Raw genomic sequence first — 112,268 nt, 5'->3', positions numbered from 1 at the left:
TCTCCAACTGCTGCTGGTCCGTCCTCGGTGAGGGTGCGCGCGGCTGGCGCCTGCTGGAGCACAACGCCGGCACGCTGCCGGAACCGGTGCTCGGCGACGACGACTGAGCGGCTCCGTGCCGCTCCCCGCGGGGGCCTCCACCCGGATTTCACTTTCCGGCTGGTCACAGGCTAGAGTTCTTCTTGTTCGCAGCGCGGAACACCGGAGACGGGGGGAGCGCGGCGGAGAGCGGGGCTATAGCTCAGTTGGTAGAGCGCCTGCATGGCATGCAGGAGGTCAGGAGTTCAATTCTCCTTAGCTCCACAATCAGGATCCCGTCCCCAACAGGGGGCGGGATCCTTGCTTTTGTACCCTTTGCGATTGCTGACCTGGCGCGTACCGGCATGGCAGAATCGGACGGCCGGAGGGGGGAGACGACGGCCCGATGCGGGAGGGAGTCGCTGACGGATGGGTGCACACCGGCGGCGGTGCGACTGGTGCAACAACGGCACGCCGATCGTGCGGGACATGGAACCGGTCAACCCCGACTACCAGTACTGGTGCGAGGAATGTGCGCGGGCGCTGATCATAAAAGGCGACCCGATCGAGACGTACCGGGAGCTGGAGGGGGAGCCGATCTACGGCCGGCTGCTCGACGAGCACTGCACGCTCAAGAGGTTCTACCAGTTCGCAAGAGCGTGACGAGATAGGTCAAATCGGGCATGGCCTGCGGTCGACGGAAACCGATTTTTGGACCAGGGCCATGACCGTGTAATGTTTGGGACGTCGCCAAGGAGAGCCGGAAACGGAAGCCGGGCGGCAGGCAAGACAAGGGGCTATAGCTCAGTTGGTAGAGCGCCTGCATGGCATGCAGGAGGTCAGGAGTTCAATTCTCCTTAGCTCCACAGTGAAGAAGCGGGCCACCCGGATCGGGTGGCCCGCTTCTCGTTGTGCCGGTCCCGGCGGGCGGCTGGGCGGGCGGCTCAGATCCAGCCCAGCCGTGCCGCCTTCACCCCGAGCTCGAACCGGCTGGACGCCCCGGCGAGCGCCGAGAGCTCGGCCACCATCCGCCGCTGGGTCCGCACCGAGACCCCCAGCGCCCGGGCCACCACGGCGTCCGTGACCCCCTCCGCCAGCATCCGCAGCAGCTCCCGCTCCTGCGGGGACGGGGAGCCCGGTTCCGGGCCGGTGGCCTCCGCGACCGCCTGCAGGCTCTCGGAACTCTTCCAGTACGCGGTGAACAGCGCGTGCAGCGCCCGCACCACCGGCGCGCTGCGCACCAGCAGCGCCGTCGGCTGGCCCGCCTGCGCATCGCCGGGGAGGACGGCCTCCACGCCGTCCACGATGAGCAGCCGCATGGGCAGGGTGGGCGCCAGCCGGATCTCCCCGCCGTGCTCGCCCGCCCAGCGCAGGTAGGTGAGCGCCTGGCGGTCCTTGCCGATCGCGTGCAGGTAGATGCTGCGGAACCGGACGCCGCGCAGGATCGCCTGCTCGTTGAGCGGCCGCCCCGCCTCGATGGCCTCGGGGGTCAGTGAGCCCTCCGGCTGGAGCGAGAGCACCTCGCGGTCGCAGCGGCTGGCGAGGGTCTCCAGCCGGGTGCGGATCTCGTCCTTGCCGTGCAGGACCTCGGTCCCGCTCGCCGCGTCCGTCCGGCCGGCCGTCACGTACTCGGTGGCGAGCAGGGTCAGGGCGGCCCGGGTCTGGGCCACCCGTTCCTGGCGCAGGGCCAGTTCCTGCTGCTCGCGCTGGAGCATCATCTCCAGGCCCAGATCGGGGCTGACCGCGCGGACGTCGCTCGGGTCGTCCCAGGAGGGCCGCAGCAGCGCCAGCTCCACCAGCCGGTCGAGCGACTCCCGTACGCGCTGTTCGGAGATCGACAGCCGCTCGGCCAGCCGGTCCGGGCTCTGCTCGCGGTGCAGGAGCACGGCCCGGTAGACCGCGAGCACATCCGCGTCGAGAGCCGACTGCGTCTCCGTCATACCCGTCACCCTTCCGAGGGGGCGGCCCGCGTCCGGGGTGCTGTGCGGGCGGTCGGCGTAGCGTTCCACGGCGCCGGGCCGGGTGTCTTGGACGAACCCGACGCCGGTGGGCGGTTCGGACCTCGGGCCGTCAGCCCGTCAGTACGGCGCTGGTGACCTCGCCGCTGACCCGGTCCACCTCGGCGGGCCCGGGCCGGTCGGACGCGCGCAGGGCCAGGAAGCGCGAGGGGGAGTGGGCGGTCATCGCCTTGAAGTCCCGGTTCAGATGGGCCTGGTCGTAGAAGCCGGCCAGGGCGGCGGCCTCGGACGGGCGCATCCCGGCCGACAGGGATCCGAGGGCCCGGCGGATCCGCAGCACCCGGGCCGCGGTGCGCGGCGGAAGCCCGATCTGCTCCCGGAAACGGCGCTCCAACTGCCGCTCGCTCCAGGAGGCCTCGGCGGCCAGCGTGTGCACGGGCACCGTGCCGCCGCTGCGTTCGAGCCGGTTCCACGCCCACACGGTACGGCCGCACGGCGCCGGGCCGGCCTGGATCCACAGCCGCAGCGCCGCGTCGAGGATCCGGAACCGGTCCTGCCAGGCGGGCGTACCGGCGAGGACGTCGCACAGGTCCTCGTAGCGGTGACCGGCCAGGGCGGAGGTCTCGTTGACCGTGTTGCCCAGCTCGTGCATCTCGACGCCGAAGAGCCGGAACGCCGCCCAGGGCCGCAGGGTCACCTCGACGCCGTGCAGTTCGCCGCCGTGCTCGCCCAGGGTGGGGCGGGACACCAGCCCCGAGACCAGCGGGGCCGCGGAGTGCACCAGGGTCTGGCCGGTCGTCGCGGACCGCACCCGCAGCGGCCGCTGCCCGAGGTTCAGCACGACGGTCACCGCCGCACAGGGGATCTCCAGACGGCGGCGCGGCCGGCCCAGGGAGAGCCTGAATCCGCGGTACGCCAGGACGCCCGGCCGCAGCGCCGGGTGCGGCAGCCGCTCCGTGAACTCCCAGGTGCCCGCCGGACACGCACGAATCCGCATCTGCTCTCCCCCTTCGCGGGCGGCCGCGGACGGCCGCCCCCGGTCCCCGTAGGCAGGAGGCCAGCCTCATCCCCGGCCGCCCGGCCCACCAGCCGGTTTTCCGACAACAAGCGGTCCGGGACGGGCTTGGCAGGTTTGTGTCATGCATCCGGCTGCAGCCCGGCAGCCCTTGGGCCGGGCGCCGCCGGGTGCTGTGCTGGAAGCAGCCCGGGCACCCGCCCGGCACGGCGCGAGACCGCGCCCGTCACACGACACCAGGGGGACCCATGCCCAGCATCAGCTTCCGCGCCGGACGATGTGCCGTCACCGCCGCGCTCGCCGTGGCGGTCCTCATGCCCCTGCACGCGGAGGTGGCCGAAGGCCCGGCGGCGGGCACCGCGCACACCGCCGACCTCGCCGACCTCGCCGAGGGCGCGGGCCCGGGCACCGGTACGGGCACCGGCAACGACGACTTCATCTGGAACATCGCACCGAAGCCGGCCCCCGCCCCGGGCGCCGCCGCGCATGCCTGATTCCCTCCGCGCACCGGCCGGCCGCGTCGCCCTGGTGGTCACCCGCTCCCACGCCGTCGGCGGGCCGCTGTGCCGGGCCCTGGCCGCGGACGGCGCCCGGCTCGCCGTCGCCGGCCCCTCGGTCATCGAAGTCAGCGAGATCTGCGCCGAGTTGGGCCGCCACGACACGCCGGGCGCCGCCACCGTCCTGCCCTACCTGATGGCCCCCGGCGCCGACAGCGGCCCCCGCCGCCTCGTCGCCGCCGTCATGGACGACCTCCAGCGGATCGACGCCCTCGCCGTGGACGCCGCGGCCGCCCTGCCCGCCGCGGCTCTGGTCGCCGAGACCGCCCGCGCCATGGTCCGCGGCGGCCGGACCGGCCGCATCGTGGTCACCGGACCGGCGCTGCTCGCCGCCGAGGTCCGGCAGTGGGCCGACGCCCCCCGCGCCCACGGCATCACCGTGAACCTCCTCACGCCGGGCCCGCGGGCCGTGGCCGAGGACCTGGCCGCGGCAGCGGCCCTGCTGCTGTCACCGCTCGCCCGGGGCATCACCGGGCAGGCCATCGAGGTCGACGGCAGCCGCGTCCCGCGCGGCTGAGCCCCGCTGCCGCTCTCGGCCTCCCCCCCCACCCCTTTCCCATCCACTGCCTCCCGAGGAGGAAGCCCGGTGGACGTTTCCGCCTGTCCCCACACGCCCGGCGAATCGGTCGACGCCGGGCCCGGTGCTTCGCTGCGTCCCGGAGTCCTGCGCTACCGGGACTTCCGGCGCGCCCAGGGCCCGCCCTGCCGGCACCTGGAGGTGCCCGCGGGCGCCGTCAGCCTGCTGCTGCTGACCGAGGGCGAGCTGCTGCTGGGTCCGCCCGACGGGTCCGCTCCGCTCGCCCCGCACACCACGGCGGCCTGCGGGATGCGGACCAGCGGGCTGGCCGCCGAACACCGCGGCCCGGTCGCCGGAGTCGAGGTGACCCTCACCCCCTGGTGCGCCTACACCCTCTTCGGCGGCCTCCCGCTCGGCCTGCTGGGCCGCGCCCCGCTCGGCCTCGCCGAACTGATCGGACCGCGGGCCACCGCCCTGCGCGAACGCCTCGCCGAGGCCGCCGGCCCGCCCGCGCGGTTCGCCGTACTCGACCGGACCCTCGCCGAGCTGCTGACGGCGGGGCCGCCGCCCGCGCCGCCCGTCGTACGGGCCTGGCGGTGCCTGCACGCGAGCGCGGGCGGCGCCTCCATCCCCCAGCTGGCCCACGAGGTCGGCTGGTGCCAGAGCCAGCTCGAGCGCCGCTTCCGCGAACAGGTCGGCCTGACCCCCAAGGGCTGCGCGCGCGTCATCCGGCTGCGCAACGCGCTGCGGCTGCTGCGCGGCGGCGTACCCGGCGCGGAACTGGCCGCGGCCGCCGGCTTCCACGACCAGTCGCATCTCAGCCGTGAATTCAAGTCCATGACCGGCACCACGCTCGGCCGCTATCTCGCGGCAACGGGAAGCTGAATTTCTACAAGACCGACAGCGGTCGCATCCGCGAAAGTAATGACCACGGAGAGAGGGAAAAGGAATCTCCGGGAAGAAGAAATTCAATTCCTCACACACGGGAGACATCGTGTTCAAGAAGATCGAGGCCCTCGGCGACAGCCTGCTCGCCCTGATCGCGCCGAAGACCGAAGCGGCCGCGGCCCCCTGCTACGTCCGTAAGTACCCCGCCTGCTGGCAGTGCGCCGGCCGGCCGTGCGAGGCCTGCTGCGACGCCAACGGCAAGAACTGCCAGTACATCGACTGCCGCTGAATTCCTGCGGTAGCCGCACGGCAATGAATACGGCCGGCTGATATTCCGCCCCCCGGGCGACCCCACAGGTGGTGAACCATGCTGTATCTGGCCATCGGAATGCGTTGCCTGATCGGGGCGGTATTTCTGGTCTCCGTACTCGGAAAGACCGCCGGCCGCGGTGCCTACGCCGCATTCGTCGTCTCGGTGCGGGAGCTGCTCCCGCTCTCCCGCACCGTGATACGGCCGGCCGCCGCGCTCGTCGTCCTGGGCGAGGCGGCGATCGTGCCGCTCCTCGCCCTGCCCCACCCCCTCGCGCACCGGACCGGATTCGCCCTCGCGGCCGTCCTCCTGACGGCCTTCACCGCGGCCATCGCCCGGTCCCTGCGCCGCGGATCGCGCACCCCCTGCAGGTGCTTCGGTGCCTCGACCACACCGCTCGGCCCCCGGCACCTCGTACGCAACCTGCTCCTCGCCGTCGGTGCGACGGCCGGCGCGACGGCTGGCGCGGCCGCCGGGCCGCCGCACCCCGGCGGGGTGCTCGCCGCCGTCTTCGCGGGACTGCTGCTCGGTGCCCTCGTGACCCTGCTCGACGACCTGCTCTACCTCCTGCGGCCGGCGGCCGGCTGACCCGCCCGGCCCGTCCCGCGCACCTTCGACCCGCTACGGAGCTGACATGCCCCTCCTGATCACCGCAGTGGCCCTGGTCGGGCTGCTCGCCGCCCTCGACCTGCTGCTCACCGTCGGCGTGATCAAGCGCCTGCGCGAGCACGCCGAACTGATCTCCGACAAGGCGAACGCGGACGCCCCGGTGCCCCTCGGCATCGGCGAGGAAGTGGGGAACTTCTCCGTGACCGGCGCCGACGACGAGGAGCTCACGCTGGCCGACCTCGAAGGCGAGACCCTCGTCGCCTTCTTCTCCCCGAACTGCACCCCGTGCAAGGAGAAGCTGCCCCTGTTCACCGAGTACGCCCGGCACTTCCCCGGCGGACCCCGGCAGGTGCTCGCCGTCATCGCGGGAGGCGCCGAGGGCGGCGGCCGGTTCGCCGAATCCCTGCGACCGGTCGCCCGGGTCGTCCGCGAGGACTACAACGGCGAGGTGGGCGCGGCCTTCCAGGCGAAGGCGTACCCGACCCTGCTGCTCGTCGGCCGGGAGCCCGACGGACGGGTCGTCGTCCGGGACAACCAGGTCGACGTGACCGCCGGCCTTCCCCTCGCGGCATGAGCGGGCGGGAGCGCCGGGAGCGCCGGCAACCGGGGCGCGGCGGCCGCTCCCGGCACACCCGTACCGCAGACGGGCGCGAGCCCGCCGTCCGCCCGTCGCGGCGCCGGCGCCTCTTCGCCGCCACCGCCCTGGCCGCGACCGCCGCCCCCTGGGTCCTCGCGGGGTACGTCGTCCTCACCCTGGCCGCCGGAACCCTGCCGGTGGCCGCCGCCTGGTTCACCAAGACGGTCGTCGACCGCGTCTCCGGCGGTCCGGCGGCCGGCGGGCTGCTGGCCCCGGCGGCGCTGCTCGCCGCGACCGGGGTGCTCGCCGCGGTCTTCCCGCAAGTCGCCCAGTACCTGAGGGCCCGGCTCGACCGCCGGGCCGGACTGCTCGCCATGGAGCGGCTGTTCACCGCCGTCGAACGGTTCACGGGGCTGCGGCACTTCGAGGACCCCGGGTTCCTGGACCGGCTGCGGCTCTCCCAGCAGGCGAGCCGGGTCGCCCCCAACCAGACCGTCGACGCCGCGCTCGGCCTGATCCGCTCGCTGATCACCGGCGCCGGACTGCTGGGCACCCTGCTGCTGCTGAGCCCGCTGATGACCGCACTGGTCCTGCTGTCCGGTCTGCCGATGCTCCTCGCCGAACTCGACCTGTCCCGGCGCCGCGCGCACACCCTGTGGGCCGTCAGCCCCGCCGAGCGCCGCGAGGCGTTCTACGCCGAGCTGCTCACCTCCGTGCAGGCGGCCAAGGAGGTACGCCTCTTCGGGCTCGGGCCCTTCCTGCGCGGCCGGATGGCCGCCGAGCGGAGGGTCTCCGACCGGGGGCGCGCCGCCGTCGACCGGCGCGAGGTCCTCGTCCAGGCCGGACTGGCCCTGCTCGCCGCCCTGTTGTCGGGCGCCGGCCTGGTGTGGGCCGTGGGCCAGGCCCGGAGCGGCGGCCTCACCGTCGGCGACGTGATGATCTTCGTGGCGGCGGTCGCGGGCATCCAGGGGGCCCTCACCTCCTTCGCCGCCGACCTCGCCCGCGCCCACCAGGCGCTGCGCTCCTTCGAGCACTTCCTGACCGTCCTCGGCACCCCCTCCGACCTTCCCGTGCCGCGACGGCCGCTCCCGCTGCCCGAGCTGCGGCGCGGGATCGAGTTGCGGGACGTCTGGTTCCGCTACGGCCCCGACCAGCCGTGGGTGCTGCGCGGTGTGACCCTGCACATCGCGCACGGCGCGACGCTGGGCCTGGTAGGCCTCAACGGCGCCGGCAAGTCGACCCTGGTCAAGCTGTTGTGCCGGTTCTACGACCCGACGCGCGGGGCCGTCCTGTGGGACGGGGTGGACCTGCGCGACGCCGCCCCCGAGGCGCTGCGCGAGCGGATCAGCGTGGTCTTCCAGGACTACATGGAGTACGAGCTGACCGCCGCCGAGAACATCGCCCTGGGCGAGCTCACCGCTCTCGACGACCCGGACCGCATCCGGGCCGCCGCCGACCGGGCGGGCATCCACCGCAGGCTCGCGGAACTGCCGCGCGGCTACGAGACCCTGCTGACCCGCACCTACTTCACGGAGTCCGACAAGGACGACCCGGAACTCGGGGTCGTCCTCTCCGGCGGCCAGTGGCAGCGGCTCGCCCTGGCGCGGGCCCTGCTGCGGCACCGGAGGGACCTGATGATCCTGGACGAGCCCTCCTCGGGCCTGGACGCGGCCGCCGAGCACGAGGTGCACAGCTCGCTCGCCGCGCACCGGGAGGGGCGCACCAGCCTGCTGATCTCGCACCGGCTGGGCGCGCTGCGGGTCGCCGACCGGATCGTGGTGCTGGCGGAAGGCCGGATCGCCGAGCAGGGCACGCACGGCGAACTGCTCGGCGCGGCGGGCGAGTACGCCCGGCTCTTCACCCTCCAGGCGCAGGGCTACCGGCCGGCGCCGGACGCGACGGCATCCGCGAACACTGCGCCGGGCGCGGCCCCGATCACGGCCCCGGGCGCACCGGACGCGGCCCCGGACCGCGCGGCGCGGACGGAGCCGGTCCGATGAGCCGGCGGGTACTGCCCGGGGACCCGCTGCCCGAGCAGCCCGGGGAGCCGTACGGGCCCCGGCTCGCGGCGGCCACCGGCGACGGCCCCGCCAGCTGGGCGGGCCCGCCGCGCCCCGCGACGGCCGCCCGGCGCCGCGGGCGCGCCTTGCGAGCGGCGGCGGCCGGGGCGCTGTGGCATGCGCTGCCGCCGGCGCTGGCCGGAGCGGGGGCCGCCGCGCTGGTCACCGGCGGCACGGGGATCCGTACGGCCTCGGTCGCGGTCCTCGCCGCCGCGGCCCTGTGGTGGGCGCTGAGCCGGCGGTTCGTCGTGGTCACCGTGCGCGGTCCGAGCATGGAGCCGGCCTACCGCGACGGGGACCGGGTGCTCGTCCGGCGCGGCGGCCCGCCCCGGAACGGGGAGGTCGTCGTCGCCGAACACCCCGGTGCGGCCCGGCGCGGTGACTTCGGCCTGCTCATCAAACGGGTGGCCGCCGTCCCCGGCGACCGGATCCCGCGCGTCGGGGTCCCGGCCCTGGCCCGTGCCCCCGGCAGCCGGGTCCCGGACGGCCGGCTGGTGCTGCTCGGCGACAACCGCCCGGTCAGCCTCGACTCGCGCGAGCTGGGCTACTTCCCGGCCGACCGGGTCCTGGGGCGGGTCCTGCGCCAGCTGCCCGCCCACCGCAAGCCCCCCACCCCCCGTGCGAAGGCGTGAAGGAGCGAGCCATGGCACTGCGACTGTTCGACACCGGTACCCGGACCGTGCGGGCGTTCGTCCCCGTGCGCCCCGGCGAGGCGTCGCTCTACGTCTGCGGGGCGACCGTGCAGGGGCCGCCGCACATCGGGCACGTCCGCTCGGGGGTGAGCTTCGACATCCTGGCGCGCTGGCTCGCGCACACCGGCCACCGGGTCACCCTCTGCCGCAACGTCACCGACATCGACGACAAGATCCTCGCGAGGGCGGCCGCCGAGGGCGTCCCGCACTGGGCGCTGGCGCAGCGCAACGAACGGGCCTTCACCGCCGCCTACCAGGCCCTCGGCTGCCTGCCGCCCACCGTCGAGCCGCGCGCCACCGGGCACGTGCCCGAGATGACCGCGCTGATGCGCGAGCTCGTGGGCCGCGGCCACGCCTACGCGGCCGGCGGTGACGTGCTGTTCTCGGTCGGTTCGCTGGCCGACTACGGGGCGCTGTCGGGCCGGGTCGGCGAGGACGCCGCCCGGGCCGGGGCCGGCGGCCGGGTGCCGGGCGGCGGGGACGCCAAGCGGGACCCGCGCGACTTCGCCCTGTGGAAGGCGGCCAAACCCGGAGAGCCGTCCTGGGAGACGCCCTGGGGCCCGGGCCGGCCCGGCTGGCACCTGGAGTGCTCCGCGATGGCCCGCCGGTACCTGGGGGACAGCTTCGACATCCACGGCGGCGGCATCGACCTGCTCTTCCCGCACCACGAGAACGAACGCGCCCAGTCCGCGGCCGCCGGCTGCGGGTTCGCCCGCTACTGGATGCACAACGCCTGGGTGACCACGGGCGGCGAGAAGATGTCCAAATCGCTGGGCAACTCGCTGCTGGTGTCCGCGATCCTCGCCACCTGCCGCCCGGTGGTGCTCCGCTACTACCTCGGCACCCCGCACTACCGCTCGGCCATCGAGTACGGCCCGGCGGCGCTGGAGGAGGCGGCGAGCGCCTACGGCCGGATCGAGCAGTTCGTGCTGAGGGCGCACGAGTACGCCGGGCCGCTCGCGCGGGAAGCGGGGGCGCGGCCGTCCGGCCTCCCCGGCCCGTCCGCTCTCCCCGGCCCGTTCACCGCCGCTCTCGACGACGACCTCGGCGTGCCGCAGGCCACCGCCGTGGTGCACCAGCGGGTACGGGAGGGCAACGCGGCCCTCGCCGCCGACGACAAGGAGCAGGTCGTCCGCCTGCTGGGCGAGGTGCGGGCCATGCTGGGGGTCCTCGGCCTCGACCCGCTCGACCCGCACTGGGCGGCGGGCCGGGACGCGGACCCGGCCGGCTCCCCGGGCCACGGCGGCACGGTCGGCGCGCTGGTCGAGCTGGCCCTGGAGGAGCGGCGGCTGGCCCGGGCAGCGCGCGACTACGCCGCCGCGGACCGCATCCGCGACCGGCTCGCGGCCGCCGGGGTGGAGCTGGAGGACACGCCCGCGGGGCCGCGCTGGGCCCTGGACGGCCGCCGCTGAGGCCCGCCGCGGCCGCGCTGCCGGTAGCGGGCGCTCCGCTACCGGGCCCGTGGCCGGTCCGTCCGGGGCGCGGACGGACCGGGCGGCGGCTGCGGGCGCTGCGGTACTCTGACGCCATGCGTGCCGTACGCCTTCTGCTTACCGAGCCGCGCTGATCAGTACCGACCCCGTCGTTTCGACGATGACGGTCGGCATCGGCGCGGCGCCCCCTCCTGTGCGAGGGGTTTTTTCGTTTGGGCAGGCAGAGACGGCAGAGACGATCGATGGAGCTTCAGAAATCATGAGCGAGACGAACACCCCGGCCCCCGAGGCGGCCGAGGGGCACCGTTACACGGCCGCCATGGCCGCCGACATCGAGGCACGCTGGCAGGACGTCTGGGACGCGCAGGGCACGTACGAGGCCCCGAACCCGACCGGTGACCTGGCCGGTGACCCCGCCGTGGTCGCGCGGCCCACGAAGTTCATCATGGACATGTTCCCGTACCCGTCGGGCGCGGGGCTGCACGTCGGCCACCCCCTCGGGTACATCGCCACCGACGTCTTCGCCCGCCACCAGCGGATGACCGGGCACAACGTCCTGCACACCCTGGGCTTCGACGCCTTCGGCCTGCCGGCCGAGCAGTACGCCGTGCAGACCGGCACGCACCCCCGGGTGTCGACCGAGGCGAACATCGAGAACATGAAGGTCCAGCTGCGCCGGCTGGGCCTGGGCCACGACAAGCGCCGGTCCTTCGCGACGATCGACCCGGACTACTACAAGTGGACCCAGTGGATCTTCCTGCAGATCTACAACTCCTGGTACGACGCGGACGCGAAGAAGGCCCGGCCGGTCGACGAGCTGGTCGCCGAGTTCGAGGGCGGCTCCCGCGAGGTTCCCGGCGGCCGCGCCTGGGCCGGGCTGACCGCGGGCGAGCGGGCCGACGTACTGAACGAGTACCGGCTGGCGTACTCCTCGGACGCGCCCGTCAACTGGTGCCCCGGGCTGGGCACCGTACTGGCCAACGAGGAGGTCACCGCGGACGGCCGCTCCGAGCGCGGCAACTTCCCGGTCTTCAAGTCCCGGCTGAGCCAGTGGAACATGCGGATCACCGCGTACGCCGACCGGCTGATCGACGACCTGGACGCGCTGGACTGGCCCGAGGCCATCAAGCTGCAGCAGCGGAACTGGATCGGCCGCAGCGAGGGCGTGCGCGTCGACTTCCCGCTGGGCGACGAGGCGATCACCGTCTTCACCACCCGCCCGGACACCCTGTTCGGCGCCACGTACATGGTGCTGGCGCCCGAGCACCCGCTGGTCGAGAAGTTCATCCCGGCCGCCTGGCCCGAGGGCACCCACGAGGTGTGGACCGGCGGACACGCCACCCCGGCCGAGGCCGTCACCGCGTACCGCAAGCAGGCCGCCTCGAAGTCCGACGTGGACCGGCAGGCCGAGGCCAAGGACAAGACCGGTGTCTTCACCGGTGAGTACGCGGTCAACCCGGTCAGCGGCGAGCTGATCCCGGTCTTCATCGCCGACTACGTGCTGATGGGCTACGGCACCGGCGCGGTCATGGCCGTTCCGGCGCACGACGGCCGCGACTTCGAGTTCGCGCGCGCCTTCGAGCTGCCGATGCGCTGCGTCGTCCAGCCGTCGGACGAGCGCGGCACCGACCCCTCGACGTGGGACGACGCCTTCGGCTCGTACGACGCCGAGCTGGTCAACTCCTCCGGCGAGGGCATCTCCCTGGACGGCCTGGGCGTGGTCGAGGCCAAGGCCGTGATCACCGACTGGCTGACCGAGCGAGGCATCGGCGAGGGCACCGTCAGCTTCCGGCTGCGCGACTGGCTGTTCAGCCGCCAGCGCTACTGGGGCGAGCCCTTCCCGATCGTCTACGACGAGGACGGCGTCGCGCACCCGCTGCCCGCGTCGATGCTGCCGCTGGAGCTGCCGGAGGTCGAGGACTACTCGCCGCGCACCTTCGAGCCGGACGACGCCGCCTCCAAGCCGGAGACCCCGCTGTCCCGCAACGGCGAGTGGGTCAACGTCGAGCTGGACCTGGGCGACGGGCGCGGTGTCCGCTCCTACCGCCGCGAGACCAACACCATGCCCAACTGGGCCGGTTCCTGCTGGTACGAGCTGCGCTACCTGGACCCGCACAACGCGTCGGCGCTGGTGGACCCCGAGATCGAGCAGTACTGGATGGGTCCGCGCGAGGGCGCTCCGCACGGCGGTGTCGACCTGTACGTGGGCGGCGCCGAGCACGCGGTGCTGCACCTGCTGTACGCGCGCTTCTGGTCGAAGGTGCTGTTCGACCTGGGCCACGTCTCGTCGGCAGAGCCGTTCCACAAGCTGTTCAACCAGGGCATGATCCAGGCGTACGCCTACACCGACGAGCGCGGTGTGTACGTCCCGGCGGCCGAGGTCGAGGAGCGGGACGGGGCCTGGTACTTCGAGGGCAAGCGGGTCGGGCGCGAGCACGGCAAGATGGGCAAGTCCCTGAAGAACGCCGTCACGCCGGACGAGATCTGCGAGGAGTACGGCGCGGACACCCTGCGCCTGTACGAGATGGCGATGGGTCCGCTGGACGTCTCGCGCCCCTGGGACACCCGGGCCGTGGTGGGCCAGTACCGGCTGCTGCAGCGCCTGTGGCGCAACGTCGTCGACGAGGAGACCGGCCAGGTCACCGTCGTGGACGGGGAGCCGGGCGAGGACACGCTGCGCGCCCTGCACAAGGCGATCGACGGGGCCGGCGCGGACCTGGCCGGGCTGCGCTTCAACACCGCCATCGCGAAGATCACCGAGCTGAACAACGCCCTGACGAAGGCGGGCCGGCCGCTGGAGCGGTCCGTGGCCGAGGCCCTGGTGCGGCTGGTCGCCCCGCTGGCCCCGCACATCGCGGAGGAGCTGTGGCACCGTCTGGGCCACACCGACTCGGTGGTCCACCAGGCCTTCCCGGTCGCCGACCCGGCGTACGTCGTGGACGAGAGCGTGACGTGCGTGGTGCAGGTCAAGGGCAAGGTCAAGGCGCGTCTGGAGGTTCCGCCGACGATCTCGGAGGCGGAGCTGGAGAAGCTGGCGGTCACCGATGCGGGTGTGGTCGCGGCCCTGGGCGGCGCCGAGATCCGCAAGGTGATCGTGCGCGCGCCGAAGCTGGTGAACATCGTCATCTGACGTCGAGTGGCGTCGTCTGACGTCGTCTGACGTCGTACGAAGTCATACGACGTCACACGAGGTCACCCGTTCCCCATAGGGGAGATCCCGTACGGGCAGGTTGGGGGTTCGATTGGAACCCCTGGCCTGCCCGTGGCGTTTACGGTGGAGGGGAAGAGCTGACGCCTGGGGAAAGGGGCCACCATGGAGGCCGCGTTGATCATCTTCGCGCTGATGTTGCTGGCTTTCGTCGGCCTCGGTGCGTACGTCACGGTCAAGGCGGTGGGTGCGGCCAAGCGGGGCGTGGAGCGCACGGTCGTCCAGGCCCGGCGGACGGTGGAGGACACCACTCTGCGGGCCAAGAGCTTCGGCCAGGTCGGTGTGGTGGGGGCGCTGGCGCAGCTGCGGCTGGACCTGCGGACCTCGATGCGGGCCACGGAGCAGGCGCTGTCCGAGGGGGCCCGGTCGGACGCATCGCTGAAGGAGTCCCTCGGGCTGTTCCAGCGGCTGAGCGCGCACGGCCGGGAACTGGACGCGGAGCTGAAGCGGCTGGAGCAGGAGCCGGACCGGCAGCGGACCGCGGAGCTCCTTCCGGAGCTGAGGGAGCGCACGGCCAGGATCGTGGAGTCCGCGGACTCGCTGCGCTGGGCGGCCCGGGACCGCGCCCGGCGCTTCGCGGAGGACGACCTGTCCACGCTGTCGGAGCAGATCGAGATGGAGTCCGGGGCGCTGCGCGACTGGTCGCGCGAGCCGGTGGACGACCTGGCGGCGGCGGCCGCGGCGTGGGACGCGGCGCAGGGTGCGGGTGCGGGTGCGGCTCCGGCGGCTCCGGCGCATGGGCCGGGGCCGGCGGCCCTGAGCCAGGCCGCTCCGGCGCCCGAGTACCCGTGGCAGAAGGCGCGTCGGCCGGAGAGCACGACCTGATCGCGATCGGATGCCCCGTGGGGCGGATGCCGTGACCGGGGTGCCGTAGGCTCTGCCCGCTGCCGGGCCCCGGGACGGCTTCCGCCGGTGGCCCGGGCTTCGCCGTGTGGCGTCCGCCGGTGGCCCCGCAGCGGGCCCAGGCTGCCGTACGGCCCCCACTGGCGGTAACCTCCGGCTCATGTCCCGCCATGTCGCCATCGTCACCGATTCCACGGCCTACCTGCCCCAACCGGCCATGGCGCGGCACGGAATCACCTCCGTCCCGCTCACCGTGGTCCTCGGCGGCGAAGCCCTGGAGGAGGGCACCGAGATCTCGGCGCGCAGCCTCGCCCTGGCGCTGCAGAAGCGCCGCTCGGTCACCACCTCGCGGCCCAGCCCGGAGGAGTTCGTCCGGGCCTACCGGGCGGCCGCGGACGCCGGTGCGACGGGCATCGTGAGCCTGCACCTGTCCGCGGAGTTCTCCGGTACGTACGACGCCGCCGTGGTCGCCGCGCGGACCGCGCCCGTGCCGGTGCGCGTCGTGGACACCGGCATGGTCGCGATGGCCCTCGGCTTCTGCGCGCTCGCCGCCGCCGAAGTGGCCGAGGCGGGCGGCTCCGTCGACGACGCGGTGGCCGCCGCGGAGAAGCGGGCGGCGGACATGTCGGCGTACTTCTACGTCGACACCCTCGACTACCTGCGCCGAGGCGGACGGATCGGCGCCGCCCAGGCGCTCCTCGGCTCGGCGCTGGCCGTGAAGCCGCTGCTGACCCTGGACGGCGGACGGATCGAGATGCTGGAGAAGGTGCGTACGGCGTCCAAGGCCATCGCCCGCCTGGAAGAGCTGGCCGTGGAGCGCGCGGGGGCGGGCAGCGTCGATGTCGCCGTGCACCACCTGGCGGCGCCGGAGCGGGCCGAGAAGCTCGCGCAGCGGCTGCGCGAACGCATCCCGGGGCTGGTCGAACTGCACGTCAGCGAGGTCGGCGCGGTGATCGGCGCGCACACCGGGCCGGGACTGCTGGCGGCGGTCGTCTCACCGCGTTAGGCCGTCTCTCCGAAGGAGACGGCCTGGAGGGCCGAGGCCGGGCGGGTCACCGGAACGAGTGGCGCGGTTGTCCACAACGGGGCGGCCATCCACCGGAATTGAGGCCTCCGGACGGGGTCCGGGATTCGTCCCTACCGTCGTGGCATGACTCTTCACACGCGTACTCCGTATCCGTCGGGCGCCACCAGCGGCCCGGGCCGAACCCGTCTCTCCGACAGCCGCCTGCGGCACCGCCGCGGCCGCGCCGTCCGCCGCGCCCCGCAACCGGACCCGGAAGCCGTACACCGCCGGGCCGAAGCCCTCCTCCGCGGCAGCGCGTCGGCACAGCCTCCACCCGAGCCGGCATCCGGGCCCCCGCCCGAGGTGGCATCCGGGCCCCCGCCCGAGGCTGAGCCCGGGCCCGCGCCGGCGCCCGTGGCGGAGCTGTCCTCCGGGACCGTGCGCGGGCTCGCGCTGCGGGAGCGGCTGCCGGTGTGGTTCCAGGCGCGCTGCGGGGTCGAGCCGCGCACGGTGGCCGCCGTCGGGGTGGTGCTGGCCGTCGCGGTCGGCTTCGCCGCCCAGCAGTTCTGGTCCGCCCGGCCCCGGCCGGTGACCGCGCCGGCGGTGATCGCCCCGGCTGCCCCGGCCGCGGCGCCCGCGGCGGGCACGGCTCCGGCCGCGGCAGGCGGCGGCCCCGCGCGGATCGTCGTCGACATCGGCGGCAAGGTCCGGGATCCGGGTGTGCGCAGGCTGCCCGCCGGTTCGCGGGTCGAGGACGCGCTGGCCGCCGCGGGCGGGGTGCGGCCCGGCACGGACACCACCGGGCTGAACCGGGCCCGGGTTCTGGTGGACGGCGAGCAGGTGCTGGTCGGAGCCCCGGCGCCGCCTTCGCCCGGGGGCGGGGGCGGGGGTGGTGGCGGGCCCGGGGCGGGCCCGCTGAGCCTCGGCTCGGCCACCGTCGAGCAGCTCGACGGGCTGCCGGGGGTCGGACCGGTACTGGCGCAGCACATCGTGGACTTCCGCACCGCCCGCGGCGGCTTCCGCTCCGTGGAGGAGCTCCGCCAGGTCAACGGCATCGGCGAGCGGCGTTTCGCCGACCTGCGCACGCTGGTGCGGCCGTGAACGGCCGCGAGGGCGCGGGGCCGGCGGACCTCCGCCTCGCCGCGCCGGCCCTGGCCGCCTGGGCGGCGGCCGCCCTCGCCCTGGACGCCCCCGCGGGACCGGCCGCGATCGGCGTGGGCCTGGGGGCGGCCGGAGCGGGGCTGCTGCTCCTGGCCGGCCGCCGGCGCCCGGGGCCCCGGTGGAGGGCCGCGCCGGCCCTGGCCGTAGCCCTGCTGTGCGCCTGCGCGGGAGCCGGGGTGGCCGGGCTCCAGCGGGCCGAGGCGCGGGCCGGGCCGGTGGTGGGACTGGCCCGGGAGCACGCCCGGGTCCTGGCGGAGCTCACCGTCGGTTCCGATCCGCGGCTCGCCGGCGGCGGCGCGGGGAGCGGGCGGCCGGTGGTGGTGCTGGACGCGGTGCTGACGGGGGTGACCGGGCCCGACGGGGCGCGGACCCGGGTGGAGACCCCGGTCCGGGTGCTGGCCGGGCACCCGGGATGGGCCCGGCTGCTGCCCTCCACCCGGGTGGAGGTCGTCGCCCGGCTGGCCCCGGCGCGGGGCGGCGAGCGGGCCGTGGCCCTGCTGAGGCCGTCCGGCGACACCCCGCCCGCGGTGACGGGCGGCCCGGACTCCGCGCAGCGGTTCGCCGGGCGGCTGCGGGCCGGGCTGCGCGAGGCCACCGAGGGGCTCGCACCGGACGCCCGGGCCCTGCTGCCGGGGCTGGTCGTCGGGGACACGTCCAGGGTGCCGCCCGATCTGCACGAGGCGTTCAAGGCCACCGACCTGCTGCACCTGCTGGCCGTGTCCGGGTCCAACCTGACCGTGGTGCTGTTCCTGCTCATCGGGCCCCCGGCGCGGGCTCAGCAGGCCGAGCGGCGCGGACTGGCGCCCCGGCTGGGGCTCTCGCTGCGGGCCACCGCCCTGTGCGGGGCGGCCCTGACGCTGGCGTTCGTGGTGGTGTGCCGGCCGGAGCCGAGCGTGCTGCGGGCCGCGGCCTGCGGGGCGGTCACCCTGCTGGCCCTCGCCACCGGGCGACGCAGGTCCCTGATCCCGGCCCTGGGCGCCGCCGTACTGCTGCTGGTCCTCTACGACCCCTGGCTGGCCCGCAGTTTCGGGTTCCTGCTGTCGGTCCTGGCCACGGGCGCACTGCTCACCCTCGCGCCCCGGTGGAGCGCGGCCCTGCGGCGGCGCGGGATGCGGCCGAGGTTCGCCGAGGCGCTGGGAGCCGCCGCGGCCGCCCAGGCGGTGTGCGCGCCCGTGGTCGCGGTGCTGTCCGCCCGGGTCAGCCTCGTGGCGGTGCCGTGCAACCTGCTGGCCGAGCTGGCGGCCGGTCCGGCGACGGTGCTGGGCTTCGCGGCGCTCGCCGTGGCCCCGGTGTGGATGGACGCCGCAAGACTGCTCGCCTGGTGCGCGGGGGTGCCCGCCGGGTGGATCGCCGCCGTGGCCCGGGGCGGGGCGCGGCTGCCGGGGGCGGAGCTGGCCTGGCCGGGCGGGCTCGCCGGAGGGCTGCTGCTGGCCGCCGCCACGGCGGTCCTCGTACTCCTCGGAGCGCGTCTCGCCCGGCGGCGGTGGGTCTGCTCCGCACTGGCGGTGCTGCTGCTCCTGGCCGTACTGAGGCCGCCGCAGCTCACCCGTACCCTCACGGGCTGGCCCCCGCCCGGCTGGAGCTACGTGCAGTGCGCCGTGGGGCAGGGGGACGCGGCGGTGCTCGCCCTCGGCCCGGGCGAGGCCCTGGTCGTGGACGCGGGGCCGGACCCCGGCCCGGTGGACGCCTGCTTGCGGGCCCTGGGCGTGCACCGGGTGCCGATGCTGCTGCTGACGCACTTTCACGCCGACCACGTGGGGGGCCTCTCCGGGGTGCTGCGCGGCCGGTCGGTGGGTGTGATTCAGACCACGGCGCTGGAAGAGCCGCCGGGCCAGGCGCAGTTGGTGCACCGGACCGCGGCCGCCGCGGGGGTGCCCGTCGTACGGGCGGTGGCGGGGGAGCGGCGCCGGGCCGGACCGCTGGAATGGGAGGTGCTGTGGCCGCCGGCGGCCGGTCCGCCGCCGGAGGGGCCCAACGACGCGAGCGTCGCCCTGCTGGTCAGGGGCGCGGGGCTGACCCTGCTCCTGCTCGGCGACCTCGAACCGCCCGCGCAGCGGGCCCTCTTGAGGGAGCATCCCCGGCTGGACCCGGTGGACGTGGTCAAGGTCGCGCACCACGGCTCCGCGCACCAGGACCCGGGGCTGTACGCGCGGATCCGGGCCCGGGTCGCCGTCGTCCCGGTCGGCGCGGCCAATCGCTACGGGCACCCCGCACCCGGTACGCTCGCCCGGCTGCGGGCCTCGGGGGCGGCCGTACTGCGGACCGACACCGACGGGTCGATCGCGGTGTCCGGCGCCGGCGCCGGGATGCGGGTGTTCCCGGCCGGGCGACGGCGGGGGCGACACGGGCATACCGGGCACAGCGCTTCTGTTTGCCCACAACCCGACAGCATGATCGAATGCGTTTTCGCCAGAACGGTCCTAGTCCACACAGCACGGGGGTGCATCAGCCATGTTCGGTCGCCGACGGGGGATGGAGACGGCCGGAAGTTCCAGCCCGCACACATCCGCGACACTGACACTGCCACCGACGGCGGGTCTGCTCAGCTGCCGGGTTCTCGATACCGTCCACCAGCCGGTCCGGCAGGCCGCGTTCGAGGTGACCGATCCGATCGGGCGCCGGATCGTAAGCGGCGTGACCGACCCGTACGGCGGGTTCACGGTGGCCCTGCCGGAGGGCGAGTACCGGCTCTCCGTCAGCGCCGAGGGGTACGCGCCGTTCCACGGGGCGACGCTGGTGGGGGACCCGGCGCAGCCCGGGACCGGGGAGATCATCCTCGACGCGGTGGAGCCGCCGCTGCTGCCGCAGCCCGGCCACTGGGAGCTCGACCCGACGCACTCGTCCCTCGCGTTCACGGCCCGGCACATCGGTTTCGCGCGGATCGGCGGCCGGTTCAACACGTTCGCCGGCGCGGTACGGATAGCCGACCGCATGGAGGACTCCTCCATGCACGTGATCATCGATGCGGCGAGCATCGACACCGGGGTGCGGCTGCGCGACGACCACCTGAGGTCCGGGGACTTCCTGGACGCCGCCCGGTATCCGACGGTGGAGTTCTACAGCGAACGGTTCATCCACCGCAGCGGCAGCCACTGGGCCGTCGCGGGCGCCCTCACCCTCCACGGGATCGGCCGGTCCGTCACCCTGGACACCCAGTACCTGGGCCTGGGCACCGGCCTGGAGGGCGAGCCGCGCGCCGCCTGCCGGGCCACGGCCGAACTGCACCGCGAGGACTTCGGCCTGAACTGGCAGTCGGTGCTGGCGCAGGGCATCGCGGCGATCGGTTCGAGCGTGGAAGTGACGCTGGACGTGCAGATCGTCCACAAGGCCTGAGCCGGGCCGGACCCCTACGGGGCTTCCAGCCAGCCCTCGTACTCGGCGGCGAGGGCGTCCAGCACGGCGGTGTCGAGCCGTTCCCGCGGGTCCTCGACGACCACCAGCCACTGGGCGTCCTCGGCGTCGTCCTCGCCGGCCAGGGCGTCGCGGACCAGCTGCGGTTCCTCCGGGAGGCCGAAGCGGTCCACGGCCTCCTGCGCCACCTCCTCGGCGGCGTCGCGGTCGGGCAGGACGAGTACATGTCGCACGTTCACGCGATCATTCTCACGTATCGGGCCGGGGGGCCCGCCGGGCCGGGGGCTGTCAGTGCGGCGTGGGATGCTGGAGCCGATGGCCACCAGGAAGAACTCCACCGACGATCCGCTCGCCCCGCTCACCCTCGCGGTGGGGCAGGAGGACCTGCTGCTCGACCGTGCCGTGCGGGAGGTGGTGGCGGCCGCCCGCGCCGCCGACTCCGACACGGACGTCCGCGACCTCTCCTCCGAGCAGCTCCAGCCCGGCACGCTGGCCGAGCTGACCAGTCCGTCGCTCTTCTCCGAGCGCAAGGTCCTGATCGTGCGCGGCGCCCAGGACCTGTCCGCCGATACGGTCAAGGAGGTCAAGGCGTACCTCGACGCGCCCTACGAGGAGATCATCCTCGTGCTCCTCCACGCGGGCGGCGCCAAGGGCAAGGGGCTGCTGGACGCGGCGCGCAAGGCGGGCGCCCGGGAGGTCGCCTGCCCGAAGATGACGAAGCCGGCGGACCGGCTGTCCTTCGTACGGGGTGAATTCCGCACGCTGGGCCGGTCGGCGACCCCAGAGGCGTGCCAGAGCCTGGTCGACGCGATCGGCAGCGACCTGCGGGAGCTGGCGAGCGCGGCTGCGCAGCTGTGCGCGGACGTCGAGGGCACCATCGACGAGGCCGTGGTCGGCCGCTACTACACGGGCCGGGCCGAGGCCTCGAGCTTCACCGTCGCCGACCGCGCGGTCGAGGGCCGGGCGGCGGAGGCACTCGAAGCCCTGCGCTGGTCGCTGTCCACCGGGGTGGCGCCGGTCCTGATCACCAGCGCCCTGGCCCAGGCCGTGCGGGCGATCGGCAAGCTGGCCTCCGCTCCGCGCGGGGCCCGCCCCGGCGACCTCGCCCGGGACCTCGGCATGCCGCCGTGGAAGATCGACCGGGTACGCCAGCAGATGCGCGGCTGGTCGGCGGACGGCGTCGCGGACGCCCTGCGCGCCGTGGCCGCCGCCGACGCGGGGGTCAAGGGCGGCGGCGACGATCCGGAGTACGCCCTGGAGAAGGCCGTCGTGGCCGTGGCCCGCGCCGCCCGTCCGCAGCGCCGGTAGCGGACATCCCCGTGAGCGACGATGCCGACTACTGGCAGAGGTGGGTCGCGAGGCTGCTGGCTGTCCTCGCCGCCGATGCCGAGGCCCAGCTGACCTGGGCCGATGAGCACGGGGTGAAGAACGCTCCCGTCGCCGACGATGTCCGCTTCGTCCTCCACCTGGCCGAGGGGATGGCGCAGCGGGGGAGCCTCGCCCCCGAGGCCCTGCGGGACCTCCGGGCCGTCGGCCGGCTCCTCGACGAGGCGGGTGTCCTCGGCCGCACCGGCCTGTGGGCCGAGTCGCTGGCCGCCGAGCCGGCCTGGAACGAGGTGCGCACCCTGGCCCGCCGGATCCTCGTCGCCCGCGAGGGCGACTGGCGCCGGCCGCTGCCGCAGCGCGTACCGCCCCAGCACCTCTGCGACTGAGCAGCCCCGGTGAGGTGCGCCGGGCGGCACGAAGGCCCCGGCCGCCGCCCTGGGGAAGGGTGGTGGCCGGGGCCTTCGGTTACTTCTGGTTGCGCCGCACCCGCGTGGCGAACGCTTCGTGTGCGGAGCGGGGTGCCGGTCAGGAGCGGGAGAGAGGGCCCGCTGGGTCCCTTCCGGCGATCACATCAGGGAGCTCAGCCCTGCAGGGAGGCAACCTTGGAGGCCAGCGCCGACTTCTTGTTGGCGGCGGCGTTCTTGTGGATGACACCCTTCGAGACAGCCTTGTCGAGCGCACGCGCGGCGGCGCGGGAAGCCACGGTGGCCTTCTCGACGTCACCGGCGACGACGGCCTCGCGGGCCTTGCGGATCGCGGTCTTGAGCGAGGACTTGACGGCCTTGTTGCGCAGGCGCGCCTTCTCGTTCGTCTTGTTCCGCTTGATCTGGGACTTGATGTTCGCCACGAAAGAGCCTTTTCAGGTTCAGAGTTTTGTTCTTCGGATCGTGCCTCGACAGCTGAGAGGGCATACGAGACACAGCTGCCCAGGCTACCAGGCACGCTCGGGGCAGCCCAAACCGAGCGCACTGCCCGGTCCATGGGACCATGGGAGGCAGCGTAGAGATCCCAATGATCCGACCAGGATCGATCGCGCCCCCGACTGAGACCCGAGAATCAGGACACTGCGTGCCCGCCATCCCCAGCCACGTGCCCGAGCCGAGCCGTACCGACCCGGCGCTGATCCGCAACTTCTGCATCATCGCGCACATCGACCACGGCAAGTCGACCCTTGCCGACCGGATGCTCCAGCTCACCGGCGTGGTCGACCAGCGGCAGATGCGCGCCCAGTACCTCGACCGCATGGACATCGAGCGTGAGCGCGGCATCACGATCAAGTCCCAGGCGGTCCGACTGCCCTGGGCGCCCACCACGGGCGAGGCGCAGGGCAGCACCCACATCCTCAACATGATCGACACCCCCGGGCACGTCGACTTCACGTACGAGGTCTCGCGTTCCCTCGCCGCCTGCGAGGGCACGATCCTGCTGGTGGACGCCGCCCAGGGCATCGAGGCGCAGACCCTCGCCAACCTGTACCTGGCGATGGAGAACGACCTCGCGATCGTTCCCGTGCTGAACAAGATCGACCTGCCGGCCGCCCAGCCGGAGAAGTTCGCCGAGGAGCTCGCGAACCTGGTCGGCTGCCAGCCCGAGGACGTCCTGCGCGTCTCGGCGAAGACCGGTCTCGGCGTGGAGGCGCTGCTCGACAAGGTCGTCGCCACGGTCCCGGCCCCGGTCGGCGTCAAGGACGCCCCGGCCCGCGCCATGATCTTCGACTCGGTGTACGACTCGTACCGCGGCGTGGTCACCTACGTCCGTGTGGTCGACGGCCAGCTCAGCAAGCGCGAGCGCATCCGGATGATGTCCACCGGCGCCACCCACGAGCTGCTGGAGATCGGAGTCTCCTCGCCCGAGATGACCCCGGCCGACGGCATCGGCGTCGGCGAGGTGGGCTACATCATCACCGGCGTGAAGGACGTCCGTCAGTCCAAGGTCGGTGACACCATCACCAGCCTGCACAACGGTGCGACCGAAGCCCTCGGCGGCTACAAGGACCCGCGGCCGATGGTCTTCTCGGGCCTCTACCCGCTCGACGGCTCGGACTACCCGGACCTGCGCGAGGCCCTGGACAAGCTCCAGCTCAACGACGCCGCGCTCGTCTACGAGCCGGAGACCTCGGCGGCGCTCGGCTTCGGCTTCCGCGTCGGCTTCCTCGGCCTGCTGCACCTGGACGTGGTCCGCGAGCGCCTCGAGCGCGAGTTCGGCCTCGACCTGATCGCCACCGCGCCCAACGTGGTCTACCGGGTGGTCCTGGAGGACGGCAAGGAAGTCACCGTCACCAACCCGAGCGAGTTCCCCGAGGGCAAGATCTCGGACGTGTTCGAGCCGATCGTGCGGGCCACGATCCTCGCGCCCAGCGAGTTCATCGGCGCGATCATGGAGCTCTGCCAGACCCGCCGGGGCACCCTCCTCGGCATGGACTACCTCTCCGAGGACCGGGTCGAGATCCGCTACACCCTCCCCCTCGCGGAGATCGTCTTCGACTTCTTCGACCAGCTGAAGTCCAAGACGCGCGGCTACGCCTCCCTCGACTACGAGCCCACCGGCGAGCAGTCCGGCAGCCTGGTCAAGGTCGACATCCTGCTGCACGGCGACAAGGTCGACGCCTTCTCCGCCGTCACGCACAAGGACGCCGCCTACGCCTACGGCGTGCGCCTGGTCGCCAAGCTGCGCGAGCTCATCCCGCGGCAGGCCTTCGAGGTGCCGATCCAGGCCGCGATCGGCTCCCGCGTCATCGCCCGCGAGACCATCCGCGCCATCCGCAAGGACGTCCTCGCCAAGTGCTACGGCGGTGACATCTCCCGTAAGCGGAAGCTGCTGGAGAAGCAGAAGGAAGGCAAGAAGCGGATGAAGATGGTCGGCTCCGTGGAGGTCCCGCAGGAGGCCTTCATCGCCGTTCTCTCCAGCGACGAGTCCGGCGGCAAGAAGAAGTAGCGACGTCCGCGACCGCTGCGGAAGCAGGCCCTCACGCTCCGGCGCGGGGGCCTCTTTCGTTATGAACCGGCCGCTCGCGAGCTCTTACGCAGGCGGCGCACGGCCTCTAGTCTGATCACTGCTCGATGGTTACTCGCCAGTCACCTGCTGGTTACGTCTCAAACCCCGCCTGTCCCGATGCGCACCCCAAGCGCCCCACGCCCACGCACTGCCGCGTGGTCCGGTCCGGAGGATGTCGTGAGCGACACACAGACCTTGATCGAGAACCGTCCGCCCACGGTGGCGGCCCTCTTCCTTGAGCGCGTGGCCGCCACGCCCCATGCGGAGGCGTACCGGTATCCGGTGCCCGCGGCCGGCGGCCAGGGTCCCGACGACTGGAAGTCGCTGAGCTGGGGCCAGGCGGCGGAGCGGGTCTTCGCCATCGCCGCCGGGCTGATCGACCTGGGCCTCGGGTCCGAGGACCGGGTCGCGCTCGCCTCCAACACCCGGGTCGAGTGGATCCTCGGCGACCTCGGCGTGATGTGCGCCGGCGGCGCGGTCACCACGATCTACCCCACCACGAACGCCGAGGAGTCGGCGTACATCCTGGCGGACTCCGAGAGCCGGGTGCTCATCGCCGAGGACGGCGCGCAGCTGGCCAAGGCGCGCGAGCGCCGCGCCGAGCTGCCCCACCTCGCCCACGTGGTGGTCGTGGAGGGTGCCGACGCGGTCGCCGCCGAGGGCGACCCCGAGGGCTGGGTGCTCTCGCTCGCCGATCTGGAGGCGCGCGGCAAGGAGTACCTCGCCAAGCACCCCGAGGCGGTCAAGGAGCGGATCGCGGCCATCACCGCCGACCAGCTCGCCACCCTCATCTACACCTCCGGCACCACGGGCCGCCCCAAGGGCGTCCGCCTGCCGCACGACAACTGGTCGTACATGGCCAAGGCCACCGTCGCCACCGGCCTGATCACCAAGGACGACGTCCAGTACCTGTGGCTGCCGCTGGCCCACGTCTTCGGCAAGGTGCTCACCTCCGGCCAGATCGAGGTCGGCCACGTGACCGCCGTCGACGGCCGGATCGACAAGATCATCGAGAACCTGCCGGTCGTGCAGCCGACGTACATGGCGGCCGTCCCGCGCATCTTCGAGAAGGTCTACAACGGGGTCGCCGCCAAGGCCCGGGCCGGCGGCGGGGCCAAGTACAAGATCTTCCAGTGGTCGGCCGGGGTGGCCCGCGAGTACGCCAAGGTCACCCAGGACAACTTCCGCCGCACCGGTCAGGCGACCGCCCCCTTCGGCCTCGCCACCAAGCACAAGATCGCCGACACGCTCGTCTTCTCGAAGCTCCGCGACGCCTTCGGCGGCAACCTGCGGGCCGCGGTCTCCGGAGCCTCCGCCCTGGCACCCGACATCGGCTACTTCTTCTCCGGCGCCGGCATCCACATCCTCGAGGGCTACGGCCTGACCGAGTCCAGTGCCGCCTCCTTCGTCAACCCGGGCGAGGCCTACCGCACCGGAACCGTCGGCAAGCCGCTCCCCGGCACCGAGGTCCGCATCGCCGACGACGGCGAGGTGCTGCTGCGCGGCCCCGGCATCATGCAGGGCTACCACGGGCAGCCCGAGAAGACCGCAGAGGTGCTGGAGTCCGACGGCTGGCTGCACACGGGGGACATCGGCGAGCTCTCGCCCGACGGCTACCTGCGCATCACCGACCGCAAGAAGGACCTGATCAAGACCTCGGGCGGCAAGTACGTCGCCCCGGCCGAGATCGAGGGCCAGTTCAAGGCGATCTGCCCGTACGTGTCGACCATCGTCGTGCACGGCGCCGACCGGAACTTCTGTTCCGCCCTGATCGCGCTCGACGAGCCGTCGATCATGGGCTGGGCCGCCGGGAACGGGCTGGAGGGCAAGACGTACGCGGCGGTCCTGGCCGCGCCGGAGACCAACCGCCTGATCGAGACGTACGTACAGACCCTCAACGAGGGCCTCCAGCGGTGGCAGACCGTCAAGAAGTTCCGGATCCTGCCGCGCGACCTCGACATCGAGCACGGCGACCTCACGCCCAGCCTCAAGCTGAAGCGGCCGGTCGTCGAGCGTGAGTTCAAGCACCTCATCGACGAGATGTACGAGGGCTCGCGCGAGGCGTAGCCGGGGGCGCCGCGCACGGCGTAAACGACCATGGGGCAGTGCGGGATGATGGGGGTATGCCTTCCGCACTGCCCGACGGTGAACCCATGCCCGAAGACGGCTCGCTGCCGTCGCACGCCCTGGCGGGCGCGGGCGGCCGGCCGCTCGGCTTCTACCTGCACGTGCCGTACTGCGCCACGCGGTGCGGCTACTGCGACTTCAACACCTACACGGCCACCGAGCTGCGGGGCACCGGCGGTGTGCTCGCCTCGCGGGAGAACTACGCCGACACCCTGATCGACGAGGTCCGCCTCGCCCGCAAGGTGCTCGGGGACGACCCGCGGGCCGTGCGGACCGTGTTCGTGGGCGGCGGCACGCCGACGCTGCTGCCCGCCGGGGACCTCGTACGGATGCTCGCGGCGATCCGGGACGAGTTCGGCCTGGCCGAGGACGCGGAGATCACCACCGAGGCCAATCCGGAGTCGGTGAACCCGGAGTACCTGGCCGAGCTGCGGGCCGGCGGTTTCAACCGGATCTCCTTCGGCATGCAGAGCGCCAGGCAGCACGTCCTGAAGGTGCTGGACCGTACGCACACCCCCGGGCGCCCGGAGGCCTGCGTCGCGGAGGCGCGCGCGGCAGGCTTCGAGCACGTCAACCTGGACCTGATCTACGGCACGCCGGGGGAGTCGGACGAGGACTGGCGGGCGTCGCTCTCGGCGGCGCTGGGCGCCGGGCCGGACCACATCTCGGCGTACGCGCTGATCGTGGAGGAGGGCACCCAGCTGGCGCGGCGGATCCGCCGGGGCGAGGTCCCGATGACGGACGACGACGTGCACGCCGACCGCTACCTGATCGCTGACGCGGTGATGGCGGAGGCCGGGTACTCCTGGTACGAGGTGTCGAACTGGGCCTCCTCGCAGGCCGGGCGCTGCCTGCACAACGAGCTGTACTGGCGCGGAGCCGACTGGTGGGGCGCGGGTCCGGGCGCGCACTCCCACGTGGGCGGGGTGCGGTGGTGGAACGTCAAGCACCCGGGCGCGTACGCCGCCGCGCTCGCGGAGGGGCGGTCCCCGGGCGCCGGCCGCGAGCTCCTCTCCGAGGAGGACCGGCGGGTGGAGCGGATCCTGCTGGAGCTGCGGCTGGTGGACGGCGTACCGCTGTCGCTGCTGGCCCCCGCCGGGCTGGCCGCCTCGCGGCGGGCGCTGGCGGACGGGCTGCTGGAGGCGGAGCCGTACGGGGCGGGGCGGGCCGTGCTGACCCTGCGGGGGCGGCTGCTGGCCGACGCGGTGGTCCGGGACCTGGTGGACTGACCGACCGGACCGGCCGGACTGACCGGCCTGCGGCGCCGTCGCTACGGCGCCGTGACGTGGTCGATGAGGTGTTCCACCGAGCCCAGGAGGGTGGGCTCCAGGTCCTTGTACGAGGTCACGCGCGACAGGATGTGCTGCCAGGCGGCGCCGGTGTTCTCCGGCCAGCCCAGGGCGCGGCAGATGCCCGTCTTCCAGTCCTGGCCGCGCGGCACCACCGGCCAGGCCCCGATGCCCAGGGCGGACGGCTTCACCGCCTGCCAGACGTCCACGTACGGGTGGCCCACGATCAGCACGTCCGGCGAGGTCACCCCGGCCGCGATGCGGGACTCCTTCGAGCCCGGCACGAGGTGGTCCACCAGGATCCCCAGGCGGGCGTCCGGGGCCGGGTCGAATTCGGCGACGATGGCCGGGAGGTCGTCGATGCCCTCCAGGTACTCCACCACCACGCCCTCGATCCGCAGGTCGTCCCCCCAGACCTTCTCCACCAGCTCCGCGTCGTGGCGGCCCTCCACGTAGATGCGCCCGGCCCGCGCCACCCGCGCCCTGGCCCCCGGCACGGCGAGCGAGCCCGAGGCGGTGCGGCGGGGCGCGGAGGGGGCGCGCGAGGGGCGGACCAGGGTGACCACGGCCCCGTCCAGCAGGAAGCCGCGCGGCTCCAGCGGGAACACCCGCCGCTTGCCGAAGCGGTCCTCCAGGGTCACCGTGCCCGCCTCGCAGGCCACCACCGCCCCGCAGAAGTCCGTACCGGCCGCCTCGACCACCAGATCGGGCTCCGCGGCCACCTCCGGCACGGCCTTGGGGCGCTTCCACTGGGGGGTCAGGTCGGGGGAGTACTCGCGCATCCGGCCGAGCGTAGGAGAGGCGCGGCGGACACGCCTACGACACGCCGAAACGAGCGGCCAGTGTGGCGCGTTGCGCACGCACGAAGGCCGCGGAGACCACCGCTCCGTGACCCGGCACGTACTGCGCGTCGTCCCCGCCCAGCGCCAGCAGCCGGTCCAGGGCGGCGGGCCACTGCCGGGGCACCGCGTCCGGGCCCGCCGAGGGCTCGCCCGACTCCTCGACCAGGTCCCCGCAGAACACGGTCTCGCGCTCGCCCGGCACGAAGACCGCCAGGTCGTGGCGCGTGTGCCCGGGACCCACATTGGCCAGCAGCACCCGCACCCCGCCCAGGTCCAGCGTCCACTCGCCCGACACCAGGTGCTTCGGAGAGACCATCAGGTCCACCGCCTCCGCGGCCTCCGCCTCGGCCAGGCCGTGGCGCACCGCGTCCCCGCGCAGCTCCTCGCGGCCGGTGGCGAGCAGCGCGTCCAGGCCGACCGCTCCGAACACCTCGGCCCCGGAGAAGGCGGCCCCGCCCAGGACGTGGTCGAAATGTCCGTGCGTGAATGCGATATGGGTCACGTGCCGGCCCGTCAGCCGTTCCGCCTCCGCCCGCACCCGCGCGCCCTCGCGCAGACACGAACCGGGGTCGACGAGGAGCACGGAATCGTCCCCCACCACCAGTCCCACGGTGCAGTCCCACACCGGAAGCCGCCGGCGCCCGGTCCGCCCGGTCAGCCTTTCCCAGCCCGCCTCTTCCCAACGCACGTCCATGCCGCGACGCTACCCTGGCGGGCCTCCCTTGCCAGGGTCTTACTACCCGGCCGTACACTGAGCGGGGGATCTCTGGCACTCGAGCGACCAGAGTGCCAACGACCGGGCTCCAACGACCGAGCCATCAACGACCTAGCTTGCAATGAACACGGCAACGGACCACAGCTGGAGGTGTGCGCGATGCTCAGCGAACGCAGACTCGAAGTGCTGCGCGCCATCGTCCAGGACTACGTCGGGACGGAGGAGCCGGTCGGCTCCAAGGCGCTCACCGAGCGGCACCGGCTCGGCGTCTCGCCCGCCACCGTGCGCAACGACATGGCCGTGCTGGAGGAGGAGGGCTACATCGCCCAGCCCCACACCAGCGCCGGCCGGATCCCCACCGACAAGGGCTACCGCCTCTTCGTCGACAAGCTGGCGGGGGTCAAGCCGCTGTCGACGCCCGAGCGCCGGGCCATCCAGAACTTCCTCGACGGGGCCGTGGACCTCGACGACGTGGTCGGCCGGACGGTGCGGCTGCTCGCGCAGCTGACCCGGCAGGTCGCCGTCGTCCAGTACCCGAGCCTGACCCGGTCGACCGTCCGGCACGTGGAGCTGCTCTCGCTCGCTCCGGCGCGCCTGATGCTCGTACTGATCACGGACACCGGGCGCGTCGAACAGCGGCTGATCGACTGCCCGAGCCCCTTCGGGGAGACCTCGCTGGCCGATCTGCGGGCCCGGCTCAACAGCCGGGTCGTCGGGCGCCGGTTCACCGACGTGCCCCCGCTCGTCCAGGACCTCCCCGAGTCCTTCGAGGCGGACGACCGGGGCACGGTGTCCACCGTGCTCTCGACGCTCCTCGAAACCCTGGTCGAGGAAGCCGAAGAGCGGCTGATGATCGGCGGTACCGCCAATCTCACCCGCTTCGGACACGATTTTCCCCTGACGATCAGGCCGGTGCTCGAAGCGCTGGAGGAGCAGGTCGTGCTCCTCAAGCTGCTGGGCGAGGCCAACGAGTCGGGAATGGCCGTACGGATCGGGCACGAGAACGCCTACGAGGGGCTGAACTCCACGTCGGTCGTCTCGGTCGGTTACGGTTCGGGCGGCGAAACGGTCGCCAAACTCGGCGTGGTCGGACCGACCCGCATGGACTACCCCGGAACGATGGGAGCGGTACGCGCAGTGGCACGTTACGTCGGACAGATCCTGGCGGAGTCGTAAGTGGCCACGGACTACTACGCCGTTCTCGGCGTGCGCCGCGACGCATCGCAGGACGAGATCAAGAAGGCCTTCCGGCGCCTCGCGCGTGAACTCCACCCGGATGTGAATCCGGATCCGAAGACGCAGGAGCGCTTCAAGGAGATCAACGCGGCCTACGAGGTGCTCTCGGACCCGCAGAAGAAGCAGGTCTACGACCTGGGCGGCGACCCGCTGTCCTCGTCGGGCGGCGGCGCGGGCGCGGGTGGCTTCGGAGCGGGTGGCTTCGGCAACTTCTCCGACATCATGGACGCCTTCTTCGGCCAGGCCTCGCAGCGCGGCCCGCGTTCGCGGACCCGGCGCGGCCAGGACGCGATGATCCGCCTCGACCTGGAGCTGGACGAGGCGGCCTTCGGGACGACCAAGGACATCCAGGTCGACACGGCCGTCGTCTGCACCACCTGCTCGGGCGAGGGCGCCGCTCCCGGCACCTCCGCGCAGACGTGTGACATGTGCCGCGGCCGCGGCGAGGTCTCGCAGGTCACCCGGTCCTTCCTGGGCCAGGTCATGACCTCGCGCCCCTGCCCGCAGTGCCAGGGCTTCGGCACCGTCGTCCCGACCCCGTGCCCCGAGTGCGCGGGCGACGGCCGGGTCCGGTCCCGCCGCAGCCTCACCGTCAAGATCCCGGCCGGTGTCGAGAACGGCACCCGCATCCAGCTCGCGGGCGAGGGCGAGGTCGGCCCCGGCGGCGGCCCCGCCGGCGACCTGTACGTGGAGATCCACGAGCTGCCGCACCCGGTCTTCCAGCGGCGCGGGGACGACCTGCACTGCACGGTGACCATCCCGATGACGGCGGCGTCCCTGGGCACCAAGTGCCCGCTGGAGACGCTGGACGGCATGGAGGAGATCGACATCCGGCCCGGCACCCAGTCCGGCCAGTCGATCCCGCTGCACGGGCGCGGCGTCACCCACCTGCGCGGTGGCGGACGCGGCGACCTGATCGTCCACGTCGAGGTGACCACCCCGAACAAGCTGGACGCCCAGCAGGAGGAACTGCTGCGCCAGCTGGCGAAGCTGCGCGGCGAGGAGCGGCCGACCGGCCAGTTCGCGCCGGGCCAGCAGGGGCTGTTCAGCCGCCTGAAGGACGCCTTCAACGGCCGCTGACGGCCTGCGACCTCTCATCGACGAGCCCGGCCGGGGATGCCCCCCGGCCGGGCTCGTCGTATGTGTTCCGGCCGCACCGGGAAGCGGACTATGCCAGGCGAATGCCGTGATTCGGTCCCCTGAGCGGGACATGGCACGATGCAGTGCATGTCCTCGGCACCGAACGGTCTCTGCGCATACCCGATCGTGCAGGCCCCCATGGCGGGCGGCGCCTCCTGTCCGCCCCTCGCCGCCGCCGTGTGCGAGGCGGGCGGACTGGGCTTCCTGGCCGGCGGGTACAAGACCGCCGACGGCATGTACCAGGAGATCAAGCAGGTGCGCGCCCTCACCCGGCGCCCCTTCGGGGTGAACCTCTTCATGCCGCAGACCGGCCACGTGGACCCGGCCGCCGTCGAGTCCTACCGCGGGCAGCTGGCCGGCGAGGCGAGCTGGTACGAGACCTCCCTGGCCGCCGAGGACATCATCGGCACCTGCGACGACGGCTACGACGCCAAGCTCGCCATCCTGCTCGAGGACCCTGTCCCGGTCGTCTCCTTCACCTTCGGCTGTCCCGCCCCGGCGGTGCTGGCCTCCCTGCGCCAGGCCGGTACGTACTCCGTCGTCACCGCGACCTCCGTCGAGGAGGCCCGCCGCGCGCAGGAGGCCGGGGCCGACGCCGTCTGCGTCCAGGGCATCGAGGCCGGCGGGCACCAGGCCACGCACCGGGACGATCCGCAGGCCGACGGCACGGCGTCGGTGGGGCTGCTCGCGCTCGTGGCCCAGGTACGGGAGGCCGTCGCGCTCCCCATCATCGCGGCGGGCGGGCTGATGCGGGGCTCGCAGATCGCCGCGCTGCTCGCGGCGGGCGCGGCGGCGGCCCAGCTCGGCACCGCCTTCCTGGCCTGCCCGGAGTCGGGGTCGGACCCGCTGCACAAGAAGGCGCTGACGGACCCGCTGTTCGTCCGCACCGAGCTCACCCGGGCCTTCTCCGGGCGGCCGGGGCGGGTTCTGGTCAACCGGTTCATGCGCGAGCACGGGCCGTACGCCCCCGCCGCGTACCCGCAGATCCACCACCTGACCTCGGGGCTGCGCAAGGCGGCCGCCGCGGCCGGGGACCCGCAGGGCATGGCCCTGTGGGCGGGCCAGGGGCACCGGCTGGCGCGGGCGCTGCCCGCCGGGGAGCTGATGGAAGTGCTGGCGGCCGAACTGGCCGAGGCACAGAGCACGTTGAAGGCAATGCAGATGAGGAGTGCGTCATGACCGCCCCGGTGTTCGTGGTCGAAGAGGTACCGGCGGGACCGGAGTTCGTCCTGGACGGCCCGGAGGGCCGGCACGCGGTGTCCGTGAAGCGGCTGAATCCGGGCGAGGCGGTGGTCCTCACGGACGGCCGGGGCGGCTGGGCCGAAACGGTCGTGAAGGCGGCGGAGGGCAAGGACCGGCTGGTGCTGACCGTGTCGGGGGCCTTCGAGGAAGCCGAGCCGGCCGTCCGGATCACCGTCGTGCAGGCGCTGCCCAAGGGGGACCGCGGCGAGGTGGCCGTGGAGACCATGACCGAGACGGGCGTGGACGCGATCGTGCCCTGGCAGGCCTCGCGGTGCATCACGCAGTGGCGCGGCGACCGCGGCGCCAAATCCCTGGCCAAGTGGCGGGCCACCGCCCGCGAGGCGGGCAAGCAGTCCCGCCGGGTCCGCTTCCCGGACGTGGCCGAGGCCCTGTCCACCAAGCAGGTGGCGGCGCTGCTGGCCGGCGCCGACCTGGCGATGGTCCTCCACGAGGACCGCGACACCCCATCCGAAGCCCTGGCCGGGGCCGAGCTCCCGGCGGCCGGGTCCATCGTGATGGTGGTCGGTCCGGAGGGCGGGGTCTCCCCGGAGGAGCTGGCCGTCTTCGCCGGGGCGGGTGCCCACCCGTACCGGCTGGGCCGCTCGGTCCTGCGCACCTCGACCGTCGGCACCGCGGCGACGGCGGTCCTGCTGGCCCGCACCGGCCGCTGGAGCTGACCCCCGCGCACGGCCGCCGGCTCAGGGGCGCAGGCCGCGGAGTCCCGTACGCGGTCCGGGGATACGATGCCCGGAGCGATCAACGACACGGAGGCGAAGCGATGGCCGGGGAACCGCAGGCCGACTGCCTGTTCTGCAAGATCGTCGCGGGGAGCATCCCGGCGACCGTGGTCCGGGAGACCGACACGACCTTCGCCTTCCGGGACATCAACCCGCAGGCGCCGACGCACGTCCTGGTCATCCCCAAGGTGCACTACCCCGACGCGGCCTCGCTGGCGGCGGCCGAACCAGCCGTCACCGCCGACCTCCTCGCCGAGGCAGGCCGCATCGCCGCCGACGAGAAGCTCGCCGACCACGGGTACCGGATCGTCTTCAACACGGGGGCCGGCGCCGGCCAGACCGTCTTCCACGCCCACGCGCACGTCCTCGGCGGCCGCGGCCTCCAGTGGCCCCCCGGATAACCCGTGTCCGTACGCGAGTTCGTGGTGCTGGGCACCGCCAGCCAGGTGCCCACCCGCCACCGCAACCACAACGGCTACCTGCTGCGCTGGGACGCCGAGGGCATCCTCTTCGACCCGGGCGAGGGCACCCAGCGCCAGATGCTGCGTGCCGGGGTGGCCGCGCACGACATCAACCGGATCTGCGTCACCCACTTCCACGGTGACCACAGCCTCGGCCTGGCCGGGGTGATCCAGCGGATCAACCTCGACCGGGTCCCGCACCCCGTCACCGCGCACTACCCGGCCTCCGGGCAGAAGTTCTTCGACCGGCTGCGGTACGCCACCGCCTACCGCGAGACGGTGCGGCTGGCCGAGGAGCCGGTCGCCGGGGACGGGATGCGGGAACTGGCGCGCGGTGCCTCGTACGTCCTGGAGGCCAGGCTGCTCTCGCACCCCGTGGAGTCCTTCGGATACCGGCTCACCGAGCCGGACGGCCGCCGCATGATCCCGGAACTGCTCGCGCGGCACGGGATCAAGGGGCCGGACGTGGGCCGGATCCAGCGCGAGGGGCGGCTGGGCGAGGTCACGCTGGAGCAGGTCAGCGAGCCGAAGCCGGGGCAGCGGTTCGCGTTCGTCATGGACACCCGGCTCTGCGAGGGCGTGGACGAGCTGGCCGAGGGCTGCGACATGCTGGTGATCGAGTCGACCTTCCTCGACGAGGACGAGCCGCTGGCCACCGAGCACGGGCACCTCACGGCCGGGCAGGCCGCGCGGGTGGCGCGGGGCGCGGGCGTCCGGCACCTCGTGCTGACGCACTTCTCGCAGCGCTACACCGACCCGTCGGAGTTCGAACGGCAGGCCCGGGCGGCCGGGTTCGAGGGCGAGCTGACGATCGCGGCGGACCTGACCCGGGTCCCCCTCCCGAAGCGTCGCTGAGGCCGCCGCGCCCGGGACCGGGGGCGGCGCGCAGCGGTCACAGGCGGGTGCGGGTGCGGCGGCGGGCGGGCGGGGACAGGAGCAGGACGCGGCGCGGCCGCCGGCGCAGCGGGATCTCGGTGACCGCGAGCTCCTCGGCGCCGACGCGCGGGATCGTGCCCGACGGCGCGCCCGCGCCGGCGGCGAGCACGGCCGCCGGGGCGCCGCCGCGCCGGCGGACCGACCCGGCGGTCAGCGGACGCCCGCCCGCGTGCAGGGCCACGGCGGCCATCGGCCCGGCCACGGCCAGCAGCAGCGCGCCCAGCACCAGGCCCATGCCGGGGAAGCCCGCCGCCTCCGCGAGCAGGCTGCCGATGACGGGCCCGCAGGCCACGCCCAGGGAGGAGGCCGACCCGGCCAGCACCGCCCACCGCCCGCGCGGGTCCAGGGCCGCCGCGAGGCCGATCGCGTACGAGAGCACGACCGGGTAGAGCGCGTTCCACAGGATCTCCCCGCCGGCGAAGCCCGTGAGGCCCCGGGCGGACGAGGCCACCACCACGCAGCAGGCGATCACCGCGGTCCCGGCGCCGATCGGCACCGCCCGGCCCAGCCGGGAGCCCAGCGCGGAGGCGGCCGTGACCCCGAGCAGGCCCGCGCCGAGCGCCGCGGCGAAGACGACGCCGAGGGTGACCTCCGAGAGGCCCGCCTGCTGGGCGCCGATCCGGCCGCTGACCCCCCACAGGGCGTTCTGCGCGAGGGACCACAGCATCAGGGAGCCGGCCAGGACCACCCCGGCCCGCGGGTACGGCAGGCGGCCCGGGGCGACCCCGGTCACCGCGGAAGCCGACGAGTCGCCCAGGCGGCCCGCGGCGGGCCAGACCAGCGCCGCGACCAGCGCGATGGCGGCGAACGGCAGCCCGTGGCCGCCCCCGAGCCGCGGCAGCGTCAGGTACAGCGCCCCGGCGGTCGCCGACACCGACAACAGGCCCAGCGCGGAGGCCCGGTGCGGGTCGCGCTGCCCGGCGATGCCCGCGGCGGCCACGGCGGTGGCGGTGCCGGAGCCGAAGCCGCCGACCACCGCGCCCGCCACGACCAGCGGCAGCAGCGAGGACGCGGCGGCCGTGCCGTAGCCGGCGACGGCCAGCAGCAGCCCGGCCCGGGCCGGCAGCCGGGGCCCGTGCCGGCCGATGCGGGAGGCCAGGGTGAAGCCGGCCGCGGCGGAGCCGAGCAGCAGCACCGTGCCGATCAGACCGGCCTGCGCGGGGCTCAGCGGCAGGTGGGCGTCGAGCCGTCCGACGACGGTCGGCAGGAGGTACGGGGCGAGGTACCCCGCGGTGAAGAGGGCCACCAGAGGCCAGGCGGCGGGCGGCTCGGCGGCCGGCTCGGAGAGCCGCGCGGTGGTGCGGTCGGGCACGTGCGTTCCAGGTGGTGCGGGTGGTGCGTGGCATCGCCGCAGAGTGAGCGGGGCCCATGTTTATCAAGTGGCCCGACAGCAGGAAAAGAGCATTCCTGTAGTGATCTGCGACACACTGGGTTTGGTCTCGTGCGGGCCGGGCATGGCTGGCATCTTTCCACCGAAAACCCTCGCGCCGAAAACGCAGCGGAAACGCACCGAAAACGCTCCGGAAGAAACGACCCTTCAAGCCAACGGGGAGTACACCGTGACCAGTCGGGAGAATGTCGACAGCCTTGCGGCGGCGGTGGACCCGCTCGGTCCGCTGCGCAACCCGCAGGAGCCGGCCTGCGACGTCTTCCTGACCGGCACGGTCTTCCTCGACATCATCTTCACCGGCCTCGACTCCGCCCCGGTGCGCGGTACGGAGTCCTGGGCCCGCGGCATGGGCTCCAGCCCCGGCGGCGTCGCCAACATGGCCACCGCCCTGGCCCGGCTCGGCCTGCGCACCTCGCTCGCCGCGGCGTTCGGCGACGACCACTACGGCGAGTACTGCTGGGACGCCCTCGAGCAGGGCGAGGGCATCGACCTGTCGATGTCGCGGACGATCCCCGGCTGGCACAGCCCCGTCACCGTCTCGATGGCCTACGAGGGCGAGCGCACGATGGTCTCGCACGGGCACGAGGCGCCCCCGCCGGCCGGCCCCGGCCCGTTCCCGCAGTGCCCCCCGCGGGCCCGGGCGGCCGTGGCGGCGCTGGGGCCCGGCCGGGGCGAGCCGTGGATCGGGGAGGCGGCCCGGCGCGGCGCGCGGGTCTTCGCGGACGTGGGCTGGGACGAGAGCGGGCGGTGGGACCTGGGGGACCTGGCCGACCTCGAGCACTGCGAGGCCTTCCTGCCGAACGCGGGCGAGGCCATGCGGTACACGCGGACCGAGTGTCCGCGCGCGGCCGCCCGGGCACTGGCCGAGCGGGTGCCGATCGCGGTGGTGACGATGGGCCCGGAGGGCTCGTACGCGGTGGACGGGCGGACGGGCGAGACGGCCCACGTCCCCGGGATCGCGGTCGACGAGCTGGACCCGACCGGGGCGGGCGACGTGTACGTGGCGGGCTTCGTGACCGGCACCCTGGCGGGCTGGCCGCTCGCGGACCGCCTCGCCTTCGCGGGGCTGACGGCGGCCCTGTCGGTCCAGGAGTTCGGCGGCTCCCTCTCCGCCCCCGGCTGGCCCGAGGTGGCGCACTGGTGGCGGACGGCCCCGGCCGGGCTGCGCGGCCGCTACGCGTTCCTGGACGACCTGATCCCGCACGCCGCGGCCCCGGCCGCCCGGCGCCGGGCGGTGCCCACCATCGGCTTCCGCCACTCCGCCTGAGCGGCGCCCCGGCCGCCCGCTGGAACACCGGTGGAAAACCTCTCGGGGATGTCCCGGGGGCGACGTACGCTTGGTATTCCGGAGGTCGTCGATCGGCGCGGCCCCTCAGCGGGAGGTATGCGCAGGCCACAGTGCCGGCCCATGACTCAGACACCGACAGCCCACATCCCAGCGCCGGGCCAGGCGCGAGCCCACTTCACCGTTCCGGCCACGCACCCGATGGTGACGGTACTCGGATCCGGTGACGCCCTGTTGCGCGTGATCGAGAAGGCCTTCCCGAAGGCCGACATCCATGTTCGGGGCAACCAGGTGAGCGCGATCGGGGCGGCGGCGGAAGTCGCGCTGATCCAGCGCCTGTTCGACGAGATGATGCTGGTGCTCCGCACCGGGCAGCCGATGACGGAGGACGCAGTGGAACGCTCGATCGCCATGCTCAAGGCGAGCGGCAACGGCAAGGAGGGCGGGCCGGAGGAGACTCCCGCCGAGGTGCTCACCCAGAACATCCTCTCCAGCCGCGGCCGCACCATCCGGCCCAAGACCCTCAACCAGAAGCGGTACGTCGACGCCATCGACAAGAACACGATCGTGTTCGGCATCGGCCCCGCCGGTACGGGCAAGACCTACCTCGCCATGGCGAAGGCGGTCCAGGCCCTGCAGTCCAAGCAGGTCAGCCGGATCATCCTGACCCGGCCCGCCGTCGAGGCGGGCGAGCGGCTCGGCTTCCTGCCGGGCACGCTCTTCGACAAGATCGACCCGTACCTGCGCCCGCTCTACGACGCGCTGCACGACATGCTGGACCCCGACTCGATCCCGCGGCTCATGGCCGCCGGGACCATCGAGGTGGCCCCGCTGGCGTACATGCGCGGCCGGGCGCAGCCGGTCTTCACGAATGTGCTGACGCCGGATGGATGGCGCCCGATCGGCGACCTCCAAGTGGGAGACCTCGTCGTCGGATCGAACGGGGAGCCGACTCCCGTCCTCGGCGTCTACCCGCAGGGCGAGAAGGACATCTACCGTGTCAGTGCCCAGGACGGTTCCTGGACCCTGTGCTGCGGCGAGCACCTCTGGACCGTCCGGACCCGCGACGACGAGCGCCGCGACAAGCCGTGGCGGGTCCTGGAGACCCAGGAGATGATCGGCAACCTGCGGGCGGCGCACGCCCGCAGGTACGAGCTGCCGCTGCTCACCGCGCCCGTCGAGTTCCCCGAGCGCGAGGTTCCCATGGACCCGTACGCCCTGGGCCTGCTTCTCGGAGACGGCTGCCTGACCGGCTCCACCACGCCCTCCTTCGCCACGGAGGACGAGGAACTCGTGCGCGCGCTCGAGGCGGCCCTTCCCGGTGTCGTCGCACGGCACAAGGGGGGGCCGGACTACGTCCTGAACCGCGAGAAGTCGCCTGGTGACGTCGTCACCCTGGAGAATCCCGTTACCAGGGTCATGCGCGAGCTCGATCTGCTGGGCAGTCGTTCTCACTCGAAGTTCGTACCTGACGACTACCTCCACAACACCGCCGAGGTTCGTCTCGCGGTTCTCCAGGGACTGCTGGACTCCGACGGCGGCCCGGTGTCGCAGCAGGGCCGCTCCTGCCGGGTCCAGTACTCGACCTCGTCGATCCTCCTCCGGGACGATGTCGTGGCGCTCGTCCAGTCCCTCGGCGGCGTCGCCTATACCCGACGCCGGTCGGCGGACGGCCGGGTGCAGGGATCCGCGCTGGCCGCCGACCGGTCCGACTCGCACGTGGTCGACATCCGCCTCCCGGAGGGCATCGAGCCGTTCCGCCTCGCTCGCAAGGCCGAGAAGTACTACGCCGCCGGCGGCGGCGGGCGCCCGATGCGCTTCATCGACTCCATCGAGCCCGCGGGCCGGGAGAAGGCCGTGTGCATCCAGGTGGCCGCCGAGGATTCGCTGTACGTCACGCAGGACTACCTGCTGACGCACAACACCCTCAACGAGGCGTTCGTCGTCCTCGACGAGGCGCAGAACACGAGCCCGGAGCAGATGAAGATGTTCCTGACCCGGCTCGGGTTCGATTCGAAGATCGTCATCACGGGTGACATCACCCAGGTCGACCTTCCGGGCGGCACCAAGAGCGGTCTGCGTCAGGTCCAGTCGATCCTCGAAGGGGTTCCGGACATCCACTTCTCGCGGCTCACGTCCGAGGATGTCGTCCGCCACAAGCTGGTCGGCCGTATCGTCGACGCGTACGAGAAGTACGACGAGAGCCAGCAGGCCGGGAACGGCCACCAGCGGAAGTAGAACCCAGCGCACCATGTCGATCGACGTCAACAACGAGTCCGGAACCGAGGTCGACGAGCAGGCGATCCTCGACATCGCCCGCTACGCGCTCGCCCGGATGCGGATCCACCCGCTCTCGGAGCTCTCCGTCATCGTCATCGACGAGGACGCCATGGAGCAGCTCCACATCCAGTGGATGGACCTGCCCGGACCCACCGACGTCATGTCCTTCCCGATGGACGAGCTCCGTCCGCCGGCGAAGGACGAGGAGGAGCCCCCGCAGGGGCTCCTCGGTGACATCGTGCTCTGCCCCGAGGTCGCCAAGAAGCAGGGCGAGGACGCCCCGACGCAGCACTCCATGGACGAGGAGCTCCAGCTCCTGACCGTCCACGGGGTGCTGCACCTGCTCGGGTACGACCACGAGGAGCCCGAGGAGAAGGCCGAGATGTTCGGCCTCCAGGCGGCCATCGTCGACGGCTGGCGTGCCGAGCGCGGCATCACCGGTCCGTCCCCGGCGCCCACCGTCTCGTGAACGCCCCGCAACTGATCACCGGCGCCGTCCTGCTGGTCGTCGTGGCCTGGTTCGCGGCGTGCGCCGAGTCCGGGATCGCCCGCATCTCCGGCTTCCGTGCCGAGCAGGCCGTACGGGAGGGCCGGCGCGGCAGCGAGAAGCTCGCGCAGGTGGCCGGCGATCCCACCCGCTACCTCAATGTGGCCCTGCTGGTCCGGGTCACCTGTGAGATGGCGGCCGGCGTCCTGGTGACCTACGTCTGCCTGGCCGAGTTCGGGGAGACCTGGACCGCGCTGCTCGTGGCCATCGCGGTCATGGTGCTGGTCTCCTTCGTGGCCGTGGGCGTGTCCCCGCGCACGATCGGCCGCCAGCACCCGCTGAACACCGCGACGGCGGCCGCGTACGTCCTCGTACCGCTCGCGCGGGTGATGGGCCCGATCCCGCAGCTGCTGATCCTCATCGGCAACGCGCTCACGCCCGGGAAGGGCTTCCGCAAGGGGCCGTTCGCCTCCGAGGCCGAGCTGCGCGCGATGGTGGACCTCGCGGAGCGGGAATCGCTGATCGAGGACGACGAGCGCCGCATGGTGCACCAGGTCTTCGAGCTGGGCGACACCCTGGTGCGCGAGGTGATGGTGCCGCGCACCGACCTGGTGTGCATCGAGCGGTACAAGACGGTCCGTCAGGCGACCACGCTCGCGCTGCGCTCCGGCTTCTCGCGCATCCCGGTGACCGGGGAGAACGAGGACGACATCGTCGGGATCGTCTACCTGAAGGACCTGGTCCGCAAGACCCACATCAGCCGGGAGGCGGAGTCCGACCTGGTTTCCACGGTCATGCGGTCCGCGGTCTTCGTGCCGGACACCAAGAACGCGGGCGACCTGCTGCGCGAGATGCAGCAGGTGCGCAACCACGTGGCCGTCGTCATCGACGAGTACGGCGGCACGGCGGGCATCGTCACGATCGAGGACATCCTGGAGGAGATCGTCGGGGAGATCACCGACGAGTACGACCGGGAGCTCCCGCCGGTCGAGGACCTGGGCGAGGACCGCTACCGGGTCACGGCGCGCCTCGACATCACCGACCTCGGCGAACTGTTCAAGGTCGAGGCCTTCGACGACGAGGACGTGGAGACGGTCGGCGGCCTGCTGGCGAAGGCGCTGGGCCGGGTGCCGATCGCGGGCGCCTCGGCGCTGGTCGAGCTGCCGGACGGACGTCCGCTGCGGCTGACGGCCGAGTCCCCGGCCGGGCGGCGGAACAAGATCGTGACGGTGCTGGTGGAACCGGTGGCCGCGGCGGAGTCCGCGGGGGAGGAGGGGGAATGACCCCGGCTCGGCTGCGGGAGTTGTGTCTGGGCTTCAACGCGGCGGTGGAGGAGTTCCCGTTCACCCCGGAGACCTCGGTGTTCAAGGTGCTGGGCAAGGTGTTCGCGCTCACGGCGCTGGACGCGGAGCCGCTGAAGGTCAACCTCAAGTGCGAGCCGGAGGCGGCGGTACGGCTGCGCGCGGAGCACGAGGCGATCGTGCCCGGCTACCACATGAACAAGCGGCACTGGAACACGGTGACCGTCGGCGGGCCGGGCGGTCTGCCGGACGCGCTGGTCCGTGAGCTCGTCGAGGACTCCTACGACCTGGTCGTGGCGGGTCTGCCCAAGGCGGAGAGGCTGCGGCTCGACCGGCCGTGACGCGGCCCGGCGGGGCGAAATGGATCAAGGACGAAGGTCACTGGGTCTCGGGACCTTCGGATCGTAGGAACCTCTTATTCCACACTTAGGTTTGTCCCTGGGGCAGGGGGGACCGGGGGAGCGGAGGGGAGAGCGTCTGGGCGGGGCCGTCGTACGGCCCCGCCCAGACGCTCCATATGCTTCGCCCATGACCGACACCACCGGGATCGACCCCGAGGACAGCAAGATCATCACGCTGGCGCGCAGCGCCCGGGCCCGCAACGGGGTGCCCGAGGGTGCGGCGGTGCGCGACGAGACGGGCCGCACCTACGTGGCCGGCACGGTCGAGCTCGACTCCCTGAAGCTGAGCGCGCTCCAGACCGCCGTCGCGATGGCCGTGGCGAGCGGGGCCGGCTCGCTCGAGGCCGCCGCCGTCGTCAGCTCCGCGGACGCCCCGGCCGACGCCGACCTCGCGGCCGTCCGCGACCTGGGCGGCGCCGGCACCCCGGTGCTGCTGGCGGGCCCGGACGGCACCCTGAAGTCCACCACCCCCGCCGGCTGACGGCCCGCGGTCCTACGCTCCGGCCGGGACGGCCGTCTTGGCCGGAGCCGGGCGGCGCCGGATCACCATCGACATCAGCGCCGCCATCGCGCACAGCGCTCCCGAGGCGTACCAGACGACGTCGTACGAGCCGAAGACGTCCCGCGCCAGGCCGCCCAGGAAGGCGACGACGGCCGCGCCGACCTGGTGCGAGGCCAGCACCCAGCCGAAGACGATCGCCCCGTCCTCGCCGTAGTGCTCGCGGCACAGGGCGATGGTCGGCGGGACGGTGGCCACCCAGTCCAGGCCGTAGAAGACGATGAAGAAGATCATCGGCGGATGCACGGCCGGGGCCAGCAGCATCGGCAGGAAGAGCAGCGAGACGCCGCGCAGGGCGTAGTAGACCGCCAGCAGCCGCCGCGCTTCGAAGCGGTCGGTGAACCAGCCCGACGCCACGGTGCCGATGACGTCGAAGACGCCGATCACCGCCAGCAGTCCGGCCGCCGCCGTCACCGGCATGCCGTGGTCGTGGGCCGCCGGCACGAAGTGGGTCTTGACCAGGCCGTTCGTGGAGGCCCCGCAGATCGCGAAGGTGCCGGCCAGCAGCCAGAACGGCCCGGTCCGGGCCGCCTTGGACAGGACGGTGAGCGCCCTGCGGGCGGCGCCCGGCACCGGGGCCGGCTTCGGCGCGTACGTGCCCCCGTACGGGGCCAGGCCCACGTCCGCCGGGTGGTCGCGCAGCAGCAGCCACACGAAGGGGACCACGGCGAGCGCGGTGAGGGACACGGTGACCGCCGCCGGGCGCCAGCCGTGGTCCTCCACCAGCCAGGACAGCAGCGGCAGGAAGACCAGCTGGCCGGAGGCCCCGGCCGCCGTCAGGATCCCGGTGACCAGGCCGCGCCGGGCGGTGAACCACCGGTTGGTCACCGTCGCTGCGAAGGCCAGGGCCATCGAGCCGCTGCCCAGGCCCACCAGGACGCCCCAGAACAGCACCAGCTGCCAGGCGGCGGTCATCCAGACCGTGGCGACCGAGCCGCCGGCGATGACCAGCAGGGCCAGGGCCACGACCCGGCGGATGCCGAAGCGGTCCATCAGCGCCGCCGCGAAGGGTGCGGTGATCCCGTACAGCGCGAGGTTGACGGAGACGGCGAAGCCGATCGTGCCGCGCGACCAGTCGAACTCCTCGTGCAGCGGCTCGATGAGCAGCCCGGGCAGGGAGGCGAAGGCGGCGGAGCCGATGATCGTCACGAAGGCGACGGCCGCGACGAACCAGGCGCGGTGGACGCGCCCGGCCTGCCGGGGAGTGCGCGGGGTGGCCGTGGAGGCGGCGGCGGTCTGTGTCACCCCGACAGCTTCCGGCCACGGGATGCCTCACGACAGTGGCCTGACTGTCATGCTTCGATATGATCGGGCCATGGAGCCGCACGCCCCGCCCCACCGCGTCGTCGTACTCGCCCTCGCCGGGCTGCTGCCCTTCGAGCTCGGCATTCCGCACCGGATCTTCGGCCGCGCCAAGGATCCCGCCGGGCGGCCCCTCTACGCGATCCTGACCTGCGGGCTCGCCCCCGGGCCGGTGCCGACCGACGCCGACTTCGCGATCCACGTCGAGCACGGCCCGGAGCTGCTGGCCACCGCCGACACCGTGGTCGTGCCGGCCTCCTACGAACTCGGGCCGGTCCACGAGCACGGCCGGCTGACCGACGAGCTCGCCGCGGCCCTCGCGCACATCCGGCCGGGCACCCGGCTCGTCTCCATCTGCACCGGCGGCTACGTGCTCGCCGCCGCCGGATACCTCGACGGCCGCCGGGCCACCACCCACTGGGCCTCCGCCGAGCACTTCCAGACGCTGTTCCCCGCCGTCCGGGTCGACCCGGACGTGCTCTACACCGACGACGGGGACGTGCTCACCTCCGCCGGCGTCGCCGCCGGGATCGACCTGTGCCTGCACATCGTGCGCCGCGACCACGGCGCGGCCGTCGCGAACGAGGTGGCCCGGCGGACCGTCGTACCGCCGCACCGGGACGGCGGGCAGGCGCAGTTCATCGAGCGCCCGATGCCCGAGCCGCAGCTCGCCAGCACCGCGGCGGTCCGCGCCTGGGTGCTGGACCGCCTGCACGAACCGCTGCGCCTGACCGACCTGGCCCGCCAGGAGGCCGTGTCCGTACGGACCTTCACGCGCCGGTTCCGGGAGGAGTCGGGGGTCAGCCCCGGCCAGTGGATCCTCGGCCAGCGGGTGGAGCGGGCCCGGCGGCTGCTGGAGCGGACGGAACTGCGATGGAGCAGGTGGCGCGGGAGGCGGGCTTCGGGACGGCGCAGTCGCTGCGCAAGCACGTGCAGGCGGCGCTGGGGGTGAGCCCGACGGCCTACCGGCGCACGTTCCGCGAGGCGGGCGGTGCGCCGGCCGTCCCCCCGCTGCCCTCTTCGCTGCCATCTCCTGATGGGCCATCAGTTGCTGCCGGACCCGCGCATTGACTTCTTCCGCCGCCCGCTCGTGAATGGCCCCCTGTCGGGGCGACGGAACCCAGGGGGCGGGCAGTGCGAACAGGGGCGCGCAGCAGATGGTCGGCGGCCGTGGGCATGGCCGTACTCGCCGCCGCGGCCGGGGGCGCGCTGAGCGCACCGGCGGCCGCCGAGGACGCCGGTCCGGCCGTCGGACTGCCGGGGCAGGTGGAGTTCCCGACCCAGTGCCTGCCGCCGCAGGAGGCCGGACTCCCGCCCGCCGACGGGCCGACCGCCGCCCGGATCAGCGTCGACGAACCGGCGCCGCGGGTCGGCGACACCGTCACCGTGACCTACCAGGTGGTCGCCACCCCCGCCGTCAACCCGACCGGTGGCGACCTGCCCGCGGACGCGCTGACCCCGACCGGGCGGGTCCTGATCGCGGGCGCCCAGAGCGGCGAGGTCACCGTGGTCGGGGTGGAGCGCCGCGGGCACCTCCCGGCGGTTGCCGGGGGAGAGCCGGTCCCGGCCGGAGCCCCCCTGCCGCCCGTCACCATGACGGGCACCTTCACCGTCACCGAGCCCGGCGAGATCACCCTGGCCCCCGGCGCCTACACCCTGCACACCGGCCGGCCGCTCGGCCTCGACACCGTGTGCACGGCCGCGGCCGCGCCCCCCGTCGCCGAGCGCCTCACCGCGACCCCGCTGCCCACGGCCAACCTCCGCCGCGTCCTCCTCGCCTCCGCCCACGGGAAGCCCGGCGACAAGGTCAAGGTCACCGCCGCCGGGTTCACCCCCGGCGCCACCGTCACAGTCGCCGGGCGGGCCGGCGCCGCCGGGACCGCCGACCGGGTGGCCGCCACCGCGGACGAGCTCGGCACGGTCCTCGCGGAGCTGCCGGTGTCCGACACGGCCACCACCGCGGTCGTCGCGTACGAGGGCGCGGCCTGGTCGTCCGGGCTGGGCTCGGGCCCGGCCGCGTACGCGGTCGTGGACGCGGTCGTGGACGCCGCCCCGCCGCCCGGCACCCAGAAGCTCACCGCCACGGTCGAGCCGGGCGCCCTCGGCATGACCCAGGACGGCGAGGAGATCGCCCTGGGCGCCGTGGCCTACGGAGAGGGCGGGTCCGCGCCCGGCCGGATCGGGACCGTCACCGTCAACGACGCCCGCGGCGGCCCGGCCGGCTGGTCCCTGATCGGCAAGGTCACCGACTTCACCGGCCCCGGCGGGGTCCGCATCCCCGGCGCCTCCCTCTCCTGGACCCCCTCGTGCACCGCCGAACCGGGCAGCCCCAGCCCCTGTACGGCGGGCAGCGCGGGCACGGTCGGGCCGGAGGGGGCGGTGCTGGCCTCCACCCCCGACGCGGCGCTGGTCGGCGGCACCTTCACCGTCGGCGCCGCGGTCAGCCTCCAGGTCCCGCGGTACACCCCTCCCGGCGCGTACTCGGCGGTCCTGACCCTGACGCTGTCGTGAAGGGGCGCGGCGGGGCCCGGTCCCGCGCGGCGGCCGCCGTGGCCGTGCTCGCCGCGCTGTTCCTCGCCCCCGCCGGGACGGCGGGCGCGGCGGACAACGGCCAGTGGTCCGTGCTCCCCGCCGCCAACACCGTCGGCCAGCGGCCCTACTTCTACCTCGCCGCCGCCCCCGGCCAGTCCGTCACCGACTCCGTGACCGTCGCCAACCGCACCGACCGCCCCCGCACCTTCCGGCTCTACGCCGCCGACGCGTACAACACCCCCCGGGACGGCGGCTTCGCCGTCCGCGGCCCCGAGGAGCCGCGGCTGGCCGCCGCCGCGTGGGCGAAGCTCGACCGGGAGCGGGTCACCGTACCGGCCCGCGGCTCGGTCAGCGTCGCCTTCACCCTCGCCGTCCCCGACCGCGCGGAGCCGGGCGACCACCCCGGAGCCATCGTGGCCCTGGAGGACCGGCCCGCCGCCACGGCCCAGGGCATCGGCGTCCAGCAGGCCGTCGCGGCCCGCGTGTACCTGCGGGTGACCGGCCCCACCGCCCCCGCCCTCGTCGTCCGGGACGTCTCGGTCCACCGGGAGGGCTCTGGCGCGCGGGTCGCCTACACGCTCCACAACATCGGCAACGTCACCCTGCGGCCCCGCGCCGCCCTCACCGCCGCCGGAGCCCTCGGCAGACCGCTGCCCGGCCGGCCCCTCACGGGGCTGCCCGCCGAACTGCTGCCGGGCCAGGAAGTCCGGCTCCACGCCCGCTGGGAGGACCCGCCCGCCGCGGAACACGCGGAGCTGACGGTGCGCGCCGTGGACGGCGGAACCACAGCTCAGGGCCGTGCCGCCTACGCCGCACACCCCTTCCTCGGCACCCTCCTCGCGGGCGGGACCCTGCTCGCCGCCACGGCCTGGTCGGCGCTGGGGGCCGCATCGGGGAGAATGGCCCGTATGAGCGATCGTTCCCCCGAGTCCACCAGCCCGCACCGTGCGGGCTTCGCCTGCTTCGTCGGCCGCCCCAACGCGGGCAAGTCGACCCTCACCAACGCACTCGTGGGCACCAAGGTCGCGATCACCTCCAACCGGCCGCAGACCACCCGCCACACCGTCCGCGGCATCGTGCACCGCCCCGACGCCCAGCTCGTCCTCGTGGACACGCCCGGCCTGCACAAGCCGCGCACGCTGCTCGGCGAGCGCCTCAACGACGTCGTGCGCACCACCTGGGCCGAGGTCGACGTCATCGGCTTCTGCCTGCCCGCCGACCAGAAGCTCGGCCCCGGCGACAAGTTCATCGCCAAGGAGCTCGCGGGGATCAAGAAGACCCCCAAGATCGCCATCATCACCAAGACGGACCTCGTCGAGTCGAAGGTGGTGGGCGAGCAGCTGATCGCCGTCCACCAGCTCGCCGAGGAGCTGGGCTTCGAGTGGGCCGAGATCGTGCCCGTCTCGGCCGTCGGCGACAGCCAGGTCCAGCTGCTGGCCGACCTGATCGCGCCGCTGCTGCCGGAGAGCCCGCCGCTGTACCCGGAGGGCGACCTCACCGACGAGCCCGAGATGGTCATGGTCGCCGAGCTGATCCGCGAGGCCGCGCTGGAAGGCGTACGGGACGAGCTCCCGCACTCCATCGCCGTGGTCGTCGAGGAGATGATCCCGCGGGAGAACCGCCCGGCGGACCGGCCGCTGCTCGACATCCACGCCAACGTCTACATCGAGCGGCCGAGCCAGAAGGGCATCATCATCGGCCCGAAGGGCGCCCGGCTGAAGGAGGTCGGGATGAAGTCGCGCAAGCACATCGAGGCGCTGCTCGGAACCCCGGTCTTCCTCGACCTCCACGTGAAGGTGGCCAAGGACTGGCAGCGGGATCCCAAGCAGCTGCGCAAGCTGGGCTTCTGACCACGGCGTCCGCCGGCGTCCGGTCTAACGCAGCCGGCGGACCTTCAGCGCGTTGTCCGGGCGGGTGCCGGGCCGCCCGTCGGGGCCGGTCATGGGCTGGAGGTGCTCCTCGGCGAGCAGGACCTCCCAGCCCCCCTCGGGCAGTTCCAGCGACGCCAGCACCTGCTCCGGGGTCGGGAAGTCGATCTCCGCGTGCTTGTCCGGGTCCCACGAGGGACCGCCCGCGTGGCCCGCGATCAGCAGGACCCCGCCGGGGGCCACGGCCGCGGCGGCCGTGCGCAGGATCCGCTCGCGGGGGAAGTCCCCGTACGAGTGCAGGAAGCACGCGGAGACCAGGTCGAACTCCCCGGCGGGGAAGGACTCCGCGAGGTCGTGCCGCTCCCACGCGGTGCGGTCGGCGAGCTTCGCCTCCTCGGCGTGCCGCTCCGCCCGCTCCAGGGCGACCCCGGAGATGTCGGTGCCGGTGACCTGCCAGCCCTGGCGGGCCAGCCACACCGCGTCGGCCCCTTCGCCGCAGCCGATGTCGAGGGCGCGGCCGGGGGTGAGGTCCGAGGCCTCGCGGACCAGGACCTGGTTGGGCTTGCCGCTCCAGATGCGGTCGCTCTCGCTGTAGCGGGCGTCCCAGAACTCCTCGCCGGCGGCGGGTTCCTGCTGGTGGCTGTGGTGGTGGTCGGACATGGGGGCCTCTTCCATGGGGTCCCCCAGCGGTAGCCGGGGGAGGGTCTGCCGATACGGCCGATGCTGCGCCGGTACCATCCGGACGGGCAAATATCCTTGCCGTTCCGGCAAACCCGCCGGGTTGTCAGGCGGACGGCTCCGCGATCAGCGCCGTGCCCACGCGCCGGAAGCCGGCGCGTCCGTACACGCGGGCCACGTCCTCGTCCCCGGCGGACAGGAAGACCGTACGGGCGCCGCGCTCGAGCGCCCGCGCGACCAGGGCCGCCGTGACCCCGAGGGCCAGGCCCCGGCGGCGCGCCGACGGCAGCGTGCCGACGCCCACCACCTCGGCCACGTCACCCACCGGGTTGTACTGGCCCGCGCACAGCACCACGCCGTCCCGTACGGCCGCGGCCACGACGGTACGGCCCGAGGAGATCATTCCGGCCACCCGGGCCCGGCGCTCCTCCGCCTCCGGCCCGGCCAGGGCCGCCGCCAGCTGCTCGGGCCCCGCCTCGCCCACGGCCGTCCCGGGAGCCGCGAAGGCCAGCGCCGGGACCGTCACCGCCGCCGCGAGCAGCGGATCGTCCGCGTCGAGCAGCCGTACGTCCGGATGTGCGGGGGCCGCTGCCGCCGCCGGGTCCAGGACCATCAGCGGATGCGCGTGGACGTGCAGCCCCGCCGCTTCCACGGCGGGCCGCAGCGAGGGGCTGGTTTCGGCCACCCACTCGAAGGACTCGGGGACCTTCAGTTCCCGCTGCCGGGCCAGCACCCGCACCACGTCGGCGGCGCCGGCCGTGCCCGCGGCGGGCCCGGCGCCGCCGAGCGCGGGCCGCGCGTAGTACTGCCAGCCCGCGCCCTCCTGGACGAACAGGGTCAGCGGCCCGAAGTCCTCGGCCCGCGCCCCGCCCACCCGCGGAACCGTGTCGTAGTAGCGCTCCAGCTCGGACAGCATCGGATCGATCATGTGGTCGGTCATCCGGCCATCCAAGCAAAGGGGCGCCGCCCGGTCATCCGGGTTACCGCGCCCCTGCCCGGCACGCCGAAAGCACGCACCGGACGCCGCTCCTTCCCCACGGACACCCGCCAGACACCCCCTAGGCGCCTTCCTTCAGGATCCGCGAGACGAGCGTCCGCTGGGCGTCCGACAGGTTCGGCTCCTGGCACGACACCGTCCGTCCGTCCACCGTGATCCGGTACGAGAACCCGTCCCGCACCGGACCGCCCCCGGCCGGAGCGGGCCGCAGCGCCCGCTGGGCCAGGGCCCGCCACTCGGCCTCGTCCGGCCGGCCCGAGGTGTCCACCTCCGCCCGGCGCTCGATGCCCGCGAAACCGCCCGTCCTGATCACTTCGATACGCATGGGGACCGTCTACCCGCCCAGCGGGACGCCCACCGTCGACCACGCCTTCTGCAGGGCCCGGTGCTCCGCGCCCCCGTCCCCGAACCGGCTCACGGCCGCCGCCGCCGACAGCCGGGCGAAGTCCGCGAAGTCGGCGTCGGCCGCCAGCTCCCCGCCGGTCAGGGTGTCGTACCAGATCCGGCCCGCCCGCTCCCAGGCCTTGCCGCCCAGCTCCGTCGCCAGCAGGTAGAAGGCGTGGTTGGGGATGCCGGAGTTGATGTGCACGCCGCCGTTGTCGCGGGAGGTCCGCACGTAGTCGTCCATCGTGGCGGGCTGCGGGTCCTTGCCGAGCTCGTCGTCCTCGTACGCGGTCCCCGGCGCCTTCATCGACCGCAGGGCCTGGCCGCTGTCGACGGCGGGGCCCAGCAGGCCGGCGCCGATCAGCCAGTCGGCCTCCTCCGCCGACTGCTCCAGCGAGTACTGCTTGATCAGCGATCCGAAGACGTCGGACATCGACTCGTTGAGCGCTCCGGACTGGCCGTAGTACTCGAGGTTCGCCGTGTACTGGGTGACTCCGTGGGCCAGCTCGTGGCCGATGACGTCGAGCGACACCGTGAAGTCGAGGAAGAGCTCCCCGTCCCCGTCGCCGAAGACCATCTGCTGCCCGTCCCAGAAGGCGTTGTTGTAGTCCTCGCCGTAGTGGACGGTCGCGTCCAGGGCCAGCCCGGCATCGTCGATCGAGTGCCTGCCGAAGCCCTTCAGGAAGAGTTCGAAGGTCGCGCCCAGCCCGGCGTACGCCCGGTTGACCGTGGCGTCCTGGCCGGCCGGGTCCCCCTCCGCGCGCACCTTCGTGCCGGGCAGCCGGGTCCGGTGCCGCGCGTCGTAGATCGTCCGGTTCGGGTCGTCGGAGGCGACCACGCCCAGGGCGGAGGCGACGCCCTGGACGGTGGTGACCCGGCGCCGGGTGCGCAGGAGGGAGTCGCGCTCGAGGGTGTTCAGGGCGGCGCGGGCGCGCCGGGGGTCCTCGGAGCGGGCGATCCGGTCGAGGAGGTGCGGGGGCACGACCGTGCAGAAGACGGGGTGGCGGGGGGTACGGGAGGCATCCATGCCCGGCAATGTGGCAGTGGGTCACGACGCTGTCACTAGCCGCGACCATGATTCATTCAGTTGTCTGAAAGGGGCGGCGGCGGGTTGACGGATCGAACCGACTTTACGTAACAAAAGAGTCTTGACTCACGCGGGGTACAAATCGGACCCCACGGTCTTGCATACTGAAACAGGTCCTCGCGTTACGGCGCGGCTCGGCTAGGCTCGGCCCATCATGCGTATCGGGCTGCTTCTCCTTAGCTGCCGCGGCGAGGGTCTGTAGTCGTAGGCCGGCCCCCTCCCCGCGGAGTTTGGTGTTGCGGTTTTTGCGACCGCCGTCGGCCGTCCCAGCGAACTACCGCGGACACGCGAGGAGCCCCACGCCATGAGCCAGCAGCCTTTCATCGGTCGCCCCACGCCCATCACGAACGCGACCCACTCCCAGAAGCCCTCCGGGATGCCGGTCCACAAGTACGGCCGGTACGAGCAGGTGGACATCCCGGACCGCACCTGGCCGGACGCCCGCGTCACCAAGGCTCCCCGCTGGCTGTCCACCGACCTGCGCGACGGCAACCAGTCGCTGATCGACCCGATGACCCCCGCCCGCAAGCGCGAGATGTTCGACCTGCTGGTGCGCATGGGCTACAAGGAGATCGAGGTCGGCTTCCCGTCCTCCGGCGAGACCGACTTCGCCTTCGTGCGCTCCATCATCGAAGAGGGCGCTATCCCCGACGACGTCACCATCTCCGTACTGACCCAGGCCCGCGAGGACCTGATCGAGCGGACCGTGGAGTCCCTGGTCGGCGCCAAGCGCGCCACCGTGCACCTGTACAACGCGACCGCGCCCACCTTCCGCCGGGTCGTCTTCCGCGGCTCCAAGGAGCAGATCAGGCAGATCGCCGTCGACGGCACCCGCCTGGTCATGGAGTACGCCGACAAGCTGCTGGGCCCCGAGACCACCTTCGGCTACCAGTACAGCCCGGAGATCTTCACCGACACCGAGCTGGACTTCGCCCTGGAGGTCTGCGAGGCCGTCTGCGACGTCTGGCAGCCGTCCGAGGGCCGCGAGATCATCCTGAACCTGCCCGCCACCGTGGAGCGCTCGACGCCGTCCACCCACGCGGACCGCTTCGAGTGGATGGCCCGCAACCTGACCCGCCGCGAGCACATCTGCATCTCCGTCCACCCGCACAATGACCGCGGCACCGCCGTCGCCGCCGCCGAGCTGGCCCTGATGGCCGGCGCCGACCGCATCGAGGGCTGCCTGTTCGGACAGGGCGAGCGCACCGGCAACGTCGACCTGATCACCCTGGGCATGAACCTCTTCTCCCAGGGCATCGACCCGCAGGTCGACTTCTCGCAGATCGACGAGATCCGCCGCACCAGCGAATACTGCAACCAGATGGAGGTCCACCCGCGCCACCCCTACGCGGGCGACCTGGTCTACACCGCCTTCTCCGGCTCCCACCAGGACGCCATCAAGAAGGGCTTCGACGCCATGGAGGCCGACGCGGCCGCCCAGGGCAAGACGGTCGACGACATCGAGTGGGCGGTCCCGTACCTGCCGATCGACCCGAAGGACGTCGGCCGCTCCTACGAGGCGGTCATCCGGGTCAACTCGCAGTCCGGCAAGGGCGGTATCGCGTACGTCCTGAAGAACGACCACAAGCTGGACCTGCCGCGCCGCATGCAGATCGAGTTCTCCCGGATCATCCAGGCCAAGACCGACTCCGAGGGCGGAGAGGTCACGCCGAAGGCGATCTGGTCGGTCTTCGAGGACGAGTACCTGCCCAACCCCGAGAACCCGTGGGGCCGCATCCAGCTGCGCTCCGGTTCCACCGCCACCGACAAGGACGGCACGGACACGCTGACCGTCGAGGCGGTCGTGGACGGCGTCGAGACGGTCCTGGACGGCACCGGCAACGGCCCGATCTCGGCCTTCTTCGACGCGCTGGCCGGCATCGGGGTCGACGCCCGCCTGCTGGACTACACCGAGCACACGATGAGCGAGGGCGCCTCCGCCGTCGCCGCCTCGTACATCGAATGCGCGATCGACGGCCGGGTCCTGTGGGGCATCGGCATCGACGCCAACACCACCCGCGCCTCCCTGAAGGCGGTCATCTCCGCCGTCAACCGCGCGGGCCGCTGATCCCCCGTACGTGCGTACGTGAACCCCGTCCCTCCCTCCGGAGGGGCGGGGTTCCGCCGTTCCCGGCCGTTCCCCGGCCCCGGCCCCGGACCGGCCGGCCCGGTCCCGCCTCAGCGGGCCAGGTAGCCGCCGTCCACGGGCAGGATCGCGCCCGTGACGAACGAGGCCGCGTCGGAGGCCAGGAAGGCGATGACCCGGGCCACCTCCTCCGGTTCGCCGAGCCGGCCCATCGGGTGGGCCCCCGCCATCTCCTCCAGGTACTCCGGCCCGCCCGGCTCGTCCGCCAGCGCGATCACCCGCTCCGTACGGATGGTGCCGGGGGCCACCGCGTTGACGCGGATCCCGCGCGCGGCCCACTCCACCGCGAGGTGCTTGGTCAGCCCCGACGCCACGAACTTCGCGGGCCCGTACGCCGCCTGCCGGGCCTGCCCGGCCACTCCGGAGATCGACGAGACGCAGACCAGCGACCCGCCGGGCCGGGGCTGGGCGGTCATCGCCTCGATGGCGTACTTGCAGGTCAGGAACATCCCCCGGCCGTCGACGGCCATGACGTGGTCCCAGTCCTCGGGGCTGGTCTCCCGTAGGTCCGAGAGCGGAAGCACCCCGGCGTTCGCCACGGCGACGTCGAGCCGCCCGTACGCCCCGACCGCGGCGGCGACCATCGCGCGGTTGGCGTCCGGATCGGAGACGTCACCGGTCGTGACGGTGATCCCGTGGCCCTCTTCGGCCAGTTGTGCACGAAGGGCCTCCAGGCCCGGGGCGTTGACATCGGCCGCGGTCACCCGGCCCCCGGAGCGGGCCAGCAGCAGGGCGGTGGCGCGTCCGATACCGCTCGCGGCGCCGGTCACCAGACAGGACTTCTCGTTCATGCGGCCGAGGGTAGGGAAAACCCGGAGGCGGCGGGGGAGGGCGGGGGCGCAGACCGGCCAAGTCCGCCTCCCGCGACATGTTGTCTTGTCACACGACTGACGCATCCTCACCGATGTGGCTAACATCACGCCAACCGGCGATGCTGCCGGATGGTGACGGAGGTGCGACGTGCTGCCAGTTCGGGGTGGGGACGGCCGGAAGCTGACGGTCTGGGGCATCCGTACCACCTGGAGCACCGTGGGCGACGGGGAGTTCTTCTGCCCCGCCTGCGGTGGGGACCGCAACTACCGACGGCGGACCGGGCGCCGCCGCTTCACCGTCCTCGGAGTGCCGCTGCTGCCGCGCGGCAGCGCCGGGCCGATCGTCGAGTGCCAGGGCTGCCGGGAGCGCTTCGCCACCGAGGTCCTGGACCACCTCACCACCACCCGCTTCACCGCCATGCTGCGCGACGCCGTGCACACGGTGGCGCTGGCGGTGCTCGCCGCGGGCGGGACGGGCTCGCGCAGCGCGCTGGAGGCCGCCGTGAGCGCCGTACGCGCCGCGGGCTTCCAGGAGTGCACGGAGGAGCAGCTGGAGTCCCTCGTGGAGGCGCTTTCCACCGACGAGGGGCGGCTCGGGCTGTACGACGTCCCGGAGTGCTGCGGGGCCGCGCTGGCGATCGAGCTGCACGAGGCCCTGGAGCCGCTGGCCCCGCACCTGGCGGGCCCCGGCCGCGAGTCGATCCTGCTCCAGGGCGCGCGGATCGCCCTCTCGGACGGCCCGTACCTGCCCGCCGAGCGCGAGGTGCTCTCCACCGTCGGGGCGGCGCTGCGCATCGACGCGGACGAGGTGGCCCGGCTCCTGTCGGCGGTGCGCGCGCCGTAGCCGCCGTCCGCGGAACGGCCCGAAACGGGCTCGTCACGCGTAACGATCCGGCCACGCGGGGCCGGTTTCCGAGAGTTCCACAGGTCCGTTGAACCGCGGAGCCGATCGCTCCGTGCCCGGACCGTCCACCCCTTGGACTGCCGGAGCGAACCCTTCGAGTTTGCCCGTCCGTATCCAGGTGAGGGATGTACGCGCAGGTCAGACCGGAGGGGCTTCGCAGTCGTGCAGCGGCAACGGCCCTCTGTGTGAGGTTTCCCCTGTACGCCTCCACCCTGTGCTGCACCACTGGAGAAACCTACAGATCTGGCCGCCGGTAGCGTCAACAGTTTGTGGAAGTCGACGATATCTGTGAGGCCCTTCACAGGCGTTCAATTCCGGTCACACGACAAGAGGCCGTCGGTAACACGCCAAGGCTTCGATTCACGTGAACGCACTGACAACCCTGGCGGATCAACGGGTTAGCGACCCACTTCGCCCAGGGATAACCAGATCTCCTCTCACTTACCTCACCTCTTGAAGGGCAAGGCAGAGATGGCACGTGTCGCCGCCCGGCTTTCCGACGACGGACAGCAGAGCACGCACCCGGTCGACGAGGTGCTCCCCCTCCCCAAGCTCGCGCTGTACGGCTTCCAGCACGTACTCGCGTTCTACGCCGGTGCGGTGATCGTTCCGATCATCGTCGGCAACGCGCTGAAGCTGAGCCCTGAACAGCTGGTCTACCTGATCAACGCGGACCTCTTCACCTGCGGTATCGCGTCGATCATCCAGGCCTGGGGAATCGGCCGGATCGGCGCGCGACTGCCGCTGATCCAGGGCGTGACCTTCACCGCCGTCTCCCCGATGATCGCCATCGGCCTCGGCGCGGGCGGCGGAACGGCCGCACTGCTGGTCATCTACGGCGCGGTCATCACCGCCGGCATCGCGACCTTCGCGTTCGCCTGGCTGCCCGCGAAGGCGTTCCGGACGGTCATGCGGCTGTTCCCGCCCGTCGTCACCGGCACCGTGATCACCGTCCTGGGCATCGTCCTGATCCCGGTCGGCCTCAACGACGCGGCGGGCGGCCTCGGCAGCCCCGACTTCGGCGAACCGAAGAACTTCGCGTACGCCGGCGGCACGATGCTCTTCATCCTCGTCCTGATGAAGCTCGGCCGGCCGTTCGTCTCCAGCATCTCCATCCTCCTCGGCCTGGTCGGCGGCACCGCGGTCGCGTTCCTCCTCGGGGACGCGAAGTTCGGCGACGTCGGCAACTCCGACTGGATCGGCGTCACCACCCCCTTCCACTTCGGCGTCCCGAAGTTCGAGTGGTTCCCGATCGTGCTGATGCTGATCGTCATGCTGATCACCATGGTCGAGACGACCGGTGACACGTACGCGGTCGGCGACATCGTCGGCAAGGACGTCGACAGCGAGACCGTGGCCCGCGCCCTGCGTGCCGACGGCGCCGCGACCGCACTCGGCGGTGTCCTCAACTCCTTCCCGTACGTCGCCTTCGCCGAGAACGTCGGCCTGGTGCGGATGACCAAGGTCAAGAGCCGGTTCGTGGTCGTGGCCGCCGGTGTCTTCATGATCATCCTGGGTCTGCTGCCGAAGGCCGCCGCGATCGTCGCCGCCGTCCCGCACGGGGTCCTCGGCGGCGCCGCGACCGTCATGTTCGCCATGGTCGCCCTCGCCGGTATCCAGACCCTGGCCAAGGTGGACCTGAAGGAGGAGAAGAACGCCCTGATCGTGGGCGTCTCCCTGGCCTTCGCCCTGCTCCCCGCGACCGTCCCGGTCTTCTTCACCAAGCACATGGACCCGGACCTGTCCTCGCTCCTCAACAGTGGTGTCACCCTCGGCGCCACGGCCGCCATCGTCCTCAACCTGATCTTCAACGGGCTGACCAAGGACGAGGTCCCGGCCGTCCCCGCGGCCGGGCTGCCCGCCCAGCCGACGGCCGCCCCGGCGGACGCCGAGAAGGGGGAGCAGGCCGGCAAGGCCGAGGCCGAGGAGCCCAGGGCCGAGAAGGCCGAGAAGGCCGAAGAGGCGGAGACCCCCGCCTCCTGAACCTCCCAAGGGGTGACGGCCCCCCGCCCGGACTCCGGGCGGGGGGCCGTCGCTGTCGGCGGTGCGGGTGACAATGGGCGCATGAGTCTGTTCCGCGACGATGGCATCGTGCTGCGCACCCAGAAGCTGGGTGAGGCGGACCGCATCATCACGCTGCTCACCCGCGGCCACGGCCGGGTGCGGGCCGTCGCCCGCGGCGTGCGGCGCACCAAGTCCAAGTTCGGCGCCGGGCTGGAACCTTTCTCCCACGCCGACGTGCAGTTCTTCGCCCGCGGCAACGAGTTGATCGGGCGCAGCCTGCCGCTCTGCACGCAGACCGAGATCATCGCCCCGTACGGCAACGGCATCGTCACCGACTACGCCCGCTACACCGCCGGCACCGCCATGCTGGAGACCGCCGAGCGGTTCGCCGAGAACGAGGGCGAGCCCGCCGTGCAGCAGTACCTGCTGCTCGTCGGCGCCCTGCGCACGCTCTCGCGCGGCGAACACGAACCCCACCTCATCCTCGACGCGTTCCTGCTGCGCTCCCTCGCCGTCAACGGCTACGCGCCCAGCTTCGAGGACTGCGCGAAGTGCGGGATCCACGGCCCCAACCGGCACTTCTCCGTCGCCGCGGGCGGAGTGATATGCGGGGACTGCCGGGTGCCGGGCAGCGTCGTACCCTCGTCGGAGGCCATCGCCCTGCTCAGCGCCCTGCTGACGGGCGACTGGAACCATGCCGACGCGTGCGAGGCGCGTCACGTGCGGGAGGGCAGCGGGCTGGTCTCCGCCTATTTGCACTGGCATCTGGAGCGCGGGCTACGCTCCCTGCGATACGTCGAGAAATAGGAGCTGGGCACATGGCACGACGCGGGATTCTGGGGCGCTCTCGCCGCGAGTACAAGGTTCCCGAGCCGCACCCGTCCGGTGAGCGCCCGCCGAAGATCCCCGGTGAGCTCGTCCCGAACCACGTCGCGGTCGTCATGGACGGCAACGGCCGCTGGGCCAAGGAGCGCGGTCTGCCGCGCACCGAGGGCCACAAGGTCGGCGAGGGCGTCGTGCTCGACGTGCTCAAGGGCTGCCTGGAGATGGGCGTCAAGAACCTCTCCCTGTACGCCTTCTCGACGGAGAACTGGAAGCGCTCGCCCGACGAGGTCCGCTTCCTGATGAACTTCAACCGCGACGTCATCCGGCGCCGTCGCGACGAGATGAACGAGCTCGGCATCCGGATCCGCTGGGTGGGCCGCATGCCCAAGATGTGGAAGTCGGTCGTCCAGGAGCTCCAGGTGGCCCAGGAGCAGACCGTCGACAACGACGCGATGACCCTGTACTTCTGCGTCAACTACGGCGGCCGCGCGGAGATCGCGGACGCGGCGCAGGCCATCGCCCGCGATGTGGCGGCCGGCCGGCTGGACCCCTCGAAGGTCAACGAGAAGACCTTCGCCAAGTACATGTACTACCCGGACATGCCGGACGTGGACCTGTTCCTGCGCCCGAGCGGCGAGCAGCGCACCTCCAACTACCTGCTCTGGCAGAGCGCGTACGCCGAGATGGTCTTCCAGGACGTGCTGTGGCCGGACTTCGACCGTCGCAACCTGTGGCAGGCCTGCCTGGAGTACGCCCAGCGCGACCGCCGCTTCGGCGGCGCCGTCCCCAACCAGCCCGAGGGCCCCGGCGCGAGCGGCTGAAACCCGCCCCCTGAGATCCCCGTCCACGGACATCACGGGCGGGGATCCGCCGTACCGGAACCCGAGCCGGGTCCAAGCGGCCGTCTAGCCGGCGGCCGCGCAGTCGGCGCAAGTGCCGAAGATCTCCACGGTGTGGGCCACGTTCACGAAGCCGTGCTCGGCCGCGATGGACTCGGCCCACTTCTCCACGGCCGGGCCCTCCACCTCCACCGCCTTGCCGCACTTGCGGCACACCAGGTGGTGGTGGTGGTCCCCGGTGGAGCAGCGCCGGTAGACGGACTCGCCGTCGCTGGTGCGCAGGACGTCGACCTCGCCGGCGTCCGCGAGCGACTGGAGCGTGCGGTACACCGTGGTCAGGCCCACGGAATCGCCGCGGTGCTTGAGCATGTCGTGGAGTTCCTGGGCACTGCGGAACTCGTCCACCTCGTCCAGCGCCGCCGCCACGGCGGCCCGCTGCCGGGTGGATCGTCCTCGTACTGGCGCGGCATTCGTCTCGCCAGGCGCAGTCGCCACCGGTTCCTCCTCGTATCGGCCTGCGGCCATTGTGCCAGCCCGCTAGACCTTCACATCGTCCCGAGTGCAGACGGCCTCCGCCGCGACCGCGGCTCTGGCCCGTCGGCGGGCCAGGGGAGCGGAGAGCGCGGTCAGCGCCATGAACACGGCGATCGCGAGCAGTACGATCATGGCGCCCGAGGGTGCGTTGACGTAGTACGTGGTGGCCGTGCCGGTCAGGGAGACGGCCAGGCTGATGGCGACGGCCCCGCCCAGCGTGGCGGCGAACCCGCGGGTGAGGCGCTGCGCGGCGGCGACCGGGATCACCATCATGGCGCTGACCAGCAACAGGCCGACGATCCGCATCGCGACGGTCACGGTGACCGCGGCGGTGACGGCGATCAGCAGGTTCAGCGCGCGTACCGGCAGGCCCGTGACCTTGGCGAACTCCTCGTCCTGGCAGACCGCGAAGAGCTGGCGGCGCAGACCGATGGTGACGGCGAGGACGAAGGCGGCGAGGATCGCCATCGCGGTGACGTCCTCGGCGGCGACGGTGGTGATCGAGCCGAACATGGCGCTGAGCAGGTTGGTCGTGGAGCCGCCGCCCACGTTGATGATCATCACGCCGCCGGCGAGGCCGCCGTAGAAGAGCATGGCGAGGGCGACGTCGCCGCTGGTCTTGCCGCGGGAGCGGATCAGCTCCATGCCGACGGCGCCGACGACGGCGACCAGGGTGGCCATCCACACCGGGCTGCTGTTGAGCACGAAGCCGAGGGCGACGCCGGTCATGGCGACGTGGCCGAGGCCGTCGCCCATGACGGCCTGGCGGCGCTGGACCAGGTACGTGCCGATGGCCGGCGCCGTGACGCCCACCAGGGCGGCGGCGATCAGCGCCCGCTGCATGAAGGCGTGGTCGAAGAGGTCCATCAGCTCAGCAGTCCCGTCCGAAGGGGCTCGGCGTCGTGCGCCGCGTGGGGGTGTACGTGGTCGTGGCCGGGCAGGGCGTGCTGGCCGACGGCCTCCGGGGGCGGGCCGTCGTGGACGACGCAGCCGTCGCGCAGGACCACGGCCCGGTCGATCAGCGGCTCCAGCGGGCCCAGCTCGTGCAGGACCAGCAGGACGGTGCTGCCGACGGCGACCTGCTCGCGCAGGGCGGTCGCCAGGACCTCCTGGTTGGCGAGGTCGACGCCCGCCATGGGCTCGTCCATGAGCAGCAGCTCCGGCTCCCCGGAGAGCGCCCGGGCTATGAGCACGCGCTGGTGCTGGCCGCCGGAGAGGGCGTTGACGGAGACGTCGGCGTACCCGTCCATGTCCACGAGGGCCAGGGCACGGTCGACGGCGGCCCGGTCGGCCTTGCGCAGGAGGCCGAAGCGGCTGCGGGCCAGCCGTCCGGCGGAGACGACCTCGCGGACGGTGGCCGGGACGCCGCCGGCCGCCGTGGTGCGCTGCGGGACGTACCCGATGCGCGACCAGTCGCGGAAGCGCTTGAAGTCGGTGCCGAAGAGCGACAGGGAGCCCTCGGTGAGCGGGACCTGGCCGACGATCGCGCGGACGGCGGTGGACTTGCCGGAGCCGTTGGCGCCGAGCAGCGCGACGACCTCACCACGGCGGACGGTGAGGTCGATCCCGCGCAGCACGGGGCGCGAACCGAGCGAGGCCGTGGCCCCGCGCAGGGATATGACGGGCTGGTCAGCGGCCTGCCCGGGCAGGGTCTGCATGGCTCGCGCCTCCGTAACTGCTGCTGTCATCTACTTGGCTCCGAGCGCCTTCTGGAGGTTCTTCAGGTTGGAGCGCATGACCTCGAAGTAGTCAGCGCCCTGGGACTTGTCGGTGATTCCCTCGAGCGGGTCGAGGACGTCGGTCTTCAGACCGGTGTCCCCCGCGAGGCTCTTCGCCGTCTTGTCGCTGGCCAGGGTCTCGAAGAACACCGTGGAGACATTGTCCTTCTTCGCGATCTCCTGGAGCTCCTTCATCCGGGCGGGGCTGGGCTCGGACTCGGGGTCGACGCCGGAGATGCCCTCCTGGTCCAGGCCGTAGCGCTCGGCGAGGTAGCCGAAGGCGGAGTGGGTGGTGATGAAGGTCTTGGTAGCCGTGTTGGCCAGGCCGTCCTTGAACTCGGTGTCCAGGGCGGTCAGCTTGGCGACGAGGTCGTCGGTGTTCTTCTTGTAGTCGGCGGCGTGGCCGGGGTCGGCCTTCTCCAGGGCCGCGCCGACGCCCTTGGCGATCTCCGCGTACTTGGCGGGGTCGAGCCAGACGTGCGGGTCCGCGCCGGCCTCGCCGCGGCTGTGGTCGTGGTCCGCCTCGCCCTCGCCCTCGGCCTCGGCCTCGTGGCCGTGGCCGGAGGCGGCGTGGGCCTCGAGCTTGGTGAGGGTGGCGGCGTCGACGACGTTCTTCACGCCGGACTGGGCGACGGCCTTGTCCACGGCGGGCTGGAGGCTCTTGAGGTAGAGGATCACATCGGCGTCCGCGAGCTGCGCGGTCTGCTTCGGGGTGATCTCCAGGTCGTGCGGCTCGACACCCGGCTTGGTCAGGGTGTCGACCTTCACGTGGTCCTTGCCGATCTGCTCGGCGAGGAACTGGATCGGGTAGAACGACGCCGTCACGTCGAGCTTGCCGTCCTTGTCGTCCTTGCCACCGGACTCGGCGGCACCGGCTCCGGAGCAGGCGGTCAGGGCCGTGGCGCCGAGGGCGACGGCTCCGGCGAGGGCGGCGGCGGGTATGAGGCGTCGTACGTTCATGACATCCATTTTCATCAAAAATGGAAACGATTGTCAAAAACCCTGGTGGGAGGGGTGTGGGCGGGCTGGGGGAGGGGGATCCGATTTGAAAGGGGGGGTGCGGGCGCCGGTAACCTGAGGCATTCGCCGTTCGTCCTCGTAATGAAGAGAGCACCGTGGCCGCCGACAAGATCGACACCATCGTCAGCCTGAGCAAGCGCCGTGGCTTCGTTTTCCCGTGCAGTGAGATCTACGGCGGCTCCAGGGCTGCCTGGGATTACGGCCCGCTCGGTGTCGAGCTCAAGGAGAACATCAAGCGCCAGTGGTGGAAGGCGATGGTCACCGGGCGTGAGGACATCGTCGGCATCGACTCGTCCGTGATCCTGGCCCCCGAGGTCTGGGTGGCCTCCGGCCACGTCGCGACCTTCTCGGACCCGCTGACCGAGTGCACCTCCTGTCACAAGCGCCACCGCGCGGACCACCTGGAGGAGGCGTACGAGGCCAAGCACGGCCGCGTGCCCGCCAACGGCCTTGCCGACGTCAATTGCCCCAACTGCGGTGTGAAGGGCCAGTTCACCGAGCCCAAGCAGTTCTCCGGCATGCTGGAGACCCACCTCGGCCCGACCCAGGACACCGGCTCCAAGGCGTTCCTGCGCCCCGAGACCGCCCAGGGCATCTTCACCAACTTCGCCCAGGTCCAGACCACCTCGCGCAAGAAGCCCCCCTTCGGCATCGCGCAGATGGGCAAGTCCTTCCGCAACGAGATCACGCCGGGCAACTTCATCTTCCGCACGCGCGAGTTCGAGCAGATGGAGATGGAGTTCTTCGTCAAGCCGGGCGAGGACGAGCAGTGGCAGGAGTACTGGATGGCGGAGCGCTGGAACTGGTACCGCGACCTCGGCATCCGCGAGGAGAACATCCGCTGGTACGAGCACCCGGCGGAGAAGCTGTCCCACTACTCGAAGCGCACCGCCGACATCGAGTACCGCTTCAACTTCGGCGGCAACGAGTTCTCCGAGCTCGAAGGCGTGGCCAACCGAACCGACTTCGACCTCAAGGCCCACTCCGCCGCCTCCGGCCAGGACCTCGTGTACTTCGACCAGGAGTCGAAGGAGCGCTACACGCCGTACGTCATCGAGCCGGCGGCCGGTGTCAACCGCGCCATGCTCGCCTTCATGCTCGACGCGTACAACGAGGACGAGGCCCCGAACGCCAAGGGCGTCATGGAGAAGCGCGCCGTGATGCGCCTCGACCCGCGCCTGGCCCCGATCAAGGTCGCCGTCCTGCCCCTGTCCCGCAACGCGCAGCTGTCGCCGAAGGCCAAGGGCCTCGCCGCCGACCTGCGCAAGTTCTGGAACATCGAGTTCGACGACGCCGGTGCCATCGGCCGCCGCTACCGCCGCCAGGACGAGATCGGCACGCCGTTCTGCGTCACCGTCGACTTCGACACCCTCGACGACAACGCGGTGACCGTGCGCGAGCGCGACACCATGAAGCAGGAGCGCGTCTCCCTGGACCAGTTCCAGAGCTACCTCGGCAGCCGCCTGCTCGGCTGCTAGCCCAGGCTTCCGCTTCGGCGAAACGACCGGTGGCCCGGTGCGCACATGCGCACCGGGCCACCAATCTTTGTCCGCGGAGTACGCGGTGGGGGAGCCGCGTCAGGCGCGCAGGCCCCGGATGATCAGCGCGGTGACCGCCTCGAACTCGGTGAAGATCGTGGGCGAGAGCCAGTCGGCCGCGTACTGGGGATCATGGAAGCGGCCGGTGGCGTCGAACACGGCGCGGGCGGCCGCCGGCACGTCCTCGGCCGTGAGCGTGCCCGCCGCGACCCCCTCGGCGATGATCCGCGCCAACTGGTCGATCAGCTCGGTCAGGTGCCGGTCCACCACGTCGCTGTTCTCGTCGAGCAGCACGATGTAGGTGGCGAACAGCTCCGGATCGTCGCCCGCCTTGTGGCGCTTGGCCTCGAACAGGGCCTCCAGCCACGACTCCAGCTTGGAGGGGGCGCTGCCGGAGGGCGCCGAGGTGATCTGCTCCAGGGCGACCACGCTCTTGGCGAGCCAGCGGTCCGTGACGGCCTCGCGCAGCGCCGCCTTCGACGGGAAGTGCCGGTAGACGCTGCCGTGGCTGACGCCCAGCGCGCGGGCCACGTCCACCACCGTCGCCTTGGTGGGGCCGAAGCGGCGCAGCACGTCCTCGGTGGTCTCGAGGATGCGCTCGGGTGTCAGGGGCTCGGCAGCAGCGGGGGACATGGGTACGACCGTACCGCCAGCTCAGTGCTCACTGTCGAGGTGGGCCATCTGGGCCGCCGGGTACCGTTCGCCCGCCGCGGCGCCGACGGGGACGGCCTCCTCGATGGCGGCCAGATCGGCGGCGCTCAGCGTGATGTCGAGGGCACCCAGTGCCTCGGTCAGCCGGTCCCGGCGCCGGGCACCGACCAGCGGCACGATGTCCTCGCCGCGCGACAGCACCCAGGCGATGGCGGTCTGGGCCACGCTCACGCCCTTGCCGTCCGCCACCTTGCGCAGCGCGTCGACCAGGTCGAGATTGCGGTCGAGGTTGTCCCCCTGGAAGCGCGGGCTCATTCCGCGGAAGTCGCCCGGTGCCAGCGCGCGGTCGCGGGCGAAGTGGCCGCTGATCAGGCCGCGGGACAGCACCCCGTACGCCGTGACGCCGATCCCGAGCTCCCGGGCCGTCGGCAGGATCTCCTCCTCGATGCCGCGGGAGATCAGCGAGTACTCGATCTGGAGATCGGCGATCGGGGCGACGGCGGCGGCCCGGCGCAGGGTGTCCGCGCCGACCTCGGAGAGGCCGATGTGGCGCACGTGTCCGGCCTCGACCGCCTCGGCGATGGCCCCGATGGTCTCCTCGACGGGGACGTCCGGGTCGACACGGGCGATGCGGTAGATGTCGATGTGGTCCCGGCCGAGCCGCTGGAGCGAGTAGGCCAGGAAGTTCTTGACGGCCTCGGGCCGGCCGTCATAGCCGGTGAAGCCGCCCTCGACCGTGCGCAGGGCGCCGAACTTGACGCTGGTCAGCGCCTGCTCTCGGGCCGCGGCCGGGGCGGTGCGCAGGGCCTCGTTGATCAGCAGTTCGTTGTGGCCCATGCCGTAGAAGTCGCCGGTGTCGAGCAGCGTGACGCCCGCGTCCAGGGCGGCGTGGATGGTGGCCACGGACTCGGCACGGTCGGCCTCCCCGTACAGGGCGGACATGCCCATGCAGCCGAGGCCCAGCGGGAAGACGGACGGCCCGGTGGTGCCGAGAGGGCGGTGGGCGGAGTTCGCGGGGACGGGTGAGGTGTTCTCGTTCTTCGTCATGAAACGAGAATGACATGACGAGTGACAGATTTCAATATCTGTCACTCGTCAGTGTGGCGGGGCTACGACAGCACCCGCAGGACCAGGGCCGCGGCGGCCGCCACGGCGAGGACGGCGGCCGGCGCGAGCTCGTAGTCCTTGACCCGGAGGTGGCTGATGACCGCCCCGATGAAGTAGAGGGTCACGCCGGTGGCGGCGGCGATGCCGAGCGGCGTGAACCACAGGCCCGCGACCAGCCCGATCGCACCCGCGGCCTTGAGGGTGGCCAGGCGTGGCAGCCAGGAGTCCGGCACCTGCACCTTCCGCATGCTCGCCACGATCTGGTCGTTGCGCTGGAGGGTGAAGGTGGCGGAGGCGGTGAGGATCAGGGCGAGCAGGCCGCCGACGACGGCGTAGGCGATGAACATGGAGAGCTCCAACAGTTGGGGATGTCGGATCATTGAATAGCATCAACGATATCCCCGATGCAATCATTTCTCGATTGGTACGATGTGGACCATGACGGCAGATCAGGACGGACCGCACCCTCCCCAGCGGCTGGGCCTGCTGCTGGCCTGGCACGGATCGGTCACCCAGACCCGCATGAAGAAGGCCCTCGGTGCGGCCGGGCTCACCCCGCGGCACGCGATGACGCTGATGCACCTGGAGGGCGGCCCCATCAGCCAGCGGGCGCTCGCCGAGCGGCTGGAGGTCGACCCGAGCGTGCTCGTCGGGATCCTGAACGACCTGGAGGGCGACGGCCTCGCCGAACGCCGCCGGGACCCCGCCGACCGGCGCCGCCACAACGTGGCCATCACCGCCGACGGGGAGGCCGCCCTCGGCACGACGAACACCGCCCTCGACGAGGTCGAAGGCGGCATGTTCGCGGGGCTGTCGGACCGGGAGCGCGAGCTCCTCCGCGATCTCCTCGACCGGGTCAACACCTCGGCCGAGGACTTCCACTGCGACGAGTAGACGAGTAGACGAGTAGACGAGTCGAGGAGGGCCGCCCGTCAGGGGCGCGGCGAACCCGCGGCCGCGGACGCGCCGACGGGCTCCTCCAGGCTGCGGGCCGTGCGGTCCGCGGTCGCGCGGGCCCAGCTGCCGCTGGTGACCGCGCCCACGACCAGCACCGCCAGTCCGCACAGCGTGATGATCCACCAGGCCGGCTGGGCCGCCTCGGAGAAGCCGGAGCCGCCGGCCAGCCCCGCCGCCAGGACCGAGCCGATCACCGCGACGCCCAGCGTGCCGCCCGTCTGCCGGCTGGTGGAGGCGATGGCGGCCGCGACACCCGCCTGGGAGCGCGGCATCCCGGACACCGCCGTATTGGTGATCGGCGCGTTCACCATGCCGAAGCCGAGCCCGAACAGCACGTACCCCGTGAAGAGGAGCGGGTTGGACGTCTCGGCGTCGAAGAGCGCGAAGAGCAGCCCGCTCGCGGCCATCGCCACCCCGGCGATCAGCAGGCAGATCCGGGGCCCCCGGGTGCCCACCAGCCGCCCCGCGATCGGCGCGAACAGCACGGTCAGGGCCGCCATCGGCAGCATGTAGAGCCCGGCGTGCAGGGCGCCCAGCCCGCGCACGTCCTGGAGGTAGAGCGTGTTCAGGAAGAGGAAGCCGGCCAGTCCGGCGAAGGCGCTGATCGCGATCACGGTCGACCCGCTGAAGGGCGCGCTCCGGAAGAACCGGAGATCGATCAGCGGCTCCTTGCGCCGCGGCTCGTAGACCAGCAGGCCCACGAACGAGGCGAGGGCCACCACCGCGCAGCCGATGATCAACGGCGAGCGCCAGCCCGCGGCCGGGGCCTCGATGATCCCGTACGTGAGACTGCCGAGCAGCGCGATGACCAGCACCTGTCCCACCGGGTCCGGGCGGCGCGGCCGGGCCGCCCGGGACTCGGGGATGTGGCGCAGGGTCAGCGCGAGCGCCGCCAGGCCGATCGGCAGGTTGATCAGGAAGATCGAGCGCCAGCCCACGGAGTCCACCAGGACCCCGCCGATCAGCGGGCCCGCGGCCATGGAGATGCCGCCGACCGCGCCCCACACGCCGATGGCCCGGGCCCGTTCGGCCGGATCGGTGAAGGTGTTGGTGATGATCGACATCGCCACCGGGTTGAGCATCGCGCCGCCGATCGCCTGGACCATGCGGAAGAAGACGAGCCAGCCGAGGCTGGGGGCGAGCGAGCACAGCAGGGAGCCGGCGGCGAAGGCCAGCAGGCCTGCGACGAACACCTTGCGGCGGCCGATCCGGTCGGCCGTGGAGCCCGCGAGCATCAGCAGCGAGGCCAGGACGAGCGTGTACGCGTCGATGGTCCACTGCAGCCCCGCGACCGAGGCGTCGAGCTCGCGGCGCATCGACGGGAGCGCGACGTTGAGCACGGTGTTGTCGAGGCTGACGATCAGCAGGCTCATGCAGCAGATCGCCAGAACGAGCACGCGCTGCCGGCGGCTCGGCTGACTCGGCTCGATCATGCCGCCGATCGTACGTCTGCGACACCCCCTCGGCATGCGGGACAATGGACGGATGACCACGCTCCCTCCGCCCCTCGCGATCGGCCCGCACACCGTGCAGCCGCCGGTGGTGCTCGCGCCCATGGCCGGCATCACCAATGCCCCGTTCCGTACCCTCTGCCGGGAGTTCTCGGGCGGCAAGGGGCTGTTCGTGAGCGAGATGATCACGACGCGCGCCCTGGTCGAGCGCAACGAGAAGACCATGCAGCTGATCCACTTCGACGAGACCGAGAAGCCCCGCTCGATCCAGCTGTACGGAGTCGACCCGGTGACGGTCGGCAAGGCGGTCCGCATGATCGTCGAGGAGGACCGCGCCGACCACATCGACCTCAACTTCGGCTGCCCGGTCCCCAAGGTCACCCGCAAGGGTGGCGGCTCGGCGCTCCCGTACAAGCGGAACCTGCTGCGCGCGATCCTGCGCGAGGCCGTCGCGGGCGCCGGTGACCTCCCGGTGACGATGAAGATGCGCAAGGGCATCGACGACGACCACCTCACCTACCTCGACGCCGGCCGGATCGCCGTCGAGGAGGGCGTCACCGCCATAGCCCTGCACGGGCGGACCACGGCCCAGCACTACGGCGGGACCGCGGACTGGGAGGCCATCGCACGGCTCAAGGAGCACGTGCCGGAGATCCCGGTCCTCGGCAACGGCGACATCTGGTGCGCCGAGGACGCGCTGCGGATGGTCCGCGAGACCGGCTGCGACGGCGTGGTCGTGGGCCGCGGCTGCCTGGGGCGGCCGTGGCTGTTCAACGACCTGGTGGCGGCCTTCGAAGGCCGCCCGGAGGACTTCCACAAGCCCACGCTGCGCGAGGTCGCGGGGACCATGCACCGCCACGCGCAGCTGCTGGGGGAGTGGATCGGCGACGAGGCGCGCGGGGTGATCGACTTCCGTAAGCACGTGGCCTGGTACCTCAAGGGCTTCTCGGTCGGCTCCGAGATGCGCAAGAGGCTGGCGGTCACCTCCTCCCTGGCCGAACTGAACGCTCATCTGAGCGAGCTCGACTTGGATCAGGCGTGGCCGGAGAGTGCGGACGGCCCCCGGGGCCGGACGTCCGGAAACAACCGAGTTGTCCTGCCGGAGGGCTGGCTGAAGGACCCGTACGACTGCGCGGGCGTCAGCGAGGAAGCGGAACTGGACACCTCCGGAGGCTGACAAATCGCCCTCCGTGTCGCGTGATATACGCCACGCATGGGAGGGGTTTCGCTCAGATGAGCGCTGAAGTCACGGGTAAGACTTTCAAAGGGTGGCACTGGGTGCCACCCTTTGTGCGTTCAAAACTTGAACGCAAATGTATCGATGATCGCTCATCCGAGCGTAATCAGGCCCTAAAAGCCCCCTCCCCCTTCGGGAAGTGAACGCTCTTCGTACATTCTGATTACCCGTGAGTTACTTTCGATCTGCTGGCGCACGGGTGGTTACAGCCGCATGACGACCAAGTGGACGTACCCAGAAGCCTTCGATCTGGGTATGTTCCTGGCCGTCAGGGCAGCCACCGAGCCTCGAGGAGTCGAGACCCGTGTCGGAAAACAAAGATCAGAAGTTCGTCTACGACTTCACCGAGGGAAACCGCGACCTCAAGGACCTTCTCGGCGGCAAGGGCGCCAACCTCGCCGAGATGACCAACCTGGGTCTGCCGGTCCCTCCCGGCTTCACCATCACCACCGAGGCCTGCAAGGTCTACCTCGACAGCGGATCGGCCCCGGCCGAGCTGCGCGACGAGGTCAGCGCCCACCTTGCCGCCCTCGAGACGAAGATGGGCAAGAAGCTCGGCCAGTCGGACGACCCGCTGCTGGTCTCCGTCCGCTCCGGCGCCAAGTTCTCGATGCCGGGCATGATGGACACGGTCCTCAACATCGGCCTCTCCGACGACTCCGTCACCGGCCTCGCCTCCCAGGCCGGCAACGAGCGCTTCGCGTGGGACTCGTACCGCCGCCTCATCCAGATGTTCGGCAAGACCGTCCTCGGCGTCGAGGGCGAGCTCTTCGAGGACGCCCTCGACGAGGCCAAGGCCGCCAAGAAGGTCACCGTCGACACCGACCTCGACGCCGCCGACCTGAAGAAGCTGGTCAAGCACTTCAAGAAGATCGTGGCGAAGGAAGCCGGCCGCGACTTCCCGCAGGACGCCCGCGAGCAGCTGGACCTCGCCGTCGAGGCGGTCTTCAACTCGTGGAACACCGACCGCGCCAAGCTCTACCGCCGTCAGGAGCGCATCCCGAGCGACCTGGGCACCGCGGTCAACATCTGCTCCATGGTCTTCGGTAACCTCGGCCCCGACTCGGGCACCGGCGTCGCCTTCACCCGCGACCCGGCCAGCGGCCACCAGGGCGTCTACGGCGACTACCTCCAGAACGCCCAGGGCGAGGACGTCGTCGCGGGCATCCGCAACACCGTGCCGCTCGCGGACCTGGAGGCCATCGACAAGGCCTCGTACGACCAGCTCATGACGATCATGGAGACGCTGGAGACCCACTACAAGGATCTCTGCGACATCGAGTTCACGATCGAGCGCGGCCAGCTGTGGATGCTCCAGACGCGCGTCGGCAAGCGCACCGCGGGCGCGGCCTTCCGCATCGCCACCCAGCTCGTGGACCAGGGCCTGATCGACGAGGCCGAGGCCCTCCAGCGCGTCACCGGCCACCAGCTGGCGCAGCTGATGTTCCCGCGCTTCGACGAGGACGCCAAGACGGAGCTGCTCGGCCGCGGTATCGCCGCCTCCCCGGGCGCGGCCGTCGGCAAGGCCGTCTTCGACTCGTACACGGCCGTCAAGTGGTCCCGTTCCGGCGAGAAGGTCATCCTGATCCGCCGCGAGACCAACCCGGACGACCTGGACGGCATGATCGCCTCCGAGGGCATCCTGACCTCGCGCGGCGGCAAGACCTCGCACGCCGCCGTCGTCGCCCGCGGCATGGGCAAGACCTGTGTCTGCGGCGCCGAGGAGCTCGACGTCGACACCAAGCGCCGCCGCATGACGGTCGGCGAGACGGTCATCGAAGAGGGCGACGTCGTCTCTATCGACGGTTCCACCGGCAAGGTCTACCTCGGTGAGGTACCCGTCGTACCGTCCCCGGTCGTCGAGTACTTCGAGGGCCGCATGCACGCCGGCGCCGACGACGCCGACGAGCTGGTCGCCGCCGTGCACCGGATCATGGCCTACGCGGACCGCGTCCGCCGCCTGCGGGTGCGCGCCAACGCCGACAACGCCGAGGACGCGCTGCGCGCCCGCCGTTTCGGCGCCCAGGGCATCGGCCTGTGCCGCACCGAGCACATGTTCCTCGGTGAGCGCCGCGAACTCGTGGAGCGGCTGATCCTCGCGGACACCGACGAGGAGCGCGAGGAGGCACTCAGTGCCCTCCTGCCGCTGCAGAAGAAGGACTTCGTCGAGCTGTTCGAGGCGATGGACGGCCTGCCCGTCACCGTCCGCCTGCTGGACCCGCCGCTGCACGAGTTCCTGCCCGACATCACCGAGCTGTCGGTGCGCGTCGCCCTCGCGGAGTCCCGCAAGGACCACAACGAGAACGACCTGCGCCTGCTCCAGGCCGTCCACAAGCTGCACGAGCAGAACCCGATGCTGGGCCTGCGCGGTGTCCGCCTGGGTCTGGTCATCCCCGGTCTGTTCAAGATGCAGGTCCGGGCGATCGCCGAGGCCGCGGCCGAGCGCAAGAACGCCAAGGGCGACCCGCGCGCCGAGATCATGGTCCCGCTCGTCGGCACCGTGCAGGAGCTGGAGATCGTCCGCGACGAGGCCGACCAGGTCATCGCCGAGGTCGAGGCGGCCACCGGCACGAACCTCAAGCTGACCATCGGCACGATGATCGAGCTGCCGCGCGCCGCCCTGACGGCCGGGCAGATCGCCGAGGCCGCGCAGTTCTTCTCCTTCGGCACGAACGACCTGACCCAGACGGTGTGGGGCTTCTCCCGCGACGACGTCGAGGCCAGCTTCTTCACCGCGTACCTGGAGAAGGGCATCTTCGGGGTCTCGCCCTTCGAGACCATCGACAAGGACGGCGTCGGCTCGCTGGTCCGCCACGCGGTCGAGCAGGGCCGGGCCACCCGCCCCGAGCTCAAGCTCGGCGTCTGCGGCGAGCACGGCGGCGACCCCGAGTCCGTCCACTTCTTCCACGAGGTCGGCCTCGACTACGTCTCCTGCTCGCCGTTCCGGATTCCGGTCGCGCGCCTGGAGGCCGGCCGCGCCGCCGCCGAGGCGAAGGGCAGCGACAGCCGCTGATCCCCGGCCCCCGAGAAGGGCCCCATAGACCGCGCCTGCCCCCGGGTTCCCTGACTGCCCGGTGGCGGGCGCGCCCTATTTTTTTCTGTTCAACAAGTCTTTACGCCAGCAGGCGGTGGACGGATCCCCACCCGTCCACCGCCGCTGTCATTCTGCCGGGCACGTCGGCGCTTCCCGGTGCGACCGACCGCCAGGCCCCGCAAAGCCCCCCACGGCCTTCACGGAGCGTTTCGGTCGCATCGGAGTGTGCCCGGCGGAGTACAGGATTTCGGTTGTCACGCTCCTGCCGAAAGGGGTTTCAACTGTGGCCGAAAGGGCGTGGTGACCACGTGTGACGGCATGCATACTCATGGGGCGGGGGGATTGCGGTTGCACAGGTGGGGGTTCGGTGCTGCGTATCCATTTCACTGGAGTGGACCTGGCACGCGTACGGATGGCAGGGCGTCCCGATGCGTTGTGGGAAACGATTCTCAGCTTTCACCGTTTAAGGGACCGGCGTGATGCCCGGTTGTTCGGTGAATGGCGCACGGAAGCGCGGGGCAGGTTGAATGGTGAAACACGCACGCTCGGCATGCTCATACCGGCGCGCGGATATTTTCCCGATTTCCTGACCCCTGTGGAGGGGCAGTACGGGTGGGACGTGGCGCTCGACGCGCTGCGCGGGATCCGGCCGGAGCGGCTGCGGCGCGAGCTCGTGCTGCTCGCCGGCGGGTCCGGCGCGGGGCCGGGCGCGGGCGGCGGACCGGGTGCGGGCGCCGGATCGCCGGTGGCGCCGCGGTTACGGGAGTTCATGGACGGCGGCACCAAGCACCTGCCCAGGCTCCTGGGAGAGCTGCGCGCGTACCACCGGGCGGCCGTGGAGCCGTACTGGACCCACATACAGGCGCAGATAGAGGCCGAGCGGGCCGCACGCGGCCGGGCCCTGCTGGACGGGGGCGCGGACGAACTGCTGGCCTCGCTGCCGCCGATGCTGCGCTGGCGGGCCCCGGTGCTCGAGTGCGACTACCCGGTGGACCGCGACGTACGGCTGCGGGGGCGCGGGCTGCTGCTCCAGCCGTCGTTCTTCTGCCGGCGCACCGCGGTGACCCTGCACGATCCGGAGCTGCCGCCGGTGCTGGTCTACCCGGCCGCCTCGCACCTGGCCTCGGCCCCCGCGGGCGGCGAGGCGGCGCGCACCGTGCACGTCGAGGAGCAGCGCCAGCGCACGCTGGGCAAGCTGGTGGGGCACACCCGCTCGGTGGTGCTGCGGGCCATCGGCGACGGCGCCACCACCAGCGAACTGGCCCGCCGGGCCGGGGTCTCGCTGGCCTCGGCGAGCCAGCACGCCTGCGTGATGCGCGAGGCGGGACTGGTGACGACGCTGCGCCACGGCAACGCGGTGCTGCACACCGTGACCCCGCTGGGTGCCGCGCTGCTCAAGGGCGGCGCGGTGGCCTCGTGAAACGCCGCGGCCCCCGGCTCGGCGCCGGGGGCCGCGGTGGTGCGGGGCTCAGGTGCGGAACGGGCCCGTCACCTCGTAGGTGATGCCCGCCGACGAGCTGCCGCTCGTACCGCGCTGGCTGGAGAAGTAGAGCCGGTTGCCGGCGGGGGAGAAGGCCGGGCCGGTGATCTCCGAGGAGGACTGGCCGGTGATCCGCAGGAACGGCGCGACCACGTCGTCCGGGGTGATCACGCAGATCTCCATGTTGCCGCCGTCCTCGGCGACGTACAGGTCGCCGAACGAGGACCCGGTGACGTTGTCGACACCGGTCAGCGGGGCGGCGCCGCCCGGCACCAGGGAGTCGTCGTACGCCAGCTCGTACGTGTTGTTCGCGAGGTTGAGCTGCCAGACCCGGTTGTCGCCCTTGGTGGTGAACCAGACCGTGTCGTTGGCGTAGTGGCAGCCCTCGCCGCCGTTGAACTTCTTCGAGCCGGAGACCTGGCTGCGGGTGGCGGTCGGCGAGCCGTCCGGGTCCGGGACGTTGGCCCAGGTGAAGGAACCGGATGTGGCGGTACCGGCCTTGAGGACCTGGAGGGTTCCCGAGGAGAGGTTGCCCCAGGTGGTCGGGACGAAGCGGTAGAAGCAGCCGCTGCTCTCGTCCTCGGTCAGGTAGATCACCTTGCGCACCGGGTCGGCCGCCGCCGCCTCGTGCTTGAAGCGGCCCATCGCGGCCCGCTGCACGGAAGCGTTCACGCCGTACGGGTCGGCCTCGTAGACGTAGCCGCGGTCCACCTCCTCGCAGGAGAGCCAGGTGTTCCACGGGGTCTTGCCGCCCGCGCAGTTCTGCCGGGTGTTGGAGAGGATCCGGTAGGCGCCGGTCACGGTGCCGGAGGAGTCGAACCGGACCGCGCTCGCGCCGCCGGAGGGGTTGACCTCCGAGTTCGATACGTAGATCCAGCCCGCACCGTCCGTGTAACAGGCGCCGCCGTCCGGGGCGCTGTGCCAGCGGTACGAGGTGCCGGCGACGGTCTGGCCGGAGCGCGCGATCACCCGGCTGGTGAAGCCGGCCGGCAGCTGGATGCCGTTCGCGTCCGCCGCGCCGAGCGCTCCGTACGGTCCGGCCCCGGGCTGGGCGGGCGCCGCGTAGGCGGCCCCGTGCATCAACGTTCCGCCGAACGCGGCGGCCGACGAACCGATCACCGCGCCGCGCAGGAAGGTACGACGTTCCACGGTCACTCCTGTGGGAGGAAGGCCCCGCGGCCGGTCGGACGCGGGGTCGCACGCGTCGAGGAACCTAGGAGGCGCCAGTTGACGGGGCGCCAATTCCTCATTACGCATGAGCGACCGCTCAGGTTCAATCCTCCGGCGGGGATTTCGCAGCGCCCGGGCGTCCCACGATGTGACGTACGGCGGGACTTTCTGCCCTGGGGAGGCCCGCCGTACGGAAGGATGGTGGAGCGATGAACCACTTCGCCGCCGCCGACGACATCTCGGGCCGCGCCGACCTCGACGTCGTGCTGCGCCGCTTCTACACGGCGGCCTTCGCCGACCCCGGCATCGGTCCCTTCTTCACCGAGATCGCCGGCACTGACCTCGAAGTCCACCTGCCCCGGATCACCGACTTCTGGGAGCGGGCCCTCTTCCGCACCGCCGAGTACCGGCGCGACGCCTTCGGCCCGCACGCCGCCCTGCACTCGGCGCGGTCGCTGACCGCCGCCGACTTCGGCCGCTGGGTCCAGCTGTGGCACGCGACCATCGACGGACGGCACCGGGGCCCGAACGCCGAGCGGGCCAAGGCCCAGGGCGAGCGGATCGCGCTGGCCCTGCACAAGCGGCTCGCGGGCGAGGGGGCGTCCATGGACGGCGAGGACGGCCCCGGCTTCGTCCCGCTGGCGGCACTGGAGCTGCGCTCGGTGGCCTGACCTGCGGTTTCGCCCCGCTGGGCGGGCCCGGGAAAAAATCTCGGGAAATCTCCGAGGAGAGCGATGAGTTTCCCCGCGTCCCCCGGTCTACCTCTCGAAAGCAGCGAACACCGCGCGAGAAGAAGAGAGACCGAGATGTCCCAGCCCCAGATGATCTTCGTGAACCTGCCGGTCAAGGACCTGGACGCCGCCCGGGCCTTCTGGGAGAAGCTCGGCTACTCCTTCAACCCGCAGTTCTCCGACGAGACCGCCGCCTCCCTGGTGATCAGCGACGCCATCTTCGCGATGCTGCTGACCGAGGAGAAGTTCGCGTCGTTCGCCACCAAGCCGGTCGCCGACGCCGCCAAGACCACCGAGGTGATGGTCGCCCTGAGCGCGGACAGCCGCGCCAAGGTCGACGAGGTCGTCGACGCCGCGCTCGCGGCCGGCGCCACCGAGCCGAGGCCGCCCATGGACCTGGGCTTCATGTACGGCCGCGCCTTCGAGGACCTGGACCACCACGTGTGGGAGTACGTCTGGATGGACCCGGCCGCCATCGAGGGCTGATACCGGCTACGAGGTCGCGGCGGTCCGCACCGGATAGGTCCGGACCGCCACCTCCTCGTCGTCCAGACAGCGCCCCGACTCCAGGTCGAAACGCTGCTTGAGCAGCGGCGAGGCCACGAACGGCCGGCCCGCCGCACTCCCCAGCAGCCCCCGCGACAGCACGTGCGCGCCCGTGAAGGGGTCCTGGTTCCCGATGGCGTACGGGCGGCCCGCGCGGTCGACGAACACCGCCGCCTGGCTCCCGTCGGGCAGCAGGGCCGCGACCCCCCGTCCGGGGATCAGCGCGGACAGCTCGCACACCGTCAGCCAGCCTTCGGCCACCCTCAGTTCGACGGTCATCGGACGGCTCCTCCTATGGTCAGGACGGCCAGGTCGGGCTTGACCTGGTCGCGCTCGGGGACGAACTTCACGGTCGGGTCCGGGGCCCCGGGGGCGTTCACGAACGACACGAACCGGCGCAGCCGCTCCGGGTCCCCGAGCGTCTCGGCCCATTCGTCGCGGTAGTGCGCCACGTGCTCGGCCATCAGCGACTCCAGCTCCGCGCACAGCCCCAGCGAGTCGTGCACGATGACGTCCCGCAGGTGGGACAGGCCGCCCTCCAGCCGCTCCAGCCAGGTCGAGGTCCGCTCCAGGCGGTCGGCGGTGCGGATGTAGAACATCAGGAACCGGTCGATCAGCCGGACCAGTTCCGCATCGGACAGGTCCTGCGCCAGGAGGTCGGCGTGGCGCGGGGTGGCCCCGCCGTTGCCGCCCACGTAGAGGTTCCAGCCGCTCGCCGTGGCGATGACCCCGAAGTCCTTGCTCTGCGCCTCCGCACACTCGCGGGCGCAGCCGGAGACCGCCGACTTGAGCTTGTGCGGAGCGCGCAGCCCCCGGTAGCGCAGCTCCAGGTCGATGGCCATCCGCACGCTGTCCTGCACCCCGTAGCGGCACCAGGTCTGCCCGACGCAGGACTTCACCGTCCGCAGGGCCTTCCCGTACGCGTGCCCGGACTCGAAACCGGCGTCGACGAGCCGGGCCCAGATCCGCGGGAGCTGGTCCACGCGCGCGCCGAACAGGTCGATCCGCTGCCCGCCGGTGATCTTCGTGTAGAGGCCGAACTCGCGGGCCACCTCCCCGATCACGATCAGCCGCTCCGGGGTGATCTCGCCGCCGGGGATGCGCGGGACCACCGAGTACGAACCGTTGCGCTGCATGTTCGCGAGGAAGTGGTCGTTGGTGTCCTGGAGCGCGGCCTGCTCCCCCTCCAGCACGTAGCCGCTGGCGCCGACGGCCGGGGCGAGGGAGGCGATGATCGAGCCGACGGTGGGCTTGCACACCTCGCAGCCGTCGCCGCCGCGGGCCTCGGGCCGGCCGTGCCCGTCGAGCAGCTCCCGGTAGGAGCCCAGCCGCCGGGTGCGGACGATCTCGTAGAGCTCGGCGCGGGTGAAGGGGAAGCAGCCGCACAGCCCCTTGTCGGCCGCGGCGGGCAGCAGCTGCCCGATCACCTTGACGCAGCTGCCGCAACCGGTGCCCGCCTTGGTGCACTTCTTCACCTCGGCGAGGGTGGCGCAGGCGGCGATGGCCTTCTTGGTGACGTTGTGGCAGGAGCAGATCACCGCGTGGTCGGGGAGCGAGGACGGGCCGAGCGCGACGGGCGCGCCGAGACCGGCCGGCAGGACCAGCTGCTCGGGGGCGACGGGCGGCACGCTGCCCGTGAGCGGGCGCAGCAGGCCGTACGCGTCCGCGTCGCCGACGAGCACCCCGCCGAGCAGCACCCCGTCCGGGGAGACCACCAGCTTCTTGTAGACACCGGAGCGGGAGTCGGACCAGACCACGTCGAGGCTGCCGGGGGTGCTGCCGTGGGCGTCGCCGAAGGAGGCCACGTCCACGCCGAGCAGCTTGAGCTTGGTGGACAGATCGGCCCCGGTGAACTCCTTCTCCCGGCCCAGCAGATCGTCGGCGGCCGTCTCGGCCATCTCGTAGCCGGGCGCGACCAGGCCGTAGACGCGGCCGTCGCAGGCCAGCGCGCACTCGCCGATGGCGTAGACGTGCGGGTCGGAGGTGCGGCAGCGGGAGTCCACCGCGATGCCGCCGCGCTCGCCGACGTCCAGGCCCGCGGCGCGGGCCAGCTGGTCGCGGGGGCGGACCCCGGCGGAGAAGACGACGAGGTCGGTGTCGACGGCGGATCCGTCGGACAGCAGCATGCCGCTGACGTGGCCGTCCTCGCCGGTCAGCACCTCCTGGGTGCCGACACCGGTGTGGACGGAGAGGCCCATGGACTCGATGGTGCGCAGCAGTGCGGCGCCGCCGCCTTCGTCGACCTGGACGGGCATCAGGCGCGGGGCGAACTCCACCACGCGGGTGGCGAGCCCGAGGCCCTGGAGCGCGCCGGCCGCCTCCAGCCCGAGCAGACCGCCGCCGACGACCGCGCCGCTGGTGCGGCCCTTCGCGTACTGCTCGATGGCGAGGAGGTCCTCGATCGTGCGGTAGACGAAGCAGCCGGGGGCGTCCTTGCCGGGGACGGGCGGCACGAAGGGGAAGCTGCCGGTGGCCAGGACCAGGACGTCGTACGGGAACACCTGCCCGGAGCGGGAGGTGACGGTACGGGCCGCCCGGTCGATGTGCTCCGCGGGATCGCCGAGGTGCAGGTCGATGCCGTGCTCGGTCATGAACCCGGGGGGCGTCATGGACAGGTCCTCGGCGGTGCTGCCGGAGAAGTACGAGGTCAGGTGGACGCGGTCGTAGGCGGGCCGGGGCTCCTCGCAGAGTACGGTGATCCGGTGGGACCGGGTCGCACCGCGCTCGGCGAGTGCCTCCAGATAGCGCTGGCCGACCATGCCGTGCCCGATGAGCACGATCGCGGGCAGGGGCTCGGTCATGTCAGTGGCCTCCGTCGTCGGTGAGCAGGTGGAACAGGTCGAGGGGTGCCTCGTCGCCCTCCCAGGTGCGGGCGACGGCGCCCACGGTGGAGAGCTCGCCGAGCAGGACCCCGCCGACGAGGCGGTCGTCGCGCAGGACGACCGTCCGGTAGGTCCGCCGGGTGGCGTCGGCGAAGCGGACCACGTCGTCGCCGGGGCGCGGGGTCGTCTCGCCGAAGCAGGCGAGGTCGAAGGGGCCGGTGCCGGTGCCGGGGCCGGGGCCGGGGCTCCCGGCGGTGGTGAGGGTGAGGCGGGTGAGGGCGCGCGTGCCGGCGTACGAGGCGTCCGCGCCGTTCAGCAGTGCGGCCAGGACATCGGCCTGCTCCAGCGCGGCCCCGGCCAGGCCGTACACCTGGCCGGCGTGCTCGGCGCAGTCGCCGACGGCGTGGATCCGGGGGTCGCTGGTGCGCAGCCGGTCGTCGACCACGATGCCCTTGCGCACGTCGAGCCCGGCGGCCTGGGCGAGGCCGGTGCGGGGCCGCACGCCGCAGGCGAGCACGACGAGATCGGCCTCGAGCCGGTACCCGTCGGCCAGCTCGACCCCGGTGACCCGCCGCCCGGGCAGCTGCGGAGCCGCGGGCGAAGACGCCGTGGTCAGACCGCGGACCCGGCATTCCGTGTGGATCTCCACGCCCAGCGCTTCGAGGTGCGTGTGCAGCAACGCGGAGGCCTCCGCGTCCAGCTGGCGTTCCATCAGCCGCGCCGCCTGCTGCGCCAGGACGACCTGCGCCCCCCGCGCGGCCAGCGCACGGGCCGCCGAGACGCCGAGCAGGCCCCCGCCGATCACCACCGCCCGCACGCCCGGACGTACGGCGGCCGAGAGGGCCAGGCAGTCGTCCATCGTGCGGAACGCGTGGACCCCGTCGGGCAGATCCCGCCCCCCGGGCTCGAACAGCCCCCGCAGCGGCGGCAGCACCGGGTTCGATCCGGTGGCCAGCACCAGCGTGTCGTAGGCCAGGGCGGCGCCGTCGTCGCAGTGGACGGTCCGGTCGGCGCGGTCGACGCGGACCGCGCGGACGCCCCGCCGCAGCACCGGACCGGCCTCCGGGAGGGCGGCCACCTCCGGCGCGTACCGGCCGGCCAGCACCTCGGCGAGCAGCACCCGGTTGTACGGAACGTGCGGCTCCTCGCCGAGTACGGTCACCGCCGCGCCGCCGGTCAGCCGCGCGGCGAGCCGCACGCCCGCGAGGCCGCCGCCGATCACCACCACACGCTGCTTCGAGGTCATGCCCCGAGCGTGCGGGTCCGCTGTTTCCCCGCCGCATCGCCGTTGTTACCCCGGCGGAACGCCGCCCTCAGCGCACGGGTTAAGCCTCGGTGAGGCCTCCCTCAAGGCGGTCTTAAAGATCACCGAACCGCTCCGGCGGGCGCTTAGCGTGACCCGTATGCGAGATGTGGCGGGGCTGGTCAGGGGCGGGATGCTGGGCGGGGCGGGGGCGGTGACCCTGCTCTGGGCGGTGCAGGTGCGGCCCTCGGCCCGGCCCGACGCGCTGTTCGCCACCGCCGCGCACCTGACCGGCCTGCTCGCCGGGTACGGGGTGCTGGTGCTGCTGTTCCTGATGGCCCGGGTGCCGGCCGTGGAGCACGGGGTCGGCGCCGGCCGGCTCGCCCGCTGGCACGCGCTCGGCGGCCGGCACGTCCTGCTCCTCTGCTTCGGGCATGGGCTCTTCGCCCTGCTCGGATACGCCGTGCACGAGGACGTCGACCTGGTCTCCGCCGTCCGGGAACTGCTCGGCTACCCCGCGCTCGCCGCCGCCGCGGCCGGGACCGTCCTCCTGGCCGCGGTCGGTGTGACCTCCGCCCGGGCGGTACGCCGCCGGGTGTCCCACGAAACCTGGCGCGGGGTGCACCTGCTCGTCTACCTCGCCGCCGCCCTCGCCTTCGGACACCAGCTCGCCGGCCCCGATCTCGCCCTCGCCGCCTGGTTCTGGGCGCTCGCCCACGCCGTGGTCGCCGTCCTGCTCCTCTGGTACCGGGCCGTGGTCCCCGTACGGCAGGCCCTGCGGCACGCGCTGCGCGTGGCCGAGGTCAGGGCCGAGGGGCCCGGGGTGGTCTCCGTCGTCATGTACGGGGAGCACCTCGCGGAACTGCGCGCGGAGCCGGGCCAGTTCCTGCGCTGGCGGTTCCTCCAGCGGCGGCTGTGGCACACCGCCCTGCCCTTCTCGCTGTCCGCCCCGGTCCGCGACAACACCCTGCGCATCACCGTCAAGGGGCTCGGCGGCCACTCCCGGCGGATCCGCCGGCTGCGGCCGGGCACGCGGGTCCTGGCCACCGGCCCGTTCGGGGCGCTCACCGCCGCCCGGCGGACCCGGCCCAAGGTGCTGCTGATCGCGGGCGGGGTCGGGATCACGCCGATGCGGGCCCTGTTCGAGACGCTGCCCGGCGCCCCCGGGGACATCACCCTGCTCTACCGGGCCGGGGCCGAGGAGCAGCTGGTCCTGCGCGCCGAGCTGGAGGCCATCGCCGCCGAGCGGCAGGCCGGGCTGCACTACCTGCTGGGGCCCTCGGGATCCGCGTACGATCCGCTCGCGCCACAGGCGCTGGCCGCGCTGGTGCCGGACCTGGCGGAGCACGACGTGTACCTGTGCGGGCCGCCGGGGATGGCCGAGGCGGCCCAGACGGGGCTGCTGAGGGCCGGGGTGCCGGCCGGACACATCCATTCCGAATGCTTCGGCCTCTGAGCGGGCGCCCGGGCCCGGCCTCCGCGTCCGGTTCCCGCGTCCGGGTCCCCGGTCCCGCGTTCAGCTTCCGCCCTCAGCTTCCGTCTTCCGTTTCCGAGAGGCCCGCGCCCATGCGCCATCCGCTCCACATCGCCCTGCCCCTGCTCGCGCAGGCCGCCGCCCCCGCCGCCCGGGCCCGGCACCGCAGACCCCGGCGGCCCCCGGTGCTGGCCGCCGGGCTGGGGCTGGCCAGTGTGGTGGTCGCCAGCGTGCTGACGTTGGCCGTGGACCCGGCTGCTCCGGTGGCCCCGGACCGGGTGCCGGCCCGGCAAAGCTCAACCTTTGCGCAAGTTTCCGGGGATTGATGGATACGGCACCGGACAGGTCCATAAGGTCAGGTGGTGCCTGACATCTCCTTGACCATGATCATCGTATTGTGCGTGGCCGCGGCGGCCGCCGGCTGGATCGACGCCGTCGTGGGCGGCGGTGGCCTGCTGCTCCTGCCCGCCCTGCTGATCGGCCTGCCGAACGCCCACCCGGCCACCGTCCTCGGGACCAACAAGGCCGTTGCCATCGTCGGCACCACGGGCGCGGCCGTCACCTACCTCCGCAAGACCCCGGTGGACGTGAAGCTCGCCGTCCGCATCGGCGTCGCCGCGCTCGCCGGCTCGATGGGAGGCGCCGCGCTGGCCGGCGGCATCAGCAAGGACGCGATGCGTCCGCTGATCATGGCGGTGCTGGTGGTCGTCGCCGCCTTCGTGCTCTTCCGGCCCGCCTTCGGCGCCGCCCCCGCCGCCTCGCCCGTCAGCAGGCAGCGGGTGTTCCTCGCCATCGGCCTCGCCGGTCTGGGCATCGGCTTCTACGACGGCCTCATCGGGCCCGGCACCGGCACCTTCCTGGTCCTCGCGCTCACCGCCCTGCTCCACCTCGACCTGGTCACCGCCTCCGCGACCGCCAAGATCGTCAATGTCTGCACGAACGCCGGGGCGCTCGCGATGTTCGCCTACCAGGGCATGGTCCTGTGGCAGCTGGCCGCGCTGATGGCCGCGTTCAACCTGGCCGGCGGCATGGTCGGCGCCGGCATGGCCCTCAAGAAGGGCAGCGGCTTCGTCCGCGGGGTGCTGCTGACGGTGGTGGGCGCGCTGGTGGTCAAGCTCGGCCTCGAGCAGTGGGGATAGCGGTCAGTACGTCCCGGTGAGGTGGGCGAAGACGACCACGTTGCCGCGGTAGCCCGTACGCGGCGAGAACCCGCCGCCGCAGGTGATCACCCGGAGCTCGGCGCGCGCCGAAGGGCCGTACACGCGGGCGTCGGGAAAGGCCTTGGCGTCGTAGACCTCGACCGCGTGGACCGTGAACACGGCGGTACGGCCGTCCGCGCGCGGGACCTCGACGGCAGCCCCGCGGCGCAGGGCTCCGAGGTGGTAGAAGACCCCCGGCCCGGCGGAGTCGTCCACGTGCCCCGCGACGACCGCCGTGCCGGTGGCGCCGGGGGTGGTGCCGTCGCGGTACCAGCCGGCCAGGTCGGGCCGGTCGGGCGGCGGCACTTCGAGGCTGCCGCCGGCCTGGAGTCCGAGCCCGGTCAGCGGGGCGTCGACGCGGATGGAGGGGATCCGGATCCGTCGGGGCGGTGATCCGGGGAGCGGTGCGATCCCGGGGCCCGTGGCGCCGGCGGCGGTCAGGGCCTCGGCGGGGGAGGGCAGCGGCGGCCCGACGGGTTCGCGGGAGCCGCTGGTCACGAGCCAGATGCCGATGCAGGCGGCGAGGGCCACGAGGCCTCCGTGGCGGGCTCGGCGGAAATCGCCACCCATGCGTACCCCCTCGGCCTTCCGTTTCGGGGTGACTGGCCGTCGCCCGGCCCCGCGAACGGGGGGACCTCGCGGGGCGGGCGACGGGGGACGGTACCGGTCGGACCGCGGCCGGAGCCGCGGTGGGCGTCCGTCAGCTCCGCGTGCCGCTCGCCCGGCGACGCATGAGCCAGGTACCGCCGACGGCGGTCGCGGCCAGCACTGCCGCTCCCGCCGCGATCTTGGCGGGGTCGTTGGTGGTGGTCGTGCCACCGCCCACCCCGGTCTGGACGTGGCCCTGCGGGCCGCGTTCGGTGATGATCAGGTCGCCGGTGGCGAACTTGCCGTTCGCACAGGTCGCCCCGATGCCGTAGGTGCCGGGGCGGGTGCCGCGGGCGATCTGGAACTGGCCCACGACCACCTCCTTGTGGGTGCCCGGGACCAGCTTGAACCGGCTGCCGCCCACCGTCGTGGCATCGCCCTCCGCATGGCTGCCGGGCCCGCAGGCCGTGGTGTTCACGGTGACGGTGGCACCCGGGGCCGCGGACTTCGGCCACACCTCCAGCGGGGCGAAGTCGCCGGGTGCGAAGCCCACCATGCCGAGGTCCACGGCGGCCACCGCACCGGCGACCGGGCCGACGAAAGCGGCGCAGGTCAGCGCGGCGGCAGTCAGCGCGTGGGCTGTACGTCGGCGCATGGGAGCTCCCTGGAGACACGGGGTCGTGTTTCCGAGGAAACCCGCCCTGCCTCCGGCGCGCCTGCTGATGTTCCGTCAGGTCCGCTCGCGCAGACCCTTCCGCCGGGCGGTCGGCGCAGGTCAAAGCCGCTGATGCGGCCATTCGGGCCGCCTTGGCCGTCCGGGTGACCGGGTGACCGGTCGCGCGGAAGCGGTCAGGCCGGCGGCAGCACCACCGTGGCCGAGGCGCCCGAGGGCGGCAGGTTCTCGAGGACGACCCGCGCGCCGATCACCTGAGCCTGGCCGAGGGCGATGGTCAGGCCGAGCCCCGTGCCCTGGCCGCGTTCGGCGGCGCCGGTCAGGAAACGCTGCGGCCCCTCGCGCAGCAGCTTCTCCGGGAAGCCGGGCCCCCGGTCCCGGACGGTCACGGTGGTACCGGACACCGTCACCGTGACCGGCTCCCCGCCGTGCCGCCGCGCGTTGACCAGCAGGTTCGTCAGGATGCGCTCGAAGCGGCGCACATCGGTGCGGACGTACGCCGAGTCCGCGGCTCCCTCCGGCCCGGCAGCCCCTGCCGCCTCCGCCCCTGCCGCCCCCTCCTCGGCGTACGCGCCCACCACCAGGGCCGTCACCCCCGAGCGCCGCGTGATCGAGTGCACCAGCGGCCCCAGCCGGTGCACCGCCAGCTGCGGCTCCTCCCGGTTGGCGTCGAGCCGGGCCACCTCCAGCAGGTCCTCGGTCAGCGTCCGCAGCGCCGCGACCCGGTCCCGTACGAGCTCCGTCGGCCGCCCGGCCGGCAGCAGTTCGGCCGCGGTGTGCAGACCCGTCAGCGGGGTCCGCAGCTCGTGCGCCACATCCGCCGTGAACCGCTGCTCGGCCTCCAGCCGGCGCTGGAGGCTGGCGGCCATCGTGTCGACCGCCGAGGAGAGCTCGGCGACCTCGTCCCGGGTCCCCGGCACCCCGGACAGCCCGATCCGCGCGTCCAGTTCGCCCGCGCTGATCCGGCGGGCCGTCTCCGCGGCCGTCCGCAGCTCCCTGCTCAGACGGCTGGCCAGCAGCGCCCCGCCGACCGCCGCGAGCGCCACGATCACCGCCGCGTACGCCACGAGCCCGCGGTCCAGCTCGGCCAGCTCGGCCCGGTCGTCGGTCAGCGACAGCCGTACGGACAGCACGTGCGCCCCGCCGACCGGCCGGGCGGCCCACACCGCCGGGTGCGGCCCGGACATGTCGAGGTAGGTGGTCCGCTCCCCGTCGAGGGCCGCCGTCCGCAGCGGCTCCGGCAGCTCCGGACAGTCGATCCGGGCATCCGCCTCGCCGACCTTGTCGGCGTCGAGCCGGCCGGTCAGTTCGTACACCTTGCGCACGCTGATCAGCTGGTTGGTGGCATTCGCCCGCGCCGCGTCGACGATCTGCCGGCTCCGTGCGTCGTGGATCAGGAGACCGATGGCGACCGCCACCAGCGAGCAGCCGACGGCGAGCAGGATGGAGATCTTCCAGCGCAGTCCGAGGGTCCGCAACAGGTGCCGGTAGCGGGTCAGGAGGGCTCTCACGAGGCGTTCCTGCCGTCCTTGCGGAAGCGCCGCTCGTCGTTGACCACCGTCATCCGATCGCCGTCCCAGTGGTAGCGCACGACCTGTTCGGAGCCGTCGTCGGCGGCGATGCGCACCAGCAGGTCCGTGCCGATGGTCTCCGCCGTGAGCTGGCGGCCGATGGTGAAGAGGATCGAGACGATCCGGCCGTTGACCACCGCGTACACGCTCAGCGCCGAGCGCCCGGTCGGCACGTCGGCGGCCACGACCAGCTCCGGGTGGCCGTCGCCGGTCAGGTCCCGGTAGACGGCCGGGCGGATCCCGGCCCGGCCGGGCGCCAGGATGCCGGTCCCCTTGCCGAGGTACGGCTTCATCCGCGGGTCCGCGCGCGCGATCTCCGTCGCGTCGAGCCCGACGAGCCCCTTCGCCCCCGGATCGGGGGCGTTCTTCAGGGGCGTCGGCGCCGGCTCCCGCCGGCCCACCGCGGAGCCGGGGGCCTGGGTCCAGGCGGGCCAGAGCGGTTCGGGGCGCGGCTGGCTCGAGACCGGGGGCGCGGGCGTCCCCGAACCGAGGCCGGCGGGTGTGGCGCAGCCGGCGGCGGCGAGTGCGCAGGCGCACAGCACGGCGGCGAGCGGGCGGCGGGACGAAGGAGTCATGGGGGCAGAACCGTGGGGGTGGGGGAGACCGGGGACCGACGCTAGACGGCACGGGTCACGGGCACCGGGACGTTGTGTAACAGGGGTGCGTACGGTGGTGTGCCGCAGGCAAGTCGGGACCTTGGTCCCGGTCTGCGGAGTGTTCCGCCGTAGCCCAGGGAGGGCCCCGTGACATCGGTCGTTCGGCCACAAGATCCGACCGCTCCGCTCCCGTTCTTCGTCTACGGAACGCTGCGCCCGGGCGAGGTCAACCACGACCTGTTCCTGCGCGGCCGCACGCTTGCCGAGGAGCCCGCGAGCCTGCCCGGCACGGCGCTCTACGAAGGCCCCGGCTATCCGTACGCGGTCGAGCGCCCGGGCTCGGCCGTGGCCGGGGAGCTGATCACCGCGGCGCCGGACGCGTACGGGGACCTGCTGGCCGCGCTGGACGTGCTGGAGGAGTACGGGGGTCCGGGCAGGCCGGGGAACGTGTACGACCGGACGGCCCGCGAGGCCCTGCGCGCCGACGGCACCCCGGTGCGGGCCTGGGTCTACCTGGCGTCCCCGCTGCTCGCCCGCGACCTGAGGGAGTCGGGCACCGAGATACCGGGCGGCGACTGGCTGGGGCGCTGAGGGGCCGGGGCCGCGACGGCCCCGCTACAGCCCCTCGGCGCCGCGGTTGCGCAGCCGCTGCCCGTACTGCTGGAGCACCCACAGCTCCTCCTGGACCGCGGCCAGTTGCTCCGGCGGGGCCTGCGGGCCCAGCCGGGACAGCGTGCCCTGGATCTCGTGGACCCGGCGGTCGACGGCGCGCAGCCGCACCTGGACCAGCTGGACGCCCGCGTAGACCTCGTCCACGGTCTTGGCGTGGATGGCCTCGACCGCCAGCTCCGTGACGAGGGCGCGGACGGTGTCGTTCGGCGCGGCTTCGCGCACGCGGGCCAGGTAGTCGTCGGTGCCGAGGGAGGCTCCGCCGGCGTCCTGGACGGCCTGGCGCACCGCCGCGTACGGCGGGGCGGTGAACTCGTCGATCCCGTACGCGTCGAAGGCCGGGGAGACCAGGGCCGGGCGCTGGAGGGCCAGCTTCAGCAGCTCGCGCTCGGTGCGGTGGGCGGGGCTGCGCAGGTTCAGCGCCGGTCCGCCGCCCGCCTGCGCGGCGGGCGCGGGGGCGGCCTCGTAGGACTGCCGGCCGCCGGCCCTGCCCTGCTGCTGGGGCTGGCCGCCGCGCTCGCGGGCCCAGCGCGCGAGCTGGGCGACGCGCTTGACGACGAACTGCTCGTCGCGGATGCCCAGCATGCCCGCGAGCTGGACCGCGGACTCGTGCTGGATCGCGATGTTCTTGATGTGGGCCACGACCGGAGCGGCCTCGTCCAGCGCTGCCGCACGGCCCGCCGGGTTCTCCAGGTTGTGCCGGGCGACGATGTGCCGCAGCGCGAACTCGAAGAGCGGGGTCCGGGATTCCACGAGCCCGGCGACGGCCGCGTCCCCCTGGGCGAGGCGCAGGTCGCAGGGGTCCATTCCGCCCGGGGTGATCGCGATCGAGGTCTCGGCGGCGAACTTCTGGTCGTCCTCGAAGGCCCGCAGTGCGGCCTTCTGGCCGGCCGCGTCACCGTCGAAGGTGAAGATCACCTCGGCGGTGGCGTTGTCCATCAGCAGGCGCCGCAGGATCTTGATGTGGTCCCCGCCGAAGGCCGTGCCACAGGTGGCGATCGCGGTGGTCACCCCGGCCATGTGGCAGGCCATCACGTCCGTGTAGCCCTCGACCACCACGGCCCGCGAGGTCTTCGCGATCTCCTTCTTGGCCAGGTCGATGCCGTACAGGACCTGGGACTTCTTGTAGATCGCGGTCTCGGGCGTGTTCAGGTACTTGGGGCCGTTGTCGTCGTCGCGCAGCTTGCGCGCGCCGAAGCCGACCACCTCGCCGCTGATGTCCCGGATGGGCCACATCAGCCGGCCGCGGAAGCGGTCGATGGGCTTGCCGCTGCGGCTGTCCTGGGCGAGCCCGGAGGTGATCAGCTCCTTGTCGCTGAAGCCCTTGCCGCGCAGGAAGCGGGTCAGGTGGTCCCAGCCGGCCGGGCTGTAGCCCACGCTGAAGTGCGCCGCGGCCGCCTGGTCGAAACCGCGCTCGGCCAGGAACTTGCGGCCGATCTCCGCCTCGGGGCTGCCCAGCTGGTCGACGTAGAACTGGGCGGCCGCCTTGTGCGCCTCGACCAGGCGGATCCGCTCACCGCGGCCGCTGGTGCCGGCGGTGTAGCCGCCCTCCTCGTAGCGCAGGGTGATGCCCGCCTGGCCGGCCAGGCGCTCGACCGCCTCCGAGAAGGAGAGGTGGTCGATCTTCATGATGAAGTCGAGGGTGTCCCCGCCCGCCTGGCAGCCGAAGCAGTGGTAGAGACCCTTGCTGGGGCTGACCTGGAAGGACGGGGACTTCTCGTCGTGGAAGGGGCACAGGCCCTTGAGGTTGCCGCCGCCCGCGTTGCGCAGCTGGAGGTAGTCGGAGACCACGGCGTCGATCGGGACCGCGTCCCGTACCGCCTTCACGTCGTCGTCGTTGATCCGTCCTGCCACGCGTGAAGTCTACGGCCGCACGCGGACAAACCCGTCAGGCCCCCTCGGACGTCAGCAGGGACGCGAGCGGAACCGACGGGTCCGCCAGTTTGTCGCGGTCCACGGGCGCCTTCGACCCGATCAGGGCCTGGATCTGCCCGGTGACGTCCCACACGTTCACGTTCATCCCGGCGAGCACCCGCCCTTCCGAGAGCCAGAAGGCGATGAACTCCCGCTTGGCCACGTCCCCGCGGATCAGCACCTGGTCGTAGCCGCCGGGCGGCGCGTAGCCCGAGTACTCCAGGCCCACGTCGTACTGGTCGGAGAAGAAGTACGGCACCCGGTCGTACGAGACCTCCTGGCCCAGCATCGCCCGCGCGGCGGCCGGACCCCCGTTGAGGGCGTTGGCCCAGTGCTCGACCCGCAGCCGGGTCCCGAGCACCGGGTGGTGGGCGGCGGCCACGTCCCCGACGGCGAAGACGTCCGGGTCGGAGGTGCGCAGGGAGGCGTCCACCGCGATCCCGCCCCCGTGCTCCCGGTCGACCAGGGCCAGCCCGGAGGTCTCGGCGAGCGCCGTGCGCGGGGCCGCCCCGATCGCGGCGAGCACCGCGTGCGCCGGGTGCTCCTCCCCGTCGTCCGTACGGGCGGCCAGCACCATGCCGTCGTGGCCGACGATCTCGGTCAGCCGGGCCCCGAAGTGGAACCGCACCCCGTGCTCGGAGTGCAGGTCCCCGAAGAGCCGGCCGATCTCCGGGCCGAGCACCGAGTGCAGCGGGGTGGGCTCGGGCTCGATGACGGTGACCTCGGCGCCGTAGCCGCGGGCCGCCGCGGCGACCTCCAGGCCGATCCACCCGGCGCCCGCGATCAGCAGGTGGCCGTTGTCCCGGCCGAGCCCGGCCAGGACGCCCCGCAGCCGCTCGGCGTGCGCGAGGCGGCGCAGGTGGTGCACCCCGGCCAGGCCCGTGCCCGGGATGTCCAGGCGGCGCGGCTCGGCGCCGGTGGCCAGCAGCAGCTTGTCGTAGTGCAGGACGGCGCCGTCGCCGAGGACCACCTTCTTGGCGTCCCGGTCCAGGTGCACCGCGGGCTGGCCGAGGTGCAGCTCGACCTCGGCGGCCGCGTACCAGGACGGCTCGTGGACGAAGACGCTGTCGCGGTCGTCCTTGCCCGTCAGGTACCCCTTGGACAGCGGGGGCCGTTCGTAGGGATGGTCGCGCTCGTCGCCGATCAGGATCACCCGCCCCGTGAACCCCTCGGACCTCAGCGTTTCAGCCGCTTTTGCCCCGGCCAGCCCCGCGCCCACGATGACGAACGTCCGGTGTGCGTCGACCACCTGATGCCTCCTCATAACCTCTCCGCCACATGCGACCACATGCGAGCGTCCCGCAATGAGCCTGCCGCGTGAAGGGGGAGTGGCCCGATCAGCTCACCCGTCGGCGCGTCGCGTGCGCCGGGTGAGGCGTACGTGCAGGGAACGGGCGGCCGCGTCGGTGAGGGACGCGATCTGGTCGATGACCGCCCGCTTCCTGGCCCTGTCGTCCGGAGCCGCGTCGAAGATGGCCCGGAACTGCGGGTCCAGGCCCTCGGGCGCGCGGGCGCTGAGAGCCTCCGCGAGTTCGGCCAGGACGATGCGCTGGTCGGCGCGGATCCGCTCCTGCTCGTCGCGCTGCATGACGTACAGGTCGGCGACCGCCTTCAGGACGGCGCACTCGTTGCGCGCCTCGCGGGGGACCACCAGTTCGGCGCCGTACCGGGTGAGCCGGCCGGATCCGTACGCTTCGCGGGTGGCGCCCTCGGCGGCCAGGCAGAAACGGCCGATGAGCTGGCTGGTCGCGTCCTTCAGCCGGGCCTGGGCCACGGCCGATCCGTCGTACCCGTGCGGCCACCACTCTTGCTCCATCAAGCGGTCGAGGGCGGCGCGCAGTTCCTCGGGCTCGGTGTCGGCGGGCACGTAGCGGCCGATGGCCACCTGCCAGATCGCGGTGCGCTCGGGCTCGGCGAAGAGCAGATTGGGGTCGAGGTGGCCCGCGTGCAGCCCGTCCTCGAAGTCGTGGACGGAGTACGCGACGTCGTCCGCCCAGTCCATGACCTGGGCCTCGAAGCACTTGCGGTCCGCGGGCGCGCCGAGGCGCAGCCACTCGAAGACGGGCAGGTCGTCCTCGTAGGCGCCGAACTTGACCGAGCCGGGGTCCGTGGGGTGGTTGCCGCGGGCCCACGGGTACTTGGTGGCGGCGTCCAGGCAGGCGCGGGTGAGGTTGAGGCCGACGCTGACGAGTTCGCCGCTCGCCGGGTCGGGCACGAACCGCTTGGGCTCCAGGCGGGTCAGCAGGCGCAGCGACTGGGCGTTGCCCTCGAACCCGCCGCAGTCCTCGGCGAACTCGTTGAGCGCCTCCTCGCCGTTGTGGCCGAAAGGCGGGTGCCCCATGTCGTGGGAGAGGCAGGCGGCCTCGACGAGGTCGGGGTCGCACCCGAGGGCGGCGCCCAGTTCCCGGCCGACCTGGGCGCACTCCAGGGAGTGCGTGAGGCGGGTACGGGGGCTCGCGTCCCAGTCGTAGGAACGGGTGCCGGGGGTGACCACCTGGGTCTTCCCGGCGAGGCGGCGCAGGGCGGCGGAATGCAGCACGCGGGCCCGGTCGCGCTGGAAGGCGGTCCTCCCGGGCCGTTTGTCCGGCTCGACGGCCCATCGTTCGGTGGCGGTGGGGTCGTACAGGTCGTCTGCCGGGGTGTGCGTGGTGCCTTCCATGAAGAGACGGTAACCGGAACCTCTGACAAACCGGGATCAGGCGGAGAGGAGTTCCGGCCGTTCGGCGCTGTGTACGGCGCCGCGGGGCCGGGCGTCGTACGCCCGGTCGAAGCGGTGCAGCAGGAGGCGGGCCAGCGCCGGGTGGTCGCCCAGGGGCGCGGCGGCGAGCGCGGGCGCGGCCGCGGCGGCCTGGGCGGCGAACCGGCCGGGTGCGGTGAAGTACGAGGCCACGGCCGGCCGGTGGTGCCCGCGGGCGGCCAGGGAGCGGACCGCGTCGGCGACGGTGGGGGAGGCGGCGGAGGCGTAGGCGGGGACCACCGGGACGTCGCCGAGGCGCTCGCTGAGCAGGGCCGCGGTGCGGCGGGTGTCGGCGGCCGACTCGGGGTCGCGGGAACCGGCGGCGGCGAGCACGACGGCGCTGCTCGTGTTGCGGGCGGAGCCCCAGCCTGCCTCCCGGAGGCGCTCGTACAGGGCCTCGACGAGCATCGGGTGCGGGCCGAGGGGCGCGGCGACGGTGACCCGCAGGTGCGGGGCGGCGGCGGCCGCGGCCGGGAGATCACGTTTGACGTGGTACCCGCGGCCGAGGAGCAGCGGGACCAGGACCGCCTCGCCGCGCAGCTCGCGCAGGGTGTCGCCGAGCAGCGGCCGGTTCAGCTCGATGTGCCCGAGCCGGACGTCGAGGCGGGGGCGGAGCTCGCGGACGCGTCCGAGGAGGGCGAGGGCGGTGTGAAGGGCGTGCGGGTCGCGGCTGCCGTGGGCCACGGCGACGAGGGCGGGCTGCTGCATGGGTGGGCTCCGTGGGGCCGGGCGCGCGGCGGGCGCACGCCGCTGAGCTGCGTGCCGAGTTGGGCGGTGATCCGGGACAGCAGTTCGGCGGCGCTGCCGAAGGGGAGGGGCAGGGTGTCGGGAGGGTGCACCGGCTCCGTCATGGACCGATCCTGCGCGCCGGAGGTTGCGGGCGCGTTGCGCGGCGGTGACGGGTGTTTTCCGGGTGCTCACCCGGCCGTTCGGTCATCCGTGCGAGTGAAGGGAGGGGAGGGCGGAACTGGCGGCCGGGGCCCACTCGTCAATCCGTGCGAACGAGGTGTGAGGCGTGGGGTGCGAGGGGGCGGTCATGAAGAGGTACGGCTGGACTGGGGCGGCGGCATGCTCGGCGGCGGCGCGGACGGCGGCGGCGCGGGCGGGGGTGCGGACGGCGGCGCGGGTGATGGTGCGGGCGGTGGCGCGGGCCGTGGTGGGCCGGCGGGCCGGGCCGCCGGGCGGGGTGCGGACGCGGCGGCGGGCCGTGCGGGTCGTGGTGGCGGGCTGCGCGCTGGCGCTGCTGCCCGCGGCGTGGACGCACGCGGCGGCCGCGGACCGGCTGCGGACCACGGCCGACGCACCCTCCGCCGAGGTGGCGGTGGTCTTCGGGGCGGGGCTGTGGAACGGGCAGCCGACCCCCTATCTGGCCACCCGGCTCGATGCCGCCGCCCAGCTCTACCACGCGGGCAGGGTGAAGGTCGTGCTCGTCACCGGGGACAACAGCCGCGAGGAGTACGACGAGCCGGACGCGATGCGCAGGTACCTGACCGGGAAGGGGGTCCCGGACGGGCGGATCGTCAGCGATTTCGCGGGCTTCGACACCTGGGATTCGTGCGTCCGGGCCAAGGAGATATTCGGGGTCGACCGGGCCGTGCTGATCAGCCAGGGCTTCCACATACGCAGGGCCGTCGCCCTGTGCCAGGCGGCGGGCCTGGACTCGTACGGGGTCGGGGTGCCCGACGAGCACGACGCCACCTGGTACTACGGCGGGACGCGCGAGGTCTTCGCGGCCGGCAAGGCGGCGCTGGACGCGGCCTTCAAGCCCGAACCGCGCTTCCTGGGACCGAAGGAGCAAGGGGTGTCGCGGGCCCTGGGGGCTCTGGCAGACTGACGCGGCGTCGACTATTCCTATTAGTCATATACGGGTCGGTCCGTACGAGCGTCAGAGGTGTGAACCGTGGCTGTGGTGGATCTCAGCGGCAAGGTCGTCGTCATCACCGGTGGGGCCCGCGGCCTGGGCGCCGCGACGGCGCAGGCCGTGGTGGACGGCGGCGGCAGGGTGCTGGTCACCGACGTGCTGGAGGCGGAAGGCGCGGAGACGGCCGCGAAGCTGGGCGGATCGGCGCGCTTCCTGCGGCACGACGTGACGAGCGAGGCCGACTGGCAGGCGGCACTGGAGTACGCGGTCGCCGAATTCGGCCGCGTCGACGGGCTGGTGAACAACGCCGGGATAGCCACCGGCCAGTTCCTCGAGCACGAGAGCGTCGAGCACTTCCGCCAGGTCGTGGAGATCAACCTGGTCGGCGTGTTCATCGGCATCAAGACGGCCATCCCGCTGCTCCGGGCGAACGGCGGTGGCTCCATCGTCAACATCTCCTCCGCCGCGGGCCTGACCGGCCTCGCGCTCACCGCCGGGTACGGCGCGTCCAAGTGGGGCGTGCGCGGCCTGTCCAAGATCGGCGCGGTCGAGCTGGCCGAGGCCCGGATCCGGGTGAACTCCGTACACCCCGGCATGACGCTGACCCCGATGACCGCCCCCGTCGGCATCCGGACCGGCGAGGGCAACTACCCCGGTGCCCCCCTGGGCCGGGTCGGGGTCCCGGAGGAGATCGCCGCCGCCGTCGCGTTCCTGCTCTCGGACGCCGCCGGCTACATGACGGGCGCCGAGCTGGCGGTGGACGGCGGCTGGACCGCCGGCCTGACGGTGAAGTACCTGACCGGCCAGTGATCGCCGGCCGCGCCTGCCGGGCCGCACCGGCCGCACCGCCCCGGCCGCATCGGCCGGCCGGCTGCCGGAGCCCCGGCCTCACAGGCGCCGCCGGACGCCGCTGAGCCGGAGCAGGCCCCGCTTGTAACGCGGGGCGGCGGCCCGCGTAACACCACCGTCGCAGGCTGGGCCGTATGCACACCCCGGAAGCAGCCGCCACCGCCACGCACTGTCCGTACTGCGCGTTGCAGTGCGGAATGAACCTCCGCCCCGAACCGGGCGGCGAGGGCGTCACGGTGGAGGAGCGTGCGGACTTCCCCGTGAACCGGGGCGCGCTGTGCGGCAAGGGCCGTACCGCCCCCGCCCTGCTCTCCTCCCGGGTGCGCCTGACCCAGCCGCTCGTCCGCACCCACGCCGGGCGGCTCGAACCGGCCACCTGGGAGGAGGCCCTCGACACCGTCGCCGAGGGCCTCGCCCGCACGGGCCGCGCGTACGGGCCGGACGCCGTCGGGGTCTTCGGCGGCGGCGGGCTCACCAACGAGAAGGCGTACGCGCTCGGCAAGTTCGCCCGGGTCGCCCTGCGCACCTCGCAGATCGACTACAACGGCCGGTTCTGCATGTCCTCGGCCGCCGCCGCGCACCAGCGGGCCTTCGGGCTCGACCGCGGCCTGCCCTTCCCGCTGGAGGACATCCCCCGCACCGGCTGCGTGATCCTCGTCGGCTCCAACCTCGCCGAGACCATGCCGCCCGCCCTGCGCTACCTCACCGAGCTGAAGGAGAACGGCGGGACCCTGATCGTCATCGACCCCCGCCGCACCCGCACCGCCGAACAGGCCGACCTGCACCTCGCCCCGCGACCCGGCACCGACCTCGCGCTCGCCCTCGGCATGCTGCACCTGGTCGTGGCGCAGGGGCGCACGGACGAGGAGTTCATCGCGGACCGGACCACCGGCTGGGAGGCGGCCCGCGCCGCCGCCATGGCCCACTGGCCCGAACTGGTGGAACGCATCACCGGCGTCCCCGTGCCCAGGCTCCGCGAAGCGGTCGGGATGTTCTGCGCGCCCGCCTCCGCCATGGTCCTCACCGCCCGCGGCCCGGAGCAGCAGTCCAAGGGCACCGACACCGTCGGAGCCTGGATCAACCTGTGCCTGGCCACCGGCCGGGCCGGCCGCCCGCTCTCCGGCTACGGCTGCCTCACCGGCCAGGGCAACGGCCAGGGCGGCCGCGAGCACGGCCAGAAGGCCGACCAGCTCCCCGGCTACCGCAAACTGACCGACCCCGCGGCCCGCGCGCACGTGGCCGGGGTCTGGGGCGTCGACCCCGACACCCTGCCCGGCCCCGGCCGCAGCGCGTACGAACTGCTCGACGCCCTCGGCACCGACGTCCGCTCCCTCCTCCTCATGGGCTCCAACCCGGTGGTCTCGGCCCCCCGCGCCGCCCACATCGAGGACCGCATCCGATCCCTGGACTTCCTCGCGGTGGCCGACGTCGTCCTCTCCGAGACCGCCGCCCTCGCGGACGTGGTCCTGCCGGTCACCCAGTGGGCGGAGGAGACCGGCACCACCACCAGCCTGGAGGGCCGCGTCCTGCTCCGCCGCCGCGCCCTGACCCCGCCGCCCGGAGTCCGCACCGACCTCGAGGTGCTGCACGGCCTCGCCGCCCGCCTCGGCATCGAGAAGGGCTTCCCCACCGCCCCGGAGGCGGTCTTCGACGAACTGCGCCGCGCCTCCGCCGGCGGCCCCGCGGACTACTCGGGCATCAGCTACGCCCGCATCGAGGCCGAACAGGGCGTCTTCTGGCCCTGCCCGGACGGCGCCGCGGGCACGCCCCGCCCCTTCCTGGACCGCTTCGCCACCGACGACGGGCTGGCCCGCTTCGTCCCCGTCTCCCACCGGGACGCCGCCGAGGTCCCCGACGCCGACTACCCGCTGCTCCTGACCACCGGCCGGGTGGTCGCCCAGTACCAGTCCGGCGCCCAGACCCGCCGAGTCGAGGAGCTCAACGCGGCCGCCCCGGGCCCCTTCGTGGAACTCCACCCCCGTCTCGCCGCCCGCCTCGGCGCCCTCGACGGCAGCCCGCTGGCGGTGGTCTCCCGCCGCGGCCGGTCCGTGGCCCCGGCCCGCATCACCGACACCATCCGCGCGGACACCGTCTTCATGCCCTTCCACTGGCCGGGCGAGGGCCGCGCCAACACCCTGACCAACCCCGCACTGGACCCCGTCTCCCGCATGCCGGAGTTCAAGGTCTGCGCGGTCCGCGTCGAACCGGCCTGACCCCGGCCGCGGGATCGGACATGGGTGCGGACCGCTTCGGGCGGGTCCCCGGGGGGTAACCATCCGGTCACGCACCGGACTCAGAAAGTGCTCGCACGCCCCTCGTGACAGTGATGTGTCGTACCCCACACTGAGTTGCGGTGCCTGAGTCCTCGGACCCCTGGAGGTCGCCCCCGTGCAGACCCAGACGCAGCCCCCGACCGTCACCCCGTCCGTGACCGAGCAGCCCGAACCCGAGGCCGAGGCCATGGACGAAGAGCCAGAGCCCCTCGACCTGGCCGACCGGATCGAGCAGGTGCCGGCCCCGCGCAAGCGCGTGGACAGCGGTGCCGGGGCGGCGGGCCCGTCCGCCGACCTGTTCCGGCAGTACCTGCGCGAGATAGGCAGGATCCCGCTGCTCACCGCCGCCGAGGAGGTGGACCTCGCGCGGCGCGTCGAAGCCGGCCTGTTCGCCGAGGAGAAGCTCTCCGGCACCCCGGACCTCGACTCCCAGCTCGCCTTCGACCTCGACAAGCTCGTCGTCATGGGGCGCATGGCCAAACGCCGGCTCATCGAGTCGAACCTGCGCCTCGTCGTCTCCGTCGCGAAGCGGTACGTGGGCCGCGGGCTCACCATGCTCGACCTCGTGCAGGAGGGGAACCTCGGGCTCATCCGGGCCGTCGAGAAGTTCGACTACGCCCGCGGGTTCAAGTTCTCCACGTACGCCACCTGGTGGATCCGGCAGGCGATGTCCCGGGCCCTCGCCGACCAGGCCCGGACCATCCGGGTGCCTGTCCACGTCGTGGAGCTGATCAACCGCGTGGTGCGCGTACAGCGCCGCATGCTCCAGGAGCGCGGCTACGAGCCCACCGCCGAAGAGGTCGCCGCCCACCTGGAACTGACCCCCGAGCGGGTCCTCGAGGTGCTCCGCCTCGCCCAGGAGCCGGTCTCCCTGCACGCCCCGGTCGGCGAGGAGGACGACGTCGCGCTCGGCGACCTCATCGAGGACGGCGACGCCGCCTCACCCGTGGAGTCCGCCGCGTTCTTCCTGCTGCGCGAGCACCTGGAAGCCGTGCTGTCGACCCTCGGCGAGCGCGAGCGCAAGGTCGTCCAGCTGCGCTACGGGCTCGACGACGGGCGCCCGCGCACCCTGGAGGAGATCGGCCGGATCTTCGGCGTGACGCGCGAACGCATCCGCCAGATCGAGTCCAAGACCCTCAACAAACTGCGCGACCACGCCTTCGCCGACCAGCTGAGGGGCTACCTGGACTGAGCCGGGACAGCGGAAGGGGGCGCCCCGAAGGACGCCCCCACCCCGCCGCCCGCCCGTCGCCGGCTAGTCGACCTCGGCCACCGCCTGCGCGAACTGCGCCGCGTACAGCCGTGCGTACGCCCCGCCCGAGGCCAGCAGCTCCTCGTGCGTGCCCTGTTCCACGATCGAGCCGCTCTCCATCACCAGGATCACGTCGGCGTCGCGGATCGTGGACAGCCGGTGCGCGATCACGAAGGACGTCCGGCCGTGCGCCAGGCGCGCCATCGCCTTCTGGATCAGCACCTCGGTACGGGTGTCCACCGAACTCGTCGCCTCGTCGAGCACCAGGATCACCGGGTCCGAGAGGAACGCCCGCGCGATGGTGATCAGCTGCTTCTCACCCGCGCTGACCCCCGCGCCCTCGTCGTCCAGCACGGTGTCGTAGCCGTCCGGCAGGGTGCGGATGAACCGGTCGGCGTGGGCGGCCCGCGCCGCCTCCTCGATCTCGGCGCGCGTGACCTGTCGCGAGGCACCGTAGGCGATGTTCTCCGCGATGGTGCCGCCGAACAGCCAGGTGTCCTGGAGCACCATGCCGATCGAGCCGCGCAGTTCCTCGCGCGTCATCTTCGCGATGTCCACCCCGTCCAGGGCGATCTCGCCGCCCGTGACCTCGTAGAACCGCATCAGCAGGTTGACCAGGGTGGTCTTGCCGGCGCCCGTCGGGCCGACGATCGCGACCGTGTGCCCGGGCTCGACGTTCAGCGAGAGGTTCTCGATGAGCGGCTTGTCCGCCTCGTAGCGGAAGGCCACCTTGTCGAGGGTGACCTGCCCGCGCACGTTCTCCGGCCGCTCCGGCACCTCGGCGTCCGGCTCCTGCTCCTCGGCGTCCAGCAGTTCGTACACCCGCTCCGCCGAGGCGACGCCGGACTGGATGAGGTTCGCCATCGTGGCGACCTGCGTCAGCGGCATCGAGAACTGCCGCGAGTACTGGATGAACGCCTGCACATCACCGATCGACAGGGTGCCCGAGGCGACCCGGAGCCCGCCGACCACCGCGATCAGCACGTAGTTGATGTTCGATATGAAGAACATCACCGGCTGCATGATGCCGCTGACCAGCTGCGCCTTGAACGAGGCCCGGTACAGCGCCTCGTTCTGCTCGGCGAAGACGGCCGCGGACTCCTTCTGCCGGCCGAAGACCTTGACCAGCGCGTGGCCCGAGTACATCTCCTCGATGTGCGCGTTGAGCACACCGGTGTTCTTCCACTGCGCCACGAACTGCGGCTGCGACCTCTTGCCGATCTTCGCCGCGGCCACGACCGAGATCGGGACGGTCACCAGCGCGACCAGCGCCAGCAGCGGGGAGATCCAGAACATCATCGCGAGCACGCCCACGATGGTCAGCAGCGAGTTCAGCAGCTGGCCCATCGTCTGCTGGAGCGTCTGGCCGATGTTGTCTATGTCGTTGGTGGCCCGGCTGAGCACCTCGCCGCGCTTCTGCTGGTCGAAGTACGACAGCGGCAGCCGCGACAGCTTCGCCTGGAGCTCCTCGCGCATCCGGTAGAGCGTGCCGTTCATGACGTGGTTCGACATCCGGGTGGCGACCAGCATCAGCAGCCCGGCGAGGGTGAAGACCACCAGCGCCCAGACCGCCACGACCCCGACCGCACCGAAGTCGATGCCCTGGCCCGGCGTGAAGTCGGTGCCGGAGAGCATGTCCGCCATGCCGCCCTGGCCCTTGGCGCGCAGCCCGTCCAGCGCCTGCTGCTTGCTGATCCCGGCCGGCATCTGCCGTCCGACGATCCCCGCGAAGACCAGGTCGGTGGCCTCGCCCAGGATCTTCGGGCCGACCACCGCGCAGCCGACGCTGCCGATGACGGCCCAGACCATGCCCCACAGCCTGAGCCGGTCCTGCGCGAGCTGGCCGAGCAGGCGCTTGCCCGACCCCTTGAAATCCATGGACCGCTGGACCGGTCCCGCCATCATCCGTCCTCCGGGCCCGCTCATGCGGCCTCCGCCTCCGTCAGCTGGGAGAGCACGATCTCCCGGTAGGTCTCGTTGCCGGCCATCAGCTCGTGGTGGCGCCCCTCGCCCACGACCTGGCCCTCGTCCAGGACGATGATCCGGTCGGCGTCGCGGATCGTGGAGACCCGCTGGGCGACGATCACCACGGTCGCGTCCTCGGTCTCGCGGGCGAGCGCGGCGCGCAGCGCCGCGTCCGTCGCGTAGTCCAGGGCCGAGAAGGAGTCGTCGAAGAGGTAGATCTCCGGGCGCTGCACCAGCGTGCGGGCGATGGCCAGGCGCTGGCGCTGCCCGCCGGAGACATTGGTTCCGCCCTGGGTGACGGGCGCCTCCAGACCGCCCTCCAGCGTGGACACGAACTCCTTTGCCTGGGCCACCTCCAGCGCCTGCCACAGCTCCTCGTCGGTGGCGTCCGGGCGCCCGTAGCGCAGGTTGGAGGCGACGGTTCCGGAGAACAGGTACGGCTTCTGCGGGACCAGGCCGACCGTCTTGGCCAGCAGGTCCGGATCGAGCCGCCGTACGTCCTCCCCGTCGACGAGGACCTCGCCGCCGGTCGCGTCGAACAGCCGCGGGACCAGGCCCAGCAGGGTGGACTTGCCGCTTCCGGTGGAGCCGATCACGGCCGTCGTCTCGCCGGGACGGGCCAGCAGGTCGATCCCGCGCAGGACCGGGGCCTCGGCGCCCGGGTAGCGGAAGTCGGCGCCGCGCAGCTCCAGGCGACCGCTGCGGGTGAGCTCGCGCACCGGGTCGGCGGGCGGGACCACGCTGGACTCGGTGTCCAGGACCTCCTGGATGCGCTCGGCGCAGACCTCGGCGCGCGGCACCATCATGAACATGAAGGTGGCCATCATCACGGACATGACGATCTGCATCAGGTAGGCGAGGAAGGCCGTCAGCTGGCCGATCTCCATGCCGCCGCTGTCGACGCGCATCGCACCGAACCAGATGACGGCGACGCTGGAGACGTTCACGACCACGATGACCGTCGGGAACATGTACGCCAGCAGCTTGCCGGTGGCCAGCGAGACGCCGGTCAGATCGGCGTTGGCCTCCCGGAAGCGGCCCTTCTCGTAGTCGTCGCGGACGAAGGCGCGGATCACCCGGTTGCCGGTGATCTGCTCGCGCAGCACCCGGTTCACGGTGTCCAGGCGCTCCTGCATCGTGCGGAACAGCGGACGTGTCCTGAAGACGATCGCACCGACCGCCAGGCCCAGCACGGGCACCACGGCGAGCAGGACGCCCGACAGCTTCACGTCCAGCGACAGCGCCATGGCGATGCCGCCGACGCACATGATCGGCGCCGAGACCATCAGGGTGAAGGTCATCAGCACCAGCATCTGGACCTGCTGGACGTCGTTCGTCGTACGGGTGATCAGCGACGGGGCGCCGAACTGTCCGAGCTCGCGCGCGGAGAAGCTCTGCACGCGGTCGAAGACGGCGGCGCGCACGTCCCGGCCGAAGGCCGCCGCCGTGCGGGCGCCGTAGTAGATGGCCCCGACGTTGCAGACCAGCTGAACGAGCGAGACGCCGAGCATCAGTGCGCCGAAGCGCAGGATGTAGCCGGTGTCGCCGTTGACGACACCGTTGTCAATGATGTCCGCGTTGAGGGTGGGCAGGTAGAGGCTCGCACTGGTCTGGAGCAGCTGCAGCAGCACCAGCAGGGTGATGGGTTTCCGGTATGGACCCAGATGGGTCCACAGAAGTCGTATGAGCACGCGCAGGCTCCGGTCGGCATGATCGAGGGGGTTCACCCCATCTTCGGCCACCCGGAGGCCGGATCCCCAGCAGTTTTCGCAAAGGCCGGTCAAAAGGAGGAGCCCGCCCTGCGGCACGGGACCTAGTACCCAGGCCGGGACGAACCGCCCGGCGCCGTCCCGGCCCGGGCCTAGAAGGCGCCGGGGTGGATCTCCTCGCGCGTCGCGGCGTACTGCTGGCGCACGGCCTGCCAGGAGGGGAAGTCCTCGCCCGGCTCGAACACCTGCGCCGCCGGGGCCGGCCAGACCGGCGGGGTGTGCGGGGTCAGGGTGCCCTGGGCCACGCCGAGCGCCCACGCCGCCTGGCGCGCCGCGCCCAGCGCCGCGTAGTCGGCCGGCGCGGGCACGACGATCTGCGTTCCGAACAGCCCCGGGGCCGCGGCCTGCACGGCCGGCAGCTCGGCCGCCGCGCCCAGCAGGAACACCCGGCGGATCTCGACCCCGCGCGAGCGCAGCACGTCGAGCGCGTCCACCAGCCCGCAGAGCATGCCCTCGAAGGCGGCCTGGGCCAGGTGCTCCGGCTTCATCGAGTCCCGGCGCAGCCCGGACAGGGTGCCGGCGCTGTGCGGCAGGTTCGGGGTCCGCTCGCCCTCCAGGTACGGCAGGAGCACGAGGCCGTGCGCGCCCGGAGTCGACTTCAGCGCCAGCTCGGACAGCCCCTCCAGGTCGGTGCCCAGCAGCTCGGCGGTGCCGCGCAGGGCCCGTACGGCATTGGAGGTGTTCACGACCGGCAGGTGCATGCCGCCGGCGTCGGCCAGCGAGGTGATCAGGCCGCCCGGCTCCGACAGCGCCTCGTGGTGCACCGCCATCACCGAGCCGGAGGCGCCCAGCGAGACCACCGCGTCGCCGGGGCCGAGCCCCAGCCCGAGCGCGGCGGCCATCGTCTCGCCGGTGCCGGCCGAGATCAGCAGCCCCTCGGGCGTGGTCCCGGCGGCGTCGGCCGGACCGAGCACCTCGGGCAGCAGCGCCATGTGCCCGAGCGCCAGCTCGACCAGGTCGGGCCGCCAGGAACCGGTGGCCGCCGACCAGTAACCGGTGCCGGAGGCGCCGCCCCGGTCGGTGGTGCGGCGGGCGGGGCGGCCCAGCAGCTGCCAGACCAGCCAGTCGTGCGCGGACATCACCACGGCCACCCGGCGGGCGGCCTCGGGCTCGGCTCGGGCCAGCCAGGCCAGCTTGGCCAGCGGCTGGGCGGCGTGCGGGACCGAGCCCACCGCCTCGGCCCAGGCCTGCCGGCCGCCGAAGGCTTCGACGAGGTCGGCGGCGGCGACCTGCCCGCGCTTGTCGTTGCCGACCAGCGCAGGGCGTACGAGTGCGCCCTGCGCGTCGAGCGGCAGCAGGCCGTGCTGCTGCGCGGAAACCCCGATGGCCTGGACCCCTTCGAGGAGCCCGCCGCCGGCCGCCTCGCCGAGCGAGAGCAGCCAGGCCTGCGGATCGGTCTCGTAGGGGCTCGCGCCGTCGGGTTCCCCGGCGGGCTGCGGATGGGGTGCGTACCCCTGGCGCAGCACGGCACCGGTGTCGGTGTCACAGACGACGATGCGAGTGAAGGCGGAAGAGCTGTCCAGCCCGGCGACTATCCCCATGCGGAGAATTCTGCCGCACGCCGGGCCGGTCTCCACCGCCCCTGACGCCTCGGATGTCTCGCGTGGCTCAGGTGTTGCTCGTGCCCCAGTCGTCCTCACTGCCACCGCCGACCCGGTCGCGCAGTCCCCGGACCCGGCCGGCCAGTGAGGCGGGCACGGCGTCGCCGACCTTCTCGCTCACCGCGGCGAAGGCCTTCCCGGCGAACTCGCGCCCGGTCTGCCCGGCCGTCTCGGCGGCGTTGCGCACCGCGGGGTTCTGCGCGATCTCCCGCGCGGACTTCTTCAGGGACTCGTAGCGCTCGCGCCCGGCCCGGGTTCCGAGCACGTACCCGAGGGCCAGTCCGACCACGAACGTGACCTTGTACCGCATGCCTGCCACCCTTCGTCGTGTGGTGCCCGGCCTGCTGTCGATACCGATTGGCGGAGCACCCCCCTGCTTGCGCTAATCTATGACTCGCAACGGGCGCTCGCCCCCCGGCAAGGCCGGAGGTGGGCTGTTCGATGCACCGCAGCAATCCCCTGTAGCTCAATTGGCAGAGCAGCCGGCTGTTAACCGGCAGGTTACTGGTTCGAGTCCAGTCGGGGGAGCGCGATCCCCTGTAGCTCAATTGGCAGAGCATTCGGCTGTTAACCGGAGGGTTGCTGGTTCGAGTCCAGCCGGGGGAGCAACGAAGAAGAGGGCCCATCGCGGGTCCTCTTCTTTTTTGTCACCCCTTAAGGGAACCGGGCAGCCCTCAGCGCGGTCTCTCTGGACAGGCGAAGCCGATCATGCGAGGCATCCGAGGCAGGAGATCGTATGAGCGGCTATGCTGCGGCAGACGGCGCGCACACATGTACGCGCCACGCCGTGAAGGGGCGGTAGCTCAGCCGGTTAGAGCAGCGGACTCATAATCCGTCGGCCGTGGGTTCGAGTCCCACCCGCCCCACTGCGAGCCGCAGGTGCAGAAACGATTGCACCTGCGGCTTTGGCGTTCCGGAGTTCTGCGAGTCCAGGGCTTCCCGTGCTTCCCGTGCTTCCGGGAGTTCCGCGCTAGAAGTTCTCCGTTTCGTCCGCGAGGTGGCGCAGTACGTCCGTCAGGTCCTGGCGGCGGGCGAAAGCGGCGCGCTGCCGGTGGGCGCCCGAGCCGTCGCGGAGCAGGCCCGCCAGGGTCTTGGCCGCGTGGTCGAGGTCGCCCGAGGCGGCCAGGGCCGGCGCGACCAGGTCCAGCAGGGCCTCCGCGAGGTCGGCCGCCGGGAGTTCGGTGCCCGAGTACGGGTCGAGGCCGAAGCCCTCGAGGCCGTCGTGGGCCGCCCGCCAGCGCGCCAGGCGCAGTACGTCGTCCCGTACGGGCGGATCGGGCCGCTGCTCCGCGATCTCCCGCAGCGCCGTGGACACCAGCGCGCGGACCAGCTCGGCCTGGAGGATGGCCGTGTCGAGGTACGGGGACATGTCGGGCGCCCGGATCTCGAGCGTCGGCCAGTGCCCCGAGGGGCGCAGGTCCCAATAGACCATCTTCGTGTCCAGCGCCGCGCCCGAGCCGAGCAGCGTCTGCACCGAGTGGCGGAAGTGCGCCGTGGACGTGAAGTGCGGGGGCAGCCCCGCCGAGGGCCAGCCCGACCAGGCCATCGCCCGCCAGCTGGCGTGACCGGTGTCACGGCCGCCCCAGAACGGCGAGTTGGCGGCCAGCGCGATCAGCGTCGGCAGCCACGGTCTGACCCGGTTGGAGACCGCCACCGCCGTGTCCACGTCGAGGGTGCCCACGTGGATGTGCCGGCCGCAGCTCACCAGGGTGTCGGTGAGCGCGCCGAAGCGGCGGTGCTGCTCGCGCTGGCGCGGTTCGTCGTCGGTCAGGTGCAGCGGCCCCTCCACGGCCACGACCGGCGAGGGGGCGGCCAGCAGGCGGCAGCCGTGGGCGCGGGCGGCCCGGCCGAGGGTGCGCCGCAGGGCGGCGAGCTCCTCGCGCAGCGAGGCCGCCGAATGGGCGATCGGGGTGGAGATCTCCACCTGGTAGCGGGTGCCCTCGGGATGCAGTTCGCCGGGCAGCCCGCCGGCCGTGGCGAGGACGAGCTGGGCGGCGGGGACCACCCGGAAGGTGCGGGCGTCGACGAGGAGGAACTCCTCCTCGACGCCGACCGTGAGCGGGACGGTGGGCGGCACCGTCTTCTGCCCGGTGCCGGTGCTCGTGGTGCTGTTGCCAGGTTCGATCACTACGCCTCCCTGGACATACGAGTCTTTTCATCATGAGCTGAACACCAGGCGAGGAGCGCACGTCGATTCGGTCAAAAAGCAGGTGATAGTGGCGAGTTAGCGGCAAGGGCCGGTCCGGCATGGGGCCGGGGATCCGGGTGGGGTGACTGGTGCCGGTGCGAGCGCAGCGGGCGGAAAACCACCGGGGCGTCCGAAGGCCGCCGGTTATCATCCGCTGTGACCCCTGTAGCCGCCCCCGACCGCCCGCGGCGGCGGATATTCGCCGACCTCACCCCGCTGCGCACCTCCCGCGACTACCGGCGGCTGTGGGTCGGCGGCACCATCTCGTGGGTGGGCCAGGCGATGACGGCCCTCGCGATCTCGCTCCAGGTCTACGACATCACCCGGTCCAGCTTCGCGGTCGGTCTCGTCGGACTCTTCTCGCTCGTCCCGCTCGTCGTCTTCGGGCTCTACGGCGGGGCCATCGCCGACACCGTGGACCGCCGCAAGCTCGGCCTCTACAGTTCGCTGGGCGCCGCCGCCCTCTCGGTCGCGCTCGCCGCCGCCGCGCTGCTCGACTACCACCGCGTCTGGTTCCTGTACGCCGTCGTCGCGCTCCAGGCGGTGTGCGGGGCGCTCTCCGGGCCGGCCAGGTCCGCGATGATCCCGCGGCTGCTGCCGGCCGGGCAGCTGCCCGCGGCCAACGCGCTGAACTCCGTGACGATGACCTCCGGGACGATGGCGGGCCCGATGCTGGGCGGGCTGATCGTCGGCTGGTGGGGGTACCAGGCGGCCTACCTGATCGACGCCGTGACCTTCCTCGCCGCGCTCTACGCGATGTGGAGACTGCCGTCGATGAAGCCCGACCGCGCGGAGGGGACCCGGGGGCGGGCCTCGGTCGTCGACGGACTGCGCTTCCTCGGGACCCGGCCCAACGTCCGGATGACCTTCTTCACCGACATGGCCGCCATGGTGCTGGCGCACCCGAGGGCGCTCTTCCCGGCCGTCGCCGTGCTCTGGTACGGCGGCGACGCCAAGACGGTCGGGCTGCTGGTGGCCGCGCCCGCCGTCGGGGCGCTGCTCGGCGGGCTGTTCTCCGGCTGGCAGGGCCGCATCCGCCGGCACGGGCTGGCCATCCTGTTCGCCGTCGGCTCCTGGGGGCTGGCCATCGCGGTGTTCGGGCTCACCCGGAACCTGTGGCTCGGGCTGCTCTTCCTGGCCCTGGCCGGATGCGCGGACACGGTGTCGATGGTGTTCCGGACCACCATGCTCCAGTCCGCCACCCCGGACGACATGCGCGGCCGCCTCCAGGGCGTGTTCATCGTGGTCGTCGCGGGCGGTCCGCGGCTCGGGGACTTCCTCGCCGGGACGGCCGCGGACCTGACCTCCCCGGCGGTGGCGATCACGGGCGGCGGCCTCGCCTGCGTGCTCGTGCTGGGCCTGCTCGCGCTGCGGTGGCGGGGCTTCGCCCGCTACGACGCACGGTCACCGCAGGCCTGACCGCCGGAGCGGCGGCGCCAGGGGGTGCTGACGGGCGTCGCGACGCCGCGGACATCCGTCAGACACCCCCTAGTGCCGCGGAGTGACGATTCCGCGGGCCACCCCCAGGGCCACCAGGTCCTGGGGGCGGATGCGGAGCTGGTCCGCGATGGCGGGGGCGTCCGCCGGGGGGCGCTTGAGGATGGCCGCGGCCAGTTCCGGAGCGATGACCGAGAAGTAGCTGTCCGGGGTGACCCAGGTGTTCCCGGGCGCGGCCAGGGCGAGGGCGCCGCCCGAGCCGCCCTCGCCGATCAGCAGGGTGGTGACGGGGACGGTGGCCGCGGCCACGGCGGCGAAGGTGTCCGCGATGGCCGCGCCCGCTCCCGCGTGCTCGGCGGCGGCGTCGTTGGCCGCGCCCGGGGTGTCCACCAGGGTGAGCACGGGGATGCCGAGCCGGTCCGCGAGGCGGATGACGCGGGCGGCCGTACGGTAGCCCGCCGGGCGGGTGGCGGTGCCGCACTGGGCGGCGTACGCGACGGCCCGGCCCTCCCGGAGTCCGAATCCGCACAGCATCCCGGGGTCCGTACCGCCCGCCCGGTCCCCGGAGAGGGGCAGCCGGAGGGTGAAGTACGCGTCCAGGTACGCCTCGGCGCGCGGCCGGTCCCGGTGGCGGGCCCGGACGACCGCGTCCCAGCCGGTGGCGGGTTCCGTGACGCGGGCCAGGGCCGCAGGGGGCTCGGCGGGGCCGTCGGGGCGGGGCGCGGTCAGTACGCGGAGCCAGTCGGACAGGGTCTCCGCGAGCTCGGCCGGGGGTACGACGGCGTCCACGTGCCCGGCCGCGAACTGGCCCTCGGCGCAGTACGCGGCCGGGTCCGCGTCCGCCGGCCGCACCCGGGACCCGGCGAATCCGACCTGGGCCCCGGGCAGCGCGAGGACCACGTCGGCCCCGGCGCCGAGCGTGGCCCAGCCTCCGCCGGTGGTCGGATCGCGCAGCACGGCGATCTGGGGGAGCCCGGCGGCCCGGGTCAGGACGCACTGGCGGGCCACCCGCTGGAGCTGGGTCAGCGCGAGCATCCCCTCCTGCATGCGGGAGCCGCCGGTGGCGATCAGGGAGACGAGCGGGAGGCGGAAATCGCGGGCGTGCGTGTACGCGGCTTCGAGCCGGTCCCCGGTGCGCTCGCCGAGCGAACCGCCGAGGAAGCCGAACTCGAAGGAGACCACGACGGCTTCGCGGCCGTCGGTCCGGGCGGTCCCGGTGACGACGGACTCCCGCTCACCGGTCCGGGCTCCGGCACGGGCACGCGAGTCGTCGTACCCGGTCCAGGCCAGCGGGCCGTCGGCCGGTGATTCCCTTGGGGGCGTGGGGAGTTCGGTGAAGCTGCCGGGGTCGGTCACGGAGTCGATGGCCGCGCGGGCCGAGAGACGGATCGTCACAGGGCCACCCTAGGCTCTGCGTTCACGGGAGGGGCAGCGCGATCTTGACCGCGTACGCGGCGACCAGGCCGTAGCCGAGGCGGAAGGTCCAGGCGCGGGCGGTGGCGGAGATCCGGCTGCCCGCGAGCGCGCCGAGCGCGACGAGGGCCTGCTGCCAGAGGAGCGAGGCGGCGCCGACTCCGACGAGGAAGGCGGCTCCGGCCGCGCCGCTGGCGAGGGTCCGGCCCTGGGCGGTCGTGAGCGCGGCGAAGTAGAGGGCGGTGGTCGGGTTCACCGCGGTGAGCCCGACGTACCGGGCGAAGGCCCTGCCCGGCCGGGCCCCCGCCTCCGGGCCCCGCGCCCCGACCGCCGGCGAGGCCGGATGGGGGCCCGGCGGCGGACCCCCGGGCGGGGGCGACGGCGAACCGGAATCCGGGACCTTGAGCGTCGACGGCTCCGCGAGCCGTGACGGTGACGGTGACGGTGACGGTGACGGTGACGGTGACGGCGACGGCGACGGTGACGGTGACTTTGACGGCGGTCGGTGGCGGCGGGATCCGGCGAGGCCATGGGCTGCGATGGCCAGGAGGATCAGGGCCGATGCCAGGCGGACCCAGGTCTCGACGGGGGAGACGTGGGAGGCCACCCACGGTCCCAGGGCCGTGGCCAGGGCCGCGTAGCCGAGGTCGACCACCGCGATGCCCGCGGCGGCGGCCACCGCGGTCCGGCGGTGCCGCATCGCCTCCTGGAGCAGCAGCACGCTCATCGCACCCATCGGCATCGCCACGCCCAGGCCCGCGACCGCGCCCGCCAGGGCCGGTGTCATCAGTTCGTCCATGGGGGGAGGGTCCGGCCCGCGGTCCGCCGGACGGGCGCGCATTTCGGCCATGACTGCGAGAATCGCGGCATGGACCGCCTAGACAGGGAAATCCTCGGGATCCTCCAGCAGGATGCGCGGATCTCCTACCGCGACCTCGGTGTCCGCGTGGGCCTCAGCGCCAACGCCACCGCCGACCGGGTGCGCCGGATGCGCCGGGACGGCGTGATCCGCGCCTTCACGGTCGTGGTGGATCCGGCCGCCGACACCGCCGGCGGGCTGGTGGTGTTCATCGACGTCACCCTGCGCCAGGACACCACCAACGAGGAGTTCGAACGGCAGGCCGCCAAGCTCTCCGGGATCACCGAGGTGGTCCACGTGACGGGCGAGCACGACTACCTCGTACGCGCCCGGGCCGCCGACCCCGCCGCCCTCGACTCCCTGCTGCGCCGCCTGAAAAGAGAGGCCGGCGTCGCCCAGTCCAACACCCGCATCGCCCTCCGCGCCGCCACGAGACCACCCCATCCGTAGCCGGCCCGGCCCCGGGCGCAGCCAACGGACCCGGCCCGCGCGAGCCGGCCCGGACCGTCACCCGGCCCGGGAGGGCTACAACGCCGAGGACCACGTCATCGTCGTCCCCCGCGCCCCCGACTCCGCCCGCCCGTCGTCCGTCACCGTCAGCCGGACCCCGGTGGGCGTCGCGTCCACCTCCACGTCGATGGAGGTGACGTCGCCGCGCCGGTGCGCCGCGGCCAGCGCACCGCGCAGCGCCGACAGCAGGTCGCCCGCCACCGGCTCCGGGAGCAGCGCGTCCACCGCTCCCGCGAACTTCACCGACGGCTGGAAGCCGAGCAGCACCGCCGCGCCGCCCGTCTCGCGCAGCACCCGGCCCCGGAACGTCGTCGGGGCGTCGGTCGGCGGCTGCTGGAGGGCGAAGATGGCCGTCCGGACCTCCTGGATGGTGGAGTCCAGTTCGTCGACGGCCAGGCTGAGTTCGTCCCCCACCAGATCGCCGGAGGGGGCGTTCGAGGAGCGGCGCCGGGTGCTCTCCAGCATCATCTCGGTCGCGAACAGCCGCTGTACCACCAGGTCGTGCAGGTCCCGGGCGATCCGGTCGCGGTCCTCGTACACCGCGAGCTGCTCCCGGTCGTGCTGCGCGTCCGCGAGGACGAGCGCCAGCGCCGCCTGGGAGGCGAACTGCGAGGCCAGCAGCCGGTCCACGGCGTCGTACGGGCGGCCGCCCCGGTCCCGCGGCAGGGCCAGGGTGCCGATCAGCTGGCCGCCGCTCTGGAGCGGGAGCATCATGCTCGGCCCGAACCGCTCCCGGACGTGCGTGGTCATCCGGGGGTCGGTCGCCGAGTCCTCTATGAACACCGCCTCGCCGCCCAGCAGCTGCTCCAGTACGGGCGAACCGGGGGCGATCGCCGTCCCCACCAGGTCCCCCGGGTCCCCGTGGGTGGAGGCGGCCACGATCTCCATGCCGCCCTCCGGGGTCGGCTGGAGCACCACGCCGGCGGCCGCGTCCGCGAGCAGCCGGGCCCGTTCGGCCACGCACATCAGCGCGTCCGCCGCGGGCCGCCCGGCCAGCAGGGTGGTGGTCACGGCGGCGGCGCCCTCGATCCAGCGCTCCCGGCGGCGGGCGGTCTCGTAGAGCCGGGAGTTGCCGATCGCTATGCCCGCCTGCGAGGCCAGGACGCGCAGCAGTGAGAGGTCCGTGTCCGTGAAGGAGCCGCCGCCGCGCTTCTCGGTGAGGTAGAGGTTGCCGAAGACCTCGGTGTGCACGCGGATCGGCACGCCCAGGAAGCTGCGCATGGGCGGGTGGCCGGGCGGGAATCCGGCCGACCGGGGGTCCTGCGCGAGGTCGTCGAGCAGGAGCGGGCGCGGGTCGCCGATCAGCGCTCCGAGCAGGCCGGAGCGCCCGTCCGGCAGGTGCGGGATCGCGGCGCGCTCCGCGTCGGTCAGCCCCGTGGTGAACAGTTCGGTCAGCCGGGAGCGCTCGGGGTCGACGACCCCGAGCGCTCCGTAGCGCGCCGCGCAGAGTTCGGCCGCGGATTCCACGATGTGCTGGAGGGTGGAGTGCAGTTCCAGCTCGGAGCCGACGCTGAGCACCGCCTCCAGCAGTACGGGGAGACTCGGCTGCTCCGGCTCGGGATACGTCATTCGGCCAGCGGGTTGAGAACCATGGGGGCGATCTTCCCTTCCAGCATGGCGCCGAGTCCGAGCACGGCGCACACGTCCGGCCGTTCCGCGATGGCCACGGGCATTCCGGTCGCGTCGCGGAGCATCTGGTCGAGGCCGGGCAGCAGGGCGCTGCCGCCCACCATCATGATCCCTCGGTCCGTCAGGTCCGCGACCAGGTCCGGCGGGCAGTCCCGGAGCACCTTGCCGATGCCGTCGAGGACGGCGGTCAGCGGGGTGTGGATGGCGTCGCGCACCGCCGCCGTGTCCACGTGGACGGAACGGGCCAGTCCGGTGGCCACGTCGCGGCCGTGGATGAGGGTGGAGGCGGGGCCTTCGGCGGTGATGCCATTGCCGTGCAGGGCCAGCTGGAGCGGCCGGACGGCCTGGCTGGGCAGCATCAGCTCGTGCGCGTGGCGCAGGTGCTGGACCACCGCGTGGTCGATGGCCTCGCCGCCGACGGGGATCCGCTCGGCGGTGACGATCGAGCCGAGGGACAGCACGGCCACCTGGGTCGCCGCGGCCCCGCACACCATGATCATCGTCGCGGTCGGCTGCTCCACGGGCAGTCCGCAGCCGACGGCCGCCGCGATCAGGGTGTCGACGAGTTCGACACGCCGGGCGCCGAGTCCGACGAGGGTCTCCACGGCAGCCCGCTGGGCCAGCGGGTCGGCGTCGTGCGGGGTGCAGGCGGCGGCACGCAGCCGCGGTTTGC

General features: G+C 72.8%; 99 protein-coding genes, 5 tRNA genes and 3 pseudogenes (2 of these 107 only partly in view). 65 read left to right on the top strand and 42 right to left on the bottom strand.

Going from position 1 to position 112,268, the window contains the following annotated elements:
* The 4 genes from ACTVZO_RS15035 to ACTVZO_RS15020 form a co-directional block, all read left to right on the top strand.
* Positions 1 to 107 carry the end of a histidine phosphatase family protein gene (locus tag ACTVZO_RS15035; RefSeq protein WP_443303179.1) on the top strand. Its footprint begins 550 nt before the window's first position, so only the last 107 of its 657 coding nucleotides appear in the window; its start codon lies beyond the left edge, outside the window; it ends in the stop codon at positions 105 to 107.
* Between the two features lie 123 nt (positions 108 to 230).
* Positions 231 to 303 (top strand) — tRNA-Ala (locus tag ACTVZO_RS15030).
* 144 nt (positions 304 to 447) lie between these two features.
* Positions 448 to 681, top strand: coding sequence for a hypothetical protein (locus ACTVZO_RS15025; RefSeq protein WP_007264019.1), 234 nt, complete (start codon positions 448 to 450; stop codon positions 679 to 681).
* A 130-nt stretch (positions 682 to 811) separates the two neighbouring features.
* Positions 812 to 884, top strand: a tRNA-Ala gene (locus ACTVZO_RS15020).
* Positions 885 to 962: 78 nt separating this feature from the next.
* Here the strand turns inward: ACTVZO_RS15020 and ACTVZO_RS15015 are convergent.
* Both ACTVZO_RS15015 and ACTVZO_RS15010 read right to left on the bottom strand, forming a co-directional pair.
* Positions 963 to 1,958, bottom strand: coding sequence for a LuxR family transcriptional regulator (locus ACTVZO_RS15015; protein WP_443298868.1), 996 nt, complete (start codon positions 1,956 to 1,958; stop codon positions 963 to 965).
* A 130-nt stretch (positions 1,959 to 2,088) separates the two neighbouring features.
* Positions 2,089 to 2,973: a helix-turn-helix domain-containing protein gene (locus tag ACTVZO_RS15010; RefSeq protein WP_443298867.1), complete on the bottom strand. Its 885-nt coding sequence runs from the start codon at positions 2,971 to 2,973 to the stop codon at positions 2,089 to 2,091.
* 266 nt (positions 2,974 to 3,239) lie between these two features.
* Here ACTVZO_RS15010 and ACTVZO_RS15005 point away from each other — a divergent pair, with 266 nt between their 5' ends.
* The 15 genes and pseudogenes from ACTVZO_RS15005 to ACTVZO_RS14935 all read left to right on the top strand — a co-directional run bounded on the left by ACTVZO_RS15005 (position 3,240) and on the right by ACTVZO_RS14935 (position 20,185).
* Positions 3,240 to 3,485: a hypothetical protein gene (locus ACTVZO_RS15005; protein ID WP_443298866.1), complete on the top strand. Its 246-nt coding sequence runs from the start codon at positions 3,240 to 3,242 to the stop codon at positions 3,483 to 3,485.
* Positions 3,478 to 4,065 (top strand): hypothetical protein, encoded by a 588-nt coding sequence (locus tag ACTVZO_RS15000; protein ID WP_443298865.1) that lies wholly within the window; start codon positions 3,478 to 3,480, stop codon positions 4,063 to 4,065. Before ACTVZO_RS15005 ends, ACTVZO_RS15000 begins: the two co-directional genes overlap by 8 nt.
* A gap of 69 nt (positions 4,066 to 4,134) precedes the next feature.
* A complete protein-coding gene (locus ACTVZO_RS14995) occupies positions 4,135 to 4,950 on the top strand; it encodes a helix-turn-helix domain-containing protein (protein ID WP_443298864.1) in 816 nt (271 codons plus the stop codon).
* A 109-nt stretch (positions 4,951 to 5,059) separates the two neighbouring features.
* On the top strand, positions 5,060 to 5,242 hold the full coding sequence (locus ACTVZO_RS14990) for a hypothetical protein (RefSeq protein WP_384215700.1): 183 nt from the start codon (positions 5,060 to 5,062) through the stop codon (positions 5,240 to 5,242).
* Between the two features lie 78 nt (positions 5,243 to 5,320).
* Positions 5,321 to 5,851: a MauE/DoxX family redox-associated membrane protein gene (locus ACTVZO_RS14985; RefSeq protein ID WP_443298863.1), complete on the top strand. Its 531-nt coding sequence runs from the start codon at positions 5,321 to 5,323 to the stop codon at positions 5,849 to 5,851.
* A 46-nt stretch (positions 5,852 to 5,897) separates the two neighbouring features.
* Positions 5,898 to 6,446 (top strand): TlpA disulfide reductase family protein, encoded by a 549-nt coding sequence (locus ACTVZO_RS14980; protein ID WP_443298862.1) that lies wholly within the window; start codon positions 5,898 to 5,900, stop codon positions 6,444 to 6,446.
* On the top strand, positions 6,443 to 8,449 hold the full coding sequence (locus tag ACTVZO_RS14975; RefSeq protein WP_443298861.1) for an ABC transporter ATP-binding protein: 2,007 nt from the start codon (positions 6,443 to 6,445) through the stop codon (positions 8,447 to 8,449). Before ACTVZO_RS14980 ends, ACTVZO_RS14975 begins: the two co-directional genes overlap by 4 nt.
* On the top strand, positions 8,446 to 9,141 hold the full coding sequence (locus tag ACTVZO_RS14970; RefSeq protein WP_443298860.1) for a S26 family signal peptidase: 696 nt from the start codon (positions 8,446 to 8,448) through the stop codon (positions 9,139 to 9,141). The genes ACTVZO_RS14975 and ACTVZO_RS14970 overlap by 4 nt, the downstream gene beginning before the upstream one ends.
* A gap of 11 nt (positions 9,142 to 9,152) precedes the next feature.
* Complete coding sequence (gene cysS, locus ACTVZO_RS14965; protein WP_443298859.1) at positions 9,153 to 10,613, top strand: cysteine--tRNA ligase; 1,461 nt, start codon at positions 9,153 to 9,155, stop codon at positions 10,611 to 10,613.
* Positions 10,614 to 10,893: 280 nt separating this feature from the next.
* Positions 10,894 to 13,764, top strand: a complete 2,871-nt coding sequence (gene leuS, locus ACTVZO_RS14960; protein ID WP_443298858.1) for a leucine--tRNA ligase — start codon at positions 10,894 to 10,896, stop codon at positions 13,762 to 13,764.
* A gap of 183 nt (positions 13,765 to 13,947) precedes the next feature.
* Positions 13,948 to 14,667, top strand: a complete 720-nt coding sequence (locus ACTVZO_RS14955) for a hypothetical protein (protein ID WP_443298857.1) — start codon at positions 13,948 to 13,950, stop codon at positions 14,665 to 14,667.
* A gap of 178 nt (positions 14,668 to 14,845) precedes the next feature.
* On the top strand, positions 14,846 to 15,691 hold the full coding sequence (locus ACTVZO_RS14950; RefSeq protein ID WP_443298856.1) for a DegV family protein: 846 nt from the start codon (positions 14,846 to 14,848) through the stop codon (positions 15,689 to 15,691).
* A gap of 144 nt (positions 15,692 to 15,835) precedes the next feature.
* The gene (locus ACTVZO_RS14945; protein ID WP_443298855.1) at positions 15,836 to 16,792 is read left to right on the top strand and encodes a helix-hairpin-helix domain-containing protein; all 957 of its coding nucleotides are present in this window, start codon (positions 15,836 to 15,838) and stop codon (positions 16,790 to 16,792) included.
* Positions 16,789 to 19,179: pseudogene (locus tag ACTVZO_RS14940) on the top strand (ComEC/Rec2 family competence protein); the annotation flags it as partial. The gene ACTVZO_RS14945 and the pseudogene ACTVZO_RS14940, both read left to right, overlap by 4 nt.
* 124 nt (positions 19,180 to 19,303) lie before the next feature.
* Entirely contained in the window at positions 19,304 to 20,185 is an 882-nt protein-coding gene (locus tag ACTVZO_RS14935; RefSeq protein WP_443298854.1) for a YceI family protein, read from the top strand.
* Between the two features lie 14 nt (positions 20,186 to 20,199).
* On the opposite strand, the gene ACTVZO_RS14930 is transcribed toward ACTVZO_RS14935, so the two are convergent.
* Positions 20,200 to 20,442, bottom strand: coding sequence for a hypothetical protein (locus tag ACTVZO_RS14930; protein WP_443298853.1), 243 nt, complete (start codon positions 20,440 to 20,442; stop codon positions 20,200 to 20,202).
* A gap of 76 nt (positions 20,443 to 20,518) precedes the next feature.
* Here ACTVZO_RS14930 and holA point away from each other — a divergent pair, with 76 nt between their 5' ends.
* Entirely contained in the window at positions 20,519 to 21,511 is a 993-nt protein-coding gene (gene holA, locus ACTVZO_RS14925; protein WP_443298852.1) for a DNA polymerase III subunit delta, read from the top strand.
* Positions 21,512 to 21,522: 11 nt separating this feature from the next.
* The gene (locus ACTVZO_RS14920; RefSeq protein WP_443298851.1) at positions 21,523 to 21,915 is read left to right on the top strand and encodes a hypothetical protein; all 393 of its coding nucleotides are present in this window, start codon (positions 21,523 to 21,525) and stop codon (positions 21,913 to 21,915) included.
* Positions 21,916 to 22,109: 194 nt separating this feature from the next.
* Here the strand turns inward: ACTVZO_RS14920 and rpsT are convergent, their stop codons facing one another.
* The gene (gene rpsT / locus ACTVZO_RS14915) at positions 22,110 to 22,376 is read right to left on the bottom strand and encodes a 30S ribosomal protein S20 (RefSeq protein WP_052871690.1); all 267 of its coding nucleotides are present in this window, start codon (positions 22,374 to 22,376) and stop codon (positions 22,110 to 22,112) included.
* A 221-nt stretch (positions 22,377 to 22,597) separates the two neighbouring features.
* On the opposite strand from rpsT, the gene lepA reads away from it, so the two are divergent.
* The 3 genes from lepA to hemW all read left to right on the top strand — a co-directional run bounded on the left by lepA (position 22,598) and on the right by hemW (position 27,879).
* A complete protein-coding gene (lepA, locus tag ACTVZO_RS14910) occupies positions 22,598 to 24,463 on the top strand; it encodes a translation elongation factor 4 (RefSeq protein ID WP_443298850.1) in 1,866 nt (621 codons plus the stop codon).
* A 237-nt stretch (positions 24,464 to 24,700) separates the two neighbouring features.
* Positions 24,701 to 26,590 (top strand): AMP-dependent synthetase/ligase, encoded by a 1,890-nt coding sequence (locus ACTVZO_RS14905; protein WP_443298849.1) that lies wholly within the window; start codon positions 24,701 to 24,703, stop codon positions 26,588 to 26,590.
* 56 nt (positions 26,591 to 26,646) lie between these two features.
* Entirely contained in the window at positions 26,647 to 27,879 is a 1,233-nt protein-coding gene (gene hemW / locus ACTVZO_RS14900) for a radical SAM family heme chaperone HemW (RefSeq protein WP_443298848.1), read from the top strand.
* Between the two features lie 41 nt (positions 27,880 to 27,920).
* On the opposite strand, the gene ACTVZO_RS14895 is transcribed toward hemW, so the two are convergent.
* Positions 27,921 to 28,721 (bottom strand): DUF3097 domain-containing protein, encoded by an 801-nt coding sequence (locus tag ACTVZO_RS14895; protein WP_443298847.1) that lies wholly within the window; start codon positions 28,719 to 28,721, stop codon positions 27,921 to 27,923.
* 34 nt (positions 28,722 to 28,755) lie between these two features.
* Positions 28,756 to 29,475 (bottom strand): MBL fold metallo-hydrolase, encoded by a 720-nt coding sequence (locus ACTVZO_RS14890; RefSeq protein ID WP_443298846.1) that lies wholly within the window; start codon positions 29,473 to 29,475, stop codon positions 28,756 to 28,758.
* Positions 29,476 to 29,655: 180 nt separating this feature from the next.
* Here ACTVZO_RS14890 and hrcA point away from each other — a divergent pair, with 180 nt between their 5' ends.
* The 6 genes from hrcA (at position 29,656) to ACTVZO_RS14860 (ending at position 35,167) form a co-directional block, all read left to right on the top strand.
* On the top strand, positions 29,656 to 30,672 hold the full coding sequence (gene hrcA, locus ACTVZO_RS14885; RefSeq protein ID WP_443298845.1) for a heat-inducible transcriptional repressor HrcA: 1,017 nt from the start codon (positions 29,656 to 29,658) through the stop codon (positions 30,670 to 30,672).
* Positions 30,673 to 31,812, top strand: coding sequence for a molecular chaperone DnaJ (dnaJ, locus tag ACTVZO_RS14880; RefSeq protein WP_384215719.1), 1,140 nt, complete (start codon positions 30,673 to 30,675; stop codon positions 31,810 to 31,812).
* Positions 31,813 to 31,959: 147 nt separating this feature from the next.
* Entirely contained in the window at positions 31,960 to 33,051 is a 1,092-nt protein-coding gene (locus ACTVZO_RS14875; protein ID WP_443298844.1) for a nitronate monooxygenase, read from the top strand.
* Positions 33,048 to 33,791: a 16S rRNA (uracil(1498)-N(3))-methyltransferase gene (locus ACTVZO_RS14870; protein ID WP_443298843.1), complete on the top strand. Its 744-nt coding sequence runs from the start codon at positions 33,048 to 33,050 to the stop codon at positions 33,789 to 33,791. Before ACTVZO_RS14875 ends, ACTVZO_RS14870 begins: the two co-directional genes overlap by 4 nt.
* A gap of 101 nt (positions 33,792 to 33,892) precedes the next feature.
* The gene (locus tag ACTVZO_RS14865) at positions 33,893 to 34,252 is read left to right on the top strand and encodes a histidine triad nucleotide-binding protein (protein ID WP_443298842.1); all 360 of its coding nucleotides are present in this window, start codon (positions 33,893 to 33,895) and stop codon (positions 34,250 to 34,252) included.
* A 3-nt stretch (positions 34,253 to 34,255) separates the two neighbouring features.
* Positions 34,256 to 35,167 (top strand): ribonuclease Z, encoded by a 912-nt coding sequence (locus ACTVZO_RS14860; protein ID WP_443298841.1) that lies wholly within the window; start codon positions 34,256 to 34,258, stop codon positions 35,165 to 35,167.
* A gap of 37 nt (positions 35,168 to 35,204) precedes the next feature.
* On the opposite strand, the gene ACTVZO_RS14855 is transcribed toward ACTVZO_RS14860, so the two are convergent.
* On the bottom strand, positions 35,205 to 36,560 hold the full coding sequence (locus tag ACTVZO_RS14855) for an MFS transporter (RefSeq protein ID WP_443298840.1): 1,356 nt from the start codon (positions 36,558 to 36,560) through the stop codon (positions 35,205 to 35,207).
* A gap of 121 nt (positions 36,561 to 36,681) precedes the next feature.
* Between ACTVZO_RS14855 and ACTVZO_RS14850 the strand changes: the two genes are divergently transcribed.
* From ACTVZO_RS14850 to ACTVZO_RS14825, 6 genes are all read left to right on the top strand, one after another.
* On the top strand, positions 36,682 to 37,905 hold the full coding sequence (locus ACTVZO_RS14850) for a PfkB family carbohydrate kinase (protein WP_443303178.1): 1,224 nt from the start codon (positions 36,682 to 36,684) through the stop codon (positions 37,903 to 37,905).
* Positions 37,906 to 38,046: 141 nt separating this feature from the next.
* Entirely contained in the window at positions 38,047 to 40,161 is a 2,115-nt protein-coding gene (locus tag ACTVZO_RS14845) for a PhoH family protein (RefSeq protein ID WP_443298839.1), read from the top strand.
* Between the two features lie 13 nt (positions 40,162 to 40,174).
* The gene (gene ybeY, locus ACTVZO_RS14840) at positions 40,175 to 40,672 is read left to right on the top strand and encodes an rRNA maturation RNase YbeY (protein WP_443298838.1); all 498 of its coding nucleotides are present in this window, start codon (positions 40,175 to 40,177) and stop codon (positions 40,670 to 40,672) included.
* A complete protein-coding gene (locus ACTVZO_RS14835) occupies positions 40,669 to 41,973 on the top strand; it encodes a hemolysin family protein (RefSeq protein WP_443298837.1) in 1,305 nt (434 codons plus the stop codon). The genes ybeY and ACTVZO_RS14835 overlap by 4 nt, the downstream gene beginning before the upstream one ends.
* Positions 41,970 to 42,332 carry an MmcQ/YjbR family DNA-binding protein gene (locus ACTVZO_RS14830; protein ID WP_443298836.1) on the top strand — a complete coding sequence of 121 codons (363 nt, stop codon included), beginning with the start codon at positions 41,970 to 41,972 and terminating at the stop codon, positions 42,330 to 42,332. The genes ACTVZO_RS14835 and ACTVZO_RS14830 overlap by 4 nt, the downstream gene beginning before the upstream one ends.
* A gap of 187 nt (positions 42,333 to 42,519) precedes the next feature.
* On the top strand, positions 42,520 to 42,873 hold the full coding sequence (locus ACTVZO_RS14825; RefSeq protein ID WP_443298835.1) for a cytidine deaminase: 354 nt from the start codon (positions 42,520 to 42,522) through the stop codon (positions 42,871 to 42,873).
* A gap of 12 nt (positions 42,874 to 42,885) precedes the next feature.
* On the opposite strand, the gene ACTVZO_RS14820 is transcribed toward ACTVZO_RS14825, so the two are convergent.
* Positions 42,886 to 44,196, bottom strand: coding sequence for an MFS transporter (locus ACTVZO_RS14820; RefSeq protein ID WP_443298834.1), 1,311 nt, complete (start codon positions 44,194 to 44,196; stop codon positions 42,886 to 42,888).
* 70 nt (positions 44,197 to 44,266) lie between these two features.
* On the opposite strand from ACTVZO_RS14820, the pseudogene ACTVZO_RS14815 reads away from it, so the two are divergent.
* From ACTVZO_RS14815 to era, 4 genes and pseudogenes are all read left to right on the top strand, one after another.
* Positions 44,267 to 45,324 (top strand): annotated as a pseudogene (locus tag ACTVZO_RS14815) (GlxA family transcriptional regulator).
* Between the two features lie 105 nt (positions 45,325 to 45,429).
* Entirely contained in the window at positions 45,430 to 46,764 is a 1,335-nt protein-coding gene (locus ACTVZO_RS14810; RefSeq protein ID WP_443298833.1) for a beta-xylosidase, read from the top strand.
* Positions 46,761 to 47,186, top strand: a pseudogene (locus tag ACTVZO_RS14805) (WxL protein peptidoglycan domain-containing protein); the annotation flags it as partial. The gene ACTVZO_RS14810 and the pseudogene ACTVZO_RS14805, both read left to right, overlap by 4 nt.
* Positions 47,187 to 47,684: 498 nt before the next feature.
* Positions 47,685 to 48,635: a GTPase Era gene (gene era, locus ACTVZO_RS14800; RefSeq protein ID WP_251064360.1), complete on the top strand. Its 951-nt coding sequence runs from the start codon at positions 47,685 to 47,687 to the stop codon at positions 48,633 to 48,635.
* A 24-nt stretch (positions 48,636 to 48,659) separates the two neighbouring features.
* Here the strand turns inward: era and ACTVZO_RS14795 are convergent, their stop codons facing one another.
* The 4 genes from ACTVZO_RS14795 to ACTVZO_RS14780 all read right to left on the bottom strand — a co-directional run bounded on the left by ACTVZO_RS14795 (position 48,660) and on the right by ACTVZO_RS14780 (position 51,739).
* On the bottom strand, positions 48,660 to 49,313 hold the full coding sequence (locus ACTVZO_RS14795) for an SAM-dependent methyltransferase (RefSeq protein ID WP_443298832.1): 654 nt from the start codon (positions 49,311 to 49,313) through the stop codon (positions 48,660 to 48,662).
* 124 nt (positions 49,314 to 49,437) lie between these two features.
* Complete coding sequence (locus ACTVZO_RS14790) at positions 49,438 to 50,271, bottom strand: GNAT family N-acetyltransferase (RefSeq protein WP_443298831.1); 834 nt, start codon at positions 50,269 to 50,271, stop codon at positions 49,438 to 49,440.
* Positions 50,272 to 50,389: 118 nt separating this feature from the next.
* Positions 50,390 to 50,653, bottom strand: a complete 264-nt coding sequence (locus ACTVZO_RS14785; protein WP_443298830.1) for a protealysin inhibitor emfourin — start codon at positions 50,651 to 50,653, stop codon at positions 50,390 to 50,392.
* Between the two features lie 9 nt (positions 50,654 to 50,662).
* Positions 50,663 to 51,739, bottom strand: a complete 1,077-nt coding sequence (locus ACTVZO_RS14780; protein WP_443298829.1) for a M4 family metallopeptidase — start codon at positions 51,737 to 51,739, stop codon at positions 50,663 to 50,665.
* Between the two features lie 364 nt (positions 51,740 to 52,103).
* Here ACTVZO_RS14780 and leuA point away from each other — a divergent pair, with 364 nt between their 5' ends.
* Positions 52,104 to 53,867: a 2-isopropylmalate synthase gene (gene leuA / locus ACTVZO_RS14775; RefSeq protein WP_443298828.1), complete on the top strand. Its 1,764-nt coding sequence runs from the start codon at positions 52,104 to 52,106 to the stop codon at positions 53,865 to 53,867.
* A gap of 110 nt (positions 53,868 to 53,977) precedes the next feature.
* Here leuA and ACTVZO_RS14770 read toward each other — a convergent pair whose 3' ends face one another.
* Positions 53,978 to 54,736: an SDR family NAD(P)-dependent oxidoreductase gene (locus ACTVZO_RS14770; RefSeq protein ID WP_443298827.1), complete on the bottom strand. Its 759-nt coding sequence runs from the start codon at positions 54,734 to 54,736 to the stop codon at positions 53,978 to 53,980.
* A gap of 169 nt (positions 54,737 to 54,905) precedes the next feature.
* On the opposite strand from ACTVZO_RS14770, the gene ACTVZO_RS14765 reads away from it, so the two are divergent.
* The 4 genes from ACTVZO_RS14765 to ACTVZO_RS14750 all read left to right on the top strand — a co-directional run bounded on the left by ACTVZO_RS14765 (position 54,906) and on the right by ACTVZO_RS14750 (position 59,311).
* The gene (locus ACTVZO_RS14765; RefSeq protein WP_443298826.1) at positions 54,906 to 55,601 is read left to right on the top strand and encodes a TerB family tellurite resistance protein; all 696 of its coding nucleotides are present in this window, start codon (positions 54,906 to 54,908) and stop codon (positions 55,599 to 55,601) included.
* A 531-nt stretch (positions 55,602 to 56,132) separates the two neighbouring features.
* Complete coding sequence (locus ACTVZO_RS14760; RefSeq protein WP_443298825.1) at positions 56,133 to 57,644, top strand: nucleobase:cation symporter-2 family protein; 1,512 nt, start codon at positions 56,133 to 56,135, stop codon at positions 57,642 to 57,644.
* An 81-nt stretch (positions 57,645 to 57,725) separates the two neighbouring features.
* On the top strand, positions 57,726 to 58,472 hold the full coding sequence (gene recO, locus ACTVZO_RS14755) for a DNA repair protein RecO (protein WP_443298824.1): 747 nt from the start codon (positions 57,726 to 57,728) through the stop codon (positions 58,470 to 58,472).
* An 11-nt stretch (positions 58,473 to 58,483) separates the two neighbouring features.
* A complete protein-coding gene (locus ACTVZO_RS14750; protein WP_443298823.1) occupies positions 58,484 to 59,311 on the top strand; it encodes an isoprenyl transferase in 828 nt (275 codons plus the stop codon).
* Positions 59,312 to 59,395: 84 nt separating this feature from the next.
* Here the strand turns inward: ACTVZO_RS14750 and ACTVZO_RS14745 are convergent, their stop codons facing one another.
* The 4 genes from ACTVZO_RS14745 to ACTVZO_RS14730 are packed head-to-tail and all read right to left on the bottom strand — an operon-like array spanning position 59,396 to position 62,541.
* Positions 59,396 to 59,824, bottom strand: a complete 429-nt coding sequence (locus ACTVZO_RS14745) for a Fur family transcriptional regulator (RefSeq protein WP_069920211.1) — start codon at positions 59,822 to 59,824, stop codon at positions 59,396 to 59,398.
* Positions 59,825 to 59,866: 42 nt separating this feature from the next.
* Positions 59,867 to 60,730, bottom strand: coding sequence for a metal ABC transporter permease (locus ACTVZO_RS14740; protein ID WP_443298822.1), 864 nt, complete (start codon positions 60,728 to 60,730; stop codon positions 59,867 to 59,869).
* On the bottom strand, positions 60,730 to 61,521 hold the full coding sequence (locus tag ACTVZO_RS14735; protein ID WP_443303177.1) for a metal ABC transporter ATP-binding protein: 792 nt from the start codon (positions 61,519 to 61,521) through the stop codon (positions 60,730 to 60,732). The genes ACTVZO_RS14740 and ACTVZO_RS14735 overlap by 1 nt, the downstream gene beginning before the upstream one ends.
* Before the next feature lie 30 nt (positions 61,522 to 61,551).
* Positions 61,552 to 62,541, bottom strand: coding sequence for a metal ABC transporter substrate-binding protein (locus ACTVZO_RS14730; RefSeq protein WP_443298821.1), 990 nt, complete (start codon positions 62,539 to 62,541; stop codon positions 61,552 to 61,554).
* 155 nt (positions 62,542 to 62,696) lie between these two features.
* Here ACTVZO_RS14730 and ACTVZO_RS14725 point away from each other — a divergent pair, with 155 nt between their 5' ends.
* The gene (locus ACTVZO_RS14725; RefSeq protein ID WP_443298820.1) at positions 62,697 to 64,079 is read left to right on the top strand and encodes a glycine--tRNA ligase; all 1,383 of its coding nucleotides are present in this window, start codon (positions 62,697 to 62,699) and stop codon (positions 64,077 to 64,079) included.
* A gap of 99 nt (positions 64,080 to 64,178) precedes the next feature.
* On the opposite strand, the gene ACTVZO_RS14720 is transcribed toward ACTVZO_RS14725, so the two are convergent.
* The 3 genes from ACTVZO_RS14720 to ACTVZO_RS14710 form a co-directional block, all read right to left on the bottom strand.
* Positions 64,179 to 64,772, bottom strand: a complete 594-nt coding sequence (locus ACTVZO_RS14720) for a TetR family transcriptional regulator (RefSeq protein ID WP_443298819.1) — start codon at positions 64,770 to 64,772, stop codon at positions 64,179 to 64,181.
* A gap of 21 nt (positions 64,773 to 64,793) precedes the next feature.
* Positions 64,794 to 65,837, bottom strand: coding sequence for an aldo/keto reductase (locus ACTVZO_RS14715; RefSeq protein ID WP_443298818.1), 1,044 nt, complete (start codon positions 65,835 to 65,837; stop codon positions 64,794 to 64,796).
* 62 nt (positions 65,838 to 65,899) lie between these two features.
* Positions 65,900 to 66,277 carry a DoxX family protein gene (locus tag ACTVZO_RS14710; RefSeq protein ID WP_443298817.1) on the bottom strand — a complete coding sequence of 126 codons (378 nt, stop codon included), beginning with the start codon at positions 66,275 to 66,277 and terminating at the stop codon, positions 65,900 to 65,902.
* A gap of 58 nt (positions 66,278 to 66,335) precedes the next feature.
* Between ACTVZO_RS14710 and ACTVZO_RS14705 the strand changes: the two genes are divergently transcribed.
* Entirely contained in the window at positions 66,336 to 66,791 is a 456-nt protein-coding gene (locus tag ACTVZO_RS14705; protein ID WP_443298816.1) for a MarR family winged helix-turn-helix transcriptional regulator, read from the top strand.
* Between the two features lie 38 nt (positions 66,792 to 66,829).
* Here ACTVZO_RS14705 and ACTVZO_RS14700 read toward each other — a convergent pair whose 3' ends face one another.
* The gene (locus tag ACTVZO_RS14700; protein WP_443298815.1) at positions 66,830 to 68,287 is read right to left on the bottom strand and encodes an MFS transporter; all 1,458 of its coding nucleotides are present in this window, start codon (positions 68,285 to 68,287) and stop codon (positions 66,830 to 66,832) included.
* Between the two features lie 34 nt (positions 68,288 to 68,321).
* Between ACTVZO_RS14700 and dusB the strand changes: the two genes are divergently transcribed.
* The 3 genes from dusB to ACTVZO_RS14685 all read left to right on the top strand — a co-directional run bounded on the left by dusB (position 68,322) and on the right by ACTVZO_RS14685 (position 73,996).
* Complete coding sequence (dusB, locus tag ACTVZO_RS14695) at positions 68,322 to 69,482, top strand: tRNA dihydrouridine synthase DusB (RefSeq protein ID WP_443298814.1); 1,161 nt, start codon at positions 68,322 to 68,324, stop codon at positions 69,480 to 69,482.
* A 364-nt stretch (positions 69,483 to 69,846) separates the two neighbouring features.
* Positions 69,847 to 72,555 (top strand): pyruvate, phosphate dikinase, encoded by a 2,709-nt coding sequence (ppdK, locus tag ACTVZO_RS14690; RefSeq protein WP_443298813.1) that lies wholly within the window; start codon positions 69,847 to 69,849, stop codon positions 72,553 to 72,555.
* Between the two features lie 388 nt (positions 72,556 to 72,943).
* Entirely contained in the window at positions 72,944 to 73,996 is a 1,053-nt protein-coding gene (locus ACTVZO_RS14685; protein ID WP_443298812.1) for a helix-turn-helix domain-containing protein, read from the top strand.
* A gap of 48 nt (positions 73,997 to 74,044) precedes the next feature.
* Here the strand turns inward: ACTVZO_RS14685 and ACTVZO_RS14680 are convergent, their stop codons facing one another.
* Positions 74,045 to 75,205 (bottom strand): alkaline phosphatase PhoX, encoded by a 1,161-nt coding sequence (locus ACTVZO_RS14680; protein WP_443298811.1) that lies wholly within the window; start codon positions 75,203 to 75,205, stop codon positions 74,045 to 74,047.
* 230 nt (positions 75,206 to 75,435) lie between these two features.
* On the opposite strand from ACTVZO_RS14680, the gene ACTVZO_RS14675 reads away from it, so the two are divergent.
* Positions 75,436 to 75,897, top strand: a complete 462-nt coding sequence (locus tag ACTVZO_RS14675; RefSeq protein ID WP_443298810.1) for a group III truncated hemoglobin — start codon at positions 75,436 to 75,438, stop codon at positions 75,895 to 75,897.
* 135 nt (positions 75,898 to 76,032) lie between these two features.
* A complete protein-coding gene (locus ACTVZO_RS14670) occupies positions 76,033 to 76,443 on the top strand; it encodes a VOC family protein (RefSeq protein ID WP_443298809.1) in 411 nt (136 codons plus the stop codon).
* 6 nt (positions 76,444 to 76,449) lie between these two features.
* Here ACTVZO_RS14670 and nirD read toward each other — a convergent pair whose 3' ends face one another.
* From nirD to ACTVZO_RS14655, 3 genes are read right to left on the bottom strand one after another with little or no spacing between them, the layout of a single operon-like run.
* Complete coding sequence (nirD, locus tag ACTVZO_RS14665) at positions 76,450 to 76,782, bottom strand: nitrite reductase small subunit NirD (protein WP_361760646.1); 333 nt, start codon at positions 76,780 to 76,782, stop codon at positions 76,450 to 76,452.
* Positions 76,779 to 79,304, bottom strand: coding sequence for a nitrite reductase large subunit NirB (nirB, locus tag ACTVZO_RS14660; RefSeq protein ID WP_443298808.1), 2,526 nt, complete (start codon positions 79,302 to 79,304; stop codon positions 76,779 to 76,781). The genes nirD and nirB overlap by 4 nt, the downstream gene beginning before the upstream one ends.
* 1 nt (position 79,305) lies before the next feature.
* A complete protein-coding gene (locus tag ACTVZO_RS14655; RefSeq protein ID WP_443298807.1) occupies positions 79,306 to 80,571 on the bottom strand; it encodes an NAD(P)/FAD-dependent oxidoreductase in 1,266 nt (421 codons plus the stop codon).
* Between the two features lie 157 nt (positions 80,572 to 80,728).
* Between ACTVZO_RS14655 and ACTVZO_RS14650 the strand changes: the two genes are divergently transcribed.
* The 3 genes from ACTVZO_RS14650 to ACTVZO_RS14640 all read left to right on the top strand — a co-directional run bounded on the left by ACTVZO_RS14650 (position 80,729) and on the right by ACTVZO_RS14640 (position 83,181).
* Positions 80,729 to 82,024 (top strand): ferredoxin reductase family protein, encoded by a 1,296-nt coding sequence (locus ACTVZO_RS14650; RefSeq protein WP_443298806.1) that lies wholly within the window; start codon positions 80,729 to 80,731, stop codon positions 82,022 to 82,024.
* A 110-nt stretch (positions 82,025 to 82,134) separates the two neighbouring features.
* A complete protein-coding gene (locus tag ACTVZO_RS14645) occupies positions 82,135 to 82,368 on the top strand; it encodes a hypothetical protein (RefSeq protein WP_443298805.1) in 234 nt (77 codons plus the stop codon).
* A 36-nt stretch (positions 82,369 to 82,404) separates the two neighbouring features.
* A complete protein-coding gene (locus ACTVZO_RS14640; protein WP_443298804.1) occupies positions 82,405 to 83,181 on the top strand; it encodes a sulfite exporter TauE/SafE family protein in 777 nt (258 codons plus the stop codon).
* A 3-nt stretch (positions 83,182 to 83,184) separates the two neighbouring features.
* On the opposite strand, the gene ACTVZO_RS14635 is transcribed toward ACTVZO_RS14640, so the two are convergent.
* From ACTVZO_RS14635 to ACTVZO_RS14620, 4 genes are all read right to left on the bottom strand, one after another.
* Entirely contained in the window at positions 83,185 to 83,811 is a 627-nt protein-coding gene (locus tag ACTVZO_RS14635) for a class F sortase (RefSeq protein WP_443298803.1), read from the bottom strand.
* A 130-nt stretch (positions 83,812 to 83,941) separates the two neighbouring features.
* Positions 83,942 to 84,484: a hypothetical protein gene (locus ACTVZO_RS14630; RefSeq protein ID WP_443298802.1), complete on the bottom strand. Its 543-nt coding sequence runs from the start codon at positions 84,482 to 84,484 to the stop codon at positions 83,942 to 83,944.
* 194 nt (positions 84,485 to 84,678) lie between these two features.
* Complete coding sequence (locus ACTVZO_RS14625) at positions 84,679 to 86,013, bottom strand: ATP-binding protein (RefSeq protein ID WP_443298801.1); 1,335 nt, start codon at positions 86,011 to 86,013, stop codon at positions 84,679 to 84,681.
* Positions 86,010 to 86,648, bottom strand: coding sequence for a hypothetical protein (locus tag ACTVZO_RS14620; RefSeq protein WP_443298800.1), 639 nt, complete (start codon positions 86,646 to 86,648; stop codon positions 86,010 to 86,012). The genes ACTVZO_RS14625 and ACTVZO_RS14620 overlap by 4 nt, the downstream gene beginning before the upstream one ends.
* Before the next feature lie 168 nt (positions 86,649 to 86,816).
* Between ACTVZO_RS14620 and ACTVZO_RS14615 the strand changes: the two genes are divergently transcribed.
* Complete coding sequence (locus ACTVZO_RS14615) at positions 86,817 to 87,260, top strand: gamma-glutamylcyclotransferase family protein (RefSeq protein ID WP_443298799.1); 444 nt, start codon at positions 86,817 to 86,819, stop codon at positions 87,258 to 87,260.
* 24 nt (positions 87,261 to 87,284) lie between these two features.
* On the opposite strand, the gene dnaG is transcribed toward ACTVZO_RS14615, so the two are convergent.
* From dnaG to ACTVZO_RS14595, 4 genes are all read right to left on the bottom strand, one after another.
* Complete coding sequence (gene dnaG, locus ACTVZO_RS14610) at positions 87,285 to 89,192, bottom strand: DNA primase (protein WP_443298798.1); 1,908 nt, start codon at positions 89,190 to 89,192, stop codon at positions 87,285 to 87,287.
* A gap of 34 nt (positions 89,193 to 89,226) precedes the next feature.
* The gene (locus ACTVZO_RS14605; protein WP_443298797.1) at positions 89,227 to 90,501 is read right to left on the bottom strand and encodes an NAD(P)/FAD-dependent oxidoreductase; all 1,275 of its coding nucleotides are present in this window, start codon (positions 90,499 to 90,501) and stop codon (positions 89,227 to 89,229) included.
* 93 nt (positions 90,502 to 90,594) lie between these two features.
* The gene (locus ACTVZO_RS14600) at positions 90,595 to 91,911 is read right to left on the bottom strand and encodes a deoxyguanosinetriphosphate triphosphohydrolase (RefSeq protein ID WP_443298796.1); all 1,317 of its coding nucleotides are present in this window, start codon (positions 91,909 to 91,911) and stop codon (positions 90,595 to 90,597) included.
* A gap of 36 nt (positions 91,912 to 91,947) precedes the next feature.
* Positions 91,948 to 92,697: a sirohydrochlorin chelatase gene (locus ACTVZO_RS14595; protein ID WP_443298795.1), complete on the bottom strand. Its 750-nt coding sequence runs from the start codon at positions 92,695 to 92,697 to the stop codon at positions 91,948 to 91,950.
* Between the two features lie 421 nt (positions 92,698 to 93,118).
* On the opposite strand from ACTVZO_RS14595, the gene ACTVZO_RS14590 reads away from it, so the two are divergent.
* The 4 genes from ACTVZO_RS14590 to ACTVZO_RS14575 all read left to right on the top strand — a co-directional run bounded on the left by ACTVZO_RS14590 (position 93,119) and on the right by ACTVZO_RS14575 (position 98,164).
* Positions 93,119 to 93,823, top strand: a complete 705-nt coding sequence (locus tag ACTVZO_RS14590) for a SanA/YdcF family protein (RefSeq protein WP_443303176.1) — start codon at positions 93,119 to 93,121, stop codon at positions 93,821 to 93,823.
* A gap of 72 nt (positions 93,824 to 93,895) precedes the next feature.
* Positions 93,896 to 94,660: a glucose 1-dehydrogenase gene (locus ACTVZO_RS14585; RefSeq protein WP_443303175.1), complete on the top strand. Its 765-nt coding sequence runs from the start codon at positions 93,896 to 93,898 to the stop codon at positions 94,658 to 94,660.
* Positions 94,661 to 94,833: 173 nt separating this feature from the next.
* On the top strand, positions 94,834 to 96,912 hold the full coding sequence (locus ACTVZO_RS14580) for a molybdopterin oxidoreductase family protein (protein ID WP_443298794.1): 2,079 nt from the start codon (positions 94,834 to 94,836) through the stop codon (positions 96,910 to 96,912).
* Positions 96,913 to 97,126: 214 nt separating this feature from the next.
* Positions 97,127 to 98,164 (top strand): RNA polymerase sigma factor, encoded by a 1,038-nt coding sequence (locus ACTVZO_RS14575; RefSeq protein WP_443303174.1) that lies wholly within the window; start codon positions 97,127 to 97,129, stop codon positions 98,162 to 98,164.
* 63 nt (positions 98,165 to 98,227) lie between these two features.
* On the opposite strand, the gene ACTVZO_RS14570 is transcribed toward ACTVZO_RS14575, so the two are convergent.
* The 4 genes from ACTVZO_RS14570 to ACTVZO_RS14555 all read right to left on the bottom strand — a co-directional run bounded on the left by ACTVZO_RS14570 (position 98,228) and on the right by ACTVZO_RS14555 (position 103,869).
* The gene (locus tag ACTVZO_RS14570) at positions 98,228 to 100,150 is read right to left on the bottom strand and encodes an ABC transporter ATP-binding protein (protein WP_443298793.1); all 1,923 of its coding nucleotides are present in this window, start codon (positions 100,148 to 100,150) and stop codon (positions 98,228 to 98,230) included.
* Complete coding sequence (locus ACTVZO_RS14565) at positions 100,147 to 101,880, bottom strand: ABC transporter ATP-binding protein (RefSeq protein WP_443298792.1); 1,734 nt, start codon at positions 101,878 to 101,880, stop codon at positions 100,147 to 100,149. Before ACTVZO_RS14565 ends, ACTVZO_RS14570 begins: the two co-directional genes overlap by 4 nt.
* A gap of 170 nt (positions 101,881 to 102,050) precedes the next feature.
* Positions 102,051 to 103,499, bottom strand: a complete 1,449-nt coding sequence (locus ACTVZO_RS14560; RefSeq protein WP_443298791.1) for an FGGY family carbohydrate kinase — start codon at positions 103,497 to 103,499, stop codon at positions 102,051 to 102,053.
* Positions 103,500 to 103,566: 67 nt separating this feature from the next.
* Positions 103,567 to 103,869, bottom strand: coding sequence for a YtxH domain-containing protein (locus ACTVZO_RS14555; RefSeq protein WP_384215777.1), 303 nt, complete (start codon positions 103,867 to 103,869; stop codon positions 103,567 to 103,569).
* A 145-nt stretch (positions 103,870 to 104,014) separates the two neighbouring features.
* Between ACTVZO_RS14555 and ACTVZO_RS14550 the strand changes: the two genes are divergently transcribed.
* The 3 genes from ACTVZO_RS14550 (at position 104,015) to ACTVZO_RS14540 (ending at position 104,425) form a co-directional block, all read left to right on the top strand.
* Positions 104,015 to 104,087 (top strand) — tRNA-Asn (locus ACTVZO_RS14550).
* Between the two features lie 5 nt (positions 104,088 to 104,092).
* Positions 104,093 to 104,165 (top strand) — tRNA-Asn (locus tag ACTVZO_RS14545).
* Between the two features lie 186 nt (positions 104,166 to 104,351).
* Positions 104,352 to 104,425: transfer RNA gene (locus tag ACTVZO_RS14540), tRNA-Ile, on the top strand.
* 104 nt (positions 104,426 to 104,529) lie between these two features.
* Here the strand turns inward: ACTVZO_RS14540 and ACTVZO_RS14535 are convergent.
* On the bottom strand, positions 104,530 to 105,687 hold the full coding sequence (locus ACTVZO_RS14535; RefSeq protein WP_443298790.1) for a carboxylate-amine ligase: 1,158 nt from the start codon (positions 105,685 to 105,687) through the stop codon (positions 104,530 to 104,532).
* Positions 105,688 to 105,903: 216 nt separating this feature from the next.
* On the opposite strand from ACTVZO_RS14535, the gene ACTVZO_RS14530 reads away from it, so the two are divergent.
* Positions 105,904 to 107,166, top strand: coding sequence for an MFS transporter (locus ACTVZO_RS14530; protein ID WP_443298789.1), 1,263 nt, complete (start codon positions 105,904 to 105,906; stop codon positions 107,164 to 107,166).
* A gap of 69 nt (positions 107,167 to 107,235) precedes the next feature.
* On the opposite strand, the gene ACTVZO_RS14525 is transcribed toward ACTVZO_RS14530, so the two are convergent.
* Positions 107,236 to 108,579 carry a carboxyl transferase domain-containing protein gene (locus ACTVZO_RS14525; protein ID WP_443298788.1) on the bottom strand — a complete coding sequence of 448 codons (1,344 nt, stop codon included), beginning with the start codon at positions 108,577 to 108,579 and terminating at the stop codon, positions 107,236 to 107,238.
* Positions 108,580 to 108,601: 22 nt separating this feature from the next.
* Complete coding sequence (locus ACTVZO_RS14520; RefSeq protein ID WP_443298787.1) at positions 108,602 to 109,396, bottom strand: LysE family transporter; 795 nt, start codon at positions 109,394 to 109,396, stop codon at positions 108,602 to 108,604.
* Positions 109,397 to 109,465: 69 nt separating this feature from the next.
* On the opposite strand from ACTVZO_RS14520, the gene ACTVZO_RS14515 reads away from it, so the two are divergent.
* Positions 109,466 to 109,906: an Lrp/AsnC family transcriptional regulator gene (locus ACTVZO_RS14515; protein ID WP_443298786.1), complete on the top strand. Its 441-nt coding sequence runs from the start codon at positions 109,466 to 109,468 to the stop codon at positions 109,904 to 109,906.
* Between the two features lie 75 nt (positions 109,907 to 109,981).
* Here ACTVZO_RS14515 and ACTVZO_RS14510 read toward each other — a convergent pair whose 3' ends face one another.
* Both ACTVZO_RS14510 and ACTVZO_RS14505 read right to left on the bottom strand, forming a co-directional pair.
* Positions 109,982 to 111,535: a sensor histidine kinase gene (locus tag ACTVZO_RS14510; protein ID WP_443298785.1), complete on the bottom strand. Its 1,554-nt coding sequence runs from the start codon at positions 111,533 to 111,535 to the stop codon at positions 109,982 to 109,984.
* Positions 111,532 to 112,268, bottom strand: partial view of a rod shape-determining protein gene (locus ACTVZO_RS14505; RefSeq protein ID WP_443298784.1) — the 3' portion only. Its footprint extends 301 nt past the window's final position; the window shows 737 of its 1,038 coding nt (coding positions 302-1,038); its start codon lies beyond the right edge, outside the window — the gene reads right to left on this strand; the stop codon is at positions 111,532 to 111,534. Before ACTVZO_RS14505 ends, ACTVZO_RS14510 begins: the two co-directional genes overlap by 4 nt.

The organism is Streptomyces sp. IBSNAI002 (assembly GCF_052244475.1).
GTDB lineage: Bacteria > Actinomycetota > Actinomycetes > Streptomycetales > Streptomycetaceae > Streptomyces.
The sequence above is the reverse complement of the archived record's forward strand: the minus strand, read 5'-3'. Positions and strand labels throughout refer to the sequence as shown.

Excerpts from the sequence above, each read along its gene's own strand:
- ACTVZO_RS14870 (WP_443298843.1), top strand. The coding sequence starts at position 33,048 with ATGACCGCCCCGGTGTTCGTGGTCGAAGAGGTACCGGCGGGACCGGAG.
- ACTVZO_RS14570 (WP_443298793.1), bottom strand. The coding sequence starts at position 100,150 with ATGAGCGGGCCCGGAGGACGGATGATGGCGGGACCGGTCCAGCGGTCC.
- ACTVZO_RS14515 (WP_443298786.1), top strand. The coding sequence starts at position 109,466 with ATGGACCGCCTAGACAGGGAAATCCTCGGGATCCTCCAGCAGGATGCG.
- ACTVZO_RS14730 (WP_443298821.1), bottom strand. The coding sequence starts at position 62,541 with ATGAACGTACGACGCCTCATACCCGCCGCCGCCCTCGCCGGAGCCGTC.
- ACTVZO_RS14560 (WP_443298791.1), bottom strand. The coding sequence starts at position 103,499 with ATGGGGATAGTCGCCGGGCTGGACAGCTCTTCCGCCTTCACTCGCATC.
- ACTVZO_RS14750 (WP_443298823.1), top strand. The coding sequence starts at position 58,484 with ATGGCACGACGCGGGATTCTGGGGCGCTCTCGCCGCGAGTACAAGGTT.
- recO (WP_443298824.1), top strand. The coding sequence starts at position 57,726 with ATGAGTCTGTTCCGCGACGATGGCATCGTGCTGCGCACCCAGAAGCTG.
- ACTVZO_RS14510 (WP_443298785.1), bottom strand. The coding sequence starts at position 111,535 with ATGACGTATCCCGAGCCGGAGCAGCCGAGTCTCCCCGTACTGCTGGAG.
- ACTVZO_RS14950 (WP_443298856.1), top strand. The coding sequence starts at position 14,846 with ATGTCCCGCCATGTCGCCATCGTCACCGATTCCACGGCCTACCTGCCC.
- ACTVZO_RS14770 (WP_443298827.1), bottom strand. The coding sequence starts at position 54,736 with ATGAACGAGAAGTCCTGTCTGGTGACCGGCGCCGCGAGCGGTATCGGA.
- ACTVZO_RS14895 (WP_443298847.1), bottom strand. The coding sequence starts at position 28,721 with ATGCGCGAGTACTCCCCCGACCTGACCCCCCAGTGGAAGCGCCCCAAG.
- ACTVZO_RS14985 (WP_443298863.1), top strand. The coding sequence starts at position 5,321 with ATGCTGTATCTGGCCATCGGAATGCGTTGCCTGATCGGGGCGGTATTT.
- ACTVZO_RS14970 (WP_443298860.1), top strand. The coding sequence starts at position 8,446 with ATGAGCCGGCGGGTACTGCCCGGGGACCCGCTGCCCGAGCAGCCCGGG.
- leuS (WP_443298858.1), top strand. The coding sequence starts at position 10,894 with ATGAGCGAGACGAACACCCCGGCCCCCGAGGCGGCCGAGGGGCACCGT.
- ACTVZO_RS14865 (WP_443298842.1), top strand. The coding sequence starts at position 33,893 with ATGGCCGGGGAACCGCAGGCCGACTGCCTGTTCTGCAAGATCGTCGCG.
- leuA (WP_443298828.1), top strand. The coding sequence starts at position 52,104 with ATGAGCCAGCAGCCTTTCATCGGTCGCCCCACGCCCATCACGAACGCG.
- ACTVZO_RS14980 (WP_443298862.1), top strand. The coding sequence starts at position 5,898 with ATGCCCCTCCTGATCACCGCAGTGGCCCTGGTCGGGCTGCTCGCCGCC.
- ACTVZO_RS14620 (WP_443298800.1), bottom strand. The coding sequence starts at position 86,648 with ATGACTCCTTCGTCCCGCCGCCCGCTCGCCGCCGTGCTGTGCGCCTGC.
- ACTVZO_RS14935 (WP_443298854.1), top strand. The coding sequence starts at position 19,304 with ATGTTCGGTCGCCGACGGGGGATGGAGACGGCCGGAAGTTCCAGCCCG.
- ACTVZO_RS14790 (WP_443298831.1), bottom strand. The coding sequence starts at position 50,271 with ATGACCGACCACATGATCGATCCGATGCTGTCCGAGCTGGAGCGCTAC.
- ACTVZO_RS14670 (WP_443298809.1), top strand. The coding sequence starts at position 76,033 with ATGTCCCAGCCCCAGATGATCTTCGTGAACCTGCCGGTCAAGGACCTG.
- nirD (WP_361760646.1), bottom strand. The coding sequence starts at position 76,782 with ATGACCGTCGAACTGAGGGTGGCCGAAGGCTGGCTGACGGTGTGCGAG.
- ACTVZO_RS14655 (WP_443298807.1), bottom strand. The coding sequence starts at position 80,571 with ATGACCTCGAAGCAGCGTGTGGTGGTGATCGGCGGCGGCCTCGCGGGC.
- hemW (WP_443298848.1), top strand. The coding sequence starts at position 26,647 with ATGCCTTCCGCACTGCCCGACGGTGAACCCATGCCCGAAGACGGCTCG.
- ACTVZO_RS14875 (WP_443298844.1), top strand. The coding sequence starts at position 31,960 with ATGTCCTCGGCACCGAACGGTCTCTGCGCATACCCGATCGTGCAGGCC.
- ACTVZO_RS14795 (WP_443298832.1), bottom strand. The coding sequence starts at position 49,313 with ATGTCCGACCACCACCACAGCCACCAGCAGGAACCCGCCGCCGGCGAG.
- ACTVZO_RS14675 (WP_443298810.1), top strand. The coding sequence starts at position 75,436 with ATGAACCACTTCGCCGCCGCCGACGACATCTCGGGCCGCGCCGACCTC.
- ACTVZO_RS14645 (WP_443298805.1), top strand. The coding sequence starts at position 82,135 with ATGCGCCATCCGCTCCACATCGCCCTGCCCCTGCTCGCGCAGGCCGCC.
- ACTVZO_RS14760 (WP_443298825.1), top strand. The coding sequence starts at position 56,133 with ATGGCACGTGTCGCCGCCCGGCTTTCCGACGACGGACAGCAGAGCACG.
- ACTVZO_RS14955 (WP_443298857.1), top strand. The coding sequence starts at position 13,948 with ATGGAGGCCGCGTTGATCATCTTCGCGCTGATGTTGCTGGCTTTCGTC.
- ACTVZO_RS15010 (WP_443298867.1), bottom strand. The coding sequence starts at position 2,973 with ATGCGGATTCGTGCGTGTCCGGCGGGCACCTGGGAGTTCACGGAGCGG.
- dusB (WP_443298814.1), top strand. The coding sequence starts at position 68,322 with ATGCGGGACAATGGACGGATGACCACGCTCCCTCCGCCCCTCGCGATC.
- holA (WP_443298852.1), top strand. The coding sequence starts at position 20,519 with ATGGCCACCAGGAAGAACTCCACCGACGATCCGCTCGCCCCGCTCACC.
- ACTVZO_RS14630 (WP_443298802.1), bottom strand. The coding sequence starts at position 84,484 with ATGCGCCGACGTACAGCCCACGCGCTGACTGCCGCCGCGCTGACCTGC.
- ACTVZO_RS14710 (WP_443298817.1), bottom strand. The coding sequence starts at position 66,277 with ATGATCCGACATCCCCAACTGTTGGAGCTCTCCATGTTCATCGCCTAC.
- ACTVZO_RS14715 (WP_443298818.1), bottom strand. The coding sequence starts at position 65,837 with ATGACGAAGAACGAGAACACCTCACCCGTCCCCGCGAACTCCGCCCAC.
- ACTVZO_RS14590 (WP_443303176.1), top strand. The coding sequence starts at position 93,119 with ATGGTGCGGGCGGTGGCGCGGGCCGTGGTGGGCCGGCGGGCCGGGCCG.
- ybeY (WP_443298838.1), top strand. The coding sequence starts at position 40,175 with ATGTCGATCGACGTCAACAACGAGTCCGGAACCGAGGTCGACGAGCAG.
- ACTVZO_RS14595 (WP_443298795.1), bottom strand. The coding sequence starts at position 92,697 with ATGCAGCAGCCCGCCCTCGTCGCCGTGGCCCACGGCAGCCGCGACCCG.
- ACTVZO_RS14975 (WP_443298861.1), top strand. The coding sequence starts at position 6,443 with ATGAGCGGGCGGGAGCGCCGGGAGCGCCGGCAACCGGGGCGCGGCGGC.
- ACTVZO_RS14780 (WP_443298829.1), bottom strand. The coding sequence starts at position 51,739 with ATGGATGCCTCCCGTACCCCCCGCCACCCCGTCTTCTGCACGGTCGTG.
- ACTVZO_RS14700 (WP_443298815.1), bottom strand. The coding sequence starts at position 68,287 with ATGATCGAGCCGAGTCAGCCGAGCCGCCGGCAGCGCGTGCTCGTTCTG.
- cysS (WP_443298859.1), top strand. The coding sequence starts at position 9,153 with ATGGCACTGCGACTGTTCGACACCGGTACCCGGACCGTGCGGGCGTTC.
- ACTVZO_RS15000 (WP_443298865.1), top strand. The coding sequence starts at position 3,478 with ATGCCTGATTCCCTCCGCGCACCGGCCGGCCGCGTCGCCCTGGTGGTC.
- ACTVZO_RS14735 (WP_443303177.1), bottom strand. The coding sequence starts at position 61,521 with ATGCAGACCCTGCCCGGGCAGGCCGCTGACCAGCCCGTCATATCCCTG.
- ACTVZO_RS14785 (WP_443298830.1), bottom strand. The coding sequence starts at position 50,653 with ATGCGTATCGAAGTGATCAGGACGGGCGGTTTCGCGGGCATCGAGCGC.
- ACTVZO_RS14635 (WP_443298803.1), bottom strand. The coding sequence starts at position 83,811 with ATGGGTGGCGATTTCCGCCGAGCCCGCCACGGAGGCCTCGTGGCCCTC.
- ACTVZO_RS14810 (WP_443298833.1), top strand. The coding sequence starts at position 45,430 with ATGGCCGTACTCGCCGCCGCGGCCGGGGGCGCGCTGAGCGCACCGGCG.
- ACTVZO_RS14580 (WP_443298794.1), top strand. The coding sequence starts at position 94,834 with ATGCACACCCCGGAAGCAGCCGCCACCGCCACGCACTGTCCGTACTGC.
- ACTVZO_RS14740 (WP_443298822.1), bottom strand. The coding sequence starts at position 60,730 with ATGGACCTCTTCGACCACGCCTTCATGCAGCGGGCGCTGATCGCCGCC.
- ACTVZO_RS14555 (WP_384215777.1), bottom strand. The coding sequence starts at position 103,869 with ATGCGGTACAAGGTCACGTTCGTGGTCGGACTGGCCCTCGGGTACGTG.
- ACTVZO_RS14845 (WP_443298839.1), top strand. The coding sequence starts at position 38,047 with ATGACTCAGACACCGACAGCCCACATCCCAGCGCCGGGCCAGGCGCGA.
- era (WP_251064360.1), top strand. The coding sequence starts at position 47,685 with ATGGCCCGTATGAGCGATCGTTCCCCCGAGTCCACCAGCCCGCACCGT.
- ACTVZO_RS14830 (WP_443298836.1), top strand. The coding sequence starts at position 41,970 with ATGACCCCGGCTCGGCTGCGGGAGTTGTGTCTGGGCTTCAACGCGGCG.
- ACTVZO_RS14945 (WP_443298855.1), top strand. The coding sequence starts at position 15,836 with ATGACTCTTCACACGCGTACTCCGTATCCGTCGGGCGCCACCAGCGGC.
- ACTVZO_RS14520 (WP_443298787.1), bottom strand. The coding sequence starts at position 109,396 with ATGGACGAACTGATGACACCGGCCCTGGCGGGCGCGGTCGCGGGCCTG.
- nirB (WP_443298808.1), bottom strand. The coding sequence starts at position 79,304 with ATGACCGAGCCCCTGCCCGCGATCGTGCTCATCGGGCACGGCATGGTC.
- ACTVZO_RS14890 (WP_443298846.1), bottom strand. The coding sequence starts at position 29,475 with ATGGACGTGCGTTGGGAAGAGGCGGGCTGGGAAAGGCTGACCGGGCGG.
- ACTVZO_RS14825 (WP_443298835.1), top strand. The coding sequence starts at position 42,520 with ATGACCGACACCACCGGGATCGACCCCGAGGACAGCAAGATCATCACG.
- ACTVZO_RS14600 (WP_443298796.1), bottom strand. The coding sequence starts at position 91,911 with ATGGAAGGCACCACGCACACCCCGGCAGACGACCTGTACGACCCCACC.
- ACTVZO_RS15005 (WP_443298866.1), top strand. The coding sequence starts at position 3,240 with ATGCCCAGCATCAGCTTCCGCGCCGGACGATGTGCCGTCACCGCCGCG.
- ACTVZO_RS15015 (WP_443298868.1), bottom strand. The coding sequence starts at position 1,958 with ATGACGGAGACGCAGTCGGCTCTCGACGCGGATGTGCTCGCGGTCTAC.
- ACTVZO_RS14705 (WP_443298816.1), top strand. The coding sequence starts at position 66,336 with ATGACGGCAGATCAGGACGGACCGCACCCTCCCCAGCGGCTGGGCCTG.
- hrcA (WP_443298845.1), top strand. The coding sequence starts at position 29,656 with ATGCTCAGCGAACGCAGACTCGAAGTGCTGCGCGCCATCGTCCAGGAC.
- ACTVZO_RS14720 (WP_443298819.1), bottom strand. The coding sequence starts at position 64,772 with ATGTCCCCCGCTGCTGCCGAGCCCCTGACACCCGAGCGCATCCTCGAG.
- ACTVZO_RS15025 (WP_007264019.1), top strand. The coding sequence starts at position 448 with ATGGGTGCACACCGGCGGCGGTGCGACTGGTGCAACAACGGCACGCCG.
- ACTVZO_RS14650 (WP_443298806.1), top strand. The coding sequence starts at position 80,729 with ATGCGAGATGTGGCGGGGCTGGTCAGGGGCGGGATGCTGGGCGGGGCG.